We start from the raw sequence: 115,343 nt of genomic DNA on the forward strand, positions 1-115,343 counted from the left end.
TCTTTAAAAATCCGGTATCTGGTGAAACTACGGCTTATCCAAAAAATACAGCTACTACTATTCCACGCGCTGTACTTGGCGACCCGAATCAAAATTTAAGGGCATCCAACAGGTTTGTGGAGGATGGTTCTTATTTGCGGCTCAAAGTCGTCAACATTGGTTACAGTTTTTCAAGTCCTAGACTTGAACGTTGGAAGATCGACCGACTGCGGTTTTACGTAGGCGCAAAAAACCTACTGACCTTTACCAAGTATTCAGGTTATGATCCTGAAGTGGGCTCGGGCGATACACGCTCCAATTTAAGCCGTGGAATTGACGGACAGACACCATGGGGGCTAAGCTTCCCGAATTCTAGGGAGTATTTTATGGGTATTCAATTCACATTTTAATTTTCATTTCGATACCATGAACAGACACTATATAAAAATGGCTGCTGCTGCTTTGTTGATACAGTTCTCGGGCTGTAAGCCAAATCTAGATCTCTCCAATCCGCAGGAATTGTCGACAGATACCTATTATAAAACAGCAGATCAATTGGAAAATTCGGTCATACCTGCCTATCAGGCACTGATCGGCCGTACACAGGGCGGATATGCTCGTAGTTTGTATTTCGAGCTCTTGGCACCCGGGGACGATTACAACCATACTTTTAAATGGGAACCCATGTATCAGGACACGTACAATACCCCTGCGAGCGATGGGATGGCAGCTCAGACCTGGAGAGATTTTTGGAACGGGGTGTTTGCGGCTAATTTAGCCATCGATCGGATTCAGAAGTTTGAAGGCGAAATAGATCAAAATAGAAAGAATCGGTTATTGGGGGAAGCGTATTTTTTGAGAGCACTGAACTATTTGCACCTGAGCATGTTGTTTGGCGAAACCATTCCGCTGATCAATAAACCTGTCGAGACCAACGAAGATTACTATCCCGGCAATGCACAGGCGGGGGCCGTATATGCCCTAATCGTGGATGACTTTAAGAGAGCATCGGAATTGTTGCCAACGCGGGCAGCACTCTATGCCGACAGTAAAATGATCGGTCGGGCAACCAAAGGTGCAGCACAGGCTTACTTGGCTAAAACCTACCTGTATAAACCTATCTTGGCGAAGGGACAGGCTGCAGATTTTGCAAATGCCGAGATCCAGTTGAAAAGCGTTATTGATAGCAAGGAGTATCAATTGATGTCTTCCTATAGGGACAATTTTTTGGAGTCGAAGGAGAATAACCAGGAATCTGTATTTGAGATACAGCTGTATAATGGGCCTGGCTGGCTTGGGGACGATATATCGAGTTCGTGGCGATGGCAGGAGATCGGCATGTTCGATGGTACCGGTGGTGCCTGGTGGAACTTGGCGCCCAATAAAATGGCACATGATGAATTTGAAGAAGGAGATCCCCGGAAATATATGACGCTTTGGTGCGAGAATGGTGCAAAGTTTACGCAGCTGGACGGTAAGGTCACGACCTATACGGACTGGATGAAAAACCTGGCGACCAATAAAGATTTCTTTGGTACCCGGAAATATTGTCCGGATGTTCAGATCGCTGACTTTGATAATGGCAACAATGATCGTATTTTTCGCTATAGCGATGTGCTGCTGCTTTATGCGGAATGTCTCAATGAACGTGGCGATATCGCCGGAGCGAAACAATACATCAACCTGGTGCGTAAGCGCGCCAATAATATCGTTCCGGATGAGCAGCCGCATCTCTGGTATCAAAAATCCAACGGGACAATTCCCGACGTAGATGGACTGATTGCAAAAGGTTTGGTAAAAAACGGTGTTGCGTTGAATACTATAAAAAGTATTATCGTGCATGAACGATTTGTCGAATTTTTGGGAGAATATCAGCGGTATTTTGACCTTTTGCGCTGGGGCATGGCTGACCCTACCTGGCTTGAGCCTTTAAAGAAAGCGGGCTGGTCGGCAAAAGCCATGTATTACCCCTTCCCACAGGCCGAACTGGACAACAACAAAAATTTGAAAGGGAACGACATGAACAATTGATCTGGGAAAATAGATGTTTTTATGTATTCATAGTTAGTGTTAGGTGGAGGTGTCCTTTTTAGGGCACCTTTTTTTTGTTCCACTGAACAAAAAGAATCCTGTGTCGATATTGTACTAGTATTGATCGATTATGTAGTTTCTTTCCTGATCCAATACAGGTATTTTTGGTATTCAAGTAGATAACAAATTATAAACCGGATGCCTTTGTCGTGCAATTTGTGTCGAGGCATTCTGATCGAAGATCATTGAATAATGGACAGAAGAACAGCAATTAAATTTCTCGGTGCAACTATTCCGACGCTTTTCCTTGGCAAATTTAGCGCTGCACACACCTATTTGGGAAAAGTACCTTTTCATCCCGACTGGCGTTCACTAGAAAATTATCAGGTGCCTGAGTGGTTCAGGGATGCCAAATTTGGTATCTGGGCGCACTGGGGCCCGCAGTGTCAGCCCGAGCGCGGCGATTGGTATGCGCGGGGTATGTATCAGGAGGGATCCGATCAGTATAATTATCACGTCGAAAAATATGGACACCCTTCGGTGTTTGGTTTTAAAGATGTTATCCATCAGTGGAAAGCCGAAAATTGGAATCCGGAAGAGCTGATGGACCTCTATAAAAATGCCGGTGCCCAGTATTTCATGGCCCTAGCCAATCATCATGATAATTTGGATCTTTACCGCAGTAGCCACCATCAATGGAATAGCGTCAATGTTGGCCCCAAAAAAGATATTGTAGGCGGCTGGGAGCGTGCTGCCAAAAAACGAGGACTCAAATTTGGTGTGAGCGTTCACGCAGCCCATGCCTGGACCTGGTATGAGACAGCGCAACGAAGTGATAAAGCCGGTAAGTTTGCCGGTGTACCCTATGATGGGAAACTAACGAAAAAGGATGGCGCAGGAAAATGGTGGGCAGATTACGATCCTCAGGAGCTCTACGCTCAGGATCATGAGCCTAGTTTAGATAGCAAAGACGACAACACGGTTCATCGGCAGTGGCATTGGGATGTAAATTCAGGGGTAAGTGTGCCAACAAAGGCCTATTGCGAAAACTTTAAGGCCCGGACCCTGGAACTGATGGATAACTACAAGCCCGACATGGTTTACTTCGACGATACGGTACTGCCGCTTTATCCAATCAGCAATGTTGGACTGGAGATCGCGGCCGACTTTTATAATAAAAGTATGCAGGCAAACAAAGGCAAGGTTGATGTGGTCATCAATGGGAAAATCCTGAATGAACAGCAACGGAAATGCCTGGTATGGGATATCGAACGGGGACAGAGCAACACCATTGAACCGCAGCCCTGGCAGACCTGTACCTGTATCGGTTCTTGGCACTATGATCGCCGAATTTATGAAAATAATCACTATAAATCGGCTAAAACCGTAATTCATATGCTGATTGATGTCGTTAGTAAAAACGGCAACTTATTGTTAAGTGTACCATTACGCGGTGACGGTTCCATCGACGACCGTGCAAGGGAGGTCGTAACGGGAATAGGAGGCTGGATGGCAGTTCACAGTGAAGCAATCATAGGAACAAGACCATGGCATATTTTTGGTGAGGGGCCTGCACAGGAGGAAGCTCCTTCACTGCATGTGCAGGGCTTTAATGAAGGGAAGGGAAAAGCTTTTACCGGCGATGATGTGCGCTTCACGACAAAAGGAAATGTCATGTATGCTTTTATAATGGGAACGTTGACCAAAAAGCAGCTCCGAATAAAGTCATTGGGTCGTTTAGCCCCCAATTCGAGAAAAGTTGGTCAGGTACAGTTACTCGGAACTAACGATCGTATAGCGTTTCAACAACTCGATAATGATCTAGTGGTCTCCATACCCGATAGTTTTGTTCAAAACAGTATCGCAACGGTACTAAAAATTTCCTAATGACTTTATCTTTTCTTGTGCTAGAGCATGTGTTCGACTGTGGATAAAAAGGCTAGGATGGTATCTCTTGGGATCGCCAGGCAAGCTGTATGACTAAATCGGGCTATATTGAGCCCGATAAAGTTACCTTTGCTATCGACTACCGGACTTCCACATTCGTCGGCATGAATGCGTGAGTCATGAAGAAATACACGTAAAAAATTATCCCTGCGAACTGATTTTCCTTTTGGAATATTGTTTGCAGGGTGAGGATTTTCCCTGACGGACCAATTAGAAAGAATTACATTTGTGTATAGATCTGCGGCTCCACGTCGGTATTGAACCTGCAGTGTATCGCCGGCAGAAAATTGCTGCATGGCCGCATTTATTTTGATGGCGCTTGACACGTCGCGATTATTTAGTGTAAGCATACGGTCGCCGACACGAAGTCCAGCGCGGGCTGCGGCACCCGTGCTATCTACTTTGGTTAAGGTCGGAAGGCCTTCTATTTCCTGCATTTGTGCATCGAAAGTTCCGGGAACAGGTAAACGTGGGAAGGTTTGGGATGACATGCCCAGTACACCGAATTTACGCTGATCGGCTCCAAGAAGCGACCACAGGTTTAAACCAACAAAAGAATCAGAAATACTTTGCCGGGCTACCTTCGATACATTGACTGACGGAAATTGATGATCACTAATGAGTGCTACCAAGTCGCTTTTTTCGTCTCTGAGCAGAATTCTTAATACATGAATCCTGTTACCTATTTTGACGATTGGTGCTTCGCCAATAAGACTACTTTTGGATAAGATGACCTGTTTATTGTTTCCCAAATTAAATGCTGTACCTAATAGCAGTATGCTGTCGCCATCTAATGTACTGCTGATCTGGATGGGCTGAAAATTTGTTTTCGGATGTTTCGCAGGTTTTTTGATCCCCAATTGAATTAGTTTTTTTTGCTGAGGATCTTTACCGATTGAATCGGTTGAGACAGGATAACTGCTGATAGCAACTGGATTGGTCAGCGACTGCCAATAACTCCGGTAACTGTTTATAGGAACCTCAAAATTGATACCTTCAGCACCATCTATACGGCTGTGAAGACCGATTACACGGCCCAGGGCATCAAATAATGGACCTCCGGAATCACCGGGTTCCATTATGCTGCTGCTTTGAATAAACCCAAAGTTATCCAATTTCTTTAGAATGCGTCCCGTCCGTAGAAAAGGAATGTTGAAAGGTAATGTTTCTGGATACGATAGCCCAAAGCAAAGCTGGTTTTCAGTGATGGATGATGACCAGCCCATTTCAGCATAAGGCCAGGGGCCCTGGCCTTGCATTTTCATCATGGCAATATCGGGCAAGTTACTTTGTTGATCAACGACCAGCCTTCCGAGAGCCTTGGCAACTCCTTGCTTGCCATCGGCAAAGATAACACGATAGAAATTGCCGGGCCTTGTAGCATGTGCCACAGTAAGAATTGTTCCGTCCGAATGGACAATTACCCCACTAAAGGGAGCACTGTTTTGCTGTCCGCTCAAACTGTCAATGCCAAACATCTTTATGGAAGCCGTCTGAACCCGTTCAATGACAGATCTCGGTATCTCATGAACTGCTGACCGCCCCGTCTGCGCAAAGCAGTAGGTGGAGCAGGTAATTACGTATAATATTGTCTTAATAAGATATTGGAGAAATGTGCTTATAGCGAATTTTTTGGAACGAGGTATCATATTGCAAATAGGTTGATTTATCGGATTAGGTTTGGTTTTTCAACATCACGGTTCAAAGGTAGCTTAATTGTGATTAAAGAAACAAGGGTAAGTGGTTAGTTCTGAATATATTATTGAGTTTTCGTTATTTTTACGACGCTTTGCCGAAAAATTTATGGTATAGGAGCGAAAATTGTGAAAAAATAGTAGGAAGAATTTAGGGATAGGCCAATCATAGGAAGTATCCATTCTTTTTAGTTATCTTTATCCACGAAAAGATTAACCGCTAGCTAAACGAATCTACCCATGAAGTATACGAGCGAGAAAGAGCTGCTTGAAGATTTCCTAAATGGGGAGGAGCGCGCTTGCGCTTATGTATATAACCGTTATTTCAGTCGTATTTGTTTATATGCATCGAGCTTTGTAGAGGAAAGCAAAGAAGCGGAAGACATTGCCGAGGAGGGATTTATACGGTTATGGCAGAGCAAACGAAGTTTTGAAAGTTTATCCCATCTGAAAGCGGCACTCTATCAGGCCACCCGCCATGTAGGGCTCAATAAGCAGACTGCCCGACAGCGAAGGATAAATCGGGTCGATAGCTATGTGGAGCAGCAGGAACAGGATCAAAAATCCCATTTGCATGAGCTTGTCTATGCCGAAACAATGGCCGAACTCTACGATGCCATTCAACAACTTCCACCCAAAGCACGGGAAATAATACAGCTGAGCTACCTCGAAGGCAACAGTAATCAGGAGATTGCTGATCTACTGCAGATTAATATTCAGACGGTAAAAAACCAAAAATTACGTGCCCTGGGTCTGCTGCGGCAGCATTTGAGACGAGATTCCTTTAATTACCTATTGTCATTAATCGTTCTTTTTGGGAAAATTTAATTTTTTTTTAATTGTTTTTGGTACTTTTTTCAATCGGTGTGGTATCTATAGATGAAATAGCTCAAAATGGATCCTAAAGAAGAAGAAAAACTCATCCGTATCAGTGCACTCATTCTCCAAAAAATGCAGGGAACGCTAACAGGCGAAGATCGATTTTTTTTGGAGAGTTGGCTACAGGAATCCGAACGGAACAAACAGATCTTTCAACGTTGTCTTGATGAGAAGCTGCAGCGTGATGCTTATACGCGTCTACAGGATTTTGAAACGCGACGTAATTTTGAGTCATTAAAAGCTAAAATTTCCTTCCATACTTCAAAGAAAGGACCTGGGCTCCTGAAACGTCTATTGCCTTACGTTGCTGCCGCCAGTGTGCTGCTGGCTCTTTCTGTGGTTTGGTATTGGAATAAGGATAGCAACCGGCTGGTTGAAACGCAGCGGGAGGGTGTAAATGATCGGCTTCCAGCGTCCCATCAGGCTGTTATCACACTCTCGGACGGGAGGCAATATGCTTTGAATAAAGGCGAAAAACAAGTTGTTATCGATGGCGGCGGCATACGCTATGAAGACGGACATGAAGTTGCACCGATCAATGCTGCGGTGTCTGCCAGAATCGAAACCCCACGGGGTGGTATCTACGAAGTCACTCTGCCCGATGGAACCCTGGTTAAACTAAATGCCGGGACGACACTTTCTTATCCGACAGTATTCGCTAAAGATAAACGCGAGGTAACGCTCCTTGGAGAGGCTTATTTTGAAGTTGCAAAAAAGAAGGATCAGCCTTTTATAGTTCATACCAAAAACCAGCAAGTACAAGTACTTGGAACGCACTTCAATATCAATGCCTATCAGACATCGGTACCTACAAAGACCACTTTGTTAGAAGGTAAAGTAATGGTAACGACGCTGCTCGGAAGTAAAAAAGTAACCTTATTGCCTGGCGATCAGTCTGTCAACACAGGTACATTGTTGACCAAACATCCGGTAAACGTACAACAAGAAATGGCTTGGGTATATGGCAAATTTAATTTTGACGGAAAATCACTTCGACAAGTGATGGATGAACTGTCCCAATGGTATGCCATAGATGTCGTGTATAAGGGCGATGTGCCTGATGTTTCCTTTTTCGGTGGAACATTCAGAACGAGCAAGTTATCAACTATCCTTAAGATATTAAAAGACCAGGATCTGTCGTATCATTTGACGGAAAATGGGAAACTCATTATTGAAAAAAATGATCCTAAAGCACAGAAAGGAGGGCAATAAAGAACGAAAAATTATACTTCACCAAACGATATGAATTAACAAATTGGACAGTGGATCCTTTCATCTAATCAGTGGATCCTACAATCTAACCTAACTAAACTAACTAGAATTAATGAAATTAAGTTGTTTTTCACAAGCGACCAAGCCCCTTTTATGGCTCGTTTTTGCTGTCTTACTCCAGCTGGGCCATAAGGCAAATGCGCAGACCGTTACCTATGCCGGGCACAATGTTCCACTGATGGATGTGCTGCAGGCGGTCAAACTTCAGACGAACTATGAGGTGCTCGGAGCCAAAAAGATATTGGAATCGGCAAAGTCAATTTCAATTAAAGCGGACAAAATGCCCCTTAAATTATTTCTTGATAAAATTTTAAGTCAGCAGGAAATCGGCTACACGATTGAATCAAAGACAATTTTTCTCGAAAGGAAAGCCAGTTCACGGAAATCCGAGCCTAAAAGCCTCCCCCAGGTAGAAAAACCATCCCAGAAGCAGATTCGTGGACAAGTCCTTGGGAAAGACCGTAAGCCGCTTTCCGACGTGAATATTTCACAGGTGGGCAATACCATCGCAGTGGTCGATAAAGATGGGCATTTTTCTTTTGTCGGTACTATGCAACCGCTTACATTCAGTAGGGTTGGCTATAAAAACTTCACGCTCTCTTTGGCCGAAAACAAGGATGAGTACAGTGTAGTGATGGAAGAAGAAGCGAATGCTCTTGAGCAGGTCGTTGTAACGGGGTACCAAGTGCTAAAAAAAGATTCCTACACAGGAACGGCGATTACGAAAAGTGGCGACGAGCTGCGACAGGTAAATCCGCAAAACGTCCTCCAAGCCATGCAGGTATTCGATCCATCGTTTAAATTGCTCGACAATAATCTTGCTGGATCCAATCCCAATGCCTTGCCGAATATCAATGTGCGCGGATCTTCATCTTTGCCTACTGGCGGGAACGAAGTGCTGCGAAGGGATAATATCACTACAACTATCAATATGCCGGCTTTTATATTAAACGGTTTCGAAGTGAGTGTACAGAAGGTTCTCGATCTGGATATGACCCGTATTGAAAGTGTCACGATCTTGAAAGACGCTGCTGCTACAGCCATATATGGCTCGAGAGCGGCCAATGGTGTGATGGTAATAACGACTAAGATGCCCAGGGACGGGAAATTGCAATTGACTTATACGCATGAGAGCAATATAAATATGCCGGATTTGACAGGATACGATGTATTGCATGCTGCTGATAAATTGGCCTATGAAAAACTGGCTGGGCTGTATGATGCAACAATTCAGCGCCAACCACAGGATGCATTGGATGAGCTGTATTATCAGAAACTAGCAAATGTGCTTGGCGGTGTTGACACCTATTGGCTGTCACAGCCAGTACGGACCGCGGTCGGACAAAAGCATGGTCTCTATCTAGAAGGTGGGTCGGAAAGTTTCCGCTATGGCGTAGACATGCGTTATCAGACCAGACCCGGTGTGATGAAGGGATCGGGAAGAAATCAATATTCGGGCGGGCTAAACTTTAGTTATAACCTAAAGGATAAATTTAGATTTCAGAATGAGCTTGCCGTAACCGTGGTAGACGGGCGTGAATCGCCCTATGGAAATTTTGCGGATTATGTAAGAATGAATCCTTACTACCGCATGACAGATGATCAGGGCAATATTATACAGGAGGCCGATGTATGGACAAGGGTTGCAAACTCAGGTAGTGCACAACGGGAATACGTCTTGAATCCACTCTATAATGCGACATTGAATAGCTTCAATAAATTGGGCTATACCGAACTGCTGAACAATTTTTCGGGGGATTTTGACCTGAGTAATGGGCTGCGTCTCCGGGGACAGGTAAGTTTGTTGAAACGTTTGAATACCGATGATAATTTCCGCTCGCCCTTAGCCAATGACTTTTATTTCTATCCTACGGCACAAACAGACGAAAAGGGTAGTTATACCAGTTATACAAACAATGAATTGTACTGGGATGCAAACATACGTCTCAATTGGATGCGTACGATTGATAAACATAGCTTCAATGTCGTGGGGGGAACCAATATACGGACAGAAAGCTATGACGAGCGTTCATTTCAAGCGATCGGATTTCCGAATGATCGGTTTACAAGTGTAGGATTTGCCAAGGGATATGCTGAGAATGCAAGTCCGTCGAGCAGTTTGGGTGCCTCCAGGTTGTTTGGAGCTTTTTTAAGTGCTAACTATTCCTATGATAACCGCTATCTGATGGATGCAACGGTCCGAATCGATGGATCCTCAAAATTTGGGGCAAATAAGCGCACCGCACCATTTTGGTCGACTGGTATCGGCTGGAATATGCACAAGGAGAAATGGTTCGCCAACGATGTTGTCAGCCAGCTTCGGCTGCGTGCAACACTGGGGCTGACGGGATCTGTGCAGTTCGATCCTTACATGTCGCGGACAACCTATAGTTACGATAAAAGCAATTGGTACTCATCGGGGCTGGGAAGTATCGTGCGTAACTATGGCAATGAAAACCTGACCTGGCAAAAGACCCAAAGTACCGATGTCGGTCTTGATCTAGGCCTTTGGCACGATCGTCTGACCCTTTCGCCACGCTACTACCATAAGATAACCCGTGATATCTTGGCTGATATAAACCTGGCACCTTCTACCGGATTTAGCGCTTATAAAGAAAACCTGGGGGACCTTGAAAATAAAGGATTTGAGCTCAATGCCAATTGGATTGCCCTTAAAAACGAAAAATGGACTCTGAGTCTATTGGCGAATTTGGTGCGGAACAGAAATAAAATCGTCCGTATTTCAAACGCATTGAAGAGCTACAACGAACGTGTCGACGAAGCTCAGCAGGGAACTGATTTAATGGCTGTTCCTTTGCTTCGTTATAAAGAAGGGCAATCCCTCGACGCTATCTATGCCGTTCCTTCTTTGGGTATCGATCCCGAGAATGGAAAGGAAGTTTTTATTAAAAAAGACGGGACGTTGTCGTATGACTGGGATGCAAGGGATATTGATGTCGTTGGGGTAGCTACACCAACAATGGAAGGATTTTTCGGAGGGACACTTCGCTATAAGCAATTTATGATGGTCGCTTATTTCCAAACGCGGATAGGAGGTAAAACCTATAACCAAACCTTGGTAGACCGTGTCGAAAATGCCGATCCACGCTACAATGTGGATAGTAGGGTTCTGGAGGAAAAATGGAAAAATCCTGGCGATGTTACCTTTTACAAAAGTATTCAGGATCTGGGACAGACAAGAGTGTCCTCGCGTTTTATTATGCCGGACAACTTATTTGCCCTACAGTCTCTTAATCTTTCTTATGATGCAGGGAAAGCGCTGTCGAAAAAATTGGCGCTGTCAAGCCTGCGTGTCGGCCTTGTTGCAAATGATATCTTTCGTTGGTCTTCGGTGAAAGTGGAACGTGGAATTACGTATCCATTTGCCCGAAGTGTGACTTTTACCCTACAGGCAGGATTATAAAAGATGGTAAATCCCATCCGAAGGATGGAAAAAATATGTACAGATGAAGAATTTAACTATAGTTTTAATACTGTTCACAGCCCTGAGTACGCTTTCTTGCTCCAAGTGGCTCGATATACAACCAGAAAGCGAAATTGACAAATCAGTTCTCTTCTCCACCGAAGATGGTTTCAAGGAAGCCCTGATTGGGGTATATACGCGTTGTGCAAAAGACGATCTCTATGGTAAGGAGCTAACCATTGGAACACCGGAGGTATTGGTCCAGAACTATGCATTATCAAGCAATGATCCGTTGCGTTACCAGCAGACAAAGTTGTTTAAATTTAATGACGGTAATTTTATTGGCCGAAAGGACAATATCTGGAAAGGTCTATACAATGGTATTGTTAATACCAATCTGATACTGGAGGAAATCGACCGTAAAAAACAATTGTTTACGGGAAGCAATTATCAATTGATCAAAGGTGAGTCGCTGGCTTTGAGAGCATATCTGCATTTTGATGCCTTGCGCCTATTTGGTCCGGCTCCGGTTGTAAATAACAAAATTGAAGCCATTCCATATGTAACGACCTATTCCAATAAGTCTACCAAATTGTCCACAGTGTCCCAACTATTGGATTCGGTAATCCGAGATCTGGAAGAAGCCAAAGAATTGCTGAAAGTTGACCCTATCCGCCTGAAATCCTATGTGGTTGGTTATCCCACTGTCGGTGACACGTTGAAAAATTCGGAGCTACAGGACAAGAGCCTCTTTTTACAGAATAGAAGGCACCGGCTTAACTATTATGCCGTGTGTGGACTGCTGGCACGCACTTACCTCTACAGTGGAGACAAAGTAAAGGCATTGCTGAACGCACGTGAAGTGATTGATGCCAAAAAATTTCCATGGACCAATGCCACTGATTTCCTTGCTGTCGATGCGGATAAAAAGGATCGGATTTTCTATAAAGAACTGTTGTTTGCCTGGTATATCCCGGCTATGAACAACACCTATAACAATGACTGGTTTCAGGACAACAACAGCGCGATCTATTTGGATCAGGATGAGGCAAAAACCATTTACGAAGTTGCAGGAGCCGGTGGCGGTGACATGCGCTATACACAATGGTTTGGAACAGTAAGCGTTGGAAATTCCTTTATATCATCTATTCACAAATATCGCCGGAATACGTTGGGTGACAGTTTTGCCGCCAATCTTCATTATTTGGTAGCTCCGGCGATCCGCTTGAGTGAAATCTACTATATAGCCGCCGAATGTAGCTACGAAACAGCACCCGCTCAGGCTGCAGCATGGCTTGACGAGGTCCGTGAACATCGAGGCATTGGTCAGAAAGTGGATATTTCGACAAACGCCAAACTCCGAACCGAACTACTGAAGGAATATCGGAAAGAAATGTTTGCCGAAGGACAATTGTTTTTTGCGTATAAACGGCTCAATGAACCAATTGTCGGACAGCAAGGCACTACAATTCCGGCCAGTCAACAAATTTATGTATGGCCGTTGCCGGATGATGAAATTATCTATGGACAACGGTAAATCGTAACCAAAATGAAAAAAGATACTTTATTACTTCTGCTATTGCTACTACCACTGCTGATGTTGTGTTCTTGCAAAAAGGCAGTTTTAGCGACCTACGACAGGTCGGCAAATGTTTATTTTGATTTGAGCGACGCTGATCGGGATAGCATTGTATATACTTTTGCCTACGATATGACCAAGGCGCAGGATACCATTTTTGTTCCTGTCAAAGTAATGGGATACCGTGACCAGCACACTCGGCATTTTGAGGCTTTCGTGGAAAAAGATTCATCAACGGCGCGTGCAGACCTGCACTATGATCCGTTGAAATCAGAATATCCATTGGAAAGTAATGCCGGTCGGGCCTTTATGCCTATCGTTGTGCATAATATAAGCGCGCTTGAAAGTCAATCTGTATCACTGCTCGTAAAACTTAAAGCTAGTGATGACTTTGGGGTTGAAAACCCAACACTGATACGGGCGCGAATTATTATTTCGGCCCAATTGGAACAGCCTGCCTGGTGGACCATGTGGCTTGATAATTATTCGCGGGTAAAACATCAGCTCTTCCTAATTGTCACCGAACAACGTTCGCTTTCGACGGTCGGGCTCGATGCACCCAAAAATCTCTACTTTGCAAATCTCTTGCTCATGATGCTCAACGATCCATTTAAATGGGTCAAGGATCATCCAGAAAAAAATTACGTGCTGAGCAGCAACGATAATGGACAGACCTACCAATTCTATCATGTGGACAATCCAAACCGAAGCATCTTATTAAGGAAAAATAGCGCTTCGGGTAAGTATTATTTTATAGATGAATCAGGAAAGGAAGTCAGATAGATGAAAAGAAATTTAAACAGATTGAGAGCAATACTATTTTTTGCTATTGTGTCTTTAACCCTATTGGCTTTCGAAAGCTGTTATAAGGACAAGGGAAATTATGCCATCGATATGCCTGATGGGCCGCAGATCTCAGGGTTAGATACTTTGTATGAAGCATCAGTGGGGGACAGCCTTATTATAATCCCAAAAATTACCGGCATCGATGCGGCTTCAGTGAAATGTAACTGGCGAATCGATGTGCCAGAGGCACTCGTGCCCGAAGCTAACCACTACGAAGGTCCCGCGCTGCGTATCGTTTTCGGGCTTCAGGCCAAAAGATATACGGCGCGCCTTACGGTGACCAATACGGGCAATGGGATGAAATATTTCTATAATTTTAAGATCCAGGGAACGACAGCTTTTTCGCGTGGGTCACTTGTGTTATCTGTCGAAAACGGGGTTAGTAAACTTTCGTTTATAAAGCCCGATAATACTGTACAGCCCAATATTTATGAGGCGATCAACGGCGAACCATTACCGGTGGATCCTATGCATATCCATTACTTAAAAAACCAGTTTACGGGAAATACCCCCTTGGGTTACTGGATTATATCAAAACAGGCCGGCGTGCGGCTAGATGTAAACAATCTTGTTAAGGAGGCGGTAAAACCCGGTACCCTGCACGATAACTTTTTTTTGGCACCGTCAACGATTGCTGTGGGAAGTTTGTTCGCCCATCCTCAAGGGGTAATGATGGGGGTGATCAATGACAAATTTTATGGGGGAACTACAAACACCTGGGATCAATCGAACACCTACGGCATGTTTGGAACTTATGCGGATGGGGACTACGCGTTAGCACCAGAAGTAGTATTGACAACAGTAGACAATAATTATAGCGTAATCGCTTTCGAAAAAAATAAAAAGCAGTTTGTCCGAATCAATATTTACGGTAGCCCTATGTATTTTGGTACCCAGTATAGTCCCGTCAATACTGAAATTTTTGATCCAACACAGGTAGGCATGGATCTGATCAAAATGGTGCAGATCAATAATACGGATACCTATGCTTATACGAAGGACGGGAGTGGTCATATTTATGAATTGAAGTTCAATGCAAATTTTAATGGACCATTTATGATCACCGCAATACATAAGAAGATCTTTATAAAACAAGAATGGATCAATGCGGAAACAAAGTTGGTGGCGACCCGAAATGGATATATTTATGTGGCCTACAAAAATCAGGTATTTCGCTACAACCCGCTCAATCAGCAAGTGGATCTATTGAAAACAACCATCAAATCGGATATAAGCATGCTCAAATTAGAGGACGATGAGAATACCCTGATTGCTGGGGCAGAAGGAGCGCTGTATTATATGGATATCCGTGTTGGGAAAAATGGCGAGTTGCTCAAAACAATTGAGGGTCTTCCCGGAAATCCTGTGGATATGACCTGGCGTAACTGAAAGGAATAATATAAAAATTGAACCAAACAAAAAAATATGAAAAATTTAAAAATAGTTGCCTTAGCACTGGCATTTTTGCCTATGACATCCTTTGCGCAGCAAGCTAGCTTCCAGATCAAGGGAAGTGCACCAAAAGCTTTCAATGGCAAGAAAGTGTATCTGGATTATATAAGAGATGGATTTCCGGCATCGGATTCATCGGCTATCGTGGACGGCAGATTTAGTTTCAAAGGAACAGTAGAGGAGCCGTCTTACTCCAGGATGGTTTTTGATCAAGACAGTAAGGGGAAATTAGTCGCACAGAATATTGGCGACCGTTTATACTTCTATTTAGGCAATGAAACTTACAATATGACCATCAAGGATTCATTGCGTACTGCTGCCATAAAAGGGTCGCCATTGCATAACGCCTATGTCGCTTATTTAAATGAAATTGGTGGTGGTTTCATGGATATCATTGATGCGGGGAATAAGGCCTTTGCGGCCGTAAAGCAAGATGCTCCCGATGCCAGCGAGCAGTATAAGGCTATTCATGAAAAGTTTGAGGCGCGTTTTGAAGCCCGCCGGGTAAAAGAGCTTGCCTTTGCTGCCAAAAATCCCAATTCAATATTCGCGGTGGACGCCCTTATTGATGCGGCCAACAAACGAAAGCTCAGTGAGATTGAACCTTTGTTTTTGAAGCTGTCCAAAGAAGTGCGTCAAATGACCAATGCGCGACAGTTGGAAGCGCGTTTTCTAGCGGAGAGAAGTGTAAAAATCGGCAATAAGGCACCCGATTTTTCCCAGCCGGATACGGAAGGGAAAATGATCAAAGTATCCGATTTTAAAGGCCAGTATGTGCTTATCGACTTTTGGGCAAGCTGGTGTAGTCCCTGCCGCGCTGAAAACCCCAACTTATTAAAGGCCTATAACAAATACAAAAGTAAAGGATTGGAGGTCCTTGCAGTGTCGCTAGATGATACCAAAGGAAAAAATGCCTGGTTAAAAGCCATCAAAGATGATGGTTTGCCATGGATCCATGTCGCAGATCTAAAAGGCTGGAGCAATGAGGCTGCGGTATTGTATGGCGTACGTGCTGTACCACAAAATTATTTAGTGGATCCTAAGGGAAACATTGTCGCTATCAATATAAAAGGTGAACTGTTACACCAAGAGTTGGCCAAAATTTTTGGAAATTAATGATCGAGCGTTTTGTTATCTCTTTTAAAGATAACGAAGGAAATTATAAGAAAAGAACGGTTTAGTGATTCGGGCGGCTAGCTGCTTGTCATTCAAAGCTAGGGATTGACTCCCTAGCTTTTTTTATTTTTTTATTTTCGTCAGCAATTTAAGCATGCTTGCCGCATAATTTTTACCCAGCTGCCGGTATCCGGCAGGACTGAAGTGTAGTCCATCGCCGATACCCTGGCAACCCGCAGAAGAAATGATATGGGCAGTCGGGATAGTAGCGGGCAATGTTTGGATGATACTGTTCATGCTTGCGCATTTACCCCCTGCTTCGGCCGATAGGAGTTCACCAGCAAGTAGGGGTACATCTTGGGCGTTCAGGTGCAAATCGTGCAAGAGGTTTTCATAGACTTTTTTTACTTTATTGGGCCATTCGCGATCGCCGGTATTGGATTCCCCCTGGTGAAGTAAAATACCTTTGATAATACCTTTCTGCTGTGCCATCTTGGCCAGGATGACAAGCCTTTCATAAGGATTATTGTCATAAGCTGCAAGCATGGATTTCATCCATTCGGGGGCCTTTGCGACATAGCTTGCCGTGCTATCTTGATCAAATAATTGAATATGGCAACCACCTACCGAAACGTTGATGACTCCGATCTCGATATTTTTGGGAAGCTTTTCTACAAGCGTTCTGCCAAAATAATCTGCAGGTGTAAGGCCTGTGTGGCAACGCGTGAGTGGTGCCCGGGCAGGATACCACTTGCCATACTGCCGTCCCAATTCGGGGCAATCTACTGCCGACAGCACATGAAACCGGCTGTTGGTGATGGTGTCCTGAGGTTCGAATTGTCCATGTCCCTCCATATTGGATTGTCCTAAACAAAGGTAAATATGGAAGTTCTTGTCTTGGGCAAAAGCTGTTGTTCCGGTAAAACAACATACCAAGAAGATCAGTAGCAGCATTTTAAATTGTGTTTGTCGCATCGTGAAGCATTTTATGTTTTTAAAATTAACCTATTTCGCGGTAAGTATGGCTTACCGCGAAAAGATAGTGTTTAGTTCATGGCAATAAATTTGAACTTAAATAATTGACAGGAGGTACCATAGTAATCCCAAAGCTGAAGATTGGAATTGCCGTCCATGGTACAGTTGGGTACATCCCAACCGCGTGTGGCATCTACCTTTGACGTAATTTTGTAATAGCCATTGGCTACAGCAGTTACCTTCCAGGCCTGAGCATCATTGCTATAGTTCTGCCAAAGCCGGATGGCAGTTCCAAGCGCATTGCTATTACTCGTCAGATCAATGCAGCGATTGCTTGCACTTGCTTTTGAAACAAAGCGCCAGTATCCGTTACCGGCATCTATAGCGACCCAGCGCTGTGCATTTGCGCCATTTCTGGTCCACGGTCTGAGCACTGCACCGTTGGCATCTTCACCTGATTTTAAATCAAGTACCTTGTTGGCATCGGTCTGGAATTCGATTTCGTAAATGCCATTATTGACCAGACTAGTGACCGTACAGTTAGACATGGGGTAATTGGAGGCAGCATACTGCTGAAACCACTGTTTAGCGGGAGCAGCACAGGCTTCCCAATCATTGTTAAAAGCTGTCCCGGCGTTGGGATCCCCTTTGTGGAGCAGATCGTCGGGGGCGAGAAGGTTCCAGCTTACATTGCCGGATTGATCCACAATATATTTTAAATTTGCACCAAAACCGTTTCCGCCAGCGGTACCGGTTGATCCCGTACCAAATGTGCCATATCCCTGTGGAGCCCAGTCTGTCTCTGTAATGGCAATGGGAGCAATGTCTGCAATAGGTTTAACATTGGTATTCCAGGCATTTTGAAAAGCTTGATAGGTATTGACACCACCCCAATACCCGGGGTAGATATGTACTGCATAGCCAATGTTGCCACCCGTAATCGGATTATTGACATAGCCTTGATAATGGGACTGCCAGCCAGTTCCTGGTATCCAGCATACATTGTTGGCACCGTTATTACGAATGATATTGACCAAGGGCTGAAAGAAAATTTTCAACGCAGCAAAATGCTCGTTGCCGGTCGTCCCCCAGTTGCCATTTGTTCCCAGAATCTCAACGGGTTCGTTAGCCAATTCAAACATCACATTGTCTGCATTCTTTAGTGATGGGTGCTGCGATAGGAAAGTCCATACGGTCTTAAGATAGGTATGATAGGCATCATTGACTGCGATACGGTGTGGACATACGCCAGGAGGACGCAAGATCACATACATGCCCCGGCTGCGGGCATGGTTGATTAGTGGAATAATGACCTGATCAGTATAGGTAACCAAGCGATTATAGTTAAATCTTGAGATGTCGTCTTCAGGAATAGGAGCGCCTGGATCATTGGTCCAATACGGATCGATGTGCAGACGGATATAATTGAGATACCAACCGTCGGCTGCGCTGCTGAGTTTGTCAATGACTGCTTTATTGTAATTGAGCGCACCCTGAACATTGTAATTATCCCAGGTGCAGTAACCGGAGTTGGCACCATGCTGGCAGCCATTGAACCAAGGGCTGGGTGTAATGGCCACTCCATGCAGGACAATATTGTTGTCGCAGGGATCTTTGAGGTACTTCCCGCCTACATGTAAGGTTGGTGTCGTTCGTGGCCAACCTGTAACGGCTTGGGCGGAAACATTGGATTTAAGACTTCTTTCGGACTCGCTGGTCAAGGTTTTTTCTTCCAGCCGCGAGCAGCTGGAAAAAATAGCTAATAAAAAGATCAGCAATAACCACATGTTGTTTGTTCTCATAATTTACATATTTAAAGGGTGATTAATGATCTTATTTTTTAGCTGACAATGCCTCAGCAACCGCCTGATAGGCTGGCTTTCGAACAAATCCTTCGGTCCATAAGCCGATGGGCTCTCCACGTCGCCAGAATGAACCTTCCTGGTCTGGACTATCCAATGGGCTCCATAGGGTGATACCGTACTGTTTATCCTTGGGAATGATCTCGAGGTATTTCTCAACGACAAACTTGTACATGTCGGCCTGCTGCTGATACATTTCAGTCGTTGCATTGCTAGTCTTTATGCCATTTCCCAAACCAATATCGAGCTCAGACACTTTGATCAGCTTGCCGGTGGCGGCCAATAGGTTAAACATACTGACGATATTGTCTTTGCTTGTGTTGATGTCGATGTGCATCTGGGTACCGATCCCATCCACCTTGGCGCCTTTGCTTTCGATGTAGCTGACATAGGCGATGAGTCCTTTGCATTTGTTGCCACTGCCTTCCAAACCATAGTCATTGATGAAAAGGAGGTCATTGGCATTGCCATATTTGCGGGCAAGCTGGAAGGCTTTTACGGCATAATCTTTCCCTAAATAATCTTGCCAGTAGAATTCGTCATCCGCCAAATCGATCTTTCCGATTCCGGTCTTCAAGGCATATTGATCGGGCCAGTCGGACATGGGTTCGTTGACGACATCCCAAGCTTTGATGTAACCTTTGGTTTTTTCCAGCATACCAGCAATAAATGTCTCCAGCGCTTTGGTGAGTATGGTTTCTTTCTCGGCAGGTGTTTTCTCAATCGTGCTACCTCCCGGGCTGCCATATCCTTCACCATTGGCGGACTGCGCTCTGGATGAATTATTTCCCCAACCGAACCAACCGTCAATATTGTTTTCAAAATCACTGTTGGCAATGAGGCTTGTTGAACTGCCAGTTTTTGTAAGCACAACCTTGTCGATGAAGATGGTACCATCGTATTGGCCAAAATTGATAATAAAACGGTTACGCGCGGCAGTTGCAGTCACTTTAAGTTCGTATTCTTTGTAGCTTGTCGTTAATGCTAATGAGCCCATGTTGTCGCCGGTGTAATTGGCGGTGGTCTGCAGATCGATGCCAATGTTGCCCGCTTTATTGCCTCGTGCGACAATCTTCAATACATATTCTTTACCCACTTCCGTCGGGTTGATATCATAGGCGGTCTGTGCTTCCCAGGCGTTGACAACAGAGGGGTTACTCATTTTTAAAGCGTGCCCCGCCAGGGCTGGACCTCCCGAACCTGGTATCACCACAGGTGCTATTAATTTATTGAGATAGGCCGCATTCTGTCCCGAGTGCCAGCAAAGGGTATGGCCATATAGCGCCATGTTGTTTTCCTGTGCGGCTGTGATAAGCTGTTCGACCCGTGATAGATTGAGACTTCCGTCGGCCTGCACAATGGAGCCATGTTTCATTTCATAGCCCATGACCATTTCTTCAAAATTTCGGTTAGCTAAGCGGTAAAGGACTCCTTTGTTAAAATAATCGTTCATATTGAGCGCAACACCGAGCTTAAATCCGGGGTTGCCTTGCTTATCCAGATAACTTTTTAATGGGTTGTAAGCATTGATATCTTCCTGCGTCAGTACTTGCTCCGGTTTATCGACGGCGTAATCCAGTGGCTGATATTTGGAACAGGAACTCCAGGCGGTGCCGAGCGAAAGTAGGATGACGATAGTTTTGTTGATTTTTTTCATCGTTGTTCGTTATAGAATTGATACTACTTTTTGATGGGTGTAAATGTTTCCATTTTTACAGATCTATCCCGCATCACGAGGGTATCCTTGCTGGTGACACTCATTTGTGTCATATCGATCGTGTAGGAAAGATAAAGTGCATCTCTGTCTGCATTGCCCCAGCTGTTTTTTTCGCCCCGTTTGACAAACTTACCGGTTCCTGTAGCGGAGATGCCAGCACTTGCCGAGCTAATGCTACAATTGTTGTCGTCATCAAAAGTTAAGTTCAGATTGACATTGATATTGACATCATCAGTTCCTTTAAAAGAAAGGGGTAAGATCGATTTCTTTAGCGCTGCTGTCGTGACGCTTTTGACTTCGTCTTTTTCTACATAAGCCTGATGTCTGACGATATTTTTTGTCAAGCTGTTATTGGCACCTTTGCCGACAATTTGGTCGGTACCCCGACGCAGGTAATTGCCGTGCCAGGGATTGATATATTTGAGTGCATAAAAGGTAAAATCTTTTGGTGCGACATCCCAATCGGATACAATAGCCCTATTGGCAGCCTGTAGCGAAGTTTTACCGGAGAGGATGGAATCGGCGTTAACCACTTTTGTCATCCTTAGAGGAAGTACGTAATAGGTTTCCAAGGATTTTGGGTCGGCAAAAAATGCGTCAGTCAGCTGTACTTCAACACCGCCTGTGAGACTACCACTTGGGATGTTAATTTGATTGCTGCTAAGCTGATAGTAACTGTTGGGTAATGCGGTAACTGCCTGCCCGTTTGGATAGCTAAGGCCATTCGTAAGGCTGTTGTCGACAACAAAATCGATACGGATGTTTTTTCCATTGTTGTATACTCCTCCAGTGGTTGCCATGACTTTCACCTTATGCTGGTTGTCGAGGCTGTTGTCAAAAATGTCTTCGCCTAGGGTTACCGTTCTGACGGGTGTCTGATAGGCGAAGTATACCGATTGAAATTCGAAATCTGGGAACTCCCAGTCGTTATTTTTGCAAGACGCCAGGCTTACCAAAGCCATGGCGTAAAGAAGATTGATCTTTTTCATTATGCGTGTATTAATGTTAATTCCATCCCGTATTCTGTACAAGATTGCTGTATTTGAGTACTTCACTGTACGGGATCGGACCGTAGTACATAAAGTTTTCATAAAGTCTATTCTCTACCGGAATCTCGGTATAGCTGTTGTTGCTTATACTGATTCCTTTTGCAGCAACGTTGATATCCAACTTCCAGCGACGCAGGTCCCAAAACCGAAACCCTTCAAAACAAAGTTCTAGTCTCCGCTCATTGCGGATCAGCTGCCGCATTTGCTCTTTGTTGTTTTTTACCTGTTCTAGGTAAGGATCGCCATTGTTGGCTCCTACACCCGCCCGTCTGCGAATAGCCTTGATGATGTCGTAGGCCGAGAAGGTAAAAGTACCCATGCCAGTAGGCCCCCAGGCCTCATTTGCGGCTTCGGCATAGGCCAGATACATTTCTGTCATCCGTATACGTGTATTGAAATGCATTTGTTGTGTAGAAGATGAAGGGTTGAGGTTTACATCTTGGCGCAGCAGCTTTTTCAGGTAATAGCCCGTCCGAGTAGATGTTTCGACCTTATTTAACCCATCGTTTGTTGGACTATTGGCAGCGGTATTGATAGCCGTGTTGCTTACGCCTGCCGTGGCACCATTGACAATAATGTAAGTCTTCAATCGGGGATCCCGCTTGTCGTACGGATTGGTTTTATTGTAAGCCGAATTGGCATCGTCAATGGGATAGCCATTTTCCATGGGAAAGGCATCGACCAGATTCTGTGTTGGATTGAGACGTCCTCTGCCAAACAATGTTGGCGGAAAATGGTCCTGTTCCATGCTGTTGCTATTTCCTTTGTCGGTGCGCCAAAGTATTTCGGCCGGATTGGATCCGGAGGTTAAGCCATCGACCACATCTTTATTGTACCAGGTGAATCCTTTCGGATCGATACCACTTGGTCCACCTTTGGCCTGGATGACCTGCCCCGCATAGTTGGCGGCTTGCTCCCAGGTTGTTTTGCTGCCCTCGCTGTATGCCGGACTTGCCGCCATTAACGCTGCTCGGGCACGAATTGCCTGCGCGATGCGCTTGGTCATGCGGAGTTTGAAATAGGCTCCAAATACACGGTTGTAATCGTCTTTATTGATTGTGCCTGCGTATTTGACCGGAACTTGACTGTCTGCACCGATGTCTTCATAATCCATAGGCAACAGGTCTTCTGCTTTTTTGATGTCATCGTAAAGTTGCTGCATGCAGGCTTCGAACGGTGCACGACTGTGGTTAAAATCCGAATTGACATCTTCGGGAGTCAGCAGGATAGGCACACCAAGTATCTCACCGGTACTCGACTTTCCGGCATGGGATTGCAACAGGTGAAACATAAATAGTGCCCGGAGACCATAAGCTTCACCTTTCATGCGATCGTTAAACATCGTACTGACCTTGGGATCCAAGGCCCATTCTACTTTATCACTTAGGGATAAAAAATTGTTGAGGTACTGTATGGCTGCATAGCTATTGCGCCATTGGTCGAAAGGATTGTTGATGCTTGTCCATTGTCCGGTTGCTGTTTTAAGGTAAGTATTGCTTTTATCGTTGCTCACAGCATTGTCTGTGGCGACATCATCAAAGCTATAGCTATTAGCCGGAACCCGGTTGTATCCATTTAAAAGTAGCCCTTGTGCGTAAAGGGGGCGACTATTGGCTGTTTCAATTTCAAGATTATTTTCAAGAGCCGGCTCAAACATATCTTCACAGGAAGAAAATAGTAAGCTGCTTAGGATGGCTATGGTTAGTATTCTTTTCATCATTCTCGTCTTAGATAGTAAAGATTAAAATAGTGCCTTCAGTCCGATGTTGAAAAAACGCATTTGTGGTGCTTGTCCAATATTCAATTGCATCGTTTCCTTTTCTTTGGCGATGGTCAGTAGGTTGGATCCCGTGGCATAAATCCCCAGTTCGTGTATAAACTTAGCATTGAATAGACGCTTTGGGAAATCGTAAGACAGCTGCACTTTGGATAGGTTGATGCGATCGGTCTTGTATAGCCAAAAGTCTGAGCTTCGAAAGTTGTTGTCACTGTTAAAGGTGGTAAGGCGCGGATAAGTTGCGGTCTCCTTGGTCGACTCTGTCCAGCGGTCACGTACGACCACTGAATATTTATCTTCCGCATCTACCCAAAAGTAAGAACTGTTTTTCATAGCTTTGGCTCCGAACTGTCCCGTTGCCGCGGCAAATAATGTGAAATTATTCCATTTGACGGTCAGGTTGCAACCTAATGTCAGTGGGGCACCGGCCCATCCGCCTTTGCCTAAGTATACTTCGTCGCGGGTATCGATGGTACCATCACCATTCTGATCTTTATACTTGATATCCCCAGGCTTGACTTCTCCAAATGTTGAAAAGGCAGCTTGGTCAATTTCACTTTGACTGTTATAAAAACCATCATGCTGTAAACCCCAGATGGCATCCAGTGGTTTTCCGGCTCTGTTTTGGTAAGCAAATTCATAGAGTTCGTCCCTTTTTACCGCCTTGGTCGTATAGTACATCCCGTTGAAACCCAGTGATACGAAGGTTTTGTTGATCTGTTTGTTCAGATTGATGCCAAAGTCGACACCCCTGCGTTCGTCGTCGTTAAAATTGACATAGGGAAGGTCAGAATAAACGGGCCAGTAAGTCATAAAATACATTGGGTACTGTGTTGCCGCCTGTACCAACCCCCCGCTCATCCGATTAACAAAGTAGGACGTATTAAAGGTGATCAGGTTGTTGTAGAGCCCACCTTCGAGGTTGATATTAAATTCCTTGCGTTTCGGGAATTTCATGTTGGGGTTGTCACCCCTGCGTCTGTCAAAGGTATGGACGAGGTCACCGTCGCGCCAGCTATACCATGCTGCGTCGTTATAGGTATAATACCCCTGATAGAGGTAATAGTCGCTAATATCCAGATCCGTGTTTAATATACCGGCCGAGGCGGATAATCTTAACTCATTGACGACTTTGCTGTCGATCAAAAAATTTTCTTTAGATAGACGCCAGGCGAGCGCTAAAGTAGGAGATAGGGCTCTTCTATTCCCTTGTGGTAATTTGGCGGAATGACTGTAAGCACTGCTAAAGTCAACATAATATTTGCTTGAATAATTGTAGCCCAACTGCAGCCCTAAGTTGGCATTGCTGGTTTTGTGGTAGCTGCCGGAGGCAGCGATCTGGAACGCATTGGCCAATAGGATTGCCGATACATGGTGGTCATTACCGTAGGTACGGTTAAAGTTTAGGGACCCATTGAGACCGATGGTCTGTCTATAGGTACTGCCACTGATATTTTGGATGCCTGAAATACGGTCGTCACCATATTTTGTGAGGCTACTGATAAGGTCTTTTCCATCATAGTTGTTCCACGATGCCTGATAAACAGCATAATTGTTGTTATAGGATTGGTTGTAATTTGACTGATAATCCACAGCCAGGTTGGTTTTGAAAACCAGACCTTCCAAGACGTTTTTTAGATCAAAATTTAAACCCGTATTAAATTGAAACTGCCGATTTAGATAGCGGTTTGTGCCGCCGGCATAAACGTTTGCAAAGGCATTGGTTTGATCCAGCTGACTTCCCCCAAGGAGATATTTGCCATCGATGAGAAAATTGCTGTTGTTGACATACACCATCGAGTTGACGTCACCTTCTTCGATCATATCAATAGGAATGAGTGGAGAGAAGCGATGTGGCCGCACGGTTGCTGCTGCACCCCAGTAGTCCGCATTTACCCCTTTGGAAATATAAAAACTGGCTGCTGCATCGACGTTCAGGGAGATCAGATCATTGACTTTCACATCGATGTTACCGCGCATATTGAATCTATTGGCGCCACCATTTTTTTTCGCCTGTCCAAAATTGAGGAGGGACCCTTCAGACCAAAATCCAAAGTTGGTATAATATTGTGCACGTTGATTGCCTCCTGAGATTTCAGCGGTGGCATCGTAGCGATTATAGTGATCTTTGATATAGTCCGATGAATAGTAATCCACGTTGGGATAACGATAAGGATTTGTTCCGGCTGCATGTTGGTAGATTGTTTCGGCACTATAGAGTGGTGATAATCCATCATTTTGTCGAGCTTCATTATACAATGTCATATATTCTGCGGAGCCAAGATATTGCGGATAGCTCATAGCCGCATTGATACCGCTATTGGCTCTAATTTTTATCTGTTGACCTCCGGATTTTCCGCGTTTTGTCGTGATGCTAATTACGCCTTTGGCTGCTCGGCTACCATAAAGAGCGATGGCATTGGCGCCTTTCAATACACTGACCTGATCGATTTCTGTTGGCATAACGTTATTGGCATCACGCGGAAATCCGTCCACTAATACCAAATAACCACCCATACCCCAAATATTACCGTTGTATCCCGGAATAAAGGCATCTAGATTTTCCAGACTGTAGGTGTTGTAACTCTTGTCGAGCAATTGTGGAACATTGATGGATTGTACATTGCCCATAAGGTCCTTCTTCTGAACTTTTCGGAAAGCGACCTGTACAAGTGTCGTACTATCGGTGCCAATACTGTCCGGACCAACAAATGTCGAGCGCTCCGGAAAAATATTTTTATGTTGTCTAATGGTTGGATTAAGTGATTCTTTCGCCATTCCTTCAGCGGTAGCTATCCAACTCAATCCAAGACATAGTGCTATTCTTAATTTTTTGTACTTCATTTTTTGAATGATTAAATGAAAAACTTGTTACCAGCCTGGGTTCTGATAGAACTCGGGATACATGTTGACATCTCTGACCTTTAGGGGCAACCAGTAATGCTTGCTTGTAAACTTCCGTTCCAAAAGGACATTTTCTTTCATGTTGACGACGCGGTTTTGGGATGGATCTACGGTGTTGAAGGTTCCTGCCCGATCAAAAACAACCGATTTTTTTAAGGTGTAAGGTGATTCGGTCAACAGCAACCAGCGTCGCAGATCATTAAAACGATGACCTTCAAAAGCGAGCTCCACAGCTCGTTCCCGCCGTAGTTCAGGTAACAATGCGTTAGCCGAACCTAGAAATTTGGCATCTACATGACCCACGCCAGCCCGATCCCGAACGATATTGATCGCATCAACTGCTGTTTTACCGTAATTGTCGGCTTTGCCTGTAGCTGAGTTGGAAGCCATCATGGCGGATTCGGCGTACATCAGATAGACATCAGATAAACGCATATAGGGCACGTAAATATGAAGATTGGATCCATAATTATAGGCTTGATCATATTTGTTGGCTGTTATAGGGACAAATTTACGTAACACGTAGCCTGTCTGGCTGCCAGACTGGATATCTCGATAGCTTCCATTACTGTAAAGGTTAGCGTATCGATTTTTTTCGTCCTGTGTATTTCCCTGGACGACTTTTGTTCCATCGAAAATGATGTCCTTATAAAAGCGTGGGTCGCGATCTTTCCAAGGGTATTCGGCATTGTAACCTGATTCTGCGTCAGACTGGGTAATGTCTTTGATCGGTAAACCGTTTTTCATACCATAGTAGTCGACATAATTGGCTGTTGGAATAAACTTCAATGCATCTCCGTCGGAGACGACCAGCGGAATGTACTGTTTACTGGTACCATAATTCGATACCCATGCGTCAATGTAGGGCCCTCTAAATATAGCTTCTGTACTGCCGGGCATGGCCCAATTTTGGCCTGTTGTGTAAAAATTCAAGTGAATATTGGCCATAGGAACAAGGGCGTAATTTGTCTGTCCGCTTTCGACAAGTGAAAGTAGTTCGCCAAAGGCCTGAGCTGCTTTTTTACAATAGTCGGTATGATAGGTTTTATTCCCGGTAGACTGAAAATTCATCAAAGGGCTTCCCGCCCAAAGATAATTTTTGCCAAGATAAGCAAGGGCCATGATTTTGTTGATGCGCAATTGATTTTTCCCCAGGGTACGTTTTCCGGCAGTGGTATTGTCCCAGTCGATCGGCAATAGATTGGCCGCTTCTCTAAAATCGGCCGCAGCAAGATCCGCACAGGCATGGTAGCTCAATCTTGCCAACCGCAGCTTTTCGTCACTTGGAAGTACATAATTGATGTACGGCATCCCGCCAAAATATTCCATCAGTCGGTGGTGAAACCAACCTCGGAAAAATAACAATTGCCCCTTGATCAGGTTCTTTTCTTCGGAGGTGGCTTCGGTTAATTTGTCAATATTTTCTAGTCCGAGGCTTACTTTTCGCAGACCAAACCAGGCCGCGCTCCATAAATCGCGGAAGGCGCGGTTGGCAAATACATCCCCATTGATGGTGGTAAAATCACCCTGATCCATCCAGCCGGAGCCCCAGCCGTCGGATTCTCTTTGCCAACCCCAAAAATTACCGTTGTCGATTTTGTGAACGAAATGATAATTTCCAGCTGTTGAGGTCATTTCATCTTCACCCCAGTTCCACGAGTTGGTCCAGTAGTTGTTGCTGAAGTTGACAACACAGCTGTATAACTCTTCTGTATAGCCCTGAAAGTTAATAAAGTTTTTAAATGCTTCTTTGGAGGACACATTGGACTGTTCTTCTTTATCCAGGTATTTTTTACACGAGAGTAGGGAAGTTGAAGACCAGATCACAGTAGATATAAAGATTACCTTGAAATACTTTTTCATAGTGGTAGGATTAAAATGTAATGTTTGCACCTAGATTAAACCGCTTTACCGTAGGGTAGGCACCCTGTGATGCCCAGCCCGTACCGGCATAATTGGATTCACGGTCGTCTGGCATTTTGGACCAGAAAACTAAGTTGTTGCCATTTAGAAAAATGCGAAGGTTTTGAAGCCCAAGGCGTTTGATTACGCTGGATTCCCGATTAAAATTGTAGGCAATTTCGGCTGTTTTCAATCGAATGTAGGAACCATCAAACATATACCGGCTACCGGGTGTATAAGTACTCGACTGTGATAACCAGCGTGGTAGTGGTACGTCTGCATTGACATTGTCTTTTGACCAATAGGAACCTTCGTCATAAGCGAGGTTAAGCTGGCCCGAGAAGCTGTTGAAAACAACTTGCCGGGTGACATTATTTACGGCATACCACTGGGTCATGACACTGAAATTCTTCCAATCAAATCCAATGGTATAATTATAAGTGTTCTGTGGAACCGAAGGAAAGGCGTAGGGAATATTGTCCTTAGCATCGATAATACCATCCCCGTTATAATCCAGTATATGATAATTGCCGGGTAGTTTCGCTAGGTCATTGCTTTCGTGCGCGGTACTCGAATAAAGTTCGTCCCAAGTATTGTAATATCCGGAGCTAACATAAGAATAGGTTTGACTCACTTGTTTGTTATCCGGTTTCTGATATTCGGGCAGCAACTCGGGTGCATCGGCATTGATGACTTTATCCTTGGCATGGGTAAAATTGATATCAGCCCATATTCTCCAGTCGGTATTGAGCTGTCTGTTAAATTTCAGTTCTACTTCAAACCCTTTATTCTGTACCTTACCTAGGTTGGCTGTAGGTGCCTCCATCCCAAAGTAGGAAGGAATGGCTCGGTTGGCGCCGCTAATCAGGACATCTGTCCTACGGTCTCTAAAAAAGTCGACTTTACCGGTTATCTGGCTATTGAACAGACCGAAGTCGAGGCCGACATTGAATTTGTTAACTTTTTCCCAGCGGATATTTGGATTGCCAAGCGCACTTTCCTTATACCAGATATAAGGACTGGTATTGCCGTCGGAGTAGGAGTAGCGGCCTTCAACCCCCATGCCAGCGGTGCCCCCATATGCCCATTGGGTTAGGTACAGAAATTGACGGCCGCCACTATCGTCACCGATGTCACCATAGGACGCACGTAACTTGAGCATATTCAGAAACGAGATAGGCCTCATAAACTCTTCTTCAGTAACTAGCCAGCCTATCCCACCGGAATTGAAAAAGGCAAATCTATTGTCAGGACCGAATTTTTCTGATCCCGTATAGGCTCCATTGTACTCGAGCATATATTTATTTTTGTAGTTGTAGGTGGTGCGGAATACCCAGTCTTCGCGATAGGAGGGAATCATACTCCCTGTTCCGGTCTGATTGCGGTTAAATAAACCCATGGCAGTGATGTTGTGATTCTTAGCGATGGTCGTTGCGTAGTTTAACTGCAATTGATAAAATAATCTTCGATAGGTAGACCAGTCTCTGACCTGTCCGGCACCGGTTGTCCAGTTTATGCCCTCGACGAAGTCAAATCTATTTGTACCATCGAAAGCGATCTGATAGGTTGGCAATCCCGTATTGGGATCGATCCATTTACTTTGTGTACTGTTGTTGGCATCATTGATACCGCGGCCGCCCTCGACAAACGTGTTGTCCAGTGAGATTGTCCCACGAACGTTAAGCCCCTTCGTTAAAAACTTAAGATCTTGTTCGAGCGTAAAATCTGTTGTAATACGACTGGTGGTGATGTATTCGGTTCCGCTAAGTGCCAGCACACGGGCAGAGTTTATCCCGGCTTGTGTGTTTAAGGCATAGTAACCCCAGGTACCGTCTGAATAGCGTGGATAAATGACATCTGGAGCTACCGTATAGGCAGCGATCCAATAGGAATAATCGTTGCCGCCGCCCCATGGACTTTTTTTGACACCGCGAGACCCTGCCAAGTTGGTTGAAAATTTAGTTGTGGGAGTAAGCTGGAAGTCTAAATTGGACCGTACATTTAGACGGTTAAAACCGTAGCCAGCTTTATAACCGCGAGCATTTTCGAACTGGCGGAACATATCGCCTTCGTAAAGAAAGTCCGCATTGGCAAAATATTTGACAAAGGGTGTACCACCAGCAATATTGACGCTGCTATTTTGTGAAAAAGCGTGGCTTTTAAAGAGTTCTTTTGCCCAGTCGGTATTCACATAACGTTCGCGTTCCGTCTGGTCAGCGGGAAAACGGTATTTATTGATGACGTCTTGTGGAAGATAGTTGGCCCAACTGGAAGGAGAAATCCCTAACTCATATTCGATAACTTTGTTGCGTAGCATCAAAGCATCGTACGAATCCATTTTTCCCGGAAGTTGGGAAACCGTTTTTACAATGTTGTTGACGGTACCGCGTATCAGCATTTGCCCTTCTTTACCCCGCTTGGTGGTGATTAAAATAACGCCATTGGCCCCTCTAACACCATAGACAGCAGTTGCCGAGGCATCTTTGAGGACGGAAACAGTTTCGATGGAACTGATATCAACGGCAGATAATGGTCGTTCCACCCCATCGACCATGACTAATGGGTCGGTATTATTCCAGGTACTGCGTCCGCGGATCACAATACGGGGATCTTCCTCGCCCGGCATACCGGTACTTGCCGTGGTAATGACACCGGGCACATTACCGGTCAATGCGGCGCCTACACTGGAAACACCACCTGCGCGCTCGAGGATTTTACCCGAAGTTTGCGCAATGGCGCCAACGACAGTTTCCTTTTTTTGACGACCATAGCCGACAACAATGGTTTCCTCGATTTCGATAGACTTATCGCTTAGTTGTACTTCTACCGTGTTCTTATTGTGGATATCCACTTCGAGTTGGCCATATCCTAGCTTGGAGATGGTCAATAAATTATTATCTGCAGGGACTTGGATCGTGAAAGCTCCATTGTCATCGGTAGCCGTGGCTAGCGAGGTGCCTTTTACCCTGATGGACGCACCGCTCACTTTTTTATGGTTACTATCGACGACAATGCCCCTTATCTGCCTTTTGGCCTGAGCATAGAGTGTTGTCTGTCCAACATAAAGCAGGAACAGCAGTAAAGTGAATGGCTTAGCTATACCCCATAGCTTTTTCCAATGCCTTACTCGTGTGATTGTACATGTAATCATCATCGCATTTGTGGATTGATAAATAGGTTTAAGAATTCTTGGTTAAATTTTCTCTAATTGGCTAGATACGTTTGTATCGGTGTTCCCTTAGTTCATTTTGATAAAAAATCTAAGGGACAGTCATGGATCATCAGGTACTGTCATATGCTGTATAATAATTGGTTAAATTTTTTATAACTATATAGCAACCGGTTGCATTGTTTGCATATAGTTTTCCCTATATTGGGAATGCCTTTCAAAGCAGTTTATAATTGTATACCAAAGCTAGCCATTGGAAAATTTGGTGGATAGCAAGAATGTTTAAATGAAGGATAAGAATGTCAAAAAATACCGCTTACATGGGTCAAATGATTGTAGAGACTAGTTTAGTAGGGATTAATTTGATAATTTAGTTGACAGTTCAATACAGATTTTTTTGTATTGAAGATTACATACCTAAATATATGATGCGAACTTTAGTGGTATTCACCTGGATGATGCTGACGTTTTTTTCTTATGGACAAAGCCAGCCTGTAACTTTTCAACGCTATTCTTCAAAGGATGGACTTTCTTCCAATACAATCTATAGTATCTACCGCGATAGTTATGGTTTTCTTTGGCTAGGAACAGAGGATGGGCTTAATCGCTTCGACGGACGTCATTACAATGTCTACCGGTATGATGCCAACAAAGAGAATAGTTTAATGGCAAACCATATTTCGGCCTTATGTGAAGACAGGAAGGGAAGAATATGGATCGGTACAAATGGAGGGGGATTAAGTTATTATGATCGGGAAGCTGACCGGATCAGGTCGTACAATCTTACCCCTGATGGTAAATGGCTCAGTACCGCTATTAATGCGATCGATAAGGATGCAAGTGGAAATATCTGGATCGCTTCCTATGGTGCTTTGTATATTTTGGACGTCAATGATCTACAAAAGAGAATGGATCCAACTTATCGACGTATTGTAGAAGCTTTTGCCGGTAAAGTAACGGGCAGTGTTTTTCGTGACCGAAAGAACAACATGTGGGTGTCATCAGAGAATGGCATATTTCGCATATCGGCAGACCTAAAGACCATAAAACGTTTTGAAGTTCTTTCGGAAAAGGAAGGATATGGAAATGGAATTGAAATTAGTTCCATTGTTGAAGATGATCAGGGCCGTATCTGGGTCGGATCTATGCTCGGCCTTAAATATTTGAATCCGGGCGATTCGCAGTTCAATAAATTTAGCGCAGGAGAAGGGAAAGGAGCTTTAAGCAGCCCCCGCATTTACACCTTATGTTACAATCAAAAGCAGGACTTATGGATCGGAACGGACAATGGTCTTGATGTGCTTAATACCAGGGCTTTAACAATTCGGACTTTTAAGCCGGATCCAAGTAATGTTCATAGTCTTTCTCATAAATCGATACGGTCTATTTTTGTCGATAATAGCGGAATTTACTGGATAGGTACCTTTCAGGGAGGGCTAAATAAATTCGATACCAATTTAAGCCAATTTAGATTAAAAAGTTTGGATTTTTTGGAGGGTATGACCGGTGACCCAGCTATAGTAACTTCTTTCGCGGCTTATCAGAATAAGATTTTTTTGGGCGTTGATGGTGGTGGTATCTGGAAATATGATCGAACCACAGATAGACTGTCGTCTGTTGAACTTTCGGCCAACTTACCTAAAGATCTTACGGTGTTGACTTTGGAAAGAAAATTCGATCAGCTTTGGATCGGTACCTATCAGCAAGGGGTTATCTGTTATGATCTGCTTAATGGAAATCTAAAAAGATATACTGTTGGTAACAGGGAAGATAATTTGAATAATAACGATATTTTTTGTTTAAAAGTAGACTTTCGGGGGAATACCTGGGTTGGGACGAATGGCGGCGGCGTGAACATCATTCAAAAAGGAAGCGCTATCGTCAAAAAATACAAGCGGGAAGAGCACTCAAACGATGGAATAGAGCTACCTGGAAATTTTATACGTGCACTAGCGGAAGATCAGGAACATAATATGTGGATAGGAACTTACGGCTCGGGCCTGGTGATGTATGACCCTTTGAAACAACAGACTACACTGTATGACAAAGCAAAAAATAAGCTCCCAAGCAATTATATATTAGCCGTACATACGGATAAAAATGGAAATTTATGGGTTGGAACAAATGGCAATGGAGTAGGTTTGCTGCGAAAAGGGAAAACACTATTTGAGACACTTTCTGAGAAAGATGGATTAGTGAATGGTGCTATTCAGAGTATTATCGAGGACGATAAAGGGAGGATCTGGTTTTCAACAAACAAAGGATTGAGTTGTTATTCTCCGGTGCAAAATAAGTTCAAAAACTATTCTAATGCTGTGGGATTGCAAGAAGGTGCTTTTATGCTCGGTGCGTCACTAAAAACGGACGATGGAGAAATTTATTTTGGTGGGCAGAAAGGGTTTAACCATTTTTATCCGGCTCATTTAAAAACAAATGGCAATCCTGCGAAGGTCGCACTGACGGATTTAAAAATTGACAATGTGATTGTTCAGCCCACGGAGAAGGGGCCAATACAGCAGTCGCTGTTGACTGCCGATCGCATCAACCTGAAATACAAACAAAATTTTTCAATTTCTTTTGCCGCGCTAAATCTAACTGTACCTGAGGATAACCAATACGAGTACCGACTTGTCGGCTTTGACAAAAATTGGATTCGAAATGGAAAGGAAAATAGTGCCTATTATACAAATTTGGATCCGGGAGATTATGTTTTTGAGGTTCGCGCAAGCAACAACGACGGTATTTGGAACAAGGAAATCAAATCGATTGCGATACATGTTGCTCCACCGTTTTGGCGCACCATTTATGCTTATCTATTTTATGTGTTAGCAGTATTGGGCGGCCTGCTGTGGATCAGACATCGCGGGATCCAAAAGTTAAAACAAAAATTTGCGATTGAACAGGAGCGTATCCAGGCGAGGCAGCTCATTGAACAGCAAAAGAGAGATGCCGAGACAAAGCATCAAATAGATGCAATGAAAATCCGATTCTTAACAAATTTAAGTCATGAATTCCGAACCCCAATCTCTTTGATCACAGGGCCCGTGGATGCTTTGATTGCCAAAAATAAAGATAGCAAACTGGGCGATCAACTAAATCTGGTAAGCCGTAACGCGCGGCGGCTTTTAAATTTGGTCAACCAATTACTGGATTTTCGTAAAATGGAATACCATGAATTGAAAGTGCAGGATGAAGATGGTGAATTGGTATCTTTTGTACAGGAAGTATACCGTTCATTTCAGGATATGGCGCTGCAAAAAGGTATCGATTATTCTTTTTTTCCATGCCAGGAAAAATTGTATTGTCGTTTTGACCGAAATAAGGTTGAGCGCATTCTATTTAATTTAATCTATAACGCTTTTAAATTTACCAAAAAGGGTGGGGATATCGCTGTAAGTATATCCTCTATAAGCCTTGTCGACAAGAAAATGCATGTTTCCCTTGAAGTGCGCGATACTGGTATCGGAATTCCCGAGCAATTGCAACAATCGATATTTGAGAGTTTTTTTCAGCATGATACTGAGGGCAAGGTGGCAAGTCAGGGTTCAGGTATTGGACTGTCAATTGCACAGTCATTTGTTCAGATGTACCATGGCGAGATTTCGGTTAACAGTCAACCCGACAGCGGAAGTACCTTTAAATTTGATCTATGGCTGGATCAAGCTGAGTCGGTATATGAGGGTGGGGTTGAACCAGAAGTAGTTACGGAGATACAACCTGTGGAGCTTAGACAGTGCCCGCTTGTGTTGATTATTGAAGATGATGAAGATTTTAGATATTACCTCAGCGAGTCTTTAAAGGAGTATTATCAGATTATCGAGGCTACTAACGGAAAGGATGGCTGGCAAAAAGCACTTTTTCATCACCCTGACCTTGTGGTGAGCGATGTTCAGATGCCATATATGAATGGTATGGAATTTTCACAGAAGCTGGCGCAGGATAAACGGACAAAACATATTCCTGTTGTACTGCTGACGGCCTCACAGGTCGACAATGGTCTTGTTTGCGGGCTTGAATCGGGTGCGGTGGGATATCTGACCAAACCTTTTGATATGGATGTACTGGTAGCGAAGGTTAACAGTTTGCTTCAGCTGAACCAGGCGTTCAGGGAAGTCTATAGTAAACAGGTGTCTATTTTAGCGCCCGAAATGACGATCAGGTCCGAAAAAGATAAATTTTTACAAAAAGTACTCAATTATGTACACGATAATATCGATAATCCGCAGTTATCGGTCGAAGCGCTAAGTGCCCACACCTCGATGAGCCGGGCCTCCCTTTACAATAAGCTGCTGGAACTGACGGGCATGTCTCCCGTAGATTTTATACGCTCTGTGAAACTAGAAAAGGCGGCAGGTTTGCTGGAAAAAAGCGATAAGTCTATTTCTGAAATTGCTTATGAGACGGGATTTGCCAATCCAAACTATTTTACAAAAGTCTTTAAAGCAAAATATCAAATGACGCCAAGTGAATATATCCAATCGCATAAAAGTACATCCGTGCACTAAGCATAATATTGTTATTTAAAAGGTCGTTTTAGGTCAGTTTTTTAGGAGGGTAATCTGTTTTAAACATTTTTACCCTTCTTTTTTTTATTTGTTGCAATCCTATCTGGTTGAAAGCTATAGTTTTGTCTTATAACCAATCGCTGGAGATCTAGCGAATTCAAAACTAATCAACTAAAAAAATGAAATTTTTTATCGATACGGCAAGTCTCAGTGAGATTCGTATGGCTCAAAATTTAGGTGTTCTAGATGGTGTAACGACCAATCCTTCACTGATGGCCAAAGAGGGGATTACAGGAACAGCTCATGTACATGCGCACTACAAAGCTATCTGTGATATTGTAGACGGTGATGTAAGTGCTGAAGTGATTTCAACTGATTTTAACGCGATGATTGAGGAAGGTTTGCTCTTAGCGGCCTTAGACAATAAGATTGTTGTTAAGGTTCCAATGACTGAAGACGGCATTAAAGCAATTAAATATTTTAGTACAAAACAAATTAAAACCAATTGCACCCTGGTCTTTTCTGCCGGGCAAGCACTCTTGGCCGCCAAAGCCGGAGCAACCTATGTATCTCCTTTTGTCGGTAGGCTCGATGATATCTCTGTCGATGGACTGGCCCTGATTCGCGAAATTCGGACGATCTACGATAATTATGCTTTCCCTACCCAGATTCTTGCGGCTTCGGTACGTCATAGTGCGCATATCTTGGGTTGTGCCAAAATTGGTGCGGATGTGATGACTGGACCTTTGCAGGCGATATTTTCCCTCTTAAAACACCCGTTGACGGACAGTGGCCTTGCTCAATTTTTAGCTGATCATAAACGCGTTGCCGCACAAAGTAACAATTGAGATGGTCATGACAAGACATAGTATCCATAATTTAGAAGCGATTGTTAAGCAAGTCCGAAGGGATATACTCCGCATGGTGCATGGTTGCCAGTCGGGGCATCCGGGAGGATCGTTGGGCTGCACCGAATTGTTGGTCTGCTTATACTTTGAATTGATGCAGCGAAACGATCAGTTTGATTTGAATGGCCTCGGGGAAGACTTGTTTTTCCTTTCCAATGGTCATATCTCTCCGGTATTTTATAGTGTGTTGGCGCGAGCAGGTTATTTTCCAATCGATGAACTTGCCACCTTCAGAAAACTCAATTCAAGACTGCAGGGACATCCGACTACGCATGAAGGACTGCCAGGTATCCGTGTCGCTTCGGGATCCTTGGGGCAAGGTCTTTCTGTCGCTATTGGTGCTGCTCAAGCCAAAAAATTAAATCAAGATAACCGCATGGTTTATGTGCTTATGGGCGATGGCGAATTGCAGGAAGGGCAGGTATGGGAAGCGGCCATGTATGCAGCTCACAACGAAATGGACAATTTGATTGCTATTGTAGATTACAATGGTGCGCAGATTGATGGGGCTACCAACGATGTCCTTTCGCTGGGCGACCTACCCCGCAAATGGATGGCATTCGGCTGGAAGGTTATAGAGGTTATGCGCGGTAATGACATTGGTTCTGTGATTTCAGGACTACGAAAGGCCCAAGCTTCGACCGGAACTAAAATGCCTGTAATGGTGTTGCTACATACCGAAATGGGAAATGGAGTTGATTTTATGATGGGCTCACATAAATGGCATGGCATAGCACCCAGTGATGAACAACTAGCTGTGGCCTTAAACCAGAATGCAGAAACATTGGGTGATTATATCGCCTAATCGTAGGACGATTTTGAAATAGATTAACATGAAAAAATATACATATACAGAATCAAAAGACACACGTTCTGGATTTGGTGCCGGTTTGCTGGAAGCAGGAAAGGAAGATGAAAATGTGGTTGCACTCTGTGCAGACCTGATCGGTTCGCTCAAAATGAACGATTTCATCAAGGCCTTTCCGGAACGTTTTTTTCAGATCGGCATTGCCGAAGCAAATATGATGGGTATTGCAGCTGGACTTACCATCGGTGGAAAAATACCTTTTACTGGTACATTTGCCAATTTTTCAACGGGTCGGGTATACGATCAGATTCGTCAATCTATTGCCTATTCGGATAAAAATGTGAAAATAGCGGCTTCGCATGCCGGCCTTACGTTGGGTGAAGATGGGGCGACCCATCAGATATTGGAAGATATTGGATTGATGAAAATGCTTCCAGGGATGACGGTTATCAATCCTTGCGATTATAATCAGACGAAGGCTGCGACGCTAGCTGCTGCCAAACACAAGGGGCCAGTCTACCTGCGGTTTGGACGGCCCGTGGTGCCGGTTTTCACCCCGGAAGATCAGGAATTTGTGATCGGCGAAGCCGTGATGCTCAATCCGGGTACAACTGTGACTATTTTGGCAACTGGACATCTCGTCTGGGAAGCCATATGTGCCGGGGAAGAATTGGAAACATTAGGTATTGATGCCGAAATCATTAATATCCATACCATCAAGCCACTAGATGAGAAAGCCGTACTGACTTCTGTCGCTAAAACGGGCTGTGTTGTTACAGCCGAAGAGCATAATCGTATCGGTGGACTAGGAGATAGTGTAGCGCAACTGTTGGCAAAACAATTGCCTACTCCGCAGGAATATGTGGCTGTAAACGACAGCTTCGGTGAATCGGGACCGCCAAGTGCGCTGATGGATAAATATGGCTTAAACGCCGATGCTATTGTAGCGGCGGTATTAAGAGTACTCAAAAGGAAAGTGGTGATTTAGTTGAAATTGGGCTATTGTCCCTGCAAGGCCGATAGCCTCGCTATCTATTTGCTATTAAACCAATTATAATATGAAAAAGATGATCTGCACCATGTTGTGCGTTTTTTCCACCAGCCTAGTGGCCCAGGCGCAGCAGACTGCCCCACAGGGATTTGATGTTGAGCGAAAATTGACATCGACTGGGAAAATAGATTCCCTTGTTTATCCTTCAAAAACTGTAGGAGTTAAGCGGAAAGCACTGCTATATACCCCGCCGGGATACAGTGCCGCAAAAAAATACCCCGTATTATATCTCTTGCACGGAATTGGCGGTGATGAACGGGAATGGTTCAGACATGGAAACCCTCAGGTTATTTTCGATAACCTGTATGCGGAAGGAAAAATGGAACCTATGTTGGTGATTATGCCCAATGGCCGCGCCATGGAAGATGACCGTGCTGGTGGAAATGTGATGGCACCGGATCGGGTAGCGGCGTTTTCAACTTTTGAAAAAGATCTGCTCGATGACCTGATTCCATTTGTTGAAAAGCAGTTTCCCGTTATCAAGGATCGCGAGCACCGCGCGATTTTTGGATTGTCTATGGGCGGTGGACAGGCACTGAATTTTGGACTTGGCCATATCGATACTTTTGCCTGGGTGGGGGGCTTTTCCTCCGCGCCCAATACCAAGATGCCACAGGAATTACTGCCTGTTCCGAAAGAAGCTAAAGATAAATTAAAACTGCTGTGGATCTCCTGTGGTGACCAGGATGGTTTGCTCAATATAAGTAAGCGCACGCATGAGTACCTTTCGGAACATGGGGTGCCTCATATTTACTATCTGGAGTCGGGCGGGCATGATTTCAATGTATGGAGAAATGATCTCTATAATGTTTCGCAATTGCTATTTAAGAATAAGAAATAAAGGCCTTACTAATTTGATAATAGCAATAAACAATTCGACGGTTTGCCTTGGCCGGTCTTAAAATGAGTTTGTTAGTCCTGATGATTAATTCCGAAACTGCAAAAAATACTATCAAGAAAAATGATTGAAAAATTTATTTGGAAGTACATAAGCCTATTCATTGCGATCTTGTCACTGCATACTACATTGTTGTTTGCCCAAAAGCGATCGGCATTGACCCTATGGTATGATCGGCCTGCAGACGAAAAGGTATGGGAACAAGCTTTACCGCTTGGAAATGGTCGGTTGGGCGCGATGGTTTATGGAATTCCATCTTGTGAGCGTATGCAGCTTAATGAGGAAACAATTTGGGCGGGAGGTCCTTATCGCAACGATAATAAGAAAGGCGGCGCGGCATTAAAAACTATTCAGAATTATATATTCGATGGGAAACCAGCTGAAGCCGATAAGCTTGCAAATGAAACCTTCTTCACTAAGACACATGGCATGCCCTATCAAACGGCAGGAAATATTCTGCTGCGATTCCCTGGACATGAACGGTACCGGCACTATTATCGCGAACTGGATATTGAACGGGCAGTTGCGTTGTCGCGTTATACAGTAGATGGGGTAACATTTACCAGAGAAGTTTTTACTTCGTTTGCTGATGATGCCATTGTTATGAAAATAAAGTCGAGCAAGAAGGGGAAACTCAATTTCACATTAACTTATGAGAATGAGTCGAAGCATACTATTTACAAAACCGGTGATAAGCTTATTTTAGAAGGACGAGGATCCGATCACGAAGGTATTAAAGGGCAGGTTGTTTATCAGATTCATACGGGAGTAAAGCATACCGATGGACAGCTTATCGTGAAAGAGGAATCGATTGATATAAAAGATGCAAGTTCCGTTTGTCTTTATATTTCAATTGCGAGTAATTTTCAAAATTATAAACAACTGGGAGCTGATCCCTATAAGCTGGCTGCAGAAAGATTGCAAAAGGCCATGGACAAAGACTATCAGCAGGCTTCACACCAGCATACCCTTGCTTACAGCAGACAGTTTAATCGATTCCAGCTGCATTTGGGGGATGCCAATAGCGAACAACAGTTGCCGCTGTCCGCGCGTATTGCAGACTTTGCCCGTACACAGGATCCGGCCTTAGTGACCTTGTTGGCTCAATTTGGGCGCTATTTGCTCATCTGCTCATCACAAGCGGGTGGCCAGCCTGCTAATCTACAAGGAATCTGGAACCGATCCATGCAACCAGCATGGGACAGTAAATATACAATCAATATAAATACCGAAATGAACTATTGGCCTGCAGAGGTCACCAACCTTTCGAGTACGCTTCAGCCGTTATTTTCCATGATCAAAGAACTCAGTGAACGTGGTGAAGAAACCGCGAAGACATTGTACCATGCCCGTGGCTGGGTGGCCCATCACAATACCGATATCTGGCGCGTGACGAGTCCGATTGATTTTGCGGCTGCCGGAATGTGGCCAAGTGGGGGGCTGTGGTTGTCCCAACATCTTTGGGAGCATTATCTCTTTACGGGAGATAAAGAGTTTTTGAGGCAACTTTACCCGGTTATGAAGGGAGCTTGCGACTTTCTTTTGTCTGCGCTTGTCGTGCATCGCGGTTATCCAGCTGAAAAATGGCTCGTCCTGAGTCCCTCAATTTCGCCCGAGCAAGGGCCACTTGCGGCAGGCGTGACCATGGATAATCAACTATGCCACGACATGCTTACCCGTACCGCTTTGGCGGCAGAAGCGCTCGATGTTGATGCAATGTATAGGGATACATTGCTGGCAACGGCACGGCGGATTCCACCAATGCATATCGGTCGATTTAATCAGTTACAAGAATGGCTGGAAGATGTGGATGATCCTCAAAATCAGCACCGGCATGTATCCCATTTATACGGATTGTTTCCAGGTAGTCAAATTTCACCGTTCCGCACGCCTAAATTGTTTGAGGCTGCACGTAATTCATTGATATATCGAGGTGATTTTGCGACGGGATGGTCAATTGGATGGAAAATAAATTTATGGGCCCGTTTATTGGATGGAAACCATGCCTACGAAATTATAAAGAAAATGCTGAGCATTTCCGATGAAAACCATCCCGATGGACGTACCTATCCAAATCTTTTTACGGCACATCCTCCATTTCAGATTGACGGTAATTTTGGCTTAACAGCGGGTATTGCGGAGATGCTGGTCCAAAGCCATGATGGCGCTGTGCATCTGCTGCCAGCGATTCCTGATCAATGGAAAGAGGGTTGGGTAAAGGGGATCAAGGCGCGCGGTGGATTTGAAATTGAAATGCAATGGAAAAAAGGGAAGATAAAGGAGGTAATGGTCTTTTCACCTTTAGGCGGTAATTTGCGGCTACGGACAGCTTCGCCATTGAAAGGATCTGAACTTCAAATCGCAAAAGGCGATCAGACTAATACCCTTTTAGCTCCTGTAATAACACCAGTAAGTATTCAATCTGCAGATTCACAGCTGAAAGGAATTGAATTACCAAGCTATTATGAATACGATGTACAAACCTTGCCTGGAAAACATTATACTTTTAAGGCTTACTAAATTAATGCGACTAATAAATCCTGTCAATATGTTAAGAATGAAAATCGGCGCTTTTGTCTTCTCCTTAATGATCCCGTTTTTGGGAGCATTGGCGCAGCAAGCCCATAATCCAATCATCTTTGCTGACGTGCCCGATATGTCCATGATACGCGTCGGTGATACCTATTATATGAGCAGTACGACCATGCACATGAACCCCGGTGTCCCGATTATGAAGTCCAAAGACATGGTCAATTGGACGTTGATTAATTATGCGTACGATCGTCTTGGCGATCAGGATGAACTCAATCTGTCAAACCATAAAAATGCGTATGGGCACGGCTCCTGGGCAAGCAGTTTGCGCTTTCATGAGGGGCGGTACTATGTCAGTACATTTTCGGCCAATACAGGAAAAACGCATGTCTACCACACAGCAGATATTGAACATGGCCCCTGGGTTTCGAAAGAATTTCAGCCGATGATGCACGATCATAGCTTATTCTTTGACGGGGGGAAAATATATATGATCTGGGGTGGGGGACGTATCTATATTGCTGAATTATTGCCTGATTTTTCAGGTGTTAAAGCAGGAACACAACGCGTATTGATAGACGATGCCTCTTTACCCGCCAAGCCTAAAGAAGGCAAAGCCGGTTTACCTGCTGAAGGATCCCAAATGTTTAAGATCAATGGTATGTATTATCTTTTTAATATTTCATGGCCAGCGGGAGGAATGCGCACGGTGATTGTACATCGGGCGAGCCAATTGGAAGGTCCGTATGAGGGGAAAGTGGTTTTGCAGGATCAGGGTGTGGCACAGGGAGGTCTGATTGATATGCCCAACGGAAAATGGTATGCTTATCTTTTTCAGGATTATGGTGCTGTAGGCCGAATTCCGTTTTTGGTTCCTGTCAAATGGGAAGATGGATGGCCAGTGCTTGGTATTGACGGAAAAGTCCCGGCCACATTGGATCTTCCCGCAAATAAAAGCTTAAGCCCCGGAATTGTTGACTCGGATGATTTTGACCGGAAAGCCGGACAAGCCGCCCTTCCCCTGGCATGGCAATGGAACCATAACCCAGTTGTTGATCTTTGGTCAGTGACCGAACGCCGTGGCTTTTTGAGACTGCGAACCGGCGACCTTACTGATGACTTTCTTTCAGCTAAAAATACATTGACGCAACGCACCATCGGCCCGAGCTGCAGCGCCGCTATTGCTGTAGAGGTTTCTAACATGAAAGATGGTGATTTTGCAGGAATATCGCTATTGCAAAAAAACTATGGTTTAGTAGGAGTCCGGATGGAAGGAAATACAAAATCGTTGGTAATGATTAATGCGATGACGGGTGCGCCACAAGAACTGGCGAAGATCAATCTCAAACAGCAGCGTATATTTCTTAAAGCAAACTGCGATTTTTCAAACAAAAAAGATACGGCCCAATTTTTTTATAGTACCGATGGACACCATTGGAAGATGATAGGTAACGTGCTAAAAATGAGTTACACCATTCCTCATTTTATGGGTTATCGGTTCGGACTTTTTAACTATGCGAGTAAAGAGGCTGGTGGCTACGTAGATTTTGATTACTTCCATTTAACCATAAATTAAGATGATATGAGAAAACAATTTTTTACGTTATTTCTGTTTGGATTCCAATTCCTGTTTTTGCCTTCAATAAATACGTTAAAAGCACAAAATCCGATTGTACAGACATCCTATACGGCGGATCCGGCACCATTAGTGTATAATAACCGGCTTTATCTTTATACCACGCAGGATGAAGAAGAATCCACCTGGTTTAATATGAACAATTGGCGGGTGTATTCAACCAATGACATGGTGAACTGGACAGACCATGGTGCGATTCTCTCTTATACAGATTTTGAATGGGCAAAAGGGGATGCTTGGGCGGCGCAATGTGTTGAAAAGAATGGTAAATTTTATCTATATGTGCCTGTTATTTCTAAACTCAACAATCGTGGTGCGATCGGTGTTGCAGTTGCTGATAGTCCGTTGGGACCTTTTCATGATCCCTTGGGAAAACCATTACTACAGAGTGAATGGGGCGATATCGATCCGACTGTGTTTATTGATGACGATGGTGAGGCACATATGTACTGGGGGAATCCTCAGCTGAAATATGTCAGGCTGAATGAAGATATGATCTCTTATGCGGGTGATATCGTTGAGGTTCCGATGACAGCAGCATCATTTGGAAAAAGAGCGGGAGATCCGAAACGACCTACAACCTACGAGGAAGGTCCCTGGTTGTACAAAAGAAACAGCTTGTATTATCTTTTTTGGCCGGGAGGCCCTTTACCTGAATTTATTGGGTATTCGACCAGCAAAAAAGCCGAAGGCCCCTGGAAGTATGGTGGTGTAGTCATGTCAGCCGAAGGAAAAGCATTTACAAACCATCCTGGTGTTGTCGATTTTAAAGGGAAGACCTATTTCTTTTATCACAATGGAGCTTTACCCGGCGGAGGAGGTTTCACGCGCTCTGTTGCTGTGCAGGAATTAAACTTTAATCCAGACGGCAGTATCCCGCCGATGAAAATGACTGCAGGAATTACTCAGGGGCTAGCAAACGTAAACCCTTACGAACTTCATCAGGCCGAAATGATTGCTTGGTCCGAGCACGTTAAATCCTATCAGCGTGAAAAAGTAGGTGTTTTTATAAAGGCAAGGAAAGATGGAGCTTATACCTGTGTGAAAAATGTTGACTTTGGTGAGAAAGGTGCCCGCACTTTTTTTGCACGGGTGGGAACAACACATAACGGTGGAGTCAGCATGGAGGTTCGTTCAGGAGCGATCGACGGGGCTTTATTGGCTACCATACAAGTTCCTATGACAGGGGGCGATGACCGGTGGACTACAGTGGAGACCGTACTAGCCGATAAAGTGAAGGGAATACACGATTTATACTTTGTTTATAAAGGCAAGGCTCCGTCGAATATTCTGTTTTTCGATTGTTGGAAATTTGGAAGGTAAAGTGGTAGAATATGTTTTTTAGAATAGAAAATTTCTTTTGTTTTTCATCTTTTTTTAATCGTCTAACGCTGGTTACTGTTTGGCTTCTCGGACTACTACCATGTGCTGCCAGTGTACGGTTGCCAGCAATCCTGGGGGACCAGATGGTTCTACAGCGGGATATCGATCTCAATATTTGGGGATGGGCAGCGAAAGGCGAAAAGATTACTCTTCGTTTTAGAGGTGCATACTATTATACAGAAGCAGGTAGGGATGGTAAGTGGTCTGTGCATATCCCGCCACAGCATTACGGTGGTCCTTATCTCATGGAGATCAATGACATTGTTATTCGGGATGTGTTAATTGGCGATGTCTGGCTCTGTTCGGGCCAGTCCAACATGGAGACACCGATTAAGCGGCTTGTCGAACGTTTTCCTGAAATAAATGAATCCAATAATCATATGATCCGTTATTTCAAGGTGCCGACACAAAATAGTATAGTGGATAGACAGGAAGATATACCTTCTGGTGAACGATGGCATTCCGGAATCGCCTCCGATGTTATGAATTGGACGGCATTGGCCTATTTTTATGCGATGGAGTCCTATCGGCATAATGGTATTCCTGTCGGAATGATCGTATCTAGTCTCGGCGGATCAGGAATAGAGCGCTGGATTGATCAGAAATATCTGAAAAACTTTCCTGAATTGTTGCTAGATCAACATGCTGTCGATAGCCTTCGGTGGGCCGAAAGAGATCTGGGAGCGGATTATTGGACAGAAGAAGAATATAACGATTCGGATTGGCCAACGGTGCTGGTGCCTGAATACTGGAAAAAAGCGCAGCGAACTACTAAAGGGGTACGTTATTACCGTAAGAATTTCACTGTTCCGGAAGCTAAAGAAGGGCGGCATGCCAAGTTGTATTTGGGGACTCTGATCGATAGCGATTCGGTGTATGTCAATGGTCATTTTGTAGGTTCTACTGCCTACCGTTACCCGCCACGGATTTACGATATTCCTGCAGGGATACTTCATGCAGGAAGAAATAATTTAACCGTGCGCCTGCGATCGGATGGAGGGGATGGCGGATTTACACCCGATAAATCCTATGAGATTAGATTGGACGATGTATGTATTGATCTTGCAGGCGAATGGCGTTGGCAAATTGCGATTGACCAGGAAGAAGTTGAAAAGTATAAAAGCCGCCTGCGGCATTTGGGGCTGGTTGGTTCGGGCCTGTATAACGGAATGATCTATCCATTGCGCGGCTATGGAATAAAAGGCGTTCTCTGGTATCAAGGGGAAGCAAATGCGGGTGATCCATCCTATTATCAAAGCTATCTTACTCGTTTGATCAGTAATTGGCGCGCGCAATTTGGTCAGCCTCAGCTTCCTTTTTTGATGGTGCAGCTGCCCAACTTTATGGCCAAAGATACGGTACCGGCGGAGTCTAACTGGGCAAGGATCAGGGAGGCTCAATTTGAGGTTAGCAAAGAGGTTCCTTTAACAGCGCTCGCCGTGACTTATGATCTTGGTGAGTGGAACGATATACATCCGCTAAATAAGAAGGATATGGCAAAGCGATTATTTCTATGCGCGCGTAAGATGTTGTATGGCGAACAGGTAGTCGCTTCCGGCCCACGGTTTAAACATATGCGGACCGATGGAAATCAAGTTGTCGTTTCATTCAACGAAATTGGAAAGGGACTGGCTATCGGTCATGGTAAAAAATTGCAACATTTTGCGATTGCAGGTTCAGACCGAAAATTCGTATGGGCGAATGCAATTATACGTGGGAATGAGGTTGTATTGAGTCATCCAAAGATCAGCAATCCACAGGCAGTCCGCTATGCATGGAGCAATAATCCCGAAGATGCAAATCTAGTCAACAAGGAAGGAATGCTAGCTGTGCCATTTCGTACCGATAATTGGTAGCATGAGTAGTTCGAGGAAAAAAAATCAATTGAAAAGTATAAAATATAATTCAGCAATTTAAGTAATTAATATAATCAATTTATGAAGGGACTAAATATTGTCTTAAAAAAACGGACAATGGTATTGTTATTATCCGTTACGGGAATTTTATCAACAACACGGGCGTTGGGGCAGCAGCAAAATATGGTGAAGGATCTCAGTAAGGGGTTTGTGCACCAGTCTATAGGTAATCCATACCTACCACTTTGGGAGCATCTCCCTGATGGTGAACCCCGTGTTTTTGAAGATCCTGACCAGCCGGGGAAATATCGCGCATATATCATTGGTTCCCATGATTTACGTTTTACGAGTTATTGTGGGCCTGACATTCGGATGTGGTCAGCGCCGATTGAAAACTTAACGAGCTGGCGAGACGAGGGTGCTATTTTTAGCTATCCGATTGATGGAAAATGGGATGTGATGTATGCCCCAGATCTTGTAGAGGTCAAACGTAAAGATGGAAAAAAAGAATACTACTTGTTTCCACACAGCAGAGGAGATAAACGTGAAGCAATGGTAGTCAAAGGCGATCGACCGAATGGCCCCTTTAAACCTATAAACCTCACGGAAGACGGTAAGCGTACTTTGCCCGGAAGTATCTTAGGGTTTGATCCGGCCATTTACATTGAATATGTGACGGATCCCAAAGATCCTGATTATGAAATTGGATTCCGGGCATACGGTTTTTGGGGTTTTCAACGCTCGATGGCGGCACAGTTAGATCAGAAAACGATGTATTCGCTACGACCAGGTACCGAAATTATTAATTATCTATTGCCAGCAAGTGCACGATATGGTGAATTGCGTGATCCAAAAGGTACCGCCTATCCTAATATTTTTGAGGGCGAGGATTTGGGAACTTTTAATTTTTTTGAAGCTTCATCAATTCGTAAAGTCGGCAACAAATATGTTTCGGTATACAGTGGATATTCAGGTCCTGAATATGGGGTAGGGAGCTCAAATTCAACCTTGCGGTACGCGGTGGCAGATTCGCCATTGGGGCCTTGGAAGAGTGGCGGTGTTTTGGTCGATTCGCGTGCTCCAGTATTAAATAAAGACGGATCGGCTATCGAAACCAGCAATGCGGGGCATAATACCCATGGCAGTATCGAACTGATTAATGGACAATGGTACGTATTTTACCATAGACCGCCACGCGGATTTGGCTTTGCACGTCAGGCGGTAGTAGAACCTATCAGAGTTTCGTGGGATGAAAAAAGCGTAAAAGATGGTGGGATGGTTGCTATCCGAGCTTTTGACCCATTTCAAGAAAATTTAACCATCAAAGATAAGCAGGGAAAAGAATATAAAGGTGCAGAGGTGACATCGGAAGGATTCCATTTCTATGGATTAGACCCCTATCGGTATTACTCGGCTGGATATGCCTGTTATCTTTCAGATATCAGTTTACAACAGGATTCATGGGACGTATGGGATAACCATATGCCTGTGACAAATATGAAAAATGGAACTATCGCAGGTTTTAAATATTTTGGTTTTGGTGGGCTGAAACAGGATAAATTCGGATTAAAGGCGTTTGAGGGAACAAAAAAAGGAAATCGTACCACCTTCAATCTGTTTATTACACCAAAAACACAAGCTTCATTTAAGATCAATGTGTGGCTGGATGGTCCTTGGGATAATGAAACCTGGAAAGGAAAGCGTATTGCTCAAATAACAGTTCCCGCAAATACGGCGACAACAGTAAAGCAATTTACGGTCGATGTTTCTAATTATGTCGATCACTTGGATGGCAAACATGCCTTGTTTCTGGTCGCTGAGGGTGAAGAGGGCAAGCCCCTTTTTGATTTTATAGGATTGGGATTTAGTTCGAAAGACAAAAAAATTGAACGTCCGGTACCGCCTTCGGTTACGATTACAGTGAATGGAAAAAAACTAATGTTGCCTTCGATTCCTGTGCGATCTACCGATGAGAACGGCATCGTTGGTTACAACCATTATGAAGTTACTTTTCCAATGGAAACCAACGACAAGAAGATTCCTGTGGTGAAGGCTATGGCAAATAACCCTGAAGTTGAAATCAAAGTTAAACAAGGCAGCTCGGTGACTGGTTACGCACAGGTCGATTGTGTTTACAAAGGACAAACCAAAAGCTATCTTGTAAAGTATGTAAAGAATTGAACCGTTAGCCGGTAAGCGGTTTTACAAACATGTAGAAAAAGGCTGTCCAATGGAAATGGACAGCCTTTTTTAAACATTTTTATTGGAATATAAAACATTTGTATTGGTTCCCGGTAGAAAGCTACTTGTAGTTTTACCCTTGTAATTCAACTAATCGAATAACCAATTATATGGATCAAAGTATAACAGAGGTAAAGCCTATTAAAGGTTTTTACAAACTTTCAATGAAACAACGGGTGGGGTTTGGCGCTGGTGATCTTGCACAGAATCTTATTTACCAGACTGTTTCGATGTACCTCCTGATTTTTTATACCAATGTTTATGGAATTTCTGCTGCTTCGGCAGGAGTCATGTTTCTCATTGTCCGAATTGTGGATGTGCTGTGGGATCCCATTGTAGGTGCATTTGTCGATAAGAGAAATCCCCGGATGGGAAAGTACAGATCCTATTTGGTGCTGGGAGGAATTCCAATGACAGGGTTTGCAATTCTGTGTTTTTGGAATGGATTTTCGGTTTCTTTGGCCTACGCTTATATTACATATGTTGGCCTTTCAATGCTTTATACTTTAGTGAATGTTCCCTATGGTGCTTTAAATGCTTCCTTGACGAGGGATACGGACGAGGTGACAAAACTAACATCGACGCGCATGTTTATGGCGAACGTGGGCGGGCTGGCTGTTGGGTATGGCGTACCGCTGGTCGTACAGTATCTCGCTCCGGATGGAAAGATAAACTCAAAAGATTCGGCCGAAGCCTGGTTTACAACGATGCTGATCTATGCTTTAGTCGGATTGGCCCTTCTGATTTTTTGTTTCTCACAAACAAAAGAACGGGTTATTATGGATGAAAAGGATACGGATAATGTTCGCGTATCTGATCTATGGCGAGAATTTAAGCACAATAGGCCTTTGCGTATTTTGGCCTTTTTTTTTCATTACAGCATTTGCGATGATGGCCATCGGTAATTCGGCAGGATCCTACTACATGATCTATAATGTACATGCTCCGGATATGCTGCCTTATTTTATGGCTCTGGGCTCCCTGCCTGCTTTTATTTTTATGCCATTGGTGCCGGCTATCAAACGTACAATAGGAAAGAAGCAAATGTTCTATGTTTTTCTGAGTGTCGCTATCCTTGGAATGCTCATGTTGTACATAATTTCATCCAACGAGACGCTCAAGAATAATATTGGACTGGTATTGGCTGCTCAGTTTATCAAGTCAACGGGTGTAATCGTCGCTACGGGGTATATGTGGGCTCTTGTGCCTGAGGTCATATCTTATGGTGAATATAAAACCGGTAAGCGTATTTCGGGTATTGTCAATGCACTGACAGGTATTTTTTATAAGGCTGGAATGGCATTGGGAGGTGTCGTCCCTGGATTGGTACTGACTTATGTTGAATTTGATAAAGATAATGCAGTAAGACAATCTGCATTGGCTGAAAAGGGAATTCTATGGTTGGTGGCTGTTATTCCTGCCGTTCTTTTGGTGCTCGCGATGTATGTTATCTCCAAATACGAACTGGATGATATAACGATCGACAAAATCAACCAAGATATAGAATCAAGACATACTTATTAATCAAAAATAAACCATGAAGATGTTAAAAACTATTGTTGTGGCGGTAGCAGCCTTACTATTTGGTCCTGCTGCTTCAGCCACTTTGCAGAACCTGAAGCGGGCTCCTGATTCATTGACCTTGAAAGATGCATTTGAGGGTAAATTTTTTATAGGAACAGCATTAAACCTTGATCAGATATGGGAGCGCGATCAGGCAGCGGTCGTGGTGGTCAAAACGCAGTTCAACTCCATAGTTGCCGAGAATTGTATGAAAAGTATGTTTTTGCAACCAAGGGAAGGTGAGTTCGATTTTAAAGATGCGGACCGCTTTGTCGCATTTGGAGAAAAAAATAAAATGCAAATTATCGGTCACACGCTGATTTGGCATTCGCAAACACCAGCTTGGTTTTTTGTCGATAAAAATGGGAAAGAAGTCACCCGAGAGGTACTTATCGAACGCATGCGGAAGCATATACAAACCGTTGTTTCCCGCTATAAAGGAAGGGTATTTGGTTGGGATGTGGTGAATGAGGCCATATTGGATAATGGAGAATGGCGTAAAAGCAAATTCTACGAGATCATCGGGCCGCAATTCATTGAATTGGCCTTCAAATTTGCGCATGAGGCAGATCCAAATGCAGAATTATATTATAACGATTATTCAACTGCTATCCCCGAAAAAAGAAAGGGTATTATGCGTATGGTGCAACAGGTAAAGGCTGCCGGTGGGCAGGTCACTGGAATTGGTATGCAGGAACACAATGCATTGGACAATCCATCGGTCGATGAAGTCGAAAAAACCATACTCGGATTTGCAGGCCTTGGTGCGAAGGTAATGGTGACGGAAATGGATATTTCGGTCCTACCGCATGTACGTCCCAATATGGGAGCGGAAATAGGGGAGCGTCATGCCTACAGTAAAGCGATGAATCCGTACGAAAAAGGACTTCCTGCAGCGAAAATGAATGAGTTGGGAGCGAGATATGTAGCGTTTTTTAATTTATATCTCAAACATCGGGATAAAATATCACGTGTGACATTGTGGGGTGTTGGCGATGGAGACTCATGGAAGAATGGCTGGCCTATTCCGGGACGTACAGACTATCCGTTGTTATTTGACCGGAATTATCAGCCCAAACCTTTTGTAAAGGATATTATTGCGTTGACTCAAAAAAAAAAGAAATAAGAAAAATGAACAAAAGTAAGTATTTATATCCCGGAGATTACATGGCTGATCCTTCAGCACATGTTTTTGAAAACAAAATTTATATTTATCCCTCTCACGATAGGGAAAGCGGCATCCCCGAAAATGATAACGGCGACCATTTTGATATGCAGGATTACCATGTATTTTCCCTAGAAGATATCAATGCGGAGGTTGTTGATCATGGAAAGGTATTGGATGTAAAAAACATTCCCTGGGCCGGTCGTCAGCTTTGGGATTCCGATGTAGCCGAGAAAGATGGGAAGTACTATATGTATTTCTCCATGAAAGACAAAAACGATATTTTTAGACTGGGTGTCGCTATGGCAGACCAACCCTATGGACCATTTGTGCCGCAGGATAATCCAATTAAGGGAAGCTACAGTATTGATCCATGTGCTTTTAAAGATACAGATGGTTCCTATTATTTATATTTTGGTGGTATATGGGGTGGACAGCTCCAATTTTATCGGAATAATAAGATTGTTTCGCCCAATGAATTGCCAAAATCTGATGAAACTGCATTGTCGCCTAAGGTTGTCAAGATGTCTGCTGATATGCTGGAGTTTTCGGAACAGCCGCGGGATCTAGTTATTTTAGATAAAGAGGGCAAACCATTAAAGCATGGGGATACGGAAAAGCGATTTTTTGAAGCTTCCTGGATGCATAAATATCAAGGAAAGTATTATTTTTCCTATTCTACAGGCGACAGCCATTTGATTTGTTATGCCATCGGAGACAATCCTTATGGACCATTTACTTATCAAGGGGTGATCTTATCGCCTGTTGTTGGTTGGACCACACACCACAGCATCGTGGAATTCAAGGGCAAGTGGTACCTATTTTATCACGACTCGGTTCCATCTGGAGGAAAGACCTGGCTCAGAAGCATGAAAGTTATTGAGTTGACGTATGATGAGAATGGTCATATTAAGCCAATAGATGGATTGTCTTCTTAAAAGATGTATTAGTTTTTTTACGGATGAGGTATACTATGTATTTCCATTTCTTAATGTTGGCGTTGCTTTTTATTTTCCCCGCTACTTTACGCTCGGAGGATGGTAGCCAATTGTGGCTGCGGTTTTCAAAACAGGTAAAACCTGTAGGCACCATCCAGGTTATCAAAGGAAAATCAACCGATGTAACCTTGGCATTGGCAAAACAGGAACTGGAATGTTACTGGAAGGGAGGGGATGTCATCTTAAAATTAGATCCTAGCCGAAAGGATTTAAAAGACGGCTATCAAATTAGCCAACACGAAAATCAGGTTTATATAATTGCCGGCCAATCTGTGGGTATATTATATGCTGTTTATCATTTATTACGTCTTCAGGAAACGGGAGCAGGGATACCCCAATCGGGATTGGTTGAAATACCTGCCTATGATATCAGGGTTTTAAACCACTGGGATAATCTCGACGGGACAATAGAACGCGGCTATGCCGGGCATTCATTATGGAACTGGGAGGAGTTGCCGAATAAACTTTCACCCCGATATGAACAATATGGACGAGCCAATGCTTCAATAGGAATTAATGCGACGGTATTGAATAACGTGAATGCTTCGTCGGATCTCTTGAAGCCGGATTATCTGAAAAAGGTTAAAGCATTGGCGGATGTCTTTCGTAAATATGGCATTAAAGTATATGTCTCAATCAATTTTTCCTCACCTCAAAACATAGGCGGTTTAACCAATTCAGATCCCTTAAATCAGGAAGTTAAGCGCTGGTGGAAATCCAAAGTCAAAGAAATTTATGCATTAATTCCGGATTTCGGTGGATTTTTGGTTAAAGCAAATTCTGAAGGACAACCAGGACCGCAAGATTACGGAAGAACCCATGCGGATGGGGCTAATATGCTTGCCGATGCATTAAGTCCTTATGGTGGTACAGTGTTTTGGCGGGCTTTTGTCTATCATCCGACTAAAGATGACCGTGCCAAACAGGCTTATCAAGAGTTTGTTCCTCTTGATGGCCAGTTTCGGGACAATGTTATTCTTCAAGTAAAAAATGGGCCTATAGATTTTCAGCCCCGAGAGCCATTCAATCCACTGTTGGGTGCGATGCCAAATACAGCAAAGATGCTCGAATTTCAATTGACACAGGAATATCTAGGCTTTTCTAATCATTTGGTCTATTTGGCTCCTTTGTTTAAGGAAGTATTGGATAGTGATACCTATGCCAATGGGAAAGGGCAAACGGTGTCAAAATTGACCGACAGTAGGGGGCATTTGGGACGTAAAACTGCAATCGCTGCTGTCGCCAATATTGGTTTGGATACCAATTGGACGGGGCATCATTTTGCCCAAGCCAACTTGTATGCCTTTGGTCGTTTGGCTTGGAACAATAACCTGTCGTCGGTTCAGATAGCGGATGAGTGGATAAGAATGACTTTTACGGGAGTCCAGGAGTTTGCAGAACCTATAAAGAAGCTGATGCTTGAATCACGGGAGGCAGCAGTCGATTATATGATGCCTTTAGGCCTGCATCACCTTTTTGCTTTTGAGCATCATTACGGCCCAGAACCTTGGGGAGATATTCCGGGGGACGTCCAGACTGGATGCCATGGTATTACCATAATGCGGATAGCGTGGGATTGGGCTTTGACCGAACGGTTAATGGAAGTCGTGCTGTAACACAATATAATCCACCATTGGACAAGATTTATGGGAATATATCCACCTGTCCGGAAAAACTTTTATTGTGGTTTCATCATGTTTCCTGGAATTATCGAATGAATAGCGGCAATACGCTGTGGACCGAATTATGTTTCCGTTATGACCACGGTGTCCAAAAAGTGAGGGAGTTTCAAAAAGTTTGGGATCGTATGGAAAAATATATTGATCGACCACGTTTTTTGGCTGTTCAAGCTAAACTGAGAATCCAAGCTAGAGATGCAGTTTGGTGGAAAGATGCTTGTCTACAGTACTTTCAGTGTTTTTCGCGTCAGCCGATTCCTTACGAGTTGGAGCGGCCAATACATAATTTGGAGGAGTTAAAGAAAATCAAGCTACCGATGGGGCATCATAATTAGCAACGAAAGCAACGTCTTCAAGATCTTATTCATAATGGGTTGCTTTATCTGCTTATTCGACGTTTATAAATCGTAGGTGTTTCGCCCGTTATTTTTTTAAAGAGTCTGTTGAAATAAGATATATTTTCAAAGCCCAATTTAAAGCACAGCTGTTGGATATTGTCTTCATCGATTAACATCATCAACTGTGCTTTTTCTATTTTTTTTTGATTGATGTAATGTACCGGTGTGGCATTCATCTGTTTTTTGAAAAGTCGGATCAGATGATCTTTGGAGATAAAAATCAGATTGGCAAGTTGTTCGATTGAAATCGTATGATGGATATTTTCGTCTATGTAATCGAGCACACGCAAAAGTCGTTTTTCTACTTGTGGTATTTTGTTGGTTGCTTCTGCTAGAAATCGGCTCATTAACAAATGAATGATCGCTTGGTTTTCGGAGGCTCTGGCGAAAGGCGAAGCCGTCTGAAGTGCCATGTTTTTCATTAATTCTGAAGAATTATCGTAGCCCTTTGGATCGTAAATTTTTAACTCACGACCTGGATTCGAGGCATAGAGATGCTGGATGACAGTCTCCAATAGCTGATCAGATTTGATCTCCTTTGGAAAAGTGTAACGATCAAAAATACTTGACCTAATTTCGGGATTTTCATAGATATGGATGTAATAGAGCGAGAGTTTAGCAGAACAGGCATAGCTATGATGGATATAGGCTGGTGTAAGATAGAGATGGCCGGGGCGAAGTTTAATGATTTCATCCTTTAAAATAATAGATGCCTCACCTTCACATACATAATGTATTCTTGCAAAGGGACTCTTAATATTTTGAAAGTTCCAATCTGCCAGATGTTCCGCATAGCCAATATTCAATAGTGTAAAATCTAGTTTATTCTTTTCGTTATTTATCATTATGCGAAGCGGAAAAATAGTTAGATACTATATTAATCTCAGATACAATAATACTCGTTTTCTCTAAAAAAAATAGCACTTTTTACCTACAGTTGTCGATAATGTGTTTTTTTGCGCAATCAACGCATCTCTACGAGATCGTTGTATGTTTTTTGTAGAATTATTCCGAGCGTTTTGTTTTTTGTGAAGGCTATGGTTTCATAACAGCTTTACTAGTAGCTGAACTTATCTGAGCAATATTTTTTTAGCATCAAGCAATTTGTCTGATCGTTAATAACCTTCCTTTATTTGGTACTTTTGAAAGAGAGGTTTTGTGATATATATGGGGATGGATCGATATCGTGTTAGTTTTTATCGCTAATGTAGTTCCTTTCTCCATTCTATATAATTATTTTTGACTATACGATAATAGTAAAGATTCCAAAACAGGAAATCTCATCAATTCCGATATGAGCTTTGGTACAATTCATAATCAACGCAATTGTTATTTAAATCTTGATGCCATTTATAAATGAAAGCAATAAAAATAGTGAAAGAGGGACGTGTGGAAATCATGGATATTCCGCAACCGACTGTTAAGGATGGACATGTCCTCGTAAAGGTAGACTATGTTGGATTCTGCGGTTCAGATCTGAATACCTTTCGGGGGTTGAATCCATTGGTCAATTTGCCGGTCATACCAGGGCATGAAATTGGGGCAACGGTCGTGGAATTGGGGACTAATGTGACAACTGATCTTAAGGTTGGTACAAAAGTTACCGTAAATCCGTATTCCAACTGTGGTGTTTGTACCGCATGTAAGAATAATAGGCCCAACGCTTGCCGTTACAACGAGACTATGGGTGTACAGCGCGATGGCGCCATGACTGAATATCTTGTCTTACCTGTTGAAAAGATCATCGCTGGGGGACAGCTTTCATCCAAAGAATTGGCTCTTGTGGAACCTATGAGTGTGGGCTTCCACGCCGTTGACCGAGCATCGGTAACAGACAGCGATATTGTATTGGTATTCGGATGCGGTATGATCGGAGTGGGGGCGATCATTCGGTCAGCATTACGGGGAGCTACAGTCATTGCTGTCGATGTGAGTACTGAAAAGCTCGAACTAGCGAAAAAACTAGGCGCAAAGTATACGATTAATAGCGCTACGGAAGATCTGCATGCGAGGTTGGATGTGTTGACTCAGTCCATGGGAGCTGATGTTGTTATCGAAGCCGTTGGCCGAAAGGAAACATACCTGGCGGCCATTGCTGCCGCTGCATATACAGGCAGAGTGCTGTATATCGGGTATGCAAAGGAAGCGATTCCTTTTGATACACAGTTTTTTGTCAAAAAGGAACTGGATATCAGCGGGTCGCGCAATGCCACGGCAAAGGATTTTGCTGCGGTAATGAATTACTTGAAAATGAAAACCTGCCCGATCGAAGAACTGATAACGGCTATTTATCGGGTGGAGGATGCACAATTGGCCTTGGAATCATGGTTGAATGATCCCGGACGTGTTTTTAGGCTACTGATCGCGTTTTGACCGAAGCGACTTTGGCTTTGTGAAAGATCGAATTGAGGGGAGGGTAACTATAAAATATCTTGCTGCTAAATGAAGGATGATGAAACAATATTAGAGCAATATATGTACATTTAGGTGTTCATAGTACAATTTAAATACCTAAAGGAAAAAAATAAACTTCAATGGCAATGCGCAGGAAATTTTTAGCATGTTTCTTCATCATATTGTTTTCAAGGGTGCTGTTTGGTAATTCCCAAGATTCTGTTCAGCAGGGATTTGTAGACAAGACGGAACGATTTTTTAAAGAATCGGCTAAAAGGAGTGTCCGGGATTTGGAAATGGACCGTGCAGCCATCCGCCAAAATCGGGTATTGGAGGATATTAAGTTATTGGCGAGCCAATCGCGTTCCTTTCTGCGCAAAGGTTTCGATTCGTTGAACGTGGACCAGGAGCTGAAGGAGCTGATCGTCTTACATGATATTGCAAAAGATGGTGTCTTTGAAAACAAGGGTTCTGCCCAATCATCGCGCAACCTTACAGTGACCTTCAACATCTTGAACGCACTTTCCATAGAGGTAAGGAGTTTAAAACGCGATATGGACCGTTATCAGGATAGGATCACAAATTATCAGTTGGATCTCGACTCGTTGAGCAATGACCCCGCACTTTTTGTCATCTCCAAGGATTCTGCTAATCTTGCCCGGTATATGGACAGGATTCGGGTGATCGCAAGGGAGATTTCACCCATTACGCTGAAATTGGCAGAGCGGATCAACAGTGTCCACGAACTGCAGAATAAAATTAATATCGAGCTGGCACGGCTGGAATCGGATATGGAGGAGGTGCTCTACTACCAGAACAGGCTCTCTAACCGAACGATTGCTCGCAACTTTGTCAATATTTGGGTCCCAAGTAAGTTTGAGCGACCGATGAATGAAATCCTCTTCTTCTCATTCGTGAAAGCAAAATGGCTCTATTTCTATTATTTGAGAGCGCATCTGGGAAAACTGCTTTTCTTTTTTCTGGCAACCCTGGTCGTCGTTTCCTATGTTTATGTATTGCGCAGGAGGATCAACGATAAAAATACGGTTCAGTCAAGTCTGTTGTTGCACCGACCGCTTCTGAGTGGGTTAATCATCGGACTGTGCGTCATGCAATTTATATTTCCCGCACCACCTTTTGTGTTTACGATCACCATATTGACTGTTGCCTCGGTCTTTTTATCCCTCGTTTTTAGACCGGCAATAACAGGGTATTGGATGGCGATATGGCTTTCCATTCTGACCCTTTTTATTTTAGCCGGATTAGATAACCTCGTGCTTCAACCTTCACGATCGGAACGTTGGTTGATTCTTGTCATTGCTACCCTTTCCTGCCTTGTCGGTCTGCTGGCGCTCTTGAATAAGGAACGTCGCGACGAGATCAAAGAACGCTGGATACTTTTTCCAATTGCATTTATGGTTTTCCTGGAATTTGCGTCCATTATAATGAACCTTTTTGGGCGTTTCAACCTTAGTAAAGTGCTTTTGGTGGCGGGATTGACAAATGCTGTGGTTTTTATTTTGTTTTTGTGGGTGATTCGATTGGTCAATGAGGGATTGCAATTGGCTTCTTCGGTCTATCAGAAGCAGGAAAGAAGATTATTTTATATCAATTATAATAGGGTGGGCAAAAGAGCCCCGGTTTTTTTCTATGCGGTATTGATTGTTGGATGGTTTGTGCTCTTTGGCAGAAATTTCTACGAATTCAGGTTCCTTGCAGATCCCTTGAGAGACTTTTTGGAAACCGAACACCGTTTGGGTAACTATCAGTTTTCCGTCAATAACCTCGCGGTGTTTCTATTAATTATGGTCTGTGCAACGGTGCTTTCGAAGATCGTTTCCTATTTTGCTGCGGACTCCCAATGGGAGAAAAAGGAAGGTACGGCTCAGCATAAATTTAGACTGGGAAGTTGGATTTTGCTCGTTCGGATAACGATTATCGTGATTGGATTTTTTCTGGCCTTTTCGGCGCTGGGGATTCCGGTTCAGCAGATCGGAATTATCGTAGGGGCATTGGGTGTAGGAATAGGTTTCGGCTTACAGACGCTTGTCAACAACCTTGTGAGTGGTTTGATCATTGCCTTTGAAAAGCCTGTGAATGTTGATGACCTAATTGAGATCGGTGGGCGATCGGGAAAAGTGAAATCTATCGGATTTCGCAGCAGTGTTATTGCGACAGCTGAGGGGGCCGATCTGATTATGCCGAATGGAGATCTGCTCAATGCACATGTGATGAACTGGAGCCAGGGTGGTGCCAAAAAACGTCTCAGTATTCGACTTGAGGTAAAATATGGGGTAGATCTTGAACGGGTAACTCAGCAGCTTAAAAAAATAATGGACGAGGACGAGCAGATTCTTTCTTCAGGTGGCACTGCTGTGCAATTTGTGCAGGTGAGCTCGCAGGCAGTGGTGGTCGAACTCTATTTTTGGGTCAGAATATCCAAAGATAGTGGCGATGTCAAGAGCGGATTATTAACCAAAATTTATGCAACTTTTGCTGATGAAAGTATTGAACTGGCTTTACCTAGTCAGGAAATTATTCTCAGTCAAACGGATGGAGCCACAAAAGCGAAATCCGATCATTAAAAGTGCCCCGCTCTGGACGAAAAGAACAAATAGAAGCAGTAAAAGAAGCCACTGTCTTTTAGAAAGCGGCTTCTCTTTTTGATCAGGAGGCTTTTTACCGTAGTGCTCTTGTTCGTGACCTTAATAATTTATTAGTGCCCTTAATAATTTAGTTTGCGGAAGTCGACTCCGAAGTAATTGTCTATTAGAGAATAGTTTTTTGTAAAGGCTGGATCAATATTGTGACCTAGCTTTTTTTGAGTGAGTTAAGCAAGAATCGAGGTAAGTGTAATTTTTTTTAAGGTAAATTTTTTAATTAGGATGTGATTGTTTAGCTTTGATATTCCATTAGTCATTATTGTTAATTTATTACCTAAAAATTGTGCAAAGCCAAACCATTATTACCTTACTTATTGTTGGAATCTCATCAGTAAGACTCTTATTGGAGTACTGATCTACTTTTTAATCCGAAAGAACCGCTTGTTAAAGGTTGAACAGCTCAAATTAACGACCGCCAACAGCATCCTCAGTGAACAGGCAATTCGTATTCACCATTATAATGAGGAATTAAAAATTGCCGAGAGTTTCAAGACTAAAGTTTTATCGATTGCCTCACATGATCTCAGAGCACCATTTGCATCGGTCGAAATTTTGTTGGCGATTGATGATATTTCTCTAGTTGATAAGGAGGAACTTAAACTCATCTTTTTAAATCTAAAAGGACAGGTGGCCAGATCGCGTACGATGTTGGAAGAGGTCTTACTATGGACGGAATCACAACTTCGGGATAAACTTGAAAATACCGAGAACTGTAATATTCGCGATCAAATTGAAGCGGTATTGGGGATCTATACGTTGGAAATCCAGCGTTTTAATATACAGGTCATTAATTCGGTGAATCCGGACTTTAGGGTGGATACACATAAGGGAATCCTCGCTTTTGTCCTTAGAAATGTGATCAGCAATGCCATTAAATATGGGCGAGTTGGTGGTAATATCGCGCTAAAATTGATCGATGATCAGAGCGATCGATGGGAACTCATTGTCAGTAACGAAGGAGACGAACTTACGTCAGAAGTCCTTCATAACCTAAATTTTGTCGATAGCTGGGATCGCAAAAAATCAGAGAATAGAAATGGTGCAGGTCTGGGTATTTCCCTTTGTAAAGACTTGATCAAACGGATTGATGGAACAATGCAGTTCGAAAACCAGTATGGTACAGGTGTTTCTGTACGTATCTCATTTCCACGGAAAGCTTATCAGGCTGTCTCATGATGGTAATCAATCCACTGTAAAAGCCCGATTTCATATCGGGCTTTTTTTTTGAAAAATTAGGTGACAAACTAAGTTTGTCATGATAAATCGTTTCTCATGAACGGTCCGGCGATCGATTATGTTCCCGCTTTTTCCCATTGAGCAGGTTATAGGAGGAAAGACCTACATTCGTTTCACCCCGAAGTAAGGGGCATATTCCGTTTTGTATGTATTGGTGGTAAAGCAGTTTATCAATTGGAATCGCTACATCTATCAACTGTAGCTGTTACAATATAACCGAATAATGTAGCTGTTTTCTGCGCTCAAATAGGTGAGCTTATAAAAATATTTATTTTTATTATTTAGATTGATTAAAAATAATACATTTGCAAAAAAACTACCGATGAAACAGAAGACTGCAAAGCGTTGGTTCAACTGGCATAAATGGACAAGTCTAATTTGCACCATTTTTCTTCTATACCTCTGCATCACGGGCTTACCGTTGATCTTTCATGAAGAGATCGAACATCTACTAGAAGAAAATAAAGAGGCTGTAGTCACACAGCAGAAGTTAAGCCTCGATAAGTTGGCAGAAATTGCGGAATCTAGGTTTCCGGGAGAGAAGGTGCGCTATGCGTTCTGGGATGAAAATGAAAAAAATAAGGTGCTTTTTGATGTCGTGGATAAACCGGATGCACCTTATGAGAAAAGTAAATATCTGGTTCTTAATGAGTATACCGGGGAGATCTTGGGGGCGCCAAAAACGGATGGTCTGATGCATATCATTCTTAAACTGCATACCGATATGTTTTTGGGTATTCCTGGCAAATTATTTCTAGGCTTGATGGGGATTTTATTTATGATTTCTATTGCCTCAGGGATTGTGCTATATGGGCCCATTATGAAAAAATATGATTTTGGAATGGTACGGAGGAATCGGTCCAAAAGACTTCAGTGGTTGGATACGCACAATTTGTTGGGGATCGCTTTAACGGCATGGATGCTGGTTGTCGGGTTTACAGGTGTAATCAATACGCTCTCCGACGTGATCCTTGGGCTCTGGCAACAGGGACAGCTGGCCGAGATGACTGCACCTTATAAAAATCAAGAGCCCCTTAGAGCTAACTATAGCTCGCTGGAGGAGGCAAAGTTGTCGGCTGAAAACAGTGTGAAAGATATGAAGGCTGCAGTTATTGCTTATCCCGGAACTCCCTTTACTAGCAAGCATCATTATGCTGTATTTATGCGTGGCAATTCAGAGCTGACATCGAAGCTACTCAGGCCCGTTCTGATTGATGCTAAAACGGGATTGGTAACGGATAGCCGGGAAATGCCCTGGTATGTCAATACGCTGTTCCTGTCCGAACCGCTGCATTTTGGAAATTATGGGGGGCCAATTCTTAAAATTGTTTGGGCTGTATTTGATGTCTTCACCATTTTCGTTCTGATAACAGGGCTCTATCTATGGATTGCCAGGCGTCGTGCAGAGCAGCAGCTATTTTTTGCTAAAGAATCTTAACCATGAAAAATACCTTTCTAAAACTTTGGGGTATGCCATTACTATTGGCTGCGCTATCGCTGTTTGGACTAATTGTGGCACTGTTGGGCGATGGTCTATGGGACCATTTGGGTTGGCTTGCCCTTACCGTCCCTCTATTTCTTGTGATTCGACACTATTACAAATAACTACAAATAAATTACCATAAACATGAAGAAGTTGATATTAAGTGCTTCTGTATTATCAAGTATCGCTGCCTATGGGCAACAAAAGGACACTGTAAAGATGAATAAAATGGATGAGGTCATCATTAATGCCTACATCAAGAAAGACAGTGAATACACCAATAAAATGCCATTGCGGGCAATCGAAAATCCGCAGGTTTATTCTTCAATTGATCGTGTGGCTTTAGAAAATCAACTGATTTTTACTGTGGATGAAGCTTATCGCAATGTGACCGGTTTGCAAAAAATGTGGAATGCAACAGGGCGTGCCGGCGATGGTGGCGCTTATGTCAACCTACGTGGATTTATTTCAAATAACTCGTTGCGGAACGGTTTGGTAGCTCCTGTAAGTGGTACAGTAGATGCCGTGAATATTGAAAAAATAGAAGTCTTAAAAGGACCTTCAGCTACGCTGTATGGAAGTAATGTGACTTCGTACGGTGGTGTGATCAACCGTGTCACGAAAAAACCGTATGATAGTCTGGCTGGCAATGTGTTGGTTTCGGCTGGAAGATATGATTATTATCGCGCGCAGGCAGATCTTAATGCACCGTTGACAAGGGATAAAAGCGTTCTGTTTCGTGTTAATACAGCCTATACGACCGAAGGAAATTTTCAAAACCCGAAGGTACACAATACGTATTTTGCGTTTACTCCCAGTCTAACCTGGAAAGTAAATGATAAAGTGGATGTTAACTTCGAATATGAGATGTTTGACAACAAGGCCCAGTCTGAGCAGAACTTCTTTTTCGTAGGCCCGTTGTCTGCTTTTGGATTTTCGGGGATGAAAGACCTGGAGAAAGCGGGGCTTGATTATAAAAAGCCTTATGTGGGATCGGGGTTATACAATACAGGCCGCACGCGCAATTTGTTCGGACAGGTCAATTATAAAATTAACGAACATATCCGATCGTCGACAGCGATCAATAGTGCCTATAGTTACTCCAATGGTTTCAATCCTTATTTCTATATCACGACGAAATCGTATGGTGCTGATCCCAACGATAAGGAAGTTGGTTTATACCGCGGTGATCAGTCTACCGCAGATAGCAAGCAACGTTATCTACAGGTGCAGCAAAATTTTAATTTTGACTTTCATATCGGTCATATGCGTAACCGGACAGTTGTGGGCGGAGATTATCTGCGTACGCGCAATGATCAATTCTTTTACTTCGGTGTAATAGATTTTGTGCCTTTTACGGGGCAAACAGACTACAGCAATTTCAATGCTGACTATGTAACAAAATATTATAATTCAATCCGCAATACACCGGCTTGGGATAACGCAACCTGGCCATTGAAAAATAAGTCGAATACCTATAGCGCTTATGTATCCAATGTCATCACACCTGTACAGGGCTTAAACCTGATGACGGCGATTCGTTATGAAAGCGTTAAATTCAATGGCGGAGTGAAAGGCTCCAATGAAACTCCGGCCTATACACAGCGAGCATGGTCGCCCAAATTAGGGTTGGTCTATGAAATTGTGAAAGAGAAATTATCGGTATTTGGTAACTATCAGAATAGCTTTACGAGCAATGGCTATTTTGTTTCCGATACAGCCTCTAACCTTTCTCTTTCGGACCCCGAAAAAGCCAACCAATGGGAGGGTGGATTTAAAGCAGATCTATGGCATGGAAAAGTTAATGCTACACTTAATTATTACAACATTAATGTTAAGAATACATTACAGACAATAGGTTATACACCACAGGGAAGGGCAATCGAACAGCAAATGGGGAAACGCAACAGTAAAGGTGTTGAATTGGAAGTGAACGCTTATTTGGTCAAAGGCTTTTCATTGATCGCTGGGCTGAGCTACAATGATTCTAAATTTACAGAAACGACAGATGCCACTGTTTTGGGTAAGAGACCGAATACCGCGTCTTCACCATGGTTGGCAAACTTCAATGCTACGTATCAGTTTATGGACGGCAACCTAAAAGGCCTTGGTCTGGGCTTCGGTGGAAACTATGCAAGTGCCAACAAGATTATCAATGCGACAAATGGAACATTTGAATTGCCTAAATATGTTGTTCTCAATGCCAATGTCTTCTATGATACGAAGAAGTTCAGAGTTGGGGCAAAAGCAGATAACCTGACCAATGCGCACTATTGGATTGGTTACACTACAGCTAATGCACAAAAGCTATTGAATGTTGTCGGGAGTTTTAGCTATAAGTTTTAATTCGGTTTGCTAAAACCATAAAAGCCTCCATTCAATGGAGGCTTTTTGTTTGTTTTGTATTTCGAATGTGATCTACATAGGCCCTGACATGGCTTTATTAGGATGAATTCAAATTTTACTTTTTGATAGCTTCCAGCATGAAAAGCCCTTCAGTTTCAACAGGGAGCTCAAGAATACGATTTTGGGCATCCATATCGACTTCAATAGAACCAAATCCAACTGCTTCCAATAGTTCGACGTCTTTCGCAGGACGTTGATGTGCACTGATGTCCAATGCCGATTTGATGTCATTGATCTGATCGATAGCGCCGGATGGGCATTCATCATGCCTGTCGGTACTAAAGACCGTTTTCCCAAAATCGGCATCCAGGTTGATCAGTTTTCCACCCGGCTTAAGCACGCGTTCCATTTCACGGTAACATTGCTCAAGATCGGGGATGGTCCATGTCATCAATCTCGTGAAAACGAGGTCAAAGGTATTGGCTTCAAATTGCAGTTCTTGTGCATCCATGACTCGGTAGTGTACGCTAACTTCTAGTTCTTGGCTAACGAGTTTTGCATATTCAATCATCTGTGGGGAGAGGTCAACGGCAGTAACCTCAAAATCCGCAAGGGTCATAATGTTGGCAAAATATCCCGTAGCAGTACCAACCTCAAGTACTTTATTGCCCGCAGTCTGGCTACGGATGGACTTGAAAAACGCAAGCCAGCGTTCAGTTTCTGGTCGGGACCAGGCTTCATCCCGTTCCTTGCGCCAGGAAGTACTACGGTCATTCCAGTATGCTGTTATCCTATCAATCATCGCAATAATTTTAGTAGGGACAAATTTATCCATTTTATCAGCAACAATTGCTGGAATTTATGTCATATCTCCGATCAGCTTATTTTGGATTTTTATTCTGCTTGCCACAGCTGCAGACATAAATATCACTCAGCCAATGTACCAACGTAGTAATAAATAATAAGCAATACCTGTTGAATGTTGCACGATGACGCGGGTGATTTTGCTCAGGAAAACAAATTTTAGCTGTTTTTTGATTGTTTCAGTTCATCAATTGTCCGGTTGTAGCGGTCATAAATGACTTTTTCAGGTTCAAAATTTGGATTAGGTTTCCAATATTCTTCGATCTGAACCGTATTTTCCCTTAAGGTGGTCTTTGAGCTCAGTAGTGTTCCTTTTCCATGGACTTCGTTTATGTCAACAGGGTTGATGGAGGAAAAATGTTTCTCTAGCATTTTTGGTATTTCGGGAAAATTGATGCAATTCTCATCTATAACGACCTTTTTACTTTTTTTTATCAGGGGTAGGAGTGCTTTGGCTATCCATCCCGGTTTCTCTGACGCGATTTGAAATGCCGGTTGTGTCAGATAAAAGATGAACTGTACCCGATCGTCGCTGTGGTAGTTGCTGTACACAATGGTTTCGATAGTTTCCCACGCAATAAATTGGGTTGTTTTTAGCAGGGGGATTTGGTGGGATAGGCCCTTAGCATCAGATGTTACCCTTTCCTGTTGCGCTATCTGTCGTGCCATGGTTTTCTCAGAGACTCGAAATCCAGCAGTCATACCGTATAGGATAATACCGGGAAATAGGATGAAAAGTCCAGAAACGAAATAGGCACCTACGACTTTGCTGTCATGAGCAATCATAAATATGGTCAAACCTATTCCAACGCAGATAAACAGCCCAAGAAATAATTTAATGATTAAAAGAGGATTAAACTTCATTTGCTCAAAGCCCGTGATTTTTAGTTAAATGTACCAAAAGTTATTGATTTTTCAGAACGTATATGGACATATTGAAAAGAAACAATTCGTTGCTGGTATGTCAATAATTAGTATATTTGCTGCACTAGCGATACATGAAAGCGAAACAATTGATATGGATTCTATTGCCGCTGATGCTCCTGCAGAGCTTCTCGTCGGTATGGCTATGGACTGTTTTTGAATTTAACAGAGATTATATCGCTAAGAATGAGTGTATCAATCGATTCAACGAAAAGGCACTTTCCTGTAGAGGACAATGTATTTTGATGAAGAAAATGCGTGAACATGAGGAGAAGGAACAAAAGAACCTTGAATCACGTATCATTGACGTTGTATTTATCAATAATCAGCAGCATTTTAACCTTGATATCGCTTTTTTTGAAGAAGCAGCTGCGGAGACCTTACTTCCAGCATATCAGGCAAACTATTCCTATAGACCAATCTTTACTATTTTTCATCCACCTTTGGTTTAAGTCATTTTGCTTTTCGTACGGGCTGTCGGCATGTTGACTGATGGCAGGTACTGTCTATTTTCAAAAGATTTAAATCAATACATATGAATTTATATTCCCGTGTCGGGACTGTCGGGGGCGTAATCTTACTGCTGCTCGCGTTTTCAGTTACTTTTTTAACTTCATCCTGTACTGCCGATCATTCAGAAAAGAACGGTAAGAATGCTACGGATTTTATCCGGCCTAAGGAGACCGATCTAGTCCGTATAGCGGATACAGTTTGGGAGGCTACCAAATATGCCGTATTTGCGGATGCCAAACTCAACAATAAATATCATACTATTTACCTGCGTTTAAGAGATACTTTGGGAAAGCCGATCAATGATAAGTCGCTTGATTTCTATCCAGAAATGAGTATGGGACGCATGAAGCATGGTGGCCCCTTTGAACCTCCAATCGCGCTTGGTGAAGGCTGGTATAGCAGCCGGATGGTTTTTATAATGGCAGATATCCCGCAGATGGGAACGGGTTGGCAATTACATACGATACGCAGTCACGGTCGTATAAAAGATACGCTCGCCATTAAGATTCCGGTTACTGCCGCAGCAACCATGCGAACGATGAGTTCAGGAACCAGAGACGATAGCCGCGTATTTATTTCCTGTCTATTGCCTGATAGCGTAAAGCAGGGAAAACATCCGATTCGATTTTTAATGAATAAAATGGATGGTCATCATTTTCCGGTATTAGATCATTATGTCATTAAACTAAAGACCACTATGCCTGCTATGGGACAGGAATCTTTGGGGAATGCAGCGGCCGAAAGTACAGGTAATGGTTACTATGAAGGCACTGTTAATTTTTCTATGCCGGGTCGCTGGGAAGTCATTGTCGAACTATGGAAAGCGGGCAAAAAATCAAATCAGGATGATATTAAATATCTGATACAGGTCAATTAATACGTTCAGAACTTATTTTACCAATATACTTAAACAATAAAAATGAAAAAGAGAATCAACGTAATCCTATGCTGTTTCGGTTTTGTAGCTATACTGGCGTGTAGCGGAAATGAGGGTACAAAAGCCAAGAAAGAAGATCGTACTCAACAACCTTCTGCAGCTGAGCCCGCTGCGATGCTCGATTATAAAACAGAAGGATCCAAAGGCGTAGGGACTATTACGTCCTTTGAACACAAAGCCTTTGATGCGCAGCTTGCAAATAAGGGGGTAGAATTATTTGTCTCAAAATGTGCAATGTGCCACAGTTTTGATCGTACATTAGTTGGCCCATCATTGGATGCTGTCATCAAACGTCGCACACCAGAATGGATTATGAACATGATGCTGGATCCGGCAACTATGTTGGAGAAGGATGGCGACGCGAAAGCGCTTAGCAAGGAATATGCTTCACCAATGATTAGTTTGGGCTTGAAGCAAGAGGAGGCGCGTGCCATTTTAGAATATTTGCGCGAACGTAATAGCACTGCAAAATAGATCGGATCAATGAAGTTTCAGCGCTGTAGATGGTGGTTTTGTATGATAATGGCTTGGGCAATATGTGTGCAGGCAACCAATCTATTGTGGGCATTTATTGAATTTGAGTGCAATCGCACGTATATCGCGCAAAATCTCTGTGTCAATCGTTTTGAACCGGCCGTGAGCTGCAAAGGTTTCTGTTACCTCAGTGAGAAAACGGTTGAACAAAAGGATGTAAACGATGTACTTGCTAAAATGAAGGGGATGGAAACATTGGTCTTCGTGCAGTATATGAAGGAAATCTTGCTGTGCTCTCCAATAGTACCTGTTGTGAAGATTATCTATCCGAAAACCTTTGCTTCCGATACCTCTAGGGGGATCCTACCTGAAATTTTTAGACCGCCAATTATTTGATTATTCCACAAGTGTTTTTTACAGAATAATCATATAGAAATGGTAGTACGAAAAGAGAAACTAGATTTTTTAAAATTAGAAGATATTGATTCCACTTCGAGGGGAATCGTTATTATGCCTATAGCAGATTTTTTAGGAGCTAAAGCAAATCAGAATACGCTACATGTAAGATCGTTTTATAGCCTTTTGTTTGTTAAGAGTGGTGAACTGTTTCTGGTAGCCGATCAAAATGTACATCTTGTAAGTGCCCCGGATATAATTAGCATAAATTCAAATTGCGTATGTAGTTTTCAGGCGGATTCGTCCATAGAAGGATACAGTGTCTTATTTACGGAATCGTTTTTCATGGAACGACAGAACACAGAAGTAACAAACTACTTTCATTTTTTAAGGAGCAGGTGTAAGCATACATTTGTACTCTCAAAAGAAAGTGTGACCAGTTGTCTACAGGTCGTAAGTTTGATGCAGTCTGCTTATAATTCAATAAAATTGAGCGTTAATGACGAATTAAACCGCTACTTAACCATACTGTTCCAGATTTTGGGGCGGCAAATCGTGGTCGATCATGTGGCTACAGAGCAGGATGAAGGCGACGATAAGATCCGAAATTTTGAGTCGTTGGTTGATAGCCATTACACGCAGCAGCGTTATCCGTCATTTTATGCAGCGCAATTGAATATATCGATCAATTATCTCAATCGGATTTGTCGCAAAAAAAGATCGACTAGCTGCGGTAGTATTATCCGTGGGCGCATACTATTGGAGGCAGAGCGTTTGCTTTACCATACTGTTAAAACGGTAAAAGAAATTGCTTTTGAACTCGGTTTTGAAAATGTACCATATTTCAGTACATTTTTTAAAGCAAATAAAGGAATGAGCCCTGAGGAGTTTAGGAAAAACTGTTAATTTAAATACGTCTAAAAGCCTTTTTCAAAACTGAAAAAGGCTTTATTTTTCCGTTATAACGCCTTCCTGAGGCTTGATAAAAAGAATAAAAATGGATTTTCCATTTCCTTTTTATATTTTAGTAATAAGATTCAACCAATTATCTTCTATTACCAAAAAAGTATCGAGATAAATTTATGTTCGCTTAACAGTAAAGTTAAATGGACATCGTTTATTTATCCATATTTTTTTACGATAAGAAACAACCGATGAGTTTAAAGGAAATGCCTATAGAGATGAATACGTTCACTCTTTTCCAGCAAGGAAATGAGCAGGCTTTTCGACGTGTGTTTGAAAAATATCAACCAGAGATCTTTTCACGTGCTTTATATTTCTCAGGTCAGTCGGAAGAGGCGGAAGAGATTACACAGGAAGCTTTTGTGCAATTATATCGTTATCGTGAAAAAATAAATGCACCGGAATCAATTTATCCCTTTTTATATCGCGTGGCCAAACGTATGGCTATTTCTGGATTTAGAAGAAAGGTATTGCGCGACCAATATGAACTCGAGCGGCATGCAGATTGGGAAGAGGCTGGACAGGCCCTTGCACAACAACTGGACTACCGTGAGCTGCAACAGGAATTGGAAAAAATCATCGGAGAACTTCCTGAACAGCAGCAGCATATCTACCGCCTAAATAAGCTGGAGGATCATAGTTATCAGGATATTGCCGAACAGGTGGGGCTATCCAAAAATACGGTACGCAATCATCTGGCATTGGCCAGCAAATTTGTCCGCCTTCGTCTGGACAAGATTTTTCTGTTTTTTTTATAACCTAAAGTAGCTTTAACATAGCATAGGTATTAGTGCCCTAGATAATCAAGGGGATGATGTCGCTTTTATTTTTTTTAAAATATTTTCAACTCCATTGGTACATCTTTCTTTTTCGCTCGATTAGTTATTATAGAAGAGCAAAGAAAGCATGAATGAAAATAAGGAGTACAGTGAACTGATCACAAAATATAGAAGAGGTTCTTGTAACGCGGCAGAGATAAAACGGATTCAGGAATTGATAAATGACCCTAAGTTTCTTACTGCTTTGGAAGAGCAATGGGAAAAGGGGGAACATGTTGTCGAGCAGGCTGCTATTGACAAAGAACGACGGTTTCAACACATTTTATTGCGCATAGAGGCGGGTGAAAAAATTAAAGCGATTCCTGATACCCGTAACACCGGACGACCAAGACGCTTGTGGCTTAAAATGGCCGCTTCTATTTTTTTATGTGCTTTTGCAGCTTCACTATATCTTTATTTACAACAAGCTTCCAAACAGACTAGCGAAAGAAGAGTCGTTAACCAAAATTCGATCGTAGTCCCGGGAAGACAGACAGCACAGATCCTATTTGATGATGGAACTGCTGTCGATCTTGAAAAAATCATTGGAGATACCACCATTGTGCGCACATCGTTTACTGTTCGTAAAACCAAGGACGGAAAAATTACCTATCATTTCCCGCAGGGACAAGCTGAAAATAAATTGGTATATAATACGATAGTGACACCTAAAGGCGGTGAGTACAAATTGGTGCTTCCCGATGGTACACAGGTGTGGCTCAATGCTATGACGAAAATTCGCTACCCCATCAATTTTCGGGCGCAGATTCGAGAGGTTGATCTGGAAGGTGAAGCTTACTTTGAGGTCACGAAGCTTATGAATGGAGGCAAACGTATTCCTTTTATCGTGAAAACGGGTGGACAGTCGTTGGAGGTGCTAGGGACGGCTTTTAATATCTCCAGTTATAATCAGCAGGTAGTTACTACACTTACTGAAGGAAAGGTGAAATTGACCTATGCGGGAGCCCAAGTTGGCGAGAAGTTCCTGATACCCAATGAACAGTCACGATACGATATCAAGAAAGCTGTATTTACCAAAGCTGTGGTTGATCCTTTTTACTTTATGGCATGGAAAAATGGGAATTTTGCCTTTGACGACGCTTCAATCTATGAGGTGATGGAGGCAATTAGCCGTTGGTATGACGTCGAAATCCGCTATCATGGCAATTTAGAAAAAGTTCGCTTTTCGGGTTCAATATCCCGATATGAAAATATCGATAAACTGTTGAAAACAATCGCCCTAGCCGGGGGTGTCCGCTTTGAGCGGAAAGAAAGGAGGGTAGAGGTAATGTAACAGGAAAAAAACAGGAGTGTTGGAAGCACTCCTGTCTAATTGATGGATTTTGGATAAATCCTAGATTGATAGATCAAGTCGCTTATTATTAATTTATCAACCAATGCAAATTTATAAAAAAAATCGGGCTCGCGTTTTCCCGATCAAGGAAAACGTATGCTTTAAAATTCCAATTTCAATGAAATTGTCTATTGCTTTGCCGCTCTTATTTGCCGCAAATATGCATGTCGGAGCGATGACTTACGCACAAAAGGTAAGTTTATCCATGAAAAATGCCAAACTATCTACCGTTCTCAAAGACCTACAGAAGAAAAGTGGTGTTAATATTTTCTTTAACGAGTCCATCTTTTCGGAAGATAAGCTTGTCAATGTAAATTATAGAAATGTACCATTTAACGATGTATTGGAAGACATCTGTAAGCGATACAAGATCGATTATAAGCGTGTAGATAATAATATTGTATTGAATCGCACCACGGCTGCCTTGTCGAAAACAGAAGACATTCGGATGAATATTCAGAAACGGCAGATCACAGGGGTAGTCAAATCAATAGACGGTAAGGGGCTTGCTGCTGTAACGGTAACAGAAAAAGGAATGGGCAATAAGACCAGTACCCAAGCGGATGGTAGCTTCCGAATTGAGGTACAAAGCCAAAATCCTGTTCTTCAGTTTACGATCGTAGGTTACCAGGCTAAAGATGTCGCTGTCAACAATAACAATGTATTGACTGTTCAATTGGATACGGTTATCAATGCAATGGATGAGGTTGTCGTTGTGGGATATGGAAAGCAGACGAAGCAGGATCTAACAGGTTCTGTCAATCAGCTGGACGAAAAGAGTTTCAGACAGGGAGCTGTCATCTCGGCCGATAATCTAATTCAAGGTAAAGTTCCCGGCGTGCGTGTAGTAGGGAACAGCGGCGAACCAGGCGGTGGCGTGGATGTAACGATTAGAGGGGTAGGTTCTATCCGCAGTGGCAGTACACCATTATTTGTTGTTGATGGAGTACCCTTGAGCAATGAAAATGTGAGCCCTGGTGGCCAGGATATCGGTTTTGGTTCAAGTAGACCTAAAAATCCACTGAATTTTCTGAATACAAGCGATATCGAATCCATTACGGTACTTAAAGATGCTTCGGCAGCGGCAATCTACGGGGCAAGAGGTTCTAACGGTGTGGTGATTATTACGACAAAAAAGGGCAAGAAGGGGGAGGCCAATCTGACGGCTGATTCGTATCTGGGATTTTCTTCGGTGGCTCATAAAGTAGATGTGATGTCTGCCGAACAATACCGCAGTGCAATAAAAGATAAGGCGTTTGATCATGGTAGTAACACCGATTGGCAGGATGTGGTCTATCGCACGGCAAAAACAAGGAACAATTCCCTCTCCTTTTCAAAGGCAAGTAGTACAGGTAATTATTATGTGTCTGCTGCACAAATGGACCAGCAGGGGATTGTGCAGAACAGTGATTTTAGACGAACTTCTGCTCGTGTTAATGCTTCCGAATCGTTTTTGGATGATAAAAGGCTTACGGTTGGATTTAACCTTACGGCTAGTGAAACCAAAGATATCGGTGTACCGACAAGTGACAATACAGGGGCATTTGGCCAATTGATTACACATACTTTGATGGCTAATCCCACCCGTTCGGTATTTGATGACAAAGGGAATTTTACAAATTTTAATATGAATGCGCATTACAACCCGATGTATCTGTTGGATATCTATCGGGATAATACGCGGACACTGCGTGCATTGGGTAATTTGGATATTTCTTTTCGCATTATCGATGGGCTGGTATACAAGTTCAATTTAGGAATTGACCGCGCCATGGGTGAACGGAATACCACTATTTTCCCCAATATTACCGACCTCAATCCACGAGGAAGATTCATGAAATATAATCAGAATTCGAAAAATACCCTGCTCGAGCATTACCTGAATTATAGTAAGCTGATCGATAAACATAAAATTGAAGCTTTAGCGGGATTTTCCTATCAGAAATTTGATAATGGAGGAAATGGTTATACCATTGATGGTATCGCAAATAAGGGGGAAGGTGTACTTCCTGAAAATAATCCGGGCTACGCTGGACGTCCAACAACAGCGACAGGTTTTTCTCAGGAGAATGAACTGCAGTCCTATTTTACACGTGTAAACTATAGTTATGACAATCGTTACCTGTTGACAGCTTCCTTGCGCGCCGATGGATCGACCCGATTTGGAAAGAATAACAAATATGGTTATTTCCCTTCATTTGCTTTAGGCTGGAATATCGCTAAGGAAAACTTTCTGAAAGAGACCAATTGGCTGAATGACTTGAAATTCAGGGCCAGTTGGGGAAATACGGGTAATCAAGAAGTGCAGAATAAGATCACCAAAGCGAGTTATTCCTTGGCAGCTGGCAATGGCTATTACATGAATGACGACCTTGCACTGGTCAACGGCGTATCTGTCAATCGTACACCCAATCCAAATTTAAAATGGGAGGTTGTGACACAAACAAACTTCGGTGTTGATTTTGATTTGTGGAAAGGTAAATTGTACGGAACATTGGAATACTACAATAAAACCACCACAGATGCAATATTAAATATCCCTTCGCAGGTATTGAGCCCTACGGCCGATATATGGGTCAATATCGATGGTAAATTGGTGAATAAAGGATTTGAGTTTTTACTCGGATCAAAGTTGATCAATAAGGAAGGATTTAGCTGGACAGTGGATGTTAATGGTGCTACACTGCAAAATAAGATCGAAGATTTGCCAGTATCCGAAATTCTTTCCGGCGCTATTGCAGGACCAGGGCAATCTGGTGTGAACGTCAATATTTATAAGAGCGGATATGCTGCCGGCTCCTTTTATTTATGGGATTATGAAGGAGTAGATGATAAAGGTAATTACCAATATAGTGACCAGCGTCGAATTATCGAAGGGGCTTTACCCAAATTTACCTACGGTCTGAACAGCCAAATGTACTATAAGGCATTTGATTTTTCTTTTTCATTTATCGGACAGTTGGGCGGTTATAATTTTAATAATATGGCGATGAATGCCTTGAATATTAATAATCTGGCATCGGATAGAAATGTGTCCAATAGGTATTATGCGCCCAATATCAGTCCTTCCAATAACCCGCAGATTTCAACGCTTTACCTCGAAAAGTCTGATTTTATTCGTCTTAATTCTGTTCGTTTAGGCTATACGATACCTTTGGTCAGCAAGAAATGGGTTCAATCCGTTGGATTATACGTAACAGGACAGAACCTATGGACGGTAACAAAATATTCGGGATATGATCCGTTGATCAACAGCCCGCGTGTAAGTAACGGCAACCAGTCGCTGGGGGTTGATTATACGGCCTATCCTTCGGCGAAGACATTTTTATTTGGTGCAACGATTAAATTTTAGTGATGAAAAAGATTTTTTTTAATAAATATATCCTCTGCCTATCCTTTATGTTGCTTTTAGGTAGTTGTACAAAGTTGGATGAGCAAGTACTCGATGAGGTGCTTGGTGACGATGCTTCAAATCCCGAAGGCGCATTGGCCGCGGCTTATGATCGTCTGGGAAAAGGAACTTTTGTTGATCATGGTGGGGTTTTTGCGCTCCAGCAATATACCACTGATGAAGCTATTTTGGCAACCCGTGGAAGTGATTGGGGCGATGGTGGTAAATGGCGTTCAATGCATGAATTTACCTGGACACCAGATAATGCCATTGTCACGGACAACTGGAATATGTTAACCAATGGAATCACACGAGCAATGACGGCGATTAAAGCTGTGACAGCGTCAAATATCCCACAAAAAAAGCTCTTTCTTGCTGAATCCAGAGGACTATTGGCATTTTACATGTATACGGTTCTGGATTTGTATGGTCAGGTTCCTTATAGAGACCCCTTGGATGAACGTGCTCCTCTGGAAATAAAAAAGGCAGCCTCTACGATTGATGAACTGATTGTAGAAGTCGAAAGATTACTTCCTGATTTGGCTTCGTTGGGCGATCAATCCACCCACAATGGTCGATTTACGAAGGAAGCAGCCTACGGTTTATTAACACAGATGTATCTCAATCGTGCTGTTTTTAAAAACAGGATGGCAAATACCTATGAATTTACCGAGAAAGCTGTCTCTGGTGAGGGAACAGATATGGATAGGGTCATCTATTATTCGTCACTGCTGATCAATTCTTCAAAATTCCGTTTGGAAAGCAACTATTTTAATAGCTTTTCCATTAAAAATGAGAAAGGCCCTGAGCTAATCTGGGTAATTACACAGAAAATCGATAAGATCAGAAATGGATCCAATTCTTTTGCTTACGTCTGCGTTGAACGTAACCAGCGGCCTACTCCGGTAAATCGTGGTACCAATGCAGCCTGTATCACACCTGAATTTTATGCCACATGGAATGGAAATCATGATGATCCACGTTTCTCAAGAAAATATCAATATAGCGACGGTACTTGGTTTTATAATGATCGGGAGCAAAGTGTTCCATCGACAGATATTGTACCGGGGACAAATCTGATGTGGTTTCATTTTAACCGCGGTATTATTGAAGGCCAACAGTATGGGCCAAAGCTGACTGCAAATGGGGCTTTTGAAATGACCGTAGACGGACGTATTAAGGTATCGCAATTGTCTATGGAGAAAAGCGCTGGTACAAAGATGGTATTTACTCCAGAACTCAATTTTGACGATCCCAAACAGGCTGTCTTTAAACAAGATCAAATCAATCGTGGTGTTCGGGTTTTTAAATATGAATACGATCCCGGGGACGGCAATGGCTCAAGCAATGTTGATATACCATTGGTGCGCCTTGGGGCAATTTACACCATGCGTGCAGAAGCTTATTTCAGAAAAGGAGAAGTGAATTTGGCGCTCAACGATATTAACAAATTACGTTCATCACGCACAAGGGAGTCACTCTATGGAAGTGAACCTGGGAAGACAATTTCCTCGTTGAATGCGGGCGATCTTTACCGTGAAATTGCTTTTGAAACCTACTGGGAGCTGCTTCGTCGCCCACAAATGATACGTTTCGGAAAGTATGATCTGCCTTATAGTGCCAAACCGGCAACACAGCCATTCAGGCGTCTGTTTCCGATTCCACAAAGTGTTATGGATGTGACGAAGGATTTTAAACAGAACGAAGGATATTAAAAAAGCAGTATTAAAATGAGTTCTTAAAAAAATGTTCCTCCTATCCCAACGATAGGAGGAACATTTTTTTAAGAAAATACTTTATACTATTAAGACCGTGGAATGCTACCTGTATATCCGGGGACCCAAGTTTATTTTTTCTTTTCGGATTTTTCCTTACCATCAACAGGTAAATCCAATATAGCCATTAATAATAGATAATAACCTTTTTCCAATCCTATTTTTTGTGCTTTTTGGTGTATTGTGTCCATATCTTTAGTCAATTATTGTTTAAATACTATTTTGCTATTTGGGTAAACAGAATCAAATGCTGTACCCAAAAGCTTCCCATGTCCCGTTAACCGTATTTTTAGGGTGTAAATAACGTAGCGCATTCACGTTGTGACAAAAAAATACGGACTACCCAAGTATTTAATGCAGTGAACGTATCAGACGTATCGGCAGCGAGATGTAAAAAGTACATGAACGTCATTGCTGTAAAACATTTTCAACGTCAGTATTGTCATACTTCCAATTAATAATTAAAACAGGTATTTATGAAAAAGATAATTCCATTTGCACTCATGTCGAGTTTATTGATGCTCGTGTCGAGCTGTGCAGCAATAGAGGGTATATTTAAAGCTGGTGTGTGGTCGGGCATCCTATTGGTTGTTGTCGTAGTCGCTATTGTCATTTGGTTGGTGAGCAAGCTATTTGGCGGATCAAAATAATGATATGAATAGGATTTTCGTTGATTAGGGACTTATTGTTTTTCGACGAGATATTTCCAGTAACGTTTGGGAACATGTCTTAAATGAAGCTTCAGGTTTTTGCGTGATTCAATAGAGGTACTCTTAAAATAAGTCTTCCAGAGATGCTGATAATCCTTTTCTTGAGGATCGAGATCCACTTCTAGTTGATATGGATCTTGAACCTCGTTATCATTATTATTTGATACCTCTAAGATATTTTTGCCATCATAATGGAAGCCATAGTTTCGCCGTATATCATAAATCAACCAGCACTGGTCGGCGAATCGGTTTTTAAAGAAGTCTACAACCAGGGGGATCACATTGAAATCGGGTTCAACGATGGCTGTGTAGAGATTATCGTTGGACTTGACAAATCGGATAAAAGCCTTCATGCGGTGTCGTTCGCGACTGATCTTTTTGATCGTCTGATGGATACGGAGTATAGGTGGGTATCCATAATTGCGTATATCCAATTTTCCCCTTCGAAAAAGTTCGATAATGAGTCGAAATCCATTGAGCCATTCCGATTGATTATCGGACAAAAAGTTATGATAAAAAATTTTTGTTTCTTTTTTTCCAAGTATCTTTTCCATTGCCACTAAAATGCGCGTGGCTTTTTTAACATCAGTATGAACCTGTCGCTTCTCCGAAAAAATATTTATTTCCACAGACTTTTCTGTTGTGGGAATGCTATCAAATTCTCTCCGTTCAAAGGCTTCAAATACACAACAAAGATATCCGGAATAACTTCCGTCAAAAATATAGTCCATTAGAAAAGTGTTAGCTGGGTATTAGAAGCCGTAATTTTTGTACGAGGGTTACTTTCAAGAATAGACTTTCTGATGTTTTCGGGATAGTGGAAGCCTCCAGCGATGAGCGTATCCTGGCAAACCATAAAATATTTGGCGCGATTATAGGCAATGCCTATTTTTCGAAGTTGATATTCTTTTAATTTTCCATATTTGCGTGACTGTACAATTTTGTTTGCGGATTGTCTGCCAATACCGGGGATTCGGATAATCCATTCATACGTAGCGCTGTTGATGTCGATGGGAAAGAATTGCGGGTTGCGTAGCGCCCAAGCAAGCTTAGGATCTATTTCCAGATCGAGCTGTTGATGCGTACTATTGAGTATTTCATGAAGCGAAAAACCATAAAACCGAAGAAGCCAATCTGTCTGATAAAGTCTGTTTTCACGTACAAGAGGCGGTGATGTCCCAATTTGGGGAAGGTTGGAATCGGTCGCGTTGATGGGAATATATCCCGAATAATAAACCCGTTTGAGATTGTAATCTTTATAGAATGTATTGGCGGCCTGCATAATCTGTAGGTCGCTTTCTGGAGTCGCTCCAATAACCAGCTGTGTACTTTGGCCTGCTGGTACAAACAAGGGTGTTTTCTTGTCTTTTTTTCGATCCTGCTGAAGGTTGAGGATTTCATTTTTAATAATCGATAGCGGCTCGCGAACGGATTGATGGTCCTTTTCGGGGGCAACGAGCTTGAGCCCCTCCTCAGTGGGAATTTCGAGGTTCACACTCATCCGGTCAACATATAGACCTGCTTCTTTTAATAACGATTCACTCGCACCCGGAATCGCCTTGAGATGGATATAACCATTAAAACGTTCTTCCGTTCGAAGTTTCTTAACGACCAACATTAAGCGTTCCATGGTGTAGTCGGCAGATTTGAAAATACCCGAACTTAAAAAAAGACCTTCAATATAATTACGACGGTAGAAGTTCATGGTCAATTCGACAACTTCCTTTACCGAAAATGCGGCTCGTTGTACGTCATTGCTTCGTCGGCTCACACAAAATGAACAGTCGTAGATGCAATAATTGGTCATTAAAATTTTTAGCAGGGAGACGCAGCGACCATCTTCGGTGTAGGTATGACAAATGCCACTAGTCGATGAATCACCTATACCACCACTATTTTTTCGTTTACTTCCGCTTGAGCTGCAACTTACGTCATATTTAGCGGCATCAGCTAATATTTGCAATTTATCATCAAAACCAAACATGATTTATTTTCTAATATTTTGACGTAAAAATACTAATATTGTTAGTATTATGAGCGCGTAAAATTACTTGATTTATCTTTTTTTACTCGTACTTTTCCCCATTCACTGCCGAATATAGCCCGAATTTGCTAAAAAAATAAACGATTTTCTATAGGATATTGTTCCTTAATAAACGACATATTATGGCAGAGAATAATTTAAATAACAAAGAAGCTTTAGATAAGCTTAAAGCAATTGTAGATCAAATTGATGTGGGAACAGTGTGTTCATTTCCAGCTGAATCGGAGTATCCACATGGGGTTCCAATGAGTAGACAAGAAGTAGACGAAGATGGAGATATTTGGTTTATTTGTTCTGCTGAGAGCGATACCTTTAAGAATATCGCACAAAACCCAAGAGCTTCCTTATTTTATGCGGACCCAAAACACTACACCTTTCTAAGTATAAATGGTATAGCGAGTCTTTCGCGAGATCAGGAAAGGATCGATCGTTACTGGAACAAAATGATGGAAGGATGGTTTGAGAAAGGTAAGGAGGATCCCAATATCCGATTGTTGCGTGTTACGCCTAAAGATGCTCATTATTGGGATTCAGACTCCAATATGATTGTTAACCTGTTTAAAATGCTAAAAGTTAGACTAACAGGTGAAACGGAAGATATAGGTAAAGAAGGAGATCTGAATATTTAAGTTCCTTAGCTAAAGAATTTACAGCAAATACAAGCTCCTCAGCGTTAAAAATGAGGAGCTTTTTATCGTAATAAACTGCTTACAGTCTTCACGCGTTTCCTTTAATTACACGCAGAAGCACTGCAATAATAGCGATAACCAAAAGAATATGAATTAGTCCTCCGCCAACGAATCCACCAAAAAAACTGATTGCCCATATCAGGACCAAAATAACAGCGATAGTATATAATAGATTTCCCATAGTAATGAATATATGTGTTTATTGAATAACAATATTTATCCAGCGATGGTTTACTATTTTTTCTCTTTTTTCCACTTACGAATTCTCCCGACTGCATTTTGATAAGGTGAAGCGGTGTTAAATTGAATCATTCTGCCTAAGGTCCATTTTCCATACCAGGTTACACCATACAACTGCATGTTTGTTTTTTTGCTCAAGGAGTTCCATAATTGTTAAAACAGTTTGATCTAATTTTGCGCACAAAGTCGTAAAATCTAGGTGGGCATAATCCTGATAAAATTTTTGAGCCAGTTTGCCTAGCTCATTCCATTTAAAACCAGTCTCCGGAAAATCAACCTCTTTGTCATCTTCACTTTTCTTATTCCATTTGAGAACCAGCTCACCCCAGCCAATTAAATAGGAAATTAGATTATTTATACTCATTACTGTTCCTTTAGCATGACCCTGGAGTATAAGAAGATTAGTTTGATCGACTGGAATATCTGATAGTTCACAGACAAGCTTGCTGTAATTTGTACGGATAGCTTGAAGGAGTTCGTCTTTTGTGGTTGGTATAGCCATGGCATAAATGTGAATCATGCATAAGATACAGATAATTATGTAAAATTGATTAGCTCGGGATGGAGCTGTAGCGCAGAACGCGTTCACAAGCTCACAACAGACAATGTTTGACAATTCCCTTTGTTTTAGTCTGATAGCCTTTTTTGAATATATTACTGGAATTGAAAAAACTGAGCCTCTAAAAGTGTAAAAAATATGGTTTAATTGGTGTTTTTTGATAAAATTTATTGTTTTATTGTGATCATGTTGTGTTTTATTCTGTTTATAGCGAATATTGTTGTAAGCATTTAAATGGTGTTTTTTACAGAAAAAATACTGTTTGAAATGTGCTGCCGATGAAATAATAAACTGAAAAATTGATACAAACATGAAAAAGATTTTATTGTTAGTGACCGTGGTTATGTTCGCCGTTTCGGGCGCATTCGCTCAGATCCATAAACCTGTAAAATGGACTGTAGCCAGCAAAAAATTGAACAACAAGGAAGCTATGGTTTACGTGAAGGCTACCATTCAAGAGGGTTGGCACATTTACTCTCAAAATGTAAAAGATGGAGGACCAATTCCAACATCTTTCAATTTCAGTAAAGCCGTTGATTATGCGTTGGTAGGTAAGACAGCTGAACCAAAACCAAAGATTAAACACGAAGAGGTTTTCAAAATGGATGTAGGATACTTTACAAATGAAGTGATCTTTCAGCAAAAAGTTTCGCTCAACAAAGGAACTGCAACAGTAAAAGGTACAGTGGAATGGCAAGCTTGTGACGCTTCACAATGTCTTCCTCCCGATGAATATGCTTTTGCCGTAACGATCAAATAGTGTCATAATTAACAGCAATTGACGGTCTAAAGCGATTTGGTGCTTGGGATAATTGATAGAAAAAGGAAAATTTAAGGATAAAGGCTAGGTATGATTACCTGGCCTTTTTTGTTTAAGGGCCTTTTGGTATAAAAAATAGGCCCTTTGGTATAATATGTTAAATCTATTTTTTACGAAATTTTAGTTTTGTTTAAATGGATTACACAAACTTACTTCAGCAGGCAGATCTTTTTTTAGTGCAGAGTTACCGCGAGAACCACAATCCACAACTGTGTTTTCACACGATTGATCGGGTGCGTGATATTGTAAATGCGGTAGTTATCCTGAGTGAAAAGTATAGCTTGACGGTCGAAGATAAATTCGTCGTAAATTGTGCCGCTTATTTTCAGGATATAGGTTATCTATTTGAAGGGGTAAAAGGAACCCGCCAGAGGAGCGCAACTGCAGCAAGGTGTTTTTTACAGGAACATTTGGTTGCAGAGTCCGTAATCAAAAAAGTTGAAATGTGCATTTTTGCAACAAGACCCTCGAAAAAGCCAGAAAATCTGCTGGAAGAAATAGTTGTGGATGCAGTCTCATTTCATTTGGGAAGTAAAAGTTTTATTGATCTTAACCAAAGGATGTATCTGGAGATAAACTATAGAAAAAATCAGGTGATCGACGAGCGCATTTGGTATGCGCTGACCCTAGTCTTCTTGCGAAATCATGCTTATTTTACACTGGAAGCCCGAATGTTGAAGGAAAGTATAAAGAAAAAGAATATCGCCTATTTTGTGAAGTTGCAAATTGCCGGAAAACAGTTATTGGTCTAATGTAATGGTGTGTTTTATGGTAAAAATGATAAAGATAGATCGATTCAAGTTGAAGCATGGTGCGCTAGTTTGTTTTTTGATCATGGGATTGTTTGGTTTCAAGACCGCCTGTTACGGACAAATGGGCTTCGGACTTCGGGCCGGTGGTAATATTTCACGCGCAAATGGTTATGTTTTTGGTGGCAATAGAATGGGGTATCAATTGGGCGGAGATTTGATTTTTGGACTTAATAACAAGATGGATATTCAAGTTGAGCCTAGTTATAACTTAACCCGTATACGTGTTAATGACAACACAGCTTCTCTTTCCGGAGGTTTGTCCAAAGGGACCCGTTCGCTGAAATACCTCAACACTCCGGTGTACCTTAAAGTTAATTTTACGAGAAAATTTTCTATCCTGGGCGGTCTAGACCTTAATTTGTTGCTCAATGACGACGCTTATAAGCTCAATGATGGAAAACCAGCGTTCAACAGTCGTACACGGATAGGTTACGCATTAGGGATAGACCTTGGCGCGCTGTATTTTAGATACCGACAGTTCAAAAAGAATAATAAAATCGTAGACAACTGGGATGCGCATATTGACCAGTATCAACTGGGATTTAAAGTGCGTTTGTTTTAAGCTAATAGTTCCACTGGTAGGTAACCTTTACAGACTTTCCTGTGCTGTAAGCTGAGCCGCTCTGATTTTGCTACATCAGGCGGCTTTAACTTTTTTAATAATTTACCATTTGTTGTGGGGATGTTTGTTGCTGGATATCAGGGATATTTCAATATCTTGTGCAGACAAAACCAATAGTTCCTTCCGCTAAATTCGGGACGGCAATAAATTATAAACGAATGGACAGAAGAAGTTTTTTTAAGAAAGCCAGTTTAGTTGGCCTGGGCGTATTGGCCAGCAAATTTCCTGTATGGTCAAATACCGTATTTGCCTGGGATAAACCTGTTCACAACATTCCAGCGGAAAAAGGTCTCAGCAGGCAATGGTTTGATTCACTGTATGAAAAGGGAGAAAAAATCACCTATCGAAAAAGTAAAAACGAGCTTCGGTACATTGGAATGCCTGTAGGTGGTTTACATTCGGGTACGGTCTATATAGGAGGTGATGGTCGGCTATGGTTGTGGCAGATATTTAATACGGCTTATGATGGTGAGTGCGAGGGGATAGAACCTAAAAATGTGCAATGGAACAATGGAAAAGAATTGGTCACTGTAAGGCCGAGGGATGGATCTGCTTATATTGAGCCTGCTATAGCAGACAACCTGCGGAGTATGGAACAGGGCTTTGCGATTTCAACTGCGGTTAATGGAAAGCAGTTGATCAAAGAGCTCCGAGAAAACCACTGGGATGAGGTTGCATTTGAAGCAACATATCCTACCTGTAAAATTACCTATAGCAGTGCAGATTTCCCATTGGATGTGGTGTTGGTTGCCTATTCGCCATTTATTCCATTGGATCAGGATAATTCTTCTTTGCCACTTACCACTATACATATCGAATTGCAGAACAAAGGCGACGCGTCAGTCGATGTAACGGTCACGGGCTGGATGGAAAATGGTGTACATAAAGGGCGGAAGGATTTTGATGCGGTAAAGAAACGCTCTTATCTTACCGAACATGCCGATACTCAAGTGTTGCTTTTTAGTTGCGATCAGGTTCCTACTCAAGCCATGGAAGCTGGCGACCATGGATCAATGGCTTTTACCTGTATTGATTTCGATGCGCAACCCACGACGAGGTTAGAGGAATGGCCTGTAAAACCGCAGGAGGTAAAGGCGGATAGGGTGGATTCGACCGTCGATTTTTCGGATTTGCAAGTAGGTGCCTTTACGGTAAAACGGACAATAAAAGCTAGGGCGACAAGCCAAATTTCTTATGCAATATCCTGGTATTTTAACAATCCGCACCCTAAACTGAAACTTCACCTCAAGGATGCGCAATCGGGCTATTGGTATGGTGCCAGGTTTAGTAATGCGGCCGAAGTAATCAATTATTATTTGAACAATCGTGAAAAACTCGAGAGCGAAACCATGGCATGGCAGCAGACCTGGAATGATACAACACTGCCGTACTGGTTTATGGATCGTACTTTTGTCAATATAGGCACACTGGCCACAGCAAATACCATGCGTTTTGCTTCGGGAAGATTTTGGGGCTGGGAAGGAGTAGGGGCATGTGCCGGTACCTGTACGCACGTTTGGCAATATGGGCAGTCCATGGGCAGGATATTTCCGGATCTTGAACGTAATTTACGTGAAGTGACGGATTTAGGTGTTGGCTTTCAGTCTGATACCGGTGCCATCATCTTTCGTGCTGAATATGAAAAAAGACCAGCGATTGATGGGCAGGCTGGTGTTATTCTACGCTTCTATCGCGATCATCAGATGAGCAGCGATAGCGAATTCCTTAAGCGAAACTGGCCTAAACTTAAGAAGGCAGTTCAATTTGTTCTTGATCAGGATAAAAACAAGGATGGTATGACCGATACGCCAATGGAAAATACACTCGATGCGGTCTGGGAAGGTGAAATTGCCTGGATTGTCGGGTTATGTCTCGCAGCAATACAGGCTGCTGCATTGATGGCGAAGGAAGTAGGTGATAAAACGTTTCAAAAATTGTGTTTGGAATATGTTAGTAAGGGATCTGAAAATATGGATAGCAAACTCTTTAATGGAGAGTATTATATTCATCGTCCCGATATGCTGCAGGGGCGAAAAATGCTAGGCTCTTATAATACCTGTCATATTGACCAGGTTTATGGTCAGGCCTGGTGCAGACAAGTGGACATGCCGGGGGTCAATCGTCAGGAGAACGTAGTGTCTGCATTGAAAGCACTCTGGAAATATAACTTTACCATGGATGTTGGCCCCTATATAAAAACACATCTTGGGGGAAGGCCTTATGCCTTGGCTGGGGAGGGGGGCATGGTTATGAACACTAATCCAAAGAATGAAGACAAGGCTTATGGGGACAATACGACCTGGCAATTAGGTTATTTCCATGAATGCATGAGTGGCTTTGAACATCAGGTCGCAGCACATATGATGGCTGAAGGCATGGTTGACGAAAGTTTAACATTGACAAGGGTGATCCACGATCGCCATCATGCTGCCAAGAGAAATCCTTTTAATGAGATTGAATGCAGCGATCATTATGCACGTGCCATGGCAAGTTATGGAACCTTTATCAGCGCCTGCGGTTTTAGTTATCATGGGCCGAAAGGACAGATTGGATTTGCCCCTAAGTTAGGAAAAGCAGATTTCAAGGCGCCTTTCACAACAGCAAAAGGATGGGGGACCTATGCCCAGAAGCGAAAAACTAAAGGGCTATGTCAGTGTACACTGACCTTGAAATATGGTCAATTGATGCTTCATGAATTTCATCTAGGTGATGCGGATGACCTGTCGCTCAATAAAAAACAACTCATTGTAAAGCAAAATGAAAGGTCGATTGAACTGGTTGAGCTGAAACGCACCGATGGGCGTCTGATCCTTAGTTTTAAGGAGCAAGTCATGCTAAAAAATGGAGATACACTAACAATACAATGGCTATGAAAAAATGGATAAATAATTTGCTTCTTAACACAAAATCAATCCCGCTGATGCACGAAGAAGTATTCGCGAAAATGGATAAAGCAGTACAGCTTTTGGGTTTGTCGGCTGAAGACAGAGTCAACTCTGTCTTACAGTTCCCTATTTATCGAACTGGACTGCAAGTATTGGGATGCTGATCGTGAACGTATCAAGGCAACGTCTTGCTGATCAGGTTAAATGAAACTTATCTTAATCATTGATAAGTGTTAAGGGCATTTGGAAGACTTTTGGTTTAGTGTGCACAATAATAAAGCAACAGTGTTGCATTTAAGTGTTATTGTTTTTACATTTGTTAAAACGAAATTACTATGAGCAGCATTTCCAAAAAAACTAAATTGCCTGTCACCGTTTTAAGTGGATTTTTAGGCGCAGGAAAAACAACACTATTGAATCATATTTTACACAATAAGGAGGGTAAGAAGGTGGCCGTCATTGTCAATGATATGAGCGAAGTGAACATCGATGCACAGGCTGTTGAGCGCGAAAATGTACTTTCACGAACGGAAGAAAAATTAGTAGAGATGAGCAACGGATGTATTTGTTGTACATTAAGAGAGGATTTGATGGTGGAGGTGGAGCGACTAGCGAAAGAAAACCGTTTTGATTATCTTCTTATCGAAAGTACTGGTATTTCGGAGCCTATCCCTGTTGCCCAAACATTCAGTTATGTTGGTAATGATAATGCGATTGACCTGTCTACATTCAGTTATATTGACACCATGGTAACAGTTGTGGACTGTTTCAACTTTGCCAAAGATTTTGGAAGCGCCGACACCTTATTAGATCGGAAATTGACGGATGACGACTATGATAATAGGGCGATCGTAAATCTGTTGACTGATCAGATCGAGTTTGCGAATGTTATCCTCCTCAATAAGGCCGATCTGGTATCTGAGGAAACTTTGGGTACGCTGGAGGCTGCAATTGGGCGGCTCAATCCAGGTGCAAAGCGTATCCGTACACAATTTGGACGCGTTGACCCCCGGGAAATTATGGGTACGGGCTCTTTTAATTTTGATGAAGCTTCATCTTCGGCAGGGTGGATCAGGGAACTTGAAAATGAACATACACCCGAAACAGAAGAGTACGGTATTTCATCTTTTGTTTTTCGATCGCAACGGCCCTTCCATCCACAACGGCTGCACCGTTACCTCAACGAGCGTTACCCGCACAATATCATACGAGCCAAAGGTCTACTGTGGTTGGCCTCCCGACCGCATTTGGCCATCAGTTTTAGTCAGGCAGGTGGTAGCGTAAGGTTGGAAAGTGCAGGCTCATGGTGGAGTAGCATGCCCGAAGAGCAGCGCTATCAGTATCCCGGTTATGCCGAAATCAGAGCTGAACTTCTTAAACGTTGGCATCCGGAGTGGGAAGATCGAAAAAATGAATTGGTATTTATAGGTCAGGATCTGGATAAAGAAAAATATCTGGCGGAGCTGGAAGAATGCCTGTTGACCGAAGAAGAAGGCGATGACTGGCGTTTTACCTGGTGGAAAGACGAATTTCCTAAAAATATTTAAAACTATTTGCGATCTGCATCGGTTAAAAAAGTAAGTAATGTAGGTTAGATATTGTATTTTTCGAAGGTCAGGGGTTGATTTCCTGGCCTTTTTTATGCTGATTTGTCAGATGTTATTAAGTTACGGTTCTGAACCTTCATCAATCCCCCATAAAAAAAATAGGGATCTCTTCCTAAAACGCTTGATCATGATAGTTGAAAATCATCCTTATGATTCCAAAAATTTCAAAGTGTTATAGCAATTTTGAAATTGTATAGTAAAAGGACAGCATAGTTGTGGGACAATTATCGTCACCATGCATGATAAAATTAACTATGAGCAGAATGTAATGTCTAAAATAATACCTTTAAGGTTTTAATTTGTATTAATGTCTATACTAAAAAAGTATTATAAGAAAGTGGAGGCTTATTTTAATGCTATTGAATACATGTACACGCTGGGTAATATCTTTAGGCCTTGATTGGCGAAAGGAATCGATCTGAAAAATGTAATTAACACGCGCTCAAAAAAAAATAGTATTGATATAACCTGAATATAGAAACTCTTTGACCGATCTATTCGGTGAAATATAAGTAACGAGATTGTCAGAATAATCATTAGTTATTTAGAATAGTTTTAAATAGATGACTTTGGATGTATATTTGGAATGCAGAAAAGGTATACCTTTTAACTGCATACTGATTTTATATTGAACGATTATTGTTAGCTAAATGAATAAAGTAGAACTGTTTGAAAATGAACGCGCAAGTGGCTATGACCAATTTGTTGAGACCTGGATTCCCAATTACCATTATTTTTTAGATCAGCTGCCTAAGCTCCTCCGAGAAACCGAAAATAAGGATTTATTGGTGGTCGGATGTGGCACAGGAAATGAAATAGAACGTTTTGTTGACACAGCAGAATCTTGGACTATAACGGGGGTAGATCCGTCGCCTGAGATGATTAGTCAGGCCCTGGAAAAATTTGAAGCGGACGAAAATGTTCATCTTGTCGAAGGTGTGGTAAGTGATTTGGACGAAGAGAAGCAATATGGTGCTGCGACACTTTTACTTGTATTACACTTTTTAGAAGACAATGGCCAAAAATTGGCTATGCTCCAAGATATTTCCAAGAGAATGATGTCGCAAGCACCCTTGTTATTATTAGATATTACGGGCAATAAGGAGCAGATTCAACAAAACTTGCAGTTGTTGAGACTTCTTCTGCCCGATGGGATAGATGAAACACAGGTCGCTCAAAGATTGCGAAGAATCGAGCATGAATTGTTGCATGTCTCGGAAGAACGGTTAGCCGAGCTCTGTGAAGAAGCCGGATTTGAACCTCCTGTTCGATTCTTTCAATCATCGATTTATATGGGGTGGATAACCCGAAAAAAAGATATTATTTCCTTTTCTTAGCAAAGGGATTGAAGGAAAGCCCCGCATTAATATAAAACGAAGGATCGGGGCTTGCTTCCCATACATAATCGCGTTGGGTTTTGTTTTTTTCAAATACGCGTGCGCGAGGTATGGTTTTTAGTCCTGATTTAAGGGTAGCAATAAAAGATCGGCCCAGGTTATGTTCATAAGTCAGACCCGAATTGATTTCCATCTGACTGAAGGTATATACTTTTTCAGCGCCCTGAAAGTTATAGAGGTAAAAGATCGTACTATTTAAATCGGAACCTATTGAAACGCGGCCATTCCGCAAGACCTCTTTTCGAAGATAGGCTCCTTTAGGTAAGATGACATCAAGTATCATCCCATTGGCAAATTGCTGCTTGTAGGCAAAGGTTGGGAAAACCGGAACAATGGCTGCCGGATCTATAAAGCCGATGAGGCCTACCGCCATTTGAATCTCCCGCGTAGCTTTTAGTACCACAGTAGCAGATAATACCCCATTAATGCGTTCTATTGCTTTTTCACTCCCATTGGCAGCAACCGTTGCGGTATAAAATGCTACTTTGCCCCATAAACGTGAATAACGGGTAAGATTAAGTGATTCGTAATGATAATGATATTGATGGGTTGACTGTATGGTGGATTGTGCGATGGGGTCTAGGCGATTGGAGTTGACAGAAGTGAACTGATAGCCAATGTTGGTACCCAAGTTCCAGGTTCTGCTCTTTAAAAAATTAATGTTGATACTACCTCCGGCTTGGTACATCGATTCTACTTTTGATTTAGGTAAATCCTGACCTTGGAGTTTTGATGAATAACGGTATCCTGTATTGGATTCATAGGTCAAATTGAGTACCCGTGTTATGGGAAATTTGTCGGTAACAACAGCCCTCACTTTTTGCTGTACGCTATCTTTAGTCTGTGCGATTGAAGTGGATATACGAAACAATAGTACAAACACTAAAAGTATTTTTTGCATAAATGTATGATTAAAATCATGGTAAGGATAGCCGAAAATTGTAGGTGGGATTTTTTTTTTAGACCAACAGGTCTTGTTTTTATACAAAAGTCCAATTTAGGGGAACAGTGAAAAGGAACGTTAAAAATCATCTCCCAGTTTTGGTATAAAAAAAACAGGTCTTCGTATAAGAGATCGGATTCTTGCCAAGAAAAGCTTTATTTTTGTTATTTAGGTTAAAATCATTCTAATGCATGCAAGACTTCAATAATAGCATTGTTTTAAGGTATTTTACAGAAAATAAATTCAGGCCACTGCGACATGTGTTTTTTCTGATCGGTTTACTGTTGCTCTTTGCAAATGCAAATTCGAGTTCTCATTTTCAAGGGAGTTATCGGTTTTATTTTTCTATTATCCTATGGTTTGTATTCGTCTGCATGTTTTACGCCAATATGTATGTACTGATCCCAAAGTTTTTCTTTAAGGCCAAATATGAGTTATATGTCTTAGCATTGATACTGCTGGTAACGGCCAGTTTACTGGTAGTCATGTACATTGCAAATTACATCTATTCCATTCATATTCCCGCTATAAAAAAACCGGAGTCGGACTCTATGGGGCTAATCGCCGCATTATTTATCTGTATTCCGATTATTCTAACCACCACGACATTTAAGCTTTTTAAACGTTGGTTGGAAGACAATAAGCGTATTTCTGAACTGAAAAACCTGGCTTTGACCACAGAGCTTGTTTCCTTAAAAAATCAGATTCAGCCACATTTTTTATTCAACATGCTGAACAACGTTAAAGCTTTAATTCGAAAAGATCCGAATATGGCTACCGAGGTCATCATGAAGTTATCAGATTTTCTAAGATATCAGCTGTATGAAAATAACGATGATAAGACACTTCTCAAGTCCGAAATCAATTTTATAAGCAATTTCCTGAAATTGGAGGAAATACGCCGCGATAACTTAAAAACGCGTATATCTTGCCCAATAGAATTGGAAAAAAAAGGCGTATTTCTGCCGCCGCATCTATTTACGGCCTTTGTTGAAAACGCGATTAAACATAGTCTCAGCGCCGGTGATGCTGATACTTTCATCACAATCCATTTTTCTGAGACGGATCAGCAGCTTTGTTTTGAATGTGAAAATTCGAAAGATCCCGACAACTCATTTGTCCGAAGCAAATATAGCGGACTGGGGTTGGCTAATGCTAAAAGACGACTGGATCTGCTGTATAGAAATGATTATGAACTGTCGGTGTCAACAACTGAGACATTATATAGCGTTAAACTTACTATTCCCTTATGAATTGCATTATTGTAGACGATGAGCCCCTGGCTAGGGAGGAAATGAAAAATTTAATCGAAGAAATTTCGTCTATTCAGATAGTCGGTACATTTTCCAATGCGATATCGGCATTGGAATGTATTAAGACAAACCCGGTGGACTTACTTTTTTTGGATATCGAGATGCCGACGGTCAATGGACTCGATTTTGCACAGTCTCTTCCCAACGACAAGCTGGTGATCCTGACCACAGCCTATGCGCAATATGCACTGAAAAGTTACGAATTGGATGCAATAGATTATCTGTTGAAGCCGATCAATAAAGACCGCTTAGCTAAAGCGATCGATAAAGCAATGGCCTATAAAAATTTACTGGCGTTAAAAGAAAACCAAAGTACGGTTGAGAAGGCCAGTGAGGATGCACTTTTTATTAAATCGGATAGGAAATACTATAAAATTGCATTTACTGATATTCGCTTTATAGAAGCACTCAAAGATTATGTGGTTATCTATACCCGGAACAATAAACTGATTACTGCAATGAATTTGAAGACAATTCACCAGAAACTTCCGGTGAGCCTGTTTGCGCGTACCAGCAAATCCTATCTGATTAATTTATCGTTTATTGATTCTTTTGATAACCATACTATTTACATCGATAAGTTTGAAATCCCTATTGGTGAGATCTATCGAGAATCTTTCTTTAAACAATATACAGGAGGACTCCTCTGATCTGATGGCTAATTTAGGCCATCACAAAGCGTTCCAGGAAATCGACTTGGATACCATAACTACGTAGGAAATTTGTCAGATGGTCGACACAACACTCTTCTGTTTCGAACCGGAAAATAGCATCCTCATCATCAAGATCAACCGTGGCATCCTGTACTTGTGGAAGATGGGTCTTGACCAATTGCATTAAAAAATTTTTCTTGTCTTTGGTCTTTACAGAACTTTTAAAAATCATCACTTGCCTAACTTTCATCGCTACTAATTTATTTGCGTTCAAAATCATTTGATTCCCCGATTACCTGAGGTATCCTTACAAATCTATGTTCCTGGTGACACCGGGAAATCGATATTATACGAAAGCATTTAATTTTTATACAAAACAAGATTGAGCAGGCAGTGTACGCATGATGTAGATCAAAAATAAATACCAGCGGCTTTCAATTCTAAATTTCTACAGAAAGGGGAGGCATCTTTGTGAGGTGTTACAGTTAAGTAGCTTTTAGTTTTCAGCTCCGGCAAAAATACTTTACCCTCAGCAAAAACCATAGTAGTATCCATATCGAAAAGGTTATGCAGTTTAGAAAAGGAGCCAACGATGAATTTGACACCCATAAAGAGCGTGTATTGATACGATTGGATTAGTGTTTTTTACAAGCAACATGTTTGTTTTTAACGCTAATCCATCATTATAATTAATACTAATTCTTGATTAAAATATATAATCTACCTATTTAGTAGTTTATTGAAAAATATTCCTATATTTGAGCCGTAGAAATATTTAGTAGGAAGGATATGGCATTGGAATATTTAGCACAACAGGCACACGAACAACATTTAGATCAGGTTTTTTCGCGTAAAGAACAAATGATGGTGCGTGCGTTATGTAGGCTTAAAATGTCCGATCGTGTTTTATATATCGGTGCTCATCCGGACGACGAGAACAATAAATTGTTGACCTTTTTGGCTCAGCATCAGTTGGTCGATACGGCCTATCTTTCCGTGACGCGTGGTGAGGGGGGACAGAATTTTATAGGCACAGAAAAGGGACTGGATCTGGGTGTACTTCGGGTGCAGGAATCACTTGCAGCCCGTGCAATTGAGGGAACAAAACAGTTTTTTACACGTGCTAAGGATTTTGGATTTGCTAAATCTGTCGATGAAACGCTGGCACGATGGGATGAAAACGGTGTTCTTGCCGATATGGTCTGGACCATCCGTTATTTTCGCCCTACTGTAATTGTAACACGTTTTTCACCGGATGTCCCAGACGCACATGGGCATCATCAGGCCTCAGCAATTCTGGCGGCAAAGGCTTTTGATCTGGCCGCTGATCCATCAGCTTATATAGAACAGCTATCCGAATTGGGCCCTTGGCAGGCTCGGCAGCTGTTGTGGAATGTGTATCAGGACAGTGGTGTGAAGGATATCGGTGGAGAAGTAAGGCCTTTGCCAGCGTATTTTTCGCTGGATATTCCAGTGAGACACGGCTATTTGGATTTTCATTATGGTGAGATTGCTGCGGAAAGCCGTAATAGACATCGTTCTCAGGCTATGGGAAGTCTGGTTCGGCATCAGCCTAGTACCGAATATTTTGAATTATTAAAAGGTACACCGATCAGTTCGGAGAAACAGCACGCTATTTTTAAACAATATACTGCTCAAGATTCTTATTCACTCGTATTTAATCGCTTGGTGGACGACCTCATTGCAAAATGTGAGTCAGATACAGCAGAACTTGTCTTGGAGCTTGGAACGATTTTATTTTGGATGAGGATTGTTCCCGATGGCCATGTTATCCATGAAAAACGAGCTGAGGTAGAGCGTCTTCTGCTCGACTTTGCTGGTGTATCTTTGGAAGTACAGGCAAGCGAGGCACTGTGGGTGCCGGGGAACGAGGTGAATATGGTTTTGCATGTGCACATTCCAACAGAATCCAATCTACAGCTGACTGCGGTGAAAGTTCCATTTATCCGTAACGGAGAGCAAATAGAATCTACTTTGCCACCTTCGAAGACGATCCATTTAAATGGTCAGCTTCTGGATACGATTTTACCTTCTTTTCCAACTTGGCTTAGTGCTGAGGGCGATGCACATAACTATGCGCCGGCGTCGCCTGCTGATGTTGTATTGACACAATTTGGAACTGAATTGTCTGTTGATTTGGAACTGCAGTTTGCCGGCTTGCCGATCGCGGTTAAGTTGCCTGTGAAATATGCTGGTAGTCCTGTTACAGTGGCCCCTCCGGTGACAGCAACTTTTGATTCGGATATCGTGGTGCTCTCCAATGCGACCAGACGTTTAATTGCTTTAGAGCTACAATCTAATGTCTCCGAATCCTTATCTATAAAGGTTAAGCTTACGCTACCGGATGGGCTCGATGTATTTCCGAAAGAAATTGAGCTCAATATCGCGGGGAATGCAACCGAGAAGCTTAGCTTTGAGTTGAGTTCGCCTGCGCAGCAAGAATATATTCAGGAGATCGGCTTTGAGATTGAGACGGCTACAGGGCGGTATCCGTTCACATCCAGAAGTATTGTTTATCCACATGTTAATCAAGTAACTTACTTTCCCAAAGGCATATTGCGGGTGCTAAATTTACCCGTGAATATTACGGCCCAGAAGGTTGCTTATATTTCGGGGATGAACGATGAACTAGCAGGTAGCTTACGCCAGCTTGTTGGTCATTTGGAGATTATTCCATTTGAGTCAATTGGGGGAATTGATCTCTCAGGCTTTGATGCAGTGGTTTTGGGAATACGAATATACAATAGCCATCCCCTAATTGCGGGATTTCATCAGCTTTTTCGTGACTATGTTGAGCAGGGCGGTGTATTGATAGGGCAGTATAATACTCCGTATGATTTGCATTTGACGGAGGTTGGAGCTTATCCTTTAGCAGTTTCCCCGGAAAGAATTACAGATACGGAAAGTCAGATATCATTTTTGAACCCTTCCCATCGCATATTGAACTACCCTAATGTAATCGGACAGCATGATTTTCAAAATTGGGTGCAGGACCGGGCACTTTTTTTACCTCAAAAATGGGCTTCGGATTTTGAACCGATACTGCGTGGGCAAAATGGAGATAATCGTACGGAAGATGGGTTATTGCTACTGCACAAAAAAGGAAAAGGTTATTATATCTATAACAGCCTGTCGCTGTTTAGACAACTGCCAGCAGGAGTAGCAGGGGCGTATCGTCTTTTTGCGAATATGTTATCCTTAGCTTCGCGTTAGACCAGAATCTTGTGGGGTAAAAAAATCCCCAGTGAGCATTGACTGCACTGGGGAGGGTATCACTGCTATTTTATGTCGATTTTTTTTAATCCTTTTTATGGAAAAAAGACGCTTTGGGAATATCGATCACTTTTGAATCATTGACATTGTATTGAAGTTTTAAGGTGAAACCTCCGCCAGCTTCAAGGAAATCTACAGCAATTGGGTGGTAGCCTGCTTCTAACGCAATCTGTCCACTTTTCATAATTGGTGCATGCTGTCCATCATTATCAACGACAAGCTGATCATGGATCCGCAGAACACCACCATCATCACAAGTAAAATAGAAATTATAGATTCCTTTTTCTTTGACGTAGAGGTATCCTCTTATTTTTGCACCAAAAGAAGGTATTTTGATGGTATCGCTTAGCGCTACATTGCTTATCACTTCCTGACGCACTTCGGGACCCGAAATGGCAGAAGTATTGGTAAAAGTTCCATTGAAAAATGTCGCTCTAAGGCCCGGAGCGACGGTACTTTCATCAACTTTTATACCCTTTTTCCACGTATCATTTTTAAAATCAACCTGATAGAGCTCACTTTTTGCACCCGAAGGTGAGATTGTCGCAAAACGAATAGGACCTTCTTTTTTAACGACAAGAGAGCCGTTCAGCACTGGGCTTTGCTTTGTTGGAAGACTACCATCGGTGGTATAATGTATTGGATTTTGGGGAAGTTCATTCGAGACTTTTAGTGTAGATTGTCCGTCGACAATTACCTGTGTTTCGGCGAAACCGTTGAGGTCTGGCATACGATACCGTAAACCCATTTTGTTCCAGAGTCCAAAGTGTGCAATTACTCGATTTCTATAGCTATCATACAGGGATTTGTCGGTCCATACGCGTTCCGATAAAGCACTTAAACGTGGGAGGATCATAAACTCTAACCGCGCAGTGGAGGGGATCATTTCTGTCCAGATATTGGCTTGTGCACCTTGGATCAAATGTGCTTTTTGGCTGGATATATCCGAAGGGACCACACTCATATTATACACGGCATCTAGGCTGCTGCTATTGGGGAGGTAATCAAAATAAAGCGGATTTGTAGGTGTCATCACGACGCGGTGACCACGGTTAACGGCTTCCATAGGTGCATTTTTTACCCAACCACGCCAGTACATGACCATCATGCTGGTATCGGAACTGCCGTCCAATATTTCATCCCAGCCGATACTCTGTTTATTTTTTGAACGGATAAAATTGTTCACTCTTTTGACGAAGTAACTTTGCAGATCATGTAAGTTAAGTATTTGCTTTTCTTTCATAAAAGCTTGGGCCGCTGCTGATTTTGACCAGGAATCTTTTTCTACCTCGTCGGCACCAATATGAATATAGTGTGATGGGAATAGCTCAATGATTTCGCTTAGTACATTCTCAACAAAAGTATAACTGCTTTCTTTCCAGGGGCTGATCGGTACAGAAAATTGTTTTCCCCAGCCCGCGGACTGACTGTCCAATAGGAGTTCGGGATAGGCCTTTGTAGCCACCATCATATGCCCTGGCATATCTATTTCCGGAATGATTTCTATTTGTCGGCTACTCGCATAGGCAACAATGTCCCTGATATCCTGTTGTGTATAAAAACCGCCATATTCTTCCTTTCCGTTTGTTGTGCGGATCAGTTCCTTGGGCAGATTAAAGTCGGGATTTTCCTTGGCTTTCACAAAGCAGGCTGAATCTTGATTGTTATACGTCCGCCAAGCACCCTGTTCGGTTAGTTTGGGGTATTTTTTGATTTCTATGCGCCAACCTTGATCGTCTGTCAGGTGCATGTGAAATTTGTTGAACTTGTATGTTGCAAGTAGATCGATAAATTTATAAATATAATCTTTTGGAAAAAAATGACGGGCTACATCGAGTTCGACACCTCGCCATTGGAAAGCAGGCTCGTCTTTGACCGTTACATAGGGTAGAGCAAGCTTAGCTGTTGTTCCTGAGAGTAAATATAATTGCTGGATTGTCTGTAATCCATAAAATGCACCCTTTTCAGATGCGGCGATGATCTGGATACCTTTTTGATCTATTATCAATTCGTAGCCCTCATTTGAGAGCCCTTGATTTTTAATTAATCGCAACGTGGCGCTGGCTTGCTTCACGTTTTTTTTGTTTAGTTTCCCGAATAGGGAATGGTCGATCCATCCCGATAATGATTTAGAAGATAGGGTTGGATCAATATAGTAACCCAATTCTTGACCCTTTAGCTGAAAAAGGCCTGGCTTAGCCTCCAACTGCTGCGGAAATGGAATGAGTTGAGGAAGTACATTTTTTTGTTGCGCAAAATTTAGTGTCGGCAGGTACAGGGCACAGGATAGGAGTAAGGTTGAGAAGATTTTATTCATGAACGTGTTTTTTGTGATTTACAAGTGTTATTAGATTTTGTTGCAATATACCAATATTTCAGGTATTGGATTTAAATACTACGCACATGTCTGTTTTAGGTGGTGCAGATGTTGATCATAAATGTTTAGTTGACGTTTATGAATAATGTAGTATATTTAGCCCTGAAATAACCTGTGAAGGAGGAAATATTGTATTTTAATACCTGTTTTTAACGTCTTGGACCAGTCGTTATAGGTAACTTGTTATTTAACAGGTTTTCGTGCGAAACCTCCAGCCGACCTTAAAATGTATTTAAATAGAAGGTAAAGATTCTTTGTTGTCGTTTTTGTATCTATGAAACATTTGCTAGTTGTCATTATTTTTCTGTGGCAGTTGGGCCAAACTTTTGCGCAGCCTACTCGTGCCCATTTTTTTTCGCTTCAAGATGGCTTGACCAACCAGCAGGTTTTGCATATGGTTCATGATGATGAAGGATTTATGTGGATAGCGACCGAACTCGGTCTTAATCGATTCGCCGGTAAGACCTTTAAGACCTATTACGCTTCAGAACAACAGGATGGTCTTTCTGTCAATAGCAATGAAATCAATACACTTCTTTACGATGATAAGAAGATCTATATCGGTACGCGTGCAGATGGCTTGAATGTACTTGATCTGAGGACCAATACATTTAACTATTATACACACGATCCAGGTAATCCCAAATCTATTGCTACAAATGATATTACCGATATGATCAAAGGCGCTGATGGGAATTTATGGTTGGCGACATATCATCAGGGGATACAATATTTTGATATTGCGAGGAAAGAATTTCGTTGTTTTAATAAAAAGAATATTCCTGATCTTCCCGAAAACAGTATTTGGACCTTGGTCGAAGATAAAAGGAGGATGTTATATATTGGTCACGTCAATGAGGGCCTAACGATACTTGATCCAATAAAACGTTCGGTTCGACGATTAACGTATAAAAGTACGCTTGGACAGTTACCGGATAACGAAGTTAAAATTTTGTTACGCGATCGTTTCGACAATATTTGGATTGGTACTCGAAGAGGATTGGCTGTATATCATCCCTTAAGTGGTCAAATCAGATTTATTTCATTAGCACAAATATCAAAGAACCGGAATGAGCCTTTTATCTTTTCCATCCGCGAGATTGGCGATGACATTTGGATCGGAGACGAATCTTCCCAACTTTTTGTTCTGAAGGCCAATTATGGATTTGATAAAAGGGTTGATGCTGTTAAGCATATTCAGGTAATTGACCTTGGAAAAGGCAACAATGTCCGTGTACAGCATATTACCCCCGATAGATTCGGCAATATCTGGTTGGCGCTCTATGGAAGCGGTTTGGGGGTCATAAGTCATATGAAGCCTTTTTTTAATGTTTTCCCTACGGAGAATATGCTTCCGGATCGTTTAGCAACAGTGAGCAATGTTATTTTTCAGAATAATCAGGCTGTATGGTTGACGACAGAAGGTTCCGGAATCATTGCTATGGATAAAGAAGGTCATTTGCTTAAGCAGATGAAGCGGAATAACGGGAGCCCCGATGATTTTATACTCACTGCTTTTAAGGATCATAATCAACATACTTGGTTGGGATTACGAAAAGGGGGAATTGCTGTTATGTACGCCGGATCAACCAACTGGAGAGAAATTGATCTCGGTGAAAAGGTGACAGATGTCAGGGCCATCTACGAAGATCATGCTGGTTTTATTTGGATTGCAGCCTATCAGGGGCTTTTTATTTACGATACCGTAAACCATCATGTTCAGAAACTTGTTATGAACAATCCAATGCTGGGAGACTACGCCCCTAGGGCGCTGATAGAGGATGGCCAGCATAATATGTGGGTCGGAACATATGGACAGGGGCTTTATATCTATGATTCCCAGCGTAAGCTCATCCGAAAAATGGACAGTGGAAACGGATTACGCAACAATACGATCAATCATTTGATGCGGGATAGGAACAATAATATCTGGATTGCCACGAATCAGGGCATAGCAATTCAGGAGGCAAGCAGGCCGGTTGGAAACTTAAACATTTTAATGCCAACCGATCATGGTGCCTGGCTATTTGTTAATGGGTTAGCAGAAGCACAAAACGGGCATATCTGGTGTTCAACCAAATCCGGGATGCTCCGCTATTTGCCAGCAGAAAAACGTTTTCTACAATATGATCAGTCATTTGGATTACCGCTGGGTGGTTTTATTAATGGCAGTGTAGGGAAAGATTGGACAAATAGGCTATTTTTTGGAATGCAAGACGGGATCTGCTATTTTGAGCCAAATGACATACCGACAAATATGCCGACATCTCCTGTCCAGATAAGTCGATTTATAGTCTTTCGATCGGGTGAATCGAATGCGCAGCAGGACAAATATCCTTCACCAAATAACGAAATTAAGCTTGATTACAAGGAGAATAGTTTTCGGGTTGAACTTGCCGTGATGGATTTTGCATTGGATGGATTGGTCGAATTTGGGTATCAATTGCAAGGCTTGAACAATGATTGGATTTTTCTAGGGAACGAGACCAATTTGGACTTCCGAAATATTCCCTATGGAGACCATCAATTGTTGATTCGGACGCGCATGAAAAATGGAGAATGGTCTCAGTCATATCAACGACTGATTATTAAAATATCTCCACCCTTTTATTTGAGTATAGCTGCAAAAATAAGCTATCTGATACTCCTATTGCTCATCCTTTATACGCTTATTTACTTTTATTTCAAGAGGATGAAAGCTGAGGCCGAATTGAAGTTCAAAGAAAGACAGCTCCATCAGGATGAGCAGCTGCATTCAGAACGGATGAATTTTTATACACACATCACGCATGAACTCCGTACACCATTGACGCTGATTCTAGGACCGCTTGATGATTTATCTCAAGATGAATTGCTACCAGCAAAACATAAGAGCTTGGTACAGACTGTTCAGAAAAGTGCGAATAGGCTTTTTGCGTTGGTCAACCAACTTTTGGAATTTCGTAAGGTCGAGTCCCAATTCAAACCTTTGGTGCTTGAAACTGGATCTTTGAACGATATGCTTATCGATATCATTCAAAAATATAAGGCCCTAAATAATAAACCCGAACTCCAAATATTATCCGATTTACCTAAAGTTGAAATACGTACCTTGTTTGATGCCGAAATTGTACAATTAATTGTAGATAATCTTTTATCAAATGCCTATAAATATACGGATTGTGGATATATCAAGTTGAGTTTAACATTCGAGGAGTCTAATCTTGCTAATTGGGCTATATTAACGGTGGAAGATACGGGCTGCGGTATTCCAGCAAAGGACATCGATCGAATTTTTGAGAAATTCTATCAGATTCCCAAAGTAGGCGTTCAGGGGACGGGAATAGGGTTGGCGTTGGTCAAGGAGTTAACGGCAATTCATCAGGGAAAAATAAGTATAGCGAGTACCGAAGGGGTGGGAACCAAAGTTTCGGTTCGGTTTTTATCAAATCGAAGTACATCTGAAAAATCTGTATCCCTAGCTTTTAATGCGGAAGTGGAATCTGTTACGGTTGATCATGGCCGGCCTCTTTTGCTCTTAATTGAAGATGACGGAGATTTGCGTGACTATTTAGTTGGCATATTAAGTGTGACTTATGATGTTTCGGCGGTGGATAATGGAGTCTCAGGCGTTGAACTTGCGCAGTCCAGTGTACCCGATCTCATTATAAGTGATGTGATGATGCCTGATATGGACGGTTTTGTTTTGACAGAGAAGTTGAAAACAGAACGTGCAACGAGTCATATTCCAATCATTTTATTGACAGCGAAAGATACGGACATGGACAGACAACGAGGGTATGAGCTTGGCGTTGATTCCTATTTGACAAAACCGATTGGGAGCACGCTGCTACTAAAACGCATTGACAACCTTTTGCGAAAACAAAAAGCCATGAATACCACTGTGTTGCAAAAGATTAACCCCGAAACACGCGTTGATTCCACAGAAGCCGCCATCGAACAGGACAATTTATGGCGTGAAAATGCATTTGTGCAGGATTTTGTGACCATTGTCGAAGAGCATATGCAAGACGAGGTATTAGATGCATCTACACTGGCAGAACGCATGAATATGAGTCAGTCAACCCTATACCGAAAACTCAAAGGTATCACAGGGAAAAATATAAACCAGTTGGTACGTAAGATCCGTATACACAAAGCTGCCGAACTGTTACGGTCAGGAGACTATAATGTGACCGAAGTTTCATTCTTAGTCGGTATTAATAGTGCAATTTATTTTCGTCAATGTTTTAAAGAGGAATTTGGGAAACTTCCATCAGAATACCAAAAGTCTGATGGAAAGGGGAAATAAGAATAAAAGTTCAAAAACGTGTTCTTCGTAGTCTAATCCATTGTTTTGACCGAAAATTGTATGTTTTTTGACGGATTTGTATATGTTTTGGTCAGCTAAAACTCCCTAAGTTTGGCTTATTAATTCAATTATAAATCTAGGGAGGGACGGCAGCGATGCAGCTGATATAACCACTATAAACCATGGTTCGCCATCTTTTTGCCTATTCTGACCAGATTGTATTATTTACTGTTTAATTAGCATAAATATTTTATGAACAACCTAAAGATTGTTTCGCTGTATACCATGTTGAGCATGGCGCCGACCCTGGTATACGCACAACAAGGCAAAATTATGGGGCAGGTTTTGAACAAAGCAAATGAACCGATTCTTGGCGCGAGTGTTATCGTCGAAGGTTCGGGAAAAGGTACGAAAACTGACAATGCGGGAAAGTTTGAACTCGATGCCAATAAAGGTGTCCTTGTGATCTCCTTTATCGGTTACAAAACCTTAAAAGTTCCATTGGATGGAAAATCAAATTTAACCATTCAGCTTGAAAACGATGAGCATGTATTGGAAGATGTGGTGGTCGTTGGTTACGGTACCCAAAAGAAAGCTACCTTAACAGGATCTATTTCCGAAGTTAAAGGAAAAGATCTGGTGAAAAGTCCGCAGCCCAATCTGTCAAACTCATTGGCTGGAAGATTTTCAGGAGTTGTGATCAACAATCGGAGTGGAGAACCCGGATATGACGGTTCGTCAATAACCGTTCGCGGCCAGGCAACTACCGGAAGCAATGATGTGTTGGTGGTTGTGGATGGTGTACCCGGACAAATAGGCGGTTTGGAGCGTTTGGATCCGAATGATATTGAAAGTATTTCAGTTTTAAAAGATGCTTCGGCAGCTATCTACGGTAATAGAGCCGCGAATGGGGTTATTTTGGTGACAACCAAACGCGGGAAAAGCGGTAAACCATCGATCACGTATAGCGGAAACCTTGGATTTAGTTCGCCAACTCGATTGCCGAAAATGGCGGATGCGGCAACGTATGCGCTATTGCGGAACGAAATTGCCTATGGCAACAGCTCTTCAGGAGGAATTAACCAGATCTACTCCGACGAGCAGATCCAAAAGTTTAGGGATGGATCTGATCCATTATTGTATCCCAATACAAATTGGGCCGATGTCGCCTTAAAAAATACCGCCTTACAAAGTCAACAAAATTTATCGGTTGCCGGCGGTACGGAAGACATTCGTTACTTTATGTCATTGGGGTCGGTTTATCAAGATGGGATCTACAAAAAAGGTGTCACGAAATATAAGCAATATAATTTTAGAACAAATCTGGAGGCTAACATAACCGATCGATTTAAGGTCGGACTGTCGCTTTCGGGCAGACAAGAGGACCGCAAATTCCCGATAGCGTCGGCCGGAGATATTTTCCGTTCGATCTACCGTGCTTACCCGACAGTGGGTGCATACTATCCGAATGGATTGCCTACACGGGGAATAGAAGGTTCTAATCCAGCTTTAATGGTGACAGATATCGGGGGCACGGTGGTGAATCCAAAGCAGGTATTTAACGGTATACTCAAAGCGAGTTATCAACTTCCTTGGGTAGAGGGATTATCTGTAGATGGCTTTCTTTCTGTCGATAAATCGACTAATTTCAGTAAAAATTTTAGCGTTCCCTATGTTTTAAATACTTACAATCAAGAAAAGAATACCTATGAAGAGTCAATTGTCGGTGGAAACAATAATAAGGCTACGCTGACTGAATCGCATACCAATGAGTCATTGATTACAAGTAATATCAAATTGAATTTTGAACGAAAATTTGGTGAACACGCCATCAATGCCTTTGTTGGATATGAACAAAGTAAGCGACATCTGGAGTATTTCGATGCGCAGCGTTTCAACTATCTTTCTAACCAGCTGCCAGAGCTGTCGCAGGGAGGATCTGCCTCGACAGATTATCTTAACTCGGGGTATAGTTCAAATTATACAAGACAAAGTGTTATTAGCCGAATTGCTTACAATTATAGCGAGAAATATCTTTTTGAAGGACAGCTTAGGGCAGACGGCTCATCCATTTTTCCTGATGGAAAGCGATGGGGATATTTCCCTTCTGTATCTGCTGGATGGCGAATTAGCAAAGAAGATTGGTTTGCTGAAAAGGTCGGTTTTTTTGACGATTTAAAGATTCGGGCCTCCTATGGAACGTTGGGAAATGACAACGTAAATGGATTCCAGTATTATGACAATTATACCTTGGTCGGTAACGGACTGGTCGCACTTCTAAATGATAAGAGTCAGATAGAACCGAATGTGAAGTTGGCGAAATTGGCAAACCCCGATATTACCTGGGAAGTTTCGCGAAAATTGGATGTGGGATTAAGTGCCCAGTTTTTGAAAAACTTCTCCATGGAAGCAATCTATTTTCAGCAAAAAAGATCGGACATTCTAACAACACGTAATGCTTCAATCCCAGCTATTTCGGGTATTGTGAATCCTTATGGGGCAGATCCATTGGTTCCATCGGAGAATATAGGTAAAGTAAATAGTGAAGGATTTGAAGGCACATTGTCGTACCAAAAACCGGGCGATTTTAGCTGGGGTGCATCGGGTAATTTTACGTTCGCTAAAAGTAAGATTATCTTTATTGATGAGGCTAGCGGAACGTTAGATTATCAGCGTCAAACAGGATTACCTCTGGGAACCTATTTATTATATAATTCCATCGGTTTAAATAAAACTGAAGCCGACCTGAAAAGCTCTCCTCAAGCTCCCGGTGCGCAAGTAGGAGATTTAATTTACCAAGATTATAACCAGGATGGTCATATAACAGCAGACGATATGGTACGGACAAAATATGGCAACATTCCACAGATTACCTATGGTTTTAGCTTGAATGCGGCTTACAAAAATTTCGATGTTGCTGTTTTGTTTGCCGGGCAGGCGAAGGTAAGTCAATATGTGCTTCCAGAGTCAGGAACCGTAGGGAATTTTTATAGCAGTTGGGCGGACAATCGATTTAATGAAATCAATAACCCGAATGGTACCTATCCGAAGGTTTCTGAAAGGGCATCCTCAGCTGTTAGCGGCGGGCTGTACAACAATACATTTTGGTTGAATAATGCGTCTTTCCTGCGTTTAAAAAATGTGGAAATAGGGTATACCTTACCAAGTGAGGTTCTTTCCCGATTAAAACTTGGTGGACTACGCTTCTATGTGAATGGATTTAATCTGCTGACTTTGACTAAAGTGAAGGATTACGATCCCGAGGGAAGTAATGGTAGTGGTCAATTCTATCCACAGCAACGAATTATTAATGTAGGTTTAAATTTAAAATTCTAAGGAGGAACAGAACAGATGAAATCTTTAAGTAAATATTTCCTTCCCTTGGCTCTGGGAACGACCATCTTTTCAGCTTGCAACAAAAATCTGTTGGATGTGACAGCAACCGATCGTATTTCGACTGAAGCCATCGAAGCAGATACAGCCGTTTTAGAAGCTTTTGTAATCAACAGATATATTGGTGAACGCATCATCTCCAATGAGGCCGATGGTACAAATCCGGGGTTTGGACGAGGTTTTGAATATGCCTTGTGGTCTTCTCTGACAGATGAATCTATGTATACCAACGACGATAATACCTGGCTTATTATTCGGGGCCAGTTGTCGCCAGAGAATTTAGGTGCTGCCGGCTCTCTTTGGGCCCGTAGTTATCGCAGTATTCGGGAGTGTAATTATGCCAAGAAAGTTTTGGCTAATATTCAGATGAGTACTTCACATAAGCGCCATCTGGAAGGAGAACTTCAATTTATAAGAGCATTTAGATACCATGATCTCATTCGAAACTTTGGTCGTGTTGTATTGATGGGCGATACTGTATATGGCTTAAAGGATGATCTAACCAAAGCGAGCCTTTTTGAACGCAAGTCTTTACAAGAAGGCATGGATTATGTCATCAAAGAATTAAATGAAGCGATCGAGAAATTGCCCGCTGAAAATAATGACGGCACCTGGGTAACTGGGCGGGCAACTAAAGGGGCGGCCATGGCTTTGAAATCCAGACTGCTGCTGTATGCTGCAAGTCCATTGTATAATGTAGGAACTTGGGCCGCCGCAGCTCAGGCGGCGCAGGATTTGATTTCCCTTAATAAATACAGCCTATATACTGGTGGATATCAATCTTTATTTTTAACAGACCGAAATCCAGAAACGATATTTGCACGATACTACACCAAAAATGCCAATCACGTGCATCTTGAAATCGCCAACGGACCGAATGGCTATGGTGGCTGGGGTGGTAATACACCTTACCAAAATCTGGTTGATGCCTATGAGATGAAAAATGGTCGGGCTCCGTTTAACGCAGATGGAACAGTAAACGCTGCTTCGGGATACGACCCTACTAATCCTTATGTGAATCGTGATCCTCGCTTTGATGCAACAATCTTACACAATGGTTCCATGTATAGGGGGCGTGCCGTTGAAACGTTTACTCCCAAAGGACAGGATAGCAGGGAAGGCAACGACAACTGGAATACATCCAAAACAGGCTACTATTTGCGTAAATTTATGAACGATGCCTACCCCCTTCAAAATCCTTGGGGAAATGCGGGATTTCAACCTTGGAATTACTTTCGCTATGCTGAAATCCTGTTAAATTTTGCTGAAGCAGCAAATGAAGCGTATGGTCCGGATGTACTGCCTGCTGGTGGAAGCTTAACAGCCAGACAAGCGTTAAATCTCGTTCGCACGAGACCTTCTGTCGAGATGCCTGAAATCCCTATAGGCCAATCTAAAGATGAGTTTAGGGCACATGTACGCTACGAACGTCGCGTAGAACTGGCATTTGAGGAACATCGGTTTTACGACGTCCGTCGGTGGAAAATTGCGATGGCGACCGAAAATATACCTGCTTACGGAGTGACTATAAATAAAAATAGCAACGGATTGACGTATACGCGAAAAGAAGCACTTTCAGGGCGTCTTTTTGAAGAAAAACATTATTGGCTTCCAATTCCACGTTCGGAGATATTATCATCAAATGGAAAATTGGAACAAAATCCGGGTTATTAATTGAAACGTTTTACTAAAAAAATCACATCCTCCTGACCTAGATAAAAGGTCAAGAGGATAAATTATTTACTTCATGCGATTTACACTTTTAACATTTCTATTAATAAATATAGCCGCAGCAGTTTATGCACAAGAGTATAAAAATGGACCAGCGGACAAAGATTTTGCAGGTTATTTATTTGCCTATTTCAAAGGTAATGCTGTCGCAGATGAAGCGGTTTGTTTTGCGATCAGCACAGATGGCTATACCTACAGAGCCTTGAATGAAAACAAGCCTATCCTGGATTCGAAGGTGATCAGCAAGACTGGTGGTGTACGGGATCCCCATATTCTCCGTGGCGAAGATGGAAAAACATTTTATATGTTGCTCACCGACATGACCTCCTCCAAAGGCTGGGATTCCAATCGGGGTTTGATCCTCCTAAAATCCGAAGACCTGGTGCATTGGTCTCATCAGGCAATCGATATCCAGCAGCGCTTCAAAGGCCAGGAAGCGTTGAAGAGAGTATGGGCACCACAGACTATATATGACCCTTCGGTCGATAAATATATGGTGTACTGGTCCATGCAGCATGGAAATGGTCCGGATATCATCTACTATGCTTATGCTAATAAGGAGTTTACAGATTTTGAAACCGAACCTAAAGTGCTGTTTCTTCCAAAAAATGGTAAATCCTGTATCGATGGCGATATTATTGCAAAGAATGGCTTGTTCTACCTTTTCTATAAAACTGAAGGACATGGAAATGGCATTAAGCTGGCGATAACCGATTCACTGACTTCGGGAAAATGGATTGAACAGCCGGGTTATAAACAGCAGACCAATGATGCTGTGGAAGGATCCAGTGTCTTTAAACTCAATCAATCGGATAAATATATCCTGATGTATGATGTCTATGGTAAAGGGAAGTACCAATTCTGCACCTCCGAAGATCTTGATCGTTTTAAAGTAATCGACCATCAGATTGACATGGATTTCCATCCACGTCATGGGACCATTATTCCTATTTCAAGACAAGAACTTTTGGACTTGACCTCCAAATGGGGGAAACCCAAAGATGTGGAATTCGCATTCAGAAAGAACCCCGTTTTGGATGGCTTTTATGCTGATCCCGATGTACTCTATTCCAATAAAACAAAAAAATACTATATCTATCCAACGAGTGATGGTTTTGATGGTTGGGGGGGCTATTATTTCAAGACCTTCTCGTCTTCCGATCTCGTTCAGTGGAAAGATGAAGGGGTGATTTTGGACCTGAAAAAAGATGTTGACTGGGGACCTCGAAATGCATGGGCACCTACAATTACGGAAAAGAAAGTCAAGAATGATTATAAGTACTATTATTATTTTACAGCAGCGCAAAAGATCGGTGTTGCGGTGGCTGATTTACCTACCGGTCCTTTCAGAGATTCGGGCAAGCCGTTGATCGATTTTAAGCCTGAGGGTGTCAATGGCGGGCAGGAGATTGATCCGGCAGTCTTTAAGGATCCGAAATCGGGAAAAAGCTATCTGTATTGGGGAAATGGCTATCTGGCTGTTGCCGAACTTAATAAAGATATGGTTTCCATCAAAAAAAATACAGTCAAGGTCTTGACTCCGGATAAGACATTCCGTGAAGGTGCCTATGTTGTGTATCGTAAAGGTCTCTATTATTTCTTTTGGTCAGAAGACGATACCCGGAGTGAAAATTATCGGGTGCGCTATGGAACTGCAACTTCCCCAGATGGACCGATCACAGTTCCGGCTAATAATTTAGTCTTACAAAAAGATCCTGCGAAAGGGATCTATGGCACTGGGCATAATTCGATTTTGCAGATTCCCGGTAAAGACGAATGGTATATTGTTTACCATCGATTCAATTATCCCAAAGGTATTGATATGGGCGACGCAGCAGGATTTAACCGGGAGGTATGCATGGATCGTTTGTATTTTGATGATCAGGGCCATGTCTTGCCTGTTGTTCCAACGCTTTAATCACTTAAACCTAATGCAAAAAAGTAAAATGAATAATCTCATAAAAAAACTATCCGTCTTAGCTGTTTCTATGGGTATGGGCATCAGTGGCCTATACGCACAAGCTGGATTTGGTGAGGCCCAGGCGATCAATTCAGACTGGCGTTTCCATTTGGGTGATATCCAGGGGCAGGCCAGCGCAGAAATGAAGCATGGAACCTGGCAGCAGGTCCGTTTGCCCCATGATTGGGGTGTAAAATACCCGCTCAGTCCAAGTTTAGCCAGCGCGACAGGCTATTTACCGGGCGGTATTGGCTGGTATCAAAAACAGCTCCTGATACCTATGGAAGATCAGGGCAAAAAAATATTTATCTATTTTGAGGGCGTATATAACCGAAGTGAGGTGTTTGTCAATGGCAAATCTGTTGGAAAACGCCCCAACGGCTATATATCCTTTTCCTATGATATCACGCCATATATTGAGTTTGGAAAAGAAAATACCATCGCTGTTAAGGTCGACCACAGTAAAAGTGCCGATTCAAGATGGTACACGGGATCGGGCATCTACCGTGACGTTTGGCTTGTAAAGGCCAATGCGTTGCATATCGATCAATGGGGAGTATATGCCTATCCCGAGCTAAAGCAAGGGAAAGGAATGTTAAATACCGAAGTGACTGTTGTCAATAGTACGTCCAACGGCAGTGCGGTTACCATTGTGCAGGAGTTGATTGATGCCGCAGGGAAGGTTGTCGCTAATCAATCGGAAAAAGTGAAGATTGATGCTACAGCTAAAGCGACAATACAGCAGCAATTGACGGTTGCAAACCCTAAATTGTGGAGCTTGGATCAACCGAATCAATATACCTTGCGGACAAGCGTATTGCAAAATGGAAAGAAAATTGATCAGTCGGCAATCAAAACGGGCTTCCGAACTTTTACATTTGATCCAAACAAGGGCTTTGCTTTAAACGGCGAATGGATGAAAGTCAAAGGCGTGTGCCTACATCACGATGCCGGTGTGCTGGGTGCTGAAATGTATGCCGAGGTATGGCGTCGGCGACTGCAGACATTGAAATATTTGGGTGTCAATGCCATTCGAACCAGCCATAATCCGCAAGCATCCTCGCTTTACACCTTATGTGACGAGTTGGGGCTGTTAGTTATGGATGAGGCATTTGATGAATGGGAATTTCCAAAACGGAAATGGCTGCAGGGCTGGAATGTCGGAACCCCCGGTTTTGAGGGATCGTATGACTTTTTTGAAAGCTGGGGCGAGCAGGATCTTGCAGATATGGTCAAACGGGATCGCAATCATCTTTCGATTTTCGCTTGGAGTATAGGCAATGAGGTTGATTACCCGAATGACCCTTATTCTCATCCTATTCTTGATGGAGAGAAGAAGGAAGGCGGATTTACGCAGGCTTCGTATGGCGGATACAAAAAGGATGCACCAGATGCGATGCGTCTTGGGGATATTGCCAAAAAACTGGTTGCTACAGTAAAAAGATACGATAAAAGCCGAGCCGTTACTGCAGGCCTCGCAGGTGTGGCTATGTCTAATGAAACAGCCTATCCGGGGCACTCGACATTGCAGGGTACAATTATACCGAAAGTCGTTATCAACTGGATCATCAGCGTTATCCAGCGCGCGTAATTTTTGGAAGTGAAAATCGACATGACCTTCCAGCATGGCTTGCAGTGCGTGACAACAAGCATATATTTGGCCAGTTCCTGTGGACGGGTATTGACTACCTCGGAGAGTCGGGGCGTTGGCCTTCACGTGGATTTTATTCAGGACTGCTGGATTTCGCAGGTTTTATTAAACCGAGGGGCTATTACCGCCAATCGCTGTGGTCCGATAAGCCAATGGCTTATTTGGGAACCTATCCATTGAAGGGCGGAGCAACGACTACCGATGTCTGGTCTGCCTTGGAATCCGAACAAGGACAACGGAAAAACGAAGCGCCCTCCATGGATGCCTGGCCAATTTGGAACTATCAGGAGGGACAGCAAATCAGGGTGGTCTGTTACACCAATAGCCCTCAGGCGCGATTGGAGCTCAATGGTAAAGTTGTTGGCGAAGAGAAAAATTACGATGAGAAGACAGGTATCATCTTTTGGGATATTCCCTATGCAGCTGGTAAACTAGAGGTTGTTGGTCTGGACACGAATAAAAAAGAAGTTGTTCGGCACACGATTGAATCCAGTGAACGTCCAGCGGCGATTCAGGCGACGGTGATAGGCGGGAAAGCGATTGAGAGCGGTGGCATTTTTCAGGTTGCCTTGCAAGTGGTGGATAACAAGGGACTTCCTGTGGTCCTTTCGGAAGATGAAATCACCTGTGATATTGCTGGACATGCACGATTACTGGGTATGGAAGCGGGGAACAATGGAGATATGAGCGACTATACCGACAATAAACAGCGCGTTTATCATGGAAAAATGATCGTGTATGTTCAGGCTTTGGGCAAATCGGGCGATACAATTAATATACGATTTACCTCGCCTTGGTTGACAATGGCAAACGAAACCTATAGCATAAAATAATTAACTCACTTGTCTTTATTGAACTTCTGAACTAAAAAAAGCACCGGAAAACTCCGGTGCTTTTTTTATGCCAAAATCTTATCGGATGTTCATTCCACTATTGGAAAAATTACGGTTTTATATAGTTCTTTATAAAATAACGTAATCCAACCTTATTAAATAAAAAAAATTATTAAATACTTTTTTTATTATAAATTTTATTATTAATTTAGCTTCACTATAAATCTAAAGACTGACTCAATTATATCCATGCGTTTAATCATATGCCTTTTATGTGTCGTTGGTACAATGTTGGCCAAAGGACAAGAGCTTTATACGTTACAGTCTGCTCATCTTTCTGGAGTAGATTCCGGCTACGTCTATATACCAAAGATGAAGCCGGACAACCGTGCCTTACCTGTTGTATATGTGCTGCACAGTCATGGGGCAAATTATAAAAGTCTTTCAAAATTTGTCGATTTTCAGGCATTGAGCGATCAATATGGCTTTGTGGTGGTATGCCCTGACGGTCTTCGGACGAGCTGGTTTTTAGACAGTCCACAAAAAGGCGGAGCACAATTTGGTCGGTTCCTGACAGGGGAATTAATGCCTTACATACAGGGCAAATATCATACGGATCGGGACAACTCATTTATTACGGGTGTGAGTATGGGGGGGCATGGTGCACTTTGGCTCTTTTTTAACTATCCATCATTTTTTAAAAGTGCTGGTAGCAGTTCGGGAGTTGTCAATCTGAGACATTCGGCTTTCAAGAAGACAAGTCTAACCCAACATTTAGGTCAATACAGCGATCAAAATCCATTATTCGATCGTTTTAGTGTCATCCATAATGTCCATAAGATCGCTGGGAGTGAAAAGACATTTATTTTTGATTGTGGTACTGAAGATTATCTATATGGGGCCAATAAGTCCCTTCGGGATAGTTGTGATGTACTCAAGATCAAAGCCACTTACATTGCGCAACCCGGCGCTCATACCTCTGGCTACTGGGCCAAAACCATTCCGGTTCATTTCGCTTATTTTAATCGTCTGATCCATTAATCGATAACCTATATGTTTCATTTACCTTATACTGATCCTTTAGTCCGACAACAAAATAATGTATCTCTGATCCTTAAACCGGTATTTGGTGCGTATTTTTTAAATTATTTACTGCAATTAACTTCATATGAATTGGTTTAAATCTTTTTTTTCTATTTTATTGATTTCTGTCACACTCTCCTCGCAGGGGCAGGCTGTTGCTTCATACGATGTCTTGATTGTGGGAGGGGGAGCAAGTGGTGTTTCTGCGGCTTTGCAAGCTGCCCGTTTGGGAAGTAAGGTCCTTATGGTGGAAGAGACAAGCTGGTTGGGTGGTATGCTCACTGCCGCTGGGGTCTCCGCTATTGATGGTAACCATCGTATGCCTTCGGGAATATGGGGCGAATTTAGGGCAGAACTTTATGCTTATTATGGTGGTCCAAAGGCAGTGGAAACAGGCTGGGTAAGCAATACGCTATTTGAGCCTTCGGTCGGTAATCGCTTGTTAAAAAAGATGGTTGGAGCCGAAAAAAATATTGCCGTTTGGTATAAAAGTACCCTTTTAGACCTGAAAAAACAGCCTAAAGGCTGGACCGTTGCCATTGAACGGGAAGGGAAAAAGAAAACCGTAAACGCTTGTATTCTAGTCGATGCGACGGAATTGGGGGATCTCTTGCCGCGTGCGGGTGTTGCTTACAGCATCGGTATGGATAGCCGCTACGATACGAAAGAAGAATTTGCTCCCGAAAAGGCCAATTCAATAATTCAAGACCTTACTTATGTCGCTATCCTGAAAGACTATGGTGCCGATCCAAAGAGATTGCTAAAGAAACCTCAAGGTTATGATCCTAAAGAGTTTGAACATGCCTGTGATGTTAAAGATCCTGCTTCACACAGCAATACGCCTATCATCAATTGTGATCAAATGATTACCTATGGCAAATTGCCGAATGGAAAATACATGATAAACTGGCCTAAAGACGGAAATGATATCTACCTGAATATTATCGAGATGTCGCCAAAGGCGAGGGCGGTGGAATTGCAAAAGGCGAAAGATCATACCTTACGTTTTGTATATCATCTTCAAAGTCAGCTGGGTTTTAAAAACTTGGGGCTTGCCGATGATGAATATGATACGGCCGATAAACTTCCCTTTATTGCTTATCATCGCGAGTCTAGACGTGCTAAAGGCTTGGTGCAGCTTACATTGCCTTATGTGCAGAGTCCTTATCAGCAGGAGCTGCCTTTGTACCGCACAGGTGGGATAGTAGGCGATTATACCATCGATCATCATCACCTGAAGAACCCGGATGCACCCAAAATTGATTTTGTTAAGATTCGGGTACCATCCTACAATGTACCCCTTGGAAGTTTGATTCCTGAGAAAATAGCGGATTTTATTGTTGCTGAAAAAAGCATCAGTGTGAGCAATATTGTGGCTGGGGCCACCCGCCTTCAGCCAGTTGTATTGGGTATTGGTCAAGCTGCTGGAGTGCTGGCGGCGCTGTCTGCAAAACAAGGTGTTACGCCCAAAGATCTTTCATTAAGGGAGGTCCAGCAAGTACTTTTGGACCATCATGCCTATCTCATGCCCTTTATCGATGTTGATCCAAAAGATAGTCGTTTTCAGGCAATCCAACGTGTTGGAGCAACCGGGATTCTTAAAGGAAAAGGGGTGCCCTACAAATGGGCCAATCAGACTTGGTTCTATCCCGAACATCGCATAAGTGAAGTAGACCTGATCGACGGTATGCGTAGTTATTATCCAGCGGC

At 42.4% G+C, this 115,343-nt stretch carries 80 protein-coding genes (2 of these 80 running past the window's edge); 60 read left to right on the plus strand and 20 right to left on the minus strand.

The genetic code is table 11. The features are described 5' to 3' along the window. The 3 genes from OK025_RS15280 to OK025_RS15290 all read left to right on the plus strand — a co-directional run. Positions 1-389, plus strand: the end of a protein-coding gene (locus OK025_RS15280) for a TonB-dependent receptor (RefSeq protein ID WP_317665002.1). 2,719 nt of this gene lie to the left of the window's left edge; 389 of the gene's 3,108 nt are visible here — the last part of the coding sequence; its start codon lies beyond the left edge, outside the window; the stop codon is at positions 387-389. Positions 390-405: 16 nt separating this feature from the next. Continuing rightward, positions 406-2,010, plus strand: a complete 1,605-nt coding sequence (locus tag OK025_RS15285; protein WP_317665004.1) for a RagB/SusD family nutrient uptake outer membrane protein — start codon at positions 406-408, stop codon at positions 2,008-2,010. A gap of 252 nt (positions 2,011-2,262) precedes the next feature. Next, positions 2,263-3,897, plus strand: a complete 1,635-nt coding sequence (locus tag OK025_RS15290) for an alpha-L-fucosidase (protein ID WP_317665006.1) — start codon at positions 2,263-2,265, stop codon at positions 3,895-3,897. Positions 3,898-3,917: 20 nt separating this feature from the next. On the opposite strand, the gene OK025_RS15295 is transcribed toward OK025_RS15290, so the two are convergent. After that, on the minus strand, positions 3,918-5,435 hold the full coding sequence (locus OK025_RS15295; RefSeq protein WP_317665008.1) for a trypsin-like peptidase domain-containing protein: 1,518 nt from the start codon (positions 5,433-5,435) through the stop codon (positions 3,918-3,920). Between the two features lie 456 nt (positions 5,436-5,891). Between OK025_RS15295 and OK025_RS15300 the strand changes: the two genes are divergently transcribed. From OK025_RS15300 to OK025_RS15330, 7 genes are all read left to right on the plus strand, one after another. Beyond that, complete coding sequence (locus OK025_RS15300; protein WP_120332415.1) at positions 5,892-6,479, plus strand: RNA polymerase sigma factor; 588 nt, start codon at positions 5,892-5,894, stop codon at positions 6,477-6,479. A 66-nt stretch (positions 6,480-6,545) separates the two neighbouring features. Further along, positions 6,546-7,742 carry a FecR family protein gene (locus OK025_RS15305; protein ID WP_317665011.1) on the plus strand — a complete coding sequence of 399 codons (1,197 nt, stop codon included), beginning with the start codon at positions 6,546-6,548 and terminating at the stop codon, positions 7,740-7,742. Between the two features lie 112 nt (positions 7,743-7,854). After that, entirely contained in the window at positions 7,855-11,226 is a 3,372-nt protein-coding gene (locus OK025_RS15310; RefSeq protein WP_317665013.1) for a SusC/RagA family TonB-linked outer membrane protein, read from the plus strand. A 43-nt stretch (positions 11,227-11,269) separates the two neighbouring features. After that, complete coding sequence (locus tag OK025_RS15315; protein ID WP_120332417.1) at positions 11,270-12,763, plus strand: RagB/SusD family nutrient uptake outer membrane protein; 1,494 nt, start codon at positions 11,270-11,272, stop codon at positions 12,761-12,763. A 12-nt stretch (positions 12,764-12,775) separates the two neighbouring features. Next, complete coding sequence (locus tag OK025_RS15320) at positions 12,776-13,588, plus strand: DUF4843 domain-containing protein (protein ID WP_201667630.1); 813 nt, start codon at positions 12,776-12,778, stop codon at positions 13,586-13,588. Next, a complete protein-coding gene (locus tag OK025_RS15325) occupies positions 13,589-15,040 on the plus strand; it encodes a PKD-like family lipoprotein (protein WP_317665016.1) in 1,452 nt (483 codons plus the stop codon). 36 nt (positions 15,041-15,076) lie between these two features. Continuing rightward, positions 15,077-16,219: a TlpA disulfide reductase family protein gene (locus tag OK025_RS15330; RefSeq protein ID WP_317665018.1), complete on the plus strand. Its 1,143-nt coding sequence runs from the start codon at positions 15,077-15,079 to the stop codon at positions 16,217-16,219. Positions 16,220-16,342: 123 nt separating this feature from the next. Here the strand turns inward: OK025_RS15330 and OK025_RS15335 are convergent, their stop codons facing one another. From OK025_RS15335 to OK025_RS15370, 8 genes are all read right to left on the minus strand, one after another. After that, the gene (locus OK025_RS15335) at positions 16,343-17,194 is read right to left on the minus strand and encodes a sialate O-acetylesterase (RefSeq protein WP_317665020.1); all 852 of its coding nucleotides are present in this window, start codon (positions 17,192-17,194) and stop codon (positions 16,343-16,345) included. Between the two features lie 71 nt (positions 17,195-17,265). Next, entirely contained in the window at positions 17,266-18,996 is a 1,731-nt protein-coding gene (locus tag OK025_RS15340; protein ID WP_317665022.1) for an RICIN domain-containing protein, read from the minus strand. Between the two features lie 31 nt (positions 18,997-19,027). Beyond that, positions 19,028-20,713, minus strand: a complete 1,686-nt coding sequence (locus OK025_RS15345) for an endo-1,4-beta-xylanase (protein WP_317665024.1) — start codon at positions 20,711-20,713, stop codon at positions 19,028-19,030. A gap of 23 nt (positions 20,714-20,736) precedes the next feature. Next, the gene (locus tag OK025_RS15350) at positions 20,737-21,762 is read right to left on the minus strand and encodes a DUF5627 domain-containing protein (protein WP_317665026.1); all 1,026 of its coding nucleotides are present in this window, start codon (positions 21,760-21,762) and stop codon (positions 20,737-20,739) included. 16 nt (positions 21,763-21,778) lie between these two features. Then, complete coding sequence (locus OK025_RS15355; protein ID WP_317665028.1) at positions 21,779-23,542, minus strand: RagB/SusD family nutrient uptake outer membrane protein; 1,764 nt, start codon at positions 23,540-23,542, stop codon at positions 21,779-21,781. A 21-nt stretch (positions 23,543-23,563) separates the two neighbouring features. After that, positions 23,564-26,443: a SusC/RagA family TonB-linked outer membrane protein gene (locus OK025_RS15360; protein WP_317665030.1), complete on the minus strand. Its 2,880-nt coding sequence runs from the start codon at positions 26,441-26,443 to the stop codon at positions 23,564-23,566. Between the two features lie 27 nt (positions 26,444-26,470). Next, positions 26,471-28,366: a RagB/SusD family nutrient uptake outer membrane protein gene (locus tag OK025_RS15365; RefSeq protein ID WP_317665032.1), complete on the minus strand. Its 1,896-nt coding sequence runs from the start codon at positions 28,364-28,366 to the stop codon at positions 26,471-26,473. A gap of 10 nt (positions 28,367-28,376) precedes the next feature. Continuing rightward, positions 28,377-31,559, minus strand: a complete 3,183-nt coding sequence (locus OK025_RS15370; protein WP_317665034.1) for a SusC/RagA family TonB-linked outer membrane protein — start codon at positions 31,557-31,559, stop codon at positions 28,377-28,379. A 440-nt stretch (positions 31,560-31,999) separates the two neighbouring features. Here OK025_RS15370 and OK025_RS15375 point away from each other — a divergent pair, with 440 nt between their 5' ends. The 16 genes from OK025_RS15375 to OK025_RS15450 all read left to right on the plus strand — a co-directional run bounded on the left by OK025_RS15375 (position 32,000) and on the right by OK025_RS15450 (position 55,132). Next, positions 32,000-36,079, plus strand: a complete 4,080-nt coding sequence (locus OK025_RS15375; protein ID WP_317665036.1) for a two-component regulator propeller domain-containing protein — start codon at positions 32,000-32,002, stop codon at positions 36,077-36,079. A 179-nt stretch (positions 36,080-36,258) separates the two neighbouring features. After that, positions 36,259-36,927: a fructose-6-phosphate aldolase gene (fsa, locus tag OK025_RS15380; protein WP_317665038.1), complete on the plus strand. Its 669-nt coding sequence runs from the start codon at positions 36,259-36,261 to the stop codon at positions 36,925-36,927. Between the two features lie 7 nt (positions 36,928-36,934). Then, positions 36,935-37,792, plus strand: coding sequence for a transketolase (locus OK025_RS15385; RefSeq protein ID WP_198385951.1), 858 nt, complete (start codon positions 36,935-36,937; stop codon positions 37,790-37,792). A 28-nt stretch (positions 37,793-37,820) separates the two neighbouring features. Beyond that, positions 37,821-38,783, plus strand: a complete 963-nt coding sequence (locus OK025_RS15390; protein ID WP_201669313.1) for a transketolase family protein — start codon at positions 37,821-37,823, stop codon at positions 38,781-38,783. Between the two features lie 70 nt (positions 38,784-38,853). Next, positions 38,854-39,687: an alpha/beta hydrolase gene (locus OK025_RS15395; protein ID WP_317665043.1), complete on the plus strand. Its 834-nt coding sequence runs from the start codon at positions 38,854-38,856 to the stop codon at positions 39,685-39,687. A 120-nt stretch (positions 39,688-39,807) separates the two neighbouring features. After that, on the plus strand, positions 39,808-42,264 hold the full coding sequence (locus tag OK025_RS15400) for a glycoside hydrolase family 95 protein (RefSeq protein ID WP_317665044.1): 2,457 nt from the start codon (positions 39,808-39,810) through the stop codon (positions 42,262-42,264). 28 nt (positions 42,265-42,292) lie between these two features. Then, entirely contained in the window at positions 42,293-43,852 is a 1,560-nt protein-coding gene (locus OK025_RS15405) for a glycoside hydrolase 43 family protein (protein WP_317665046.1), read from the plus strand. Positions 43,853-43,858: 6 nt separating this feature from the next. Beyond that, a complete protein-coding gene (locus tag OK025_RS15410; protein ID WP_317665048.1) occupies positions 43,859-45,235 on the plus strand; it encodes a glycoside hydrolase family 43 protein in 1,377 nt (458 codons plus the stop codon). An 11-nt stretch (positions 45,236-45,246) separates the two neighbouring features. After that, positions 45,247-47,151 (plus strand): sialate O-acetylesterase, encoded by a 1,905-nt coding sequence (locus OK025_RS15415; RefSeq protein ID WP_317665049.1) that lies wholly within the window; start codon positions 45,247-45,249, stop codon positions 47,149-47,151. An 81-nt stretch (positions 47,152-47,232) separates the two neighbouring features. Then, entirely contained in the window at positions 47,233-49,332 is a 2,100-nt protein-coding gene (locus OK025_RS15420) for a hypothetical protein (protein WP_317665050.1), read from the plus strand. Positions 49,333-49,502: 170 nt separating this feature from the next. Next, on the plus strand, positions 49,503-50,297 hold the full coding sequence (locus OK025_RS15425; protein ID WP_317665052.1) for an MFS transporter: 795 nt from the start codon (positions 49,503-49,505) through the stop codon (positions 50,295-50,297). Then, positions 50,281-50,916, plus strand: coding sequence for an MFS transporter (locus OK025_RS15430; RefSeq protein WP_317665054.1), 636 nt, complete (start codon positions 50,281-50,283; stop codon positions 50,914-50,916). The genes OK025_RS15425 and OK025_RS15430 overlap by 17 nt, the downstream gene beginning before the upstream one ends. Before the next feature lie 19 nt (positions 50,917-50,935). After that, positions 50,936-52,081, plus strand: a complete 1,146-nt coding sequence (locus tag OK025_RS15435) for an endo-1,4-beta-xylanase (protein WP_317665056.1) — start codon at positions 50,936-50,938, stop codon at positions 52,079-52,081. A gap of 5 nt (positions 52,082-52,086) precedes the next feature. After that, positions 52,087-53,058 carry a glycoside hydrolase family 43 protein gene (locus tag OK025_RS15440; protein WP_248932069.1) on the plus strand — a complete coding sequence of 324 codons (972 nt, stop codon included), beginning with the start codon at positions 52,087-52,089 and terminating at the stop codon, positions 53,056-53,058. A 23-nt stretch (positions 53,059-53,081) separates the two neighbouring features. Beyond that, positions 53,082-54,734, plus strand: a complete 1,653-nt coding sequence (locus OK025_RS15445; RefSeq protein WP_317665059.1) for an alpha-glucuronidase — start codon at positions 53,082-53,084, stop codon at positions 54,732-54,734. Then, positions 54,689-55,132: a hypothetical protein gene (locus OK025_RS15450; protein WP_317665061.1), complete on the plus strand. Its 444-nt coding sequence runs from the start codon at positions 54,689-54,691 to the stop codon at positions 55,130-55,132. The genes OK025_RS15445 and OK025_RS15450 overlap by 46 nt, the downstream gene beginning before the upstream one ends. Positions 55,133-55,176: 44 nt before the next feature. On the opposite strand, the gene OK025_RS15455 is transcribed toward OK025_RS15450, so the two are convergent. After that, positions 55,177-56,040: an AraC family transcriptional regulator gene (locus OK025_RS15455; protein ID WP_317665062.1), complete on the minus strand. Its 864-nt coding sequence runs from the start codon at positions 56,038-56,040 to the stop codon at positions 55,177-55,179. A 511-nt stretch (positions 56,041-56,551) separates the two neighbouring features. On the opposite strand from OK025_RS15455, the gene OK025_RS15460 reads away from it, so the two are divergent. The 6 genes from OK025_RS15460 (at position 56,552) to OK025_RS15485 (ending at position 65,317) form a co-directional block, all read left to right on the plus strand. Continuing rightward, entirely contained in the window at positions 56,552-57,568 is a 1,017-nt protein-coding gene (locus OK025_RS15460) for a zinc-binding alcohol dehydrogenase family protein (protein ID WP_317665064.1), read from the plus strand. Positions 57,569-57,735: 167 nt separating this feature from the next. Next, on the plus strand, positions 57,736-60,174 hold the full coding sequence (locus OK025_RS15465) for a mechanosensitive ion channel family protein (protein WP_317665066.1): 2,439 nt from the start codon (positions 57,736-57,738) through the stop codon (positions 60,172-60,174). A gap of 459 nt (positions 60,175-60,633) precedes the next feature. Next, entirely contained in the window at positions 60,634-61,428 is a 795-nt protein-coding gene (locus OK025_RS15470; protein ID WP_317665068.1) for a HAMP domain-containing sensor histidine kinase, read from the plus strand. A 382-nt stretch (positions 61,429-61,810) separates the two neighbouring features. Then, positions 61,811-62,926: a PepSY domain-containing protein gene (locus OK025_RS15475; RefSeq protein ID WP_317665069.1), complete on the plus strand. Its 1,116-nt coding sequence runs from the start codon at positions 61,811-61,813 to the stop codon at positions 62,924-62,926. Between the two features lie 2 nt (positions 62,927-62,928). After that, entirely contained in the window at positions 62,929-63,093 is a 165-nt protein-coding gene (locus tag OK025_RS15480) for a hypothetical protein (protein WP_317665071.1), read from the plus strand. A 22-nt stretch (positions 63,094-63,115) separates the two neighbouring features. Then, positions 63,116-65,317: a TonB-dependent siderophore receptor gene (locus OK025_RS15485; protein WP_317665072.1), complete on the plus strand. Its 2,202-nt coding sequence runs from the start codon at positions 63,116-63,118 to the stop codon at positions 65,315-65,317. A 115-nt stretch (positions 65,318-65,432) separates the two neighbouring features. Here the strand turns inward: OK025_RS15485 and OK025_RS15490 are convergent, their stop codons facing one another. Continuing rightward, complete coding sequence (locus tag OK025_RS15490) at positions 65,433-66,119, minus strand: class I SAM-dependent methyltransferase (protein ID WP_317665073.1); 687 nt, start codon at positions 66,117-66,119, stop codon at positions 65,433-65,435. Between the two features lie 221 nt (positions 66,120-66,340). After that, positions 66,341-67,045, minus strand: coding sequence for a hypothetical protein (locus tag OK025_RS15495; protein ID WP_317665074.1), 705 nt, complete (start codon positions 67,043-67,045; stop codon positions 66,341-66,343). 134 nt (positions 67,046-67,179) lie between these two features. Here OK025_RS15495 and OK025_RS15500 point away from each other — a divergent pair, with 134 nt between their 5' ends. The 10 genes from OK025_RS15500 to OK025_RS15545 all read left to right on the plus strand — a co-directional run bounded on the left by OK025_RS15500 (position 67,180) and on the right by OK025_RS15545 (position 78,376). Continuing rightward, positions 67,180-67,557, plus strand: a complete 378-nt coding sequence (locus OK025_RS15500; protein ID WP_317665075.1) for a hypothetical protein — start codon at positions 67,180-67,182, stop codon at positions 67,555-67,557. Positions 67,558-67,640: 83 nt separating this feature from the next. Then, the gene (locus tag OK025_RS15505; RefSeq protein WP_317665076.1) at positions 67,641-68,495 is read left to right on the plus strand and encodes a FixH family protein; all 855 of its coding nucleotides are present in this window, start codon (positions 67,641-67,643) and stop codon (positions 68,493-68,495) included. 42 nt (positions 68,496-68,537) lie between these two features. Continuing rightward, entirely contained in the window at positions 68,538-69,029 is a 492-nt protein-coding gene (locus OK025_RS15510) for a cytochrome c (protein WP_317665078.1), read from the plus strand. Between the two features lie 48 nt (positions 69,030-69,077). After that, entirely contained in the window at positions 69,078-69,425 is a 348-nt protein-coding gene (locus tag OK025_RS15515; RefSeq protein WP_317665080.1) for a hypothetical protein, read from the plus strand. Between the two features lie 39 nt (positions 69,426-69,464). Further along, entirely contained in the window at positions 69,465-70,331 is an 867-nt protein-coding gene (locus OK025_RS15520; RefSeq protein ID WP_317665082.1) for a helix-turn-helix transcriptional regulator, read from the plus strand. A 248-nt stretch (positions 70,332-70,579) separates the two neighbouring features. Then, a complete protein-coding gene (locus tag OK025_RS15525; RefSeq protein WP_317665084.1) occupies positions 70,580-71,146 on the plus strand; it encodes an RNA polymerase sigma-70 factor in 567 nt (188 codons plus the stop codon). Between the two features lie 148 nt (positions 71,147-71,294). After that, positions 71,295-72,500, plus strand: a complete 1,206-nt coding sequence (locus OK025_RS15530; RefSeq protein WP_317665086.1) for a FecR family protein — start codon at positions 71,295-71,297, stop codon at positions 72,498-72,500. Positions 72,501-72,678: 178 nt separating this feature from the next. After that, positions 72,679-75,912, plus strand: coding sequence for a SusC/RagA family TonB-linked outer membrane protein (locus OK025_RS15535; RefSeq protein WP_317665088.1), 3,234 nt, complete (start codon positions 72,679-72,681; stop codon positions 75,910-75,912). Positions 75,913-75,914: 2 nt separating this feature from the next. After that, positions 75,915-77,666: a RagB/SusD family nutrient uptake outer membrane protein gene (locus OK025_RS15540; RefSeq protein WP_317665089.1), complete on the plus strand. Its 1,752-nt coding sequence runs from the start codon at positions 75,915-75,917 to the stop codon at positions 77,664-77,666. A gap of 536 nt (positions 77,667-78,202) precedes the next feature. After that, positions 78,203-78,376, plus strand: a complete 174-nt coding sequence (locus tag OK025_RS15545; protein ID WP_198385947.1) for a hypothetical protein — start codon at positions 78,203-78,205, stop codon at positions 78,374-78,376. A gap of 32 nt (positions 78,377-78,408) precedes the next feature. On the opposite strand, the gene OK025_RS15550 is transcribed toward OK025_RS15545, so the two are convergent. Continuing rightward, positions 78,409-79,167 carry a TIGR03915 family putative DNA repair protein gene (locus OK025_RS15550; RefSeq protein ID WP_317665091.1) on the minus strand — a complete coding sequence of 253 codons (759 nt, stop codon included), beginning with the start codon at positions 79,165-79,167 and terminating at the stop codon, positions 78,409-78,411. Beyond that, positions 79,167-80,420: a putative DNA modification/repair radical SAM protein gene (locus OK025_RS15555; RefSeq protein ID WP_317665093.1), complete on the minus strand. Its 1,254-nt coding sequence runs from the start codon at positions 80,418-80,420 to the stop codon at positions 79,167-79,169. Before OK025_RS15555 ends, OK025_RS15550 begins: the two co-directional genes overlap by 1 nt. A gap of 182 nt (positions 80,421-80,602) precedes the next feature. Here OK025_RS15555 and OK025_RS15560 point away from each other — a divergent pair, with 182 nt between their 5' ends. Further along, positions 80,603-81,109, plus strand: a complete 507-nt coding sequence (locus tag OK025_RS15560) for a pyridoxamine 5'-phosphate oxidase family protein (RefSeq protein WP_317665095.1) — start codon at positions 80,603-80,605, stop codon at positions 81,107-81,109. 88 nt (positions 81,110-81,197) lie between these two features. Here the strand turns inward: OK025_RS15560 and OK025_RS15565 are convergent, their stop codons facing one another. Genes OK025_RS15565 through OK025_RS15575 form a run of 3 tightly spaced genes read right to left on the minus strand, consistent with a single transcriptional unit; the run spans position 81,198 to position 82,280 of the window. Then, a complete protein-coding gene (locus tag OK025_RS15565; protein WP_112376008.1) occupies positions 81,198-81,350 on the minus strand; it encodes a lmo0937 family membrane protein in 153 nt (50 codons plus the stop codon). A 53-nt stretch (positions 81,351-81,403) separates the two neighbouring features. Beyond that, on the minus strand, positions 81,404-81,481 hold the full coding sequence (locus tag OK025_RS15570) for a ClbS/DfsB family four-helix bundle protein (protein ID WP_411567703.1): 78 nt from the start codon (positions 81,479-81,481) through the stop codon (positions 81,404-81,406). Continuing rightward, positions 81,468-82,280 (minus strand): ClbS/DfsB family four-helix bundle protein, encoded by an 813-nt coding sequence (locus OK025_RS15575; RefSeq protein ID WP_317665098.1) that lies wholly within the window; start codon positions 82,278-82,280, stop codon positions 81,468-81,470. The genes OK025_RS15570 and OK025_RS15575 overlap by 14 nt, the downstream gene beginning before the upstream one ends. On the opposite strand from OK025_RS15575, the gene OK025_RS15580 reads away from it, so the two are divergent. The 6 genes from OK025_RS15580 (at position 82,279) to OK025_RS15605 (ending at position 90,051) form a co-directional block, all read left to right on the plus strand. Beyond that, positions 82,279-82,728 carry a protein-disulfide reductase DsbD N-terminal domain-containing protein gene (locus tag OK025_RS15580; protein WP_317665100.1) on the plus strand — a complete coding sequence of 150 codons (450 nt, stop codon included), beginning with the start codon at positions 82,279-82,281 and terminating at the stop codon, positions 82,726-82,728. The two genes, OK025_RS15575 and OK025_RS15580, sit on opposite strands and share 2 nt — an antisense overlap. A 194-nt stretch (positions 82,729-82,922) precedes the next feature. Continuing rightward, positions 82,923-83,540: a hypothetical protein gene (locus tag OK025_RS15585; protein ID WP_317665102.1), complete on the plus strand. Its 618-nt coding sequence runs from the start codon at positions 82,923-82,925 to the stop codon at positions 83,538-83,540. Positions 83,541-83,565: 25 nt separating this feature from the next. Continuing rightward, positions 83,566-84,162: an outer membrane beta-barrel protein gene (locus tag OK025_RS15590; RefSeq protein ID WP_317665104.1), complete on the plus strand. Its 597-nt coding sequence runs from the start codon at positions 83,566-83,568 to the stop codon at positions 84,160-84,162. Between the two features lie 218 nt (positions 84,163-84,380). Then, positions 84,381-87,095 (plus strand): GH116 family glycosyl hydrolase, encoded by a 2,715-nt coding sequence (locus OK025_RS15595; RefSeq protein ID WP_317665105.1) that lies wholly within the window; start codon positions 84,381-84,383, stop codon positions 87,093-87,095. A 347-nt stretch (positions 87,096-87,442) separates the two neighbouring features. Continuing rightward, entirely contained in the window at positions 87,443-88,654 is a 1,212-nt protein-coding gene (locus OK025_RS15600; protein WP_317665107.1) for a GTP-binding protein, read from the plus strand. Positions 88,655-89,364: 710 nt separating this feature from the next. Continuing rightward, positions 89,365-90,051: a class I SAM-dependent methyltransferase gene (locus OK025_RS15605; protein ID WP_286848030.1), complete on the plus strand. Its 687-nt coding sequence runs from the start codon at positions 89,365-89,367 to the stop codon at positions 90,049-90,051. Here OK025_RS15605 and OK025_RS15610 read toward each other — a convergent pair. After that, positions 90,035-91,012: a hypothetical protein gene (locus tag OK025_RS15610; RefSeq protein ID WP_317665110.1), complete on the minus strand. Its 978-nt coding sequence runs from the start codon at positions 91,010-91,012 to the stop codon at positions 90,035-90,037. The two genes, OK025_RS15605 and OK025_RS15610, sit on opposite strands and share 17 nt — an antisense overlap. Positions 91,013-91,245: 233 nt before the next feature. On the opposite strand from OK025_RS15610, the gene OK025_RS15615 reads away from it, so the two are divergent. Continuing rightward, positions 91,246-92,307, plus strand: coding sequence for a sensor histidine kinase (locus OK025_RS15615; RefSeq protein WP_070568077.1), 1,062 nt, complete (start codon positions 91,246-91,248; stop codon positions 92,305-92,307). Then, on the plus strand, positions 92,304-93,017 hold the full coding sequence (locus OK025_RS15620) for a LytTR family DNA-binding domain-containing protein (RefSeq protein WP_317665113.1): 714 nt from the start codon (positions 92,304-92,306) through the stop codon (positions 93,015-93,017). Before OK025_RS15615 ends, OK025_RS15620 begins: the two co-directional genes overlap by 4 nt. Before the next feature lie 13 nt (positions 93,018-93,030). On the opposite strand, the gene OK025_RS15625 is transcribed toward OK025_RS15620, so the two are convergent. Then, on the minus strand, positions 93,031-93,270 hold the full coding sequence (locus OK025_RS15625) for a hypothetical protein (RefSeq protein WP_317665115.1): 240 nt from the start codon (positions 93,268-93,270) through the stop codon (positions 93,031-93,033). A 539-nt stretch (positions 93,271-93,809) separates the two neighbouring features. On the opposite strand from OK025_RS15625, the gene OK025_RS15630 reads away from it, so the two are divergent. After that, the gene (locus OK025_RS15630; RefSeq protein ID WP_317665116.1) at positions 93,810-96,254 is read left to right on the plus strand and encodes a PIG-L family deacetylase; all 2,445 of its coding nucleotides are present in this window, start codon (positions 93,810-93,812) and stop codon (positions 96,252-96,254) included. A gap of 85 nt (positions 96,255-96,339) precedes the next feature. Here OK025_RS15630 and OK025_RS15635 read toward each other — a convergent pair whose 3' ends face one another. Then, on the minus strand, positions 96,340-98,631 hold the full coding sequence (locus tag OK025_RS15635; protein ID WP_317665117.1) for a family 20 glycosylhydrolase: 2,292 nt from the start codon (positions 98,629-98,631) through the stop codon (positions 96,340-96,342). Positions 98,632-98,965: 334 nt separating this feature from the next. Here OK025_RS15635 and OK025_RS15640 point away from each other — a divergent pair, with 334 nt between their 5' ends. The 8 genes from OK025_RS15640 to OK025_RS15675 all read left to right on the plus strand — a co-directional run. Next, entirely contained in the window at positions 98,966-102,982 is a 4,017-nt protein-coding gene (locus OK025_RS15640) for a two-component regulator propeller domain-containing protein (protein WP_317665118.1), read from the plus strand. A 252-nt stretch (positions 102,983-103,234) separates the two neighbouring features. Beyond that, entirely contained in the window at positions 103,235-106,318 is a 3,084-nt protein-coding gene (locus OK025_RS15645; RefSeq protein ID WP_317665119.1) for a TonB-dependent receptor, read from the plus strand. A gap of 15 nt (positions 106,319-106,333) precedes the next feature. Beyond that, positions 106,334-108,049, plus strand: a complete 1,716-nt coding sequence (locus OK025_RS15650) for a RagB/SusD family nutrient uptake outer membrane protein (RefSeq protein WP_317665120.1) — start codon at positions 106,334-106,336, stop codon at positions 108,047-108,049. Positions 108,050-108,122: 73 nt separating this feature from the next. After that, the gene (locus OK025_RS15655) at positions 108,123-110,024 is read left to right on the plus strand and encodes a family 43 glycosylhydrolase (RefSeq protein ID WP_317665121.1); all 1,902 of its coding nucleotides are present in this window, start codon (positions 108,123-108,125) and stop codon (positions 110,022-110,024) included. 28 nt (positions 110,025-110,052) lie between these two features. Next, positions 110,053-111,657, plus strand: a complete 1,605-nt coding sequence (locus tag OK025_RS15660; protein WP_317665122.1) for a sugar-binding domain-containing protein — start codon at positions 110,053-110,055, stop codon at positions 111,655-111,657. Positions 111,658-111,701: 44 nt separating this feature from the next. After that, entirely contained in the window at positions 111,702-112,550 is an 849-nt protein-coding gene (locus OK025_RS15665; protein WP_317665123.1) for a DUF4982 domain-containing protein, read from the plus strand. A gap of 249 nt (positions 112,551-112,799) precedes the next feature. Continuing rightward, the gene (locus OK025_RS15670) at positions 112,800-113,591 is read left to right on the plus strand and encodes an alpha/beta hydrolase (protein ID WP_317665125.1); all 792 of its coding nucleotides are present in this window, start codon (positions 112,800-112,802) and stop codon (positions 113,589-113,591) included. Between the two features lie 127 nt (positions 113,592-113,718). Beyond that, a protein-coding gene (locus OK025_RS15675; RefSeq protein WP_317665127.1) for an FAD-dependent oxidoreductase crosses the window boundary here: on the plus strand, positions 113,719-115,343 show its 5' portion. Its footprint extends 226 nt past the window's final position; 1,625 of the gene's 1,851 nt are visible here — the first part of the coding sequence; its start codon is at positions 113,719-113,721; its stop codon lies beyond the right edge, outside the window.

Source organism: Sphingobacterium sp. UGAL515B_05 (assembly GCF_033097525.1).
In the GTDB taxonomy this organism is placed as follows: Bacteria; Bacteroidota; Bacteroidia; order Sphingobacteriales; family Sphingobacteriaceae; genus Sphingobacterium.

Bases quoted from the DNA above. Each gene is read 5' to 3' on its own strand.
- OK025_RS15295 (WP_317665008.1), bottom strand. From the start codon at position 5,435: ATGTTTGGCATTGACAGTTTGAGCGGACAGCAAAACAGTGCTCCCTTT.
- OK025_RS15370 (WP_317665034.1), bottom strand. From the start codon at position 31,559: ATGATGATTACATGTACAATCACACGAGTAAGGCATTGGAAAAAGCTA.
- OK025_RS15415 (WP_317665049.1), top strand. From the start codon at position 45,247: ATGTTTTTTAGAATAGAAAATTTCTTTTGTTTTTCATCTTTTTTTAAT.
- OK025_RS15465 (WP_317665066.1), top strand. From the start codon at position 57,736: ATGCGCAGGAAATTTTTAGCATGTTTCTTCATCATATTGTTTTCAAGG.
- OK025_RS15500 (WP_317665075.1), top strand. From the start codon at position 67,180: ATGAAAGCGAAACAATTGATATGGATTCTATTGCCGCTGATGCTCCTG.
- OK025_RS15575 (WP_317665098.1), bottom strand. From the start codon at position 82,280: ATGTTTGTATCAATTTTTCAGTTTATTATTTCATCGGCAGCACATTTC.
- OK025_RS15530 (WP_317665086.1), top strand. From the start codon at position 71,295: ATGAATGAAAATAAGGAGTACAGTGAACTGATCACAAAATATAGAAGA.
- OK025_RS15400 (WP_317665044.1), top strand. From the start codon at position 39,808: ATGATTGAAAAATTTATTTGGAAGTACATAAGCCTATTCATTGCGATC.
- OK025_RS15525 (WP_317665084.1), top strand. From the start codon at position 70,580: ATGAGTTTAAAGGAAATGCCTATAGAGATGAATACGTTCACTCTTTTC.
- OK025_RS15535 (WP_317665088.1), top strand. From the start codon at position 72,679: ATGAAATTGTCTATTGCTTTGCCGCTCTTATTTGCCGCAAATATGCAT.
- OK025_RS15565 (WP_112376008.1), bottom strand. From the start codon at position 81,350: ATGGGAAATCTATTATATACTATCGCTGTTATTTTGGTCCTGATATGG.
- OK025_RS15560 (WP_317665095.1), top strand. From the start codon at position 80,603: ATGGCAGAGAATAATTTAAATAACAAAGAAGCTTTAGATAAGCTTAAA.
- OK025_RS15610 (WP_317665110.1), bottom strand. From the start codon at position 91,012: ATGCAAAAAATACTTTTAGTGTTTGTACTATTGTTTCGTATATCCACT.
- OK025_RS15480 (WP_317665071.1), top strand. From the start codon at position 62,929: ATGAAAAATACCTTTCTAAAACTTTGGGGTATGCCATTACTATTGGCT.
- OK025_RS15325 (WP_317665016.1), top strand. From the start codon at position 13,589: ATGAAAAGAAATTTAAACAGATTGAGAGCAATACTATTTTTTGCTATT.
- OK025_RS15635 (WP_317665117.1), bottom strand. From the start codon at position 98,631: ATGAATAAAATCTTCTCAACCTTACTCCTATCCTGTGCCCTGTACCTG.
- OK025_RS15405 (WP_317665046.1), top strand. From the start codon at position 42,293: ATGTTAAGAATGAAAATCGGCGCTTTTGTCTTCTCCTTAATGATCCCG.
- OK025_RS15435 (WP_317665056.1), top strand. From the start codon at position 50,936: ATGTTAAAAACTATTGTTGTGGCGGTAGCAGCCTTACTATTTGGTCCT.
- OK025_RS15335 (WP_317665020.1), bottom strand. From the start codon at position 17,194: ATGCGACAAACACAATTTAAAATGCTGCTACTGATCTTCTTGGTATGT.
- OK025_RS15540 (WP_317665089.1), top strand. From the start codon at position 75,915: ATGAAAAAGATTTTTTTTAATAAATATATCCTCTGCCTATCCTTTATG.
- OK025_RS15425 (WP_317665052.1), top strand. From the start codon at position 49,503: ATGGATCAAAGTATAACAGAGGTAAAGCCTATTAAAGGTTTTTACAAA.
- OK025_RS15545 (WP_198385947.1), top strand. From the start codon at position 78,203: ATGAAAAAGATAATTCCATTTGCACTCATGTCGAGTTTATTGATGCTC.
- OK025_RS15310 (WP_317665013.1), top strand. From the start codon at position 7,855: ATGAAATTAAGTTGTTTTTCACAAGCGACCAAGCCCCTTTTATGGCTC.
- OK025_RS15355 (WP_317665028.1), bottom strand. From the start codon at position 23,542: ATGATGAAAAGAATACTAACCATAGCCATCCTAAGCAGCTTACTATTT.
- OK025_RS15300 (WP_120332415.1), top strand. From the start codon at position 5,892: ATGAAGTATACGAGCGAGAAAGAGCTGCTTGAAGATTTCCTAAATGGG.
- OK025_RS15630 (WP_317665116.1), top strand. From the start codon at position 93,810: ATGGCATTGGAATATTTAGCACAACAGGCACACGAACAACATTTAGAT.
- OK025_RS15475 (WP_317665069.1), top strand. From the start codon at position 61,811: ATGAAACAGAAGACTGCAAAGCGTTGGTTCAACTGGCATAAATGGACA.
- fsa (WP_317665038.1), top strand. From the start codon at position 36,259: ATGAAATTTTTTATCGATACGGCAAGTCTCAGTGAGATTCGTATGGCT.
- OK025_RS15585 (WP_317665102.1), top strand. From the start codon at position 82,923: ATGGATTACACAAACTTACTTCAGCAGGCAGATCTTTTTTTAGTGCAG.
- OK025_RS15660 (WP_317665122.1), top strand. From the start codon at position 110,053: ATGAATAATCTCATAAAAAAACTATCCGTCTTAGCTGTTTCTATGGGT.
- OK025_RS15290 (WP_317665006.1), top strand. From the start codon at position 2,263: ATGGACAGAAGAACAGCAATTAAATTTCTCGGTGCAACTATTCCGACG.
- OK025_RS15550 (WP_317665091.1), bottom strand. From the start codon at position 79,167: ATGGACTATATTTTTGACGGAAGTTATTCCGGATATCTTTGTTGTGTA.
- OK025_RS15385 (WP_198385951.1), top strand. From the start codon at position 36,935: ATGACAAGACATAGTATCCATAATTTAGAAGCGATTGTTAAGCAAGTC.
- OK025_RS15285 (WP_317665004.1), top strand. From the start codon at position 406: ATGAACAGACACTATATAAAAATGGCTGCTGCTGCTTTGTTGATACAG.
- OK025_RS15670 (WP_317665125.1), top strand. From the start codon at position 112,800: ATGCGTTTAATCATATGCCTTTTATGTGTCGTTGGTACAATGTTGGCC.
- OK025_RS15510 (WP_317665078.1), top strand. From the start codon at position 68,538: ATGAAAAAGAGAATCAACGTAATCCTATGCTGTTTCGGTTTTGTAGCT.
- OK025_RS15430 (WP_317665054.1), top strand. From the start codon at position 50,281: ATGATGGCCATCGGTAATTCGGCAGGATCCTACTACATGATCTATAAT.
- OK025_RS15320 (WP_201667630.1), top strand. From the start codon at position 12,776: ATGAAAAAAGATACTTTATTACTTCTGCTATTGCTACTACCACTGCTG.
- OK025_RS15420 (WP_317665050.1), top strand. From the start codon at position 47,233: ATGAAGGGACTAAATATTGTCTTAAAAAAACGGACAATGGTATTGTTA.
- OK025_RS15390 (WP_201669313.1), top strand. From the start codon at position 37,821: ATGAAAAAATATACATATACAGAATCAAAAGACACACGTTCTGGATTT.
- OK025_RS15345 (WP_317665024.1), bottom strand. From the start codon at position 20,713: ATGAAAAAAATCAACAAAACTATCGTCATCCTACTTTCGCTCGGCACC.
- OK025_RS15340 (WP_317665022.1), bottom strand. From the start codon at position 18,996: ATGAGAACAAACAACATGTGGTTATTGCTGATCTTTTTATTAGCTATT.
- OK025_RS15305 (WP_317665011.1), top strand. From the start codon at position 6,546: ATGGATCCTAAAGAAGAAGAAAAACTCATCCGTATCAGTGCACTCATT.
- OK025_RS15515 (WP_317665080.1), top strand. From the start codon at position 69,078: ATGGCTTGGGCAATATGTGTGCAGGCAACCAATCTATTGTGGGCATTT.
- OK025_RS15410 (WP_317665048.1), top strand. From the start codon at position 43,859: ATGAGAAAACAATTTTTTACGTTATTTCTGTTTGGATTCCAATTCCTG.
- OK025_RS15595 (WP_317665105.1), top strand. From the start codon at position 84,381: ATGGACAGAAGAAGTTTTTTTAAGAAAGCCAGTTTAGTTGGCCTGGGC.
- OK025_RS15580 (WP_317665100.1), top strand. From the start codon at position 82,279: ATGAAAAAGATTTTATTGTTAGTGACCGTGGTTATGTTCGCCGTTTCG.
- OK025_RS15495 (WP_317665074.1), bottom strand. From the start codon at position 67,045: ATGAAGTTTAATCCTCTTTTAATCATTAAATTATTTCTTGGGCTGTTT.
- OK025_RS15590 (WP_317665104.1), top strand. From the start codon at position 83,566: ATGATAAAGATAGATCGATTCAAGTTGAAGCATGGTGCGCTAGTTTGT.
- OK025_RS15645 (WP_317665119.1), top strand. From the start codon at position 103,235: ATGAACAACCTAAAGATTGTTTCGCTGTATACCATGTTGAGCATGGCG.
- OK025_RS15455 (WP_317665062.1), bottom strand. From the start codon at position 56,040: ATGATAAATAACGAAAAGAATAAACTAGATTTTACACTATTGAATATT.
- OK025_RS15375 (WP_317665036.1), top strand. From the start codon at position 32,000: ATGATGCGAACTTTAGTGGTATTCACCTGGATGATGCTGACGTTTTTT.
- OK025_RS15625 (WP_317665115.1), bottom strand. From the start codon at position 93,270: ATGAAAGTTAGGCAAGTGATGATTTTTAAAAGTTCTGTAAAGACCAAA.
- OK025_RS15520 (WP_317665082.1), top strand. From the start codon at position 69,465: ATGGTAGTACGAAAAGAGAAACTAGATTTTTTAAAATTAGAAGATATT.
- OK025_RS15485 (WP_317665072.1), top strand. From the start codon at position 63,116: ATGAAGAAGTTGATATTAAGTGCTTCTGTATTATCAAGTATCGCTGCC.
- OK025_RS15490 (WP_317665073.1), bottom strand. From the start codon at position 66,119: ATGATTGATAGGATAACAGCATACTGGAATGACCGTAGTACTTCCTGG.
- OK025_RS15600 (WP_317665107.1), top strand. From the start codon at position 87,443: ATGAGCAGCATTTCCAAAAAAACTAAATTGCCTGTCACCGTTTTAAGT.
- OK025_RS15440 (WP_248932069.1), top strand. From the start codon at position 52,087: ATGAACAAAAGTAAGTATTTATATCCCGGAGATTACATGGCTGATCCT.
- OK025_RS15315 (WP_120332417.1), top strand. From the start codon at position 11,270: ATGAAGAATTTAACTATAGTTTTAATACTGTTCACAGCCCTGAGTACG.
- OK025_RS15615 (WP_070568077.1), top strand. From the start codon at position 91,246: ATGCAAGACTTCAATAATAGCATTGTTTTAAGGTATTTTACAGAAAAT.
- OK025_RS15555 (WP_317665093.1), bottom strand. From the start codon at position 80,420: ATGTTTGGTTTTGATGATAAATTGCAAATATTAGCTGATGCCGCTAAA.
- OK025_RS15650 (WP_317665120.1), top strand. From the start codon at position 106,334: ATGAAATCTTTAAGTAAATATTTCCTTCCCTTGGCTCTGGGAACGACC.
- OK025_RS15620 (WP_317665113.1), top strand. From the start codon at position 92,304: ATGAATTGCATTATTGTAGACGATGAGCCCCTGGCTAGGGAGGAAATG.
- OK025_RS15360 (WP_317665030.1), bottom strand. From the start codon at position 26,443: ATGAAGTACAAAAAATTAAGAATAGCACTATGTCTTGGATTGAGTTGG.
- OK025_RS15365 (WP_317665032.1), bottom strand. From the start codon at position 28,366: ATGAAAAAGTATTTCAAGGTAATCTTTATATCTACTGTGATCTGGTCT.
- OK025_RS15330 (WP_317665018.1), top strand. From the start codon at position 15,077: ATGAAAAATTTAAAAATAGTTGCCTTAGCACTGGCATTTTTGCCTATG.
- OK025_RS15505 (WP_317665076.1), top strand. From the start codon at position 67,641: ATGAATTTATATTCCCGTGTCGGGACTGTCGGGGGCGTAATCTTACTG.
- OK025_RS15655 (WP_317665121.1), top strand. From the start codon at position 108,123: ATGCGATTTACACTTTTAACATTTCTATTAATAAATATAGCCGCAGCA.
- OK025_RS15460 (WP_317665064.1), top strand. From the start codon at position 56,552: ATGAAAGCAATAAAAATAGTGAAAGAGGGACGTGTGGAAATCATGGAT.
- OK025_RS15570 (WP_411567703.1), bottom strand. From the start codon at position 81,481: ATGATTCAATTTAACACCGCTTCACCTTATCAAAATGCAGTCGGGAGA.
- OK025_RS15350 (WP_317665026.1), bottom strand. From the start codon at position 21,762: ATGAAAAAGATCAATCTTCTTTACGCCATGGCTTTGGTAAGCCTGGCG.
- OK025_RS15395 (WP_317665043.1), top strand. From the start codon at position 38,854: ATGAAAAAGATGATCTGCACCATGTTGTGCGTTTTTTCCACCAGCCTA.
- OK025_RS15640 (WP_317665118.1), top strand. From the start codon at position 98,966: ATGAAACATTTGCTAGTTGTCATTATTTTTCTGTGGCAGTTGGGCCAA.
- OK025_RS15445 (WP_317665059.1), top strand. From the start codon at position 53,082: ATGAGGTATACTATGTATTTCCATTTCTTAATGTTGGCGTTGCTTTTT.
- OK025_RS15605 (WP_286848030.1), top strand. From the start codon at position 89,365: ATGAATAAAGTAGAACTGTTTGAAAATGAACGCGCAAGTGGCTATGAC.